101 protein-coding genes, 7 tRNA genes and 1 other RNA gene (1 of these 109 only partly in view) are annotated in these 115,343 nt (G+C 47.3%); 37 read left to right on the top strand and 72 right to left on the bottom strand.

What is annotated here, in order from left to right; all coding sequences use genetic code 11:
- From MHM95_RS02890 to MHM95_RS02935, 10 genes are all read right to left on the bottom strand, one after another.
- Positions 1–299: the 5' portion of a hypothetical protein gene (locus tag MHM95_RS02890; protein WP_053910757.1), read on the bottom strand. The gene continues 109 nt to the left of window position 1, outside the view; 299 of the gene's 408 nt are visible here — the first part of the coding sequence; it begins with the start codon at positions 297–299; its stop codon lies beyond the left edge, outside the window.
- Positions 300–423: 124 nt separating this feature from the next.
- Positions 424–1,332 (bottom strand): hypothetical protein, encoded by a 909-nt coding sequence (locus MHM95_RS02895; RefSeq protein ID WP_235418858.1) that lies wholly within the window; start codon positions 1,330–1,332, stop codon positions 424–426.
- Between the two features lie 719 nt (positions 1,333–2,051).
- Entirely contained in the window at positions 2,052–2,531 is a 480-nt protein-coding gene (locus MHM95_RS02900) for an Imm26 family immunity protein (RefSeq protein ID WP_235418857.1), read from the bottom strand.
- Between the two features lie 102 nt (positions 2,532–2,633).
- Positions 2,634–2,936 (bottom strand): hypothetical protein, encoded by a 303-nt coding sequence (locus tag MHM95_RS02905; protein WP_239384169.1) that lies wholly within the window; start codon positions 2,934–2,936, stop codon positions 2,634–2,636.
- Positions 2,937–3,064: 128 nt separating this feature from the next.
- Entirely contained in the window at positions 3,065–3,367 is a 303-nt protein-coding gene (locus MHM95_RS02910) for a hypothetical protein (RefSeq protein ID WP_239384171.1), read from the bottom strand.
- A 99-nt stretch (positions 3,368–3,466) separates the two neighbouring features.
- On the bottom strand, positions 3,467–3,874 hold the full coding sequence (locus tag MHM95_RS02915) for a hypothetical protein (RefSeq protein ID WP_235418855.1): 408 nt from the start codon (positions 3,872–3,874) through the stop codon (positions 3,467–3,469).
- Between the two features lie 234 nt (positions 3,875–4,108).
- Complete coding sequence (locus MHM95_RS02920; protein WP_053911657.1) at positions 4,109–4,342, bottom strand: hypothetical protein; 234 nt, start codon at positions 4,340–4,342, stop codon at positions 4,109–4,111.
- A gap of 3 nt (positions 4,343–4,345) precedes the next feature.
- Complete coding sequence (locus MHM95_RS02925; protein ID WP_235418854.1) at positions 4,346–4,750, bottom strand: hypothetical protein; 405 nt, start codon at positions 4,748–4,750, stop codon at positions 4,346–4,348.
- Between the two features lie 110 nt (positions 4,751–4,860).
- Positions 4,861–5,232, bottom strand: coding sequence for a hypothetical protein (locus MHM95_RS02930; protein WP_239384173.1), 372 nt, complete (start codon positions 5,230–5,232; stop codon positions 4,861–4,863).
- 118 nt (positions 5,233–5,350) lie between these two features.
- The gene (locus tag MHM95_RS02935) at positions 5,351–5,941 is read right to left on the bottom strand and encodes a hypothetical protein (protein WP_235418853.1); all 591 of its coding nucleotides are present in this window, start codon (positions 5,939–5,941) and stop codon (positions 5,351–5,353) included.
- Between the two features lie 117 nt (positions 5,942–6,058).
- On the opposite strand from MHM95_RS02935, the gene MHM95_RS02940 reads away from it, so the two are divergent.
- Positions 6,059–7,030: an integron integrase gene (locus tag MHM95_RS02940; RefSeq protein ID WP_239384174.1), complete on the top strand. Its 972-nt coding sequence runs from the start codon at positions 6,059–6,061 to the stop codon at positions 7,028–7,030.
- A gap of 555 nt (positions 7,031–7,585) precedes the next feature.
- On the opposite strand, the gene ffs is transcribed toward MHM95_RS02940, so the two are convergent.
- Positions 7,586–7,682, bottom strand: an RNA gene (gene ffs / locus MHM95_RS02945) — signal recognition particle sRNA small type.
- Positions 7,683–8,150: 468 nt separating this feature from the next.
- On the opposite strand from ffs, the gene MHM95_RS02950 reads away from it, so the two are divergent.
- Positions 8,151–10,331: a M4 family metallopeptidase gene (locus MHM95_RS02950; protein WP_239384281.1), complete on the top strand. Its 2,181-nt coding sequence runs from the start codon at positions 8,151–8,153 to the stop codon at positions 10,329–10,331.
- A 59-nt stretch (positions 10,332–10,390) separates the two neighbouring features.
- On the top strand, positions 10,391–12,235 hold the full coding sequence (locus tag MHM95_RS02955; protein ID WP_239384175.1) for a M20/M25/M40 family metallo-hydrolase: 1,845 nt from the start codon (positions 10,391–10,393) through the stop codon (positions 12,233–12,235).
- A gap of 46 nt (positions 12,236–12,281) precedes the next feature.
- Here the strand turns inward: MHM95_RS02955 and MHM95_RS02960 are convergent, their stop codons facing one another.
- The gene (locus tag MHM95_RS02960; RefSeq protein WP_239384176.1) at positions 12,282–13,172 is read right to left on the bottom strand and encodes a DUF3014 domain-containing protein; all 891 of its coding nucleotides are present in this window, start codon (positions 13,170–13,172) and stop codon (positions 12,282–12,284) included.
- Between the two features lie 146 nt (positions 13,173–13,318).
- Between MHM95_RS02960 and MHM95_RS02965 the strand changes: the two genes are divergently transcribed.
- Positions 13,319–14,458, top strand: coding sequence for a patatin-like phospholipase family protein (locus MHM95_RS02965; protein ID WP_130149057.1), 1,140 nt, complete (start codon positions 13,319–13,321; stop codon positions 14,456–14,458).
- On the opposite strand, the gene MHM95_RS02970 is transcribed toward MHM95_RS02965, so the two are convergent.
- Positions 14,455–16,422, bottom strand: coding sequence for a monovalent cation:proton antiporter-2 (CPA2) family protein (locus MHM95_RS02970; RefSeq protein WP_235418849.1), 1,968 nt, complete (start codon positions 16,420–16,422; stop codon positions 14,455–14,457). The genes MHM95_RS02965 and MHM95_RS02970 overlap by 4 nt on opposite strands.
- Before the next feature lie 142 nt (positions 16,423–16,564).
- Between MHM95_RS02970 and MHM95_RS02975 the strand changes: the two genes are divergently transcribed.
- The gene (locus tag MHM95_RS02975) at positions 16,565–17,542 is read left to right on the top strand and encodes a GGDEF domain-containing protein (RefSeq protein ID WP_022946671.1); all 978 of its coding nucleotides are present in this window, start codon (positions 16,565–16,567) and stop codon (positions 17,540–17,542) included.
- Here MHM95_RS02975 and MHM95_RS02980 read toward each other — a convergent pair.
- From MHM95_RS02980 to lpxB, 6 genes are read right to left on the bottom strand one after another with little or no spacing between them, the layout of a single operon-like run.
- A complete protein-coding gene (locus tag MHM95_RS02980) occupies positions 17,467–17,814 on the bottom strand; it encodes a hypothetical protein (RefSeq protein WP_152440916.1) in 348 nt (115 codons plus the stop codon). The two genes, MHM95_RS02975 and MHM95_RS02980, sit on opposite strands and share 76 nt — an antisense overlap.
- Positions 17,787–19,106: a tRNA lysidine(34) synthetase TilS gene (gene tilS, locus MHM95_RS02985; protein ID WP_239384177.1), complete on the bottom strand. Its 1,320-nt coding sequence runs from the start codon at positions 19,104–19,106 to the stop codon at positions 17,787–17,789. Before tilS ends, MHM95_RS02980 begins: the two co-directional genes overlap by 28 nt.
- Before the next feature lie 48 nt (positions 19,107–19,154).
- Positions 19,155–20,111 carry an acetyl-CoA carboxylase carboxyl transferase subunit alpha gene (gene accA, locus MHM95_RS02990; RefSeq protein ID WP_022946673.1) on the bottom strand — a complete coding sequence of 319 codons (957 nt, stop codon included), beginning with the start codon at positions 20,109–20,111 and terminating at the stop codon, positions 19,155–19,157.
- A 16-nt stretch (positions 20,112–20,127) separates the two neighbouring features.
- Complete coding sequence (gene dnaE / locus MHM95_RS02995; RefSeq protein WP_239384179.1) at positions 20,128–23,619, bottom strand: DNA polymerase III subunit alpha; 3,492 nt, start codon at positions 23,617–23,619, stop codon at positions 20,128–20,130.
- Positions 23,619–24,215 (bottom strand): ribonuclease HII, encoded by a 597-nt coding sequence (gene rnhB, locus MHM95_RS03000; protein WP_138588302.1) that lies wholly within the window; start codon positions 24,213–24,215, stop codon positions 23,619–23,621. The genes dnaE and rnhB overlap by 1 nt, the downstream gene beginning before the upstream one ends.
- Positions 24,205–25,359 carry a lipid-A-disaccharide synthase gene (lpxB, locus tag MHM95_RS03005; protein WP_022946772.1) on the bottom strand — a complete coding sequence of 385 codons (1,155 nt, stop codon included), beginning with the start codon at positions 25,357–25,359 and terminating at the stop codon, positions 24,205–24,207. The genes rnhB and lpxB overlap by 11 nt, the downstream gene beginning before the upstream one ends.
- 263 nt (positions 25,360–25,622) lie before the next feature.
- Here lpxB and MHM95_RS03010 point away from each other — a divergent pair, with 263 nt between their 5' ends.
- From MHM95_RS03010 to cydC, 5 genes are read left to right on the top strand one after another with little or no spacing between them, the layout of a single operon-like run.
- Entirely contained in the window at positions 25,623–27,197 is a 1,575-nt protein-coding gene (locus MHM95_RS03010) for a cytochrome ubiquinol oxidase subunit I (RefSeq protein WP_022946771.1), read from the top strand.
- Positions 27,194–28,333 carry a cytochrome d ubiquinol oxidase subunit II gene (gene cydB, locus MHM95_RS03015; protein ID WP_053910954.1) on the top strand — a complete coding sequence of 380 codons (1,140 nt, stop codon included), beginning with the start codon at positions 27,194–27,196 and terminating at the stop codon, positions 28,331–28,333. Before MHM95_RS03010 ends, cydB begins: the two co-directional genes overlap by 4 nt.
- 9 nt (positions 28,334–28,342) lie before the next feature.
- Entirely contained in the window at positions 28,343–28,468 is a 126-nt protein-coding gene (gene cydX / locus MHM95_RS03020) for a cytochrome bd-I oxidase subunit CydX (RefSeq protein WP_022946769.1), read from the top strand.
- Between the two features lie 3 nt (positions 28,469–28,471).
- Positions 28,472–30,238: a thiol reductant ABC exporter subunit CydD gene (gene cydD / locus MHM95_RS03025; RefSeq protein WP_239384180.1), complete on the top strand. Its 1,767-nt coding sequence runs from the start codon at positions 28,472–28,474 to the stop codon at positions 30,236–30,238.
- On the top strand, positions 30,231–31,943 hold the full coding sequence (cydC, locus tag MHM95_RS03030) for a thiol reductant ABC exporter subunit CydC (RefSeq protein ID WP_239384181.1): 1,713 nt from the start codon (positions 30,231–30,233) through the stop codon (positions 31,941–31,943). Before cydD ends, cydC begins: the two co-directional genes overlap by 8 nt.
- A 55-nt stretch (positions 31,944–31,998) precedes the next feature.
- Here cydC and lpxA read toward each other — a convergent pair whose 3' ends face one another.
- The 13 genes from lpxA to rpsB all read right to left on the bottom strand — a co-directional run bounded on the left by lpxA (position 31,999) and on the right by rpsB (position 44,998).
- Positions 31,999–32,769: an acyl-ACP--UDP-N-acetylglucosamine O-acyltransferase gene (gene lpxA, locus MHM95_RS03035; protein ID WP_022946766.1), complete on the bottom strand. Its 771-nt coding sequence runs from the start codon at positions 32,767–32,769 to the stop codon at positions 31,999–32,001.
- Positions 32,770–32,771: 2 nt separating this feature from the next.
- Positions 32,772–33,224, bottom strand: a complete 453-nt coding sequence (fabZ, locus tag MHM95_RS03040; RefSeq protein ID WP_022946765.1) for a 3-hydroxyacyl-ACP dehydratase FabZ — start codon at positions 33,222–33,224, stop codon at positions 32,772–32,774.
- A gap of 21 nt (positions 33,225–33,245) precedes the next feature.
- A complete protein-coding gene (gene lpxD / locus MHM95_RS03045; protein WP_239384282.1) occupies positions 33,246–34,271 on the bottom strand; it encodes a UDP-3-O-(3-hydroxymyristoyl)glucosamine N-acyltransferase in 1,026 nt (341 codons plus the stop codon).
- Positions 34,271–34,789 (bottom strand): OmpH family outer membrane protein, encoded by a 519-nt coding sequence (locus MHM95_RS03050; RefSeq protein WP_022946763.1) that lies wholly within the window; start codon positions 34,787–34,789, stop codon positions 34,271–34,273. Before MHM95_RS03050 ends, lpxD begins: the two co-directional genes overlap by 1 nt.
- A 17-nt stretch (positions 34,790–34,806) precedes the next feature.
- Positions 34,807–37,278 carry an outer membrane protein assembly factor BamA gene (gene bamA / locus MHM95_RS03055; protein WP_022946762.1) on the bottom strand — a complete coding sequence of 824 codons (2,472 nt, stop codon included), beginning with the start codon at positions 37,276–37,278 and terminating at the stop codon, positions 34,807–34,809.
- 202 nt (positions 37,279–37,480) lie between these two features.
- Complete coding sequence (rseP, locus tag MHM95_RS03060; RefSeq protein ID WP_239384182.1) at positions 37,481–38,833, bottom strand: sigma E protease regulator RseP; 1,353 nt, start codon at positions 38,831–38,833, stop codon at positions 37,481–37,483.
- Positions 38,826–40,031: a 1-deoxy-D-xylulose-5-phosphate reductoisomerase gene (ispC, locus tag MHM95_RS03065; RefSeq protein WP_239384184.1), complete on the bottom strand. Its 1,206-nt coding sequence runs from the start codon at positions 40,029–40,031 to the stop codon at positions 38,826–38,828. The genes rseP and ispC overlap by 8 nt, the downstream gene beginning before the upstream one ends.
- A complete protein-coding gene (locus tag MHM95_RS03070; protein WP_138590905.1) occupies positions 40,028–40,894 on the bottom strand; it encodes a phosphatidate cytidylyltransferase in 867 nt (288 codons plus the stop codon). The genes ispC and MHM95_RS03070 overlap by 4 nt, the downstream gene beginning before the upstream one ends.
- Positions 40,895–40,910: 16 nt before the next feature.
- On the bottom strand, positions 40,911–41,696 hold the full coding sequence (uppS, locus tag MHM95_RS03075; protein ID WP_022946757.1) for a polyprenyl diphosphate synthase: 786 nt from the start codon (positions 41,694–41,696) through the stop codon (positions 40,911–40,913).
- A gap of 81 nt (positions 41,697–41,777) precedes the next feature.
- Complete coding sequence (gene frr, locus MHM95_RS03080) at positions 41,778–42,335, bottom strand: ribosome recycling factor (RefSeq protein ID WP_022946756.1); 558 nt, start codon at positions 42,333–42,335, stop codon at positions 41,778–41,780.
- Between the two features lie 13 nt (positions 42,336–42,348).
- On the bottom strand, positions 42,349–43,095 hold the full coding sequence (gene pyrH, locus MHM95_RS03085) for a UMP kinase (protein WP_239384186.1): 747 nt from the start codon (positions 43,093–43,095) through the stop codon (positions 42,349–42,351).
- 211 nt (positions 43,096–43,306) lie between these two features.
- The gene (gene tsf, locus MHM95_RS03090) at positions 43,307–44,158 is read right to left on the bottom strand and encodes a translation elongation factor Ts (protein WP_022946754.1); all 852 of its coding nucleotides are present in this window, start codon (positions 44,156–44,158) and stop codon (positions 43,307–43,309) included.
- Between the two features lie 111 nt (positions 44,159–44,269).
- Positions 44,270–44,998, bottom strand: coding sequence for a 30S ribosomal protein S2 (rpsB, locus tag MHM95_RS03095; RefSeq protein WP_022946753.1), 729 nt, complete (start codon positions 44,996–44,998; stop codon positions 44,270–44,272).
- 304 nt (positions 44,999–45,302) lie between these two features.
- Between rpsB and map the strand changes: the two genes are divergently transcribed.
- The 4 genes from map to MHM95_RS03115 all read left to right on the top strand — a co-directional run bounded on the left by map (position 45,303) and on the right by MHM95_RS03115 (position 50,759).
- Positions 45,303–46,091, top strand: a complete 789-nt coding sequence (gene map, locus MHM95_RS03100; protein ID WP_022946752.1) for a type I methionyl aminopeptidase — start codon at positions 45,303–45,305, stop codon at positions 46,089–46,091.
- A gap of 18 nt (positions 46,092–46,109) precedes the next feature.
- The gene (glnD, locus tag MHM95_RS03105; RefSeq protein WP_239384187.1) at positions 46,110–48,740 is read left to right on the top strand and encodes a [protein-PII] uridylyltransferase; all 2,631 of its coding nucleotides are present in this window, start codon (positions 46,110–46,112) and stop codon (positions 48,738–48,740) included.
- 22 nt (positions 48,741–48,762) lie between these two features.
- Positions 48,763–49,587, top strand: a complete 825-nt coding sequence (gene dapD / locus MHM95_RS03110) for a 2,3,4,5-tetrahydropyridine-2,6-dicarboxylate N-succinyltransferase (protein ID WP_026111377.1) — start codon at positions 48,763–48,765, stop codon at positions 49,585–49,587.
- Positions 49,588–49,709: 122 nt separating this feature from the next.
- A complete protein-coding gene (locus MHM95_RS03115; RefSeq protein ID WP_239384188.1) occupies positions 49,710–50,759 on the top strand; it encodes an LD-carboxypeptidase in 1,050 nt (349 codons plus the stop codon).
- A gap of 52 nt (positions 50,760–50,811) precedes the next feature.
- On the opposite strand, the gene MHM95_RS03120 is transcribed toward MHM95_RS03115, so the two are convergent.
- The 4 genes from MHM95_RS03120 to MHM95_RS03135 form a co-directional block, all read right to left on the bottom strand.
- Positions 50,812–50,973, bottom strand: a complete 162-nt coding sequence (locus MHM95_RS03120; RefSeq protein ID WP_022946748.1) for a hypothetical protein — start codon at positions 50,971–50,973, stop codon at positions 50,812–50,814.
- A gap of 18 nt (positions 50,974–50,991) precedes the next feature.
- Entirely contained in the window at positions 50,992–51,735 is a 744-nt protein-coding gene (locus MHM95_RS03125; protein WP_151172532.1) for a putative DNA-binding domain-containing protein, read from the bottom strand.
- Positions 51,736–51,737: 2 nt separating this feature from the next.
- On the bottom strand, positions 51,738–52,583 hold the full coding sequence (locus tag MHM95_RS03130; RefSeq protein ID WP_235418838.1) for a DUF692 domain-containing protein: 846 nt from the start codon (positions 52,581–52,583) through the stop codon (positions 51,738–51,740).
- Between the two features lie 80 nt (positions 52,584–52,663).
- The gene (locus MHM95_RS03135) at positions 52,664–53,194 is read right to left on the bottom strand and encodes a hypothetical protein (RefSeq protein WP_152440929.1); all 531 of its coding nucleotides are present in this window, start codon (positions 53,192–53,194) and stop codon (positions 52,664–52,666) included.
- A 188-nt stretch (positions 53,195–53,382) separates the two neighbouring features.
- On the opposite strand from MHM95_RS03135, the gene MHM95_RS03140 reads away from it, so the two are divergent.
- Together MHM95_RS03140 and MHM95_RS03145 are read left to right on the top strand one after the other, a co-directional pair.
- A complete protein-coding gene (locus MHM95_RS03140) occupies positions 53,383–54,339 on the top strand; it encodes a tRNA-dihydrouridine synthase (protein ID WP_235418837.1) in 957 nt (318 codons plus the stop codon).
- 103 nt (positions 54,340–54,442) lie between these two features.
- Complete coding sequence (locus MHM95_RS03145; RefSeq protein ID WP_235418836.1) at positions 54,443–54,814, top strand: TraR/DksA C4-type zinc finger protein; 372 nt, start codon at positions 54,443–54,445, stop codon at positions 54,812–54,814.
- Here MHM95_RS03145 and MHM95_RS03150 read toward each other — a convergent pair.
- From MHM95_RS03150 to MHM95_RS03180, 7 genes are all read right to left on the bottom strand, one after another.
- Entirely contained in the window at positions 54,783–55,763 is a 981-nt protein-coding gene (locus MHM95_RS03150; RefSeq protein ID WP_235418835.1) for a hypothetical protein, read from the bottom strand. The genes MHM95_RS03145 and MHM95_RS03150 overlap by 32 nt on opposite strands.
- A gap of 80 nt (positions 55,764–55,843) precedes the next feature.
- Complete coding sequence (locus MHM95_RS03155; protein ID WP_022946741.1) at positions 55,844–57,109, bottom strand: tetratricopeptide repeat protein; 1,266 nt, start codon at positions 57,107–57,109, stop codon at positions 55,844–55,846.
- 12 nt (positions 57,110–57,121) lie between these two features.
- Positions 57,122–57,739: an energy transducer TonB gene (locus MHM95_RS03160; RefSeq protein WP_022946740.1), complete on the bottom strand. Its 618-nt coding sequence runs from the start codon at positions 57,737–57,739 to the stop codon at positions 57,122–57,124.
- Positions 57,739–58,140: a biopolymer transporter ExbD gene (locus MHM95_RS03165; protein ID WP_053910968.1), complete on the bottom strand. Its 402-nt coding sequence runs from the start codon at positions 58,138–58,140 to the stop codon at positions 57,739–57,741. The genes MHM95_RS03160 and MHM95_RS03165 overlap by 1 nt, the downstream gene beginning before the upstream one ends.
- A 14-nt stretch (positions 58,141–58,154) precedes the next feature.
- Positions 58,155–58,679 (bottom strand): MotA/TolQ/ExbB proton channel family protein, encoded by a 525-nt coding sequence (locus MHM95_RS03170; protein WP_045979764.1) that lies wholly within the window; start codon positions 58,677–58,679, stop codon positions 58,155–58,157.
- Positions 58,679–60,043: a MotA/TolQ/ExbB proton channel family protein gene (locus tag MHM95_RS03175; protein WP_022946737.1), complete on the bottom strand. Its 1,365-nt coding sequence runs from the start codon at positions 60,041–60,043 to the stop codon at positions 58,679–58,681. The genes MHM95_RS03170 and MHM95_RS03175 overlap by 1 nt, the downstream gene beginning before the upstream one ends.
- Before the next feature lie 6 nt (positions 60,044–60,049).
- Positions 60,050–60,820, bottom strand: a complete 771-nt coding sequence (locus MHM95_RS03180) for a DUF3450 domain-containing protein (RefSeq protein WP_026111376.1) — start codon at positions 60,818–60,820, stop codon at positions 60,050–60,052.
- A gap of 437 nt (positions 60,821–61,257) precedes the next feature.
- Here MHM95_RS03180 and MHM95_RS03185 point away from each other — a divergent pair, with 437 nt between their 5' ends.
- Together MHM95_RS03185 and MHM95_RS03190 are read left to right on the top strand one after the other, a co-directional pair.
- Positions 61,258–62,463 carry a DUF547 domain-containing protein gene (locus MHM95_RS03185; RefSeq protein ID WP_239384190.1) on the top strand — a complete coding sequence of 402 codons (1,206 nt, stop codon included), beginning with the start codon at positions 61,258–61,260 and terminating at the stop codon, positions 62,461–62,463.
- A 58-nt stretch (positions 62,464–62,521) separates the two neighbouring features.
- Positions 62,522–64,306 (top strand): putative 2OG-Fe(II) oxygenase, encoded by a 1,785-nt coding sequence (locus tag MHM95_RS03190; protein WP_239384192.1) that lies wholly within the window; start codon positions 62,522–62,524, stop codon positions 64,304–64,306.
- A 6-nt stretch (positions 64,307–64,312) separates the two neighbouring features.
- Here the strand turns inward: MHM95_RS03190 and MHM95_RS03195 are convergent, their stop codons facing one another.
- From MHM95_RS03195 to MHM95_RS03205, 3 genes are all read right to left on the bottom strand, one after another.
- Complete coding sequence (locus MHM95_RS03195; protein WP_239384193.1) at positions 64,313–65,947, bottom strand: sulfotransferase; 1,635 nt, start codon at positions 65,945–65,947, stop codon at positions 64,313–64,315.
- 94 nt (positions 65,948–66,041) lie between these two features.
- Positions 66,042–68,903, bottom strand: coding sequence for a TonB-dependent receptor (locus MHM95_RS03200; RefSeq protein ID WP_239384194.1), 2,862 nt, complete (start codon positions 68,901–68,903; stop codon positions 66,042–66,044).
- A gap of 246 nt (positions 68,904–69,149) precedes the next feature.
- Positions 69,150–71,450: a DNA polymerase II gene (locus tag MHM95_RS03205; protein ID WP_239384196.1), complete on the bottom strand. Its 2,301-nt coding sequence runs from the start codon at positions 71,448–71,450 to the stop codon at positions 69,150–69,152.
- A 147-nt stretch (positions 71,451–71,597) separates the two neighbouring features.
- Here MHM95_RS03205 and dinG point away from each other — a divergent pair, with 147 nt between their 5' ends.
- From dinG to rsmS, 6 genes are read left to right on the top strand one after another with little or no spacing between them, the layout of a single operon-like run.
- Complete coding sequence (dinG, locus tag MHM95_RS03210) at positions 71,598–73,670, top strand: ATP-dependent DNA helicase DinG (RefSeq protein WP_239384197.1); 2,073 nt, start codon at positions 71,598–71,600, stop codon at positions 73,668–73,670.
- Complete coding sequence (locus MHM95_RS03215) at positions 73,671–74,447, top strand: TSUP family transporter (RefSeq protein WP_022946729.1); 777 nt, start codon at positions 73,671–73,673, stop codon at positions 74,445–74,447.
- On the top strand, positions 74,447–75,055 hold the full coding sequence (locus MHM95_RS03220; RefSeq protein WP_022946728.1) for a primosomal replication protein: 609 nt from the start codon (positions 74,447–74,449) through the stop codon (positions 75,053–75,055). Before MHM95_RS03215 ends, MHM95_RS03220 begins: the two co-directional genes overlap by 1 nt.
- Entirely contained in the window at positions 75,052–75,966 is a 915-nt protein-coding gene (locus MHM95_RS03225; protein ID WP_239384199.1) for a histone deacetylase, read from the top strand. Before MHM95_RS03220 ends, MHM95_RS03225 begins: the two co-directional genes overlap by 4 nt.
- Before the next feature lie 53 nt (positions 75,967–76,019).
- Complete coding sequence (locus MHM95_RS03230; RefSeq protein WP_022946726.1) at positions 76,020–76,310, top strand: late competence development ComFB family protein; 291 nt, start codon at positions 76,020–76,022, stop codon at positions 76,308–76,310.
- Positions 76,282–76,443, top strand: a complete 162-nt coding sequence (gene rsmS, locus MHM95_RS03235) for a pleiotropic regulatory protein RsmS (RefSeq protein ID WP_022946725.1) — start codon at positions 76,282–76,284, stop codon at positions 76,441–76,443. The genes MHM95_RS03230 and rsmS overlap by 29 nt, the downstream gene beginning before the upstream one ends.
- 60 nt (positions 76,444–76,503) lie before the next feature.
- On the opposite strand, the gene MHM95_RS03240 is transcribed toward rsmS, so the two are convergent.
- The 5 genes from MHM95_RS03240 to MHM95_RS03260 all read right to left on the bottom strand — a co-directional run bounded on the left by MHM95_RS03240 (position 76,504) and on the right by MHM95_RS03260 (position 85,556).
- Positions 76,504–79,194, bottom strand: a complete 2,691-nt coding sequence (locus MHM95_RS03240; protein ID WP_238319668.1) for a 7TM diverse intracellular signaling domain-containing protein — start codon at positions 79,192–79,194, stop codon at positions 76,504–76,506.
- A gap of 20 nt (positions 79,195–79,214) precedes the next feature.
- Positions 79,215–81,455 (bottom strand): TonB-dependent receptor, encoded by a 2,241-nt coding sequence (locus tag MHM95_RS03245; RefSeq protein WP_239384201.1) that lies wholly within the window; start codon positions 81,453–81,455, stop codon positions 79,215–79,217.
- Positions 81,456–81,523: 68 nt separating this feature from the next.
- Positions 81,524–83,740: an NAD(P)-binding protein gene (locus MHM95_RS03250; protein WP_239384202.1), complete on the bottom strand. Its 2,217-nt coding sequence runs from the start codon at positions 83,738–83,740 to the stop codon at positions 81,524–81,526.
- Positions 83,733–84,683: an acetoacetate decarboxylase gene (locus MHM95_RS03255; RefSeq protein WP_053910981.1), complete on the bottom strand. Its 951-nt coding sequence runs from the start codon at positions 84,681–84,683 to the stop codon at positions 83,733–83,735. The genes MHM95_RS03250 and MHM95_RS03255 overlap by 8 nt, the downstream gene beginning before the upstream one ends.
- A gap of 108 nt (positions 84,684–84,791) precedes the next feature.
- Positions 84,792–85,556 (bottom strand): class II glutamine amidotransferase, encoded by a 765-nt coding sequence (locus tag MHM95_RS03260; protein ID WP_022946720.1) that lies wholly within the window; start codon positions 85,554–85,556, stop codon positions 84,792–84,794.
- A gap of 452 nt (positions 85,557–86,008) precedes the next feature.
- Between MHM95_RS03260 and fadE the strand changes: the two genes are divergently transcribed.
- Together fadE and MHM95_RS03270 are read left to right on the top strand one after the other, a co-directional pair.
- The gene (gene fadE, locus MHM95_RS03265) at positions 86,009–88,468 is read left to right on the top strand and encodes an acyl-CoA dehydrogenase FadE (RefSeq protein WP_022946719.1); all 2,460 of its coding nucleotides are present in this window, start codon (positions 86,009–86,011) and stop codon (positions 88,466–88,468) included.
- Between the two features lie 188 nt (positions 88,469–88,656).
- Entirely contained in the window at positions 88,657–90,582 is a 1,926-nt protein-coding gene (locus MHM95_RS03270; protein ID WP_239384203.1) for a S9 family peptidase, read from the top strand.
- A gap of 243 nt (positions 90,583–90,825) precedes the next feature.
- Here MHM95_RS03270 and MHM95_RS03275 read toward each other — a convergent pair.
- The 9 genes from MHM95_RS03275 to dnaQ form a co-directional block, all read right to left on the bottom strand.
- Positions 90,826–90,902 (bottom strand) — tRNA-Asp (locus MHM95_RS03275).
- A gap of 26 nt (positions 90,903–90,928) precedes the next feature.
- Positions 90,929–91,005: transfer RNA gene (locus MHM95_RS03280), tRNA-Asp, on the bottom strand.
- A 38-nt stretch (positions 91,006–91,043) separates the two neighbouring features.
- Positions 91,044–91,120, bottom strand: a tRNA-Asp gene (locus MHM95_RS03285).
- A 43-nt stretch (positions 91,121–91,163) separates the two neighbouring features.
- A tRNA-Asp gene (locus MHM95_RS03290) sits at positions 91,164–91,240 on the bottom strand.
- A 29-nt stretch (positions 91,241–91,269) separates the two neighbouring features.
- Positions 91,270–91,346, bottom strand: a tRNA-Asp gene (locus MHM95_RS03295).
- A 27-nt stretch (positions 91,347–91,373) separates the two neighbouring features.
- A tRNA-Asp gene (locus tag MHM95_RS03300) sits at positions 91,374–91,450 on the bottom strand.
- A gap of 25 nt (positions 91,451–91,475) precedes the next feature.
- Positions 91,476–91,552, bottom strand: a tRNA-Asp gene (locus MHM95_RS03305).
- Between the two features lie 100 nt (positions 91,553–91,652).
- Positions 91,653–93,017, bottom strand: a complete 1,365-nt coding sequence (locus MHM95_RS03310) for a TIGR03503 family protein (protein ID WP_239384205.1) — start codon at positions 93,015–93,017, stop codon at positions 91,653–91,655.
- Between the two features lie 24 nt (positions 93,018–93,041).
- A complete protein-coding gene (gene dnaQ, locus MHM95_RS03315; RefSeq protein WP_022946716.1) occupies positions 93,042–93,755 on the bottom strand; it encodes a DNA polymerase III subunit epsilon in 714 nt (237 codons plus the stop codon).
- Positions 93,756–93,821: 66 nt separating this feature from the next.
- Between dnaQ and rnhA the strand changes: the two genes are divergently transcribed.
- Both rnhA and MHM95_RS03325 read left to right on the top strand, forming a co-directional pair.
- Positions 93,822–94,292: a ribonuclease HI gene (gene rnhA, locus MHM95_RS03320; protein WP_130148399.1), complete on the top strand. Its 471-nt coding sequence runs from the start codon at positions 93,822–93,824 to the stop codon at positions 94,290–94,292.
- Between the two features lie 90 nt (positions 94,293–94,382).
- The gene (locus MHM95_RS03325; RefSeq protein WP_239384206.1) at positions 94,383–95,204 is read left to right on the top strand and encodes an MBL fold metallo-hydrolase; all 822 of its coding nucleotides are present in this window, start codon (positions 94,383–94,385) and stop codon (positions 95,202–95,204) included.
- Here MHM95_RS03325 and MHM95_RS03330 read toward each other — a convergent pair.
- Positions 95,152–95,910 (bottom strand): class I SAM-dependent methyltransferase, encoded by a 759-nt coding sequence (locus MHM95_RS03330; protein WP_022946713.1) that lies wholly within the window; start codon positions 95,908–95,910, stop codon positions 95,152–95,154. The two genes, MHM95_RS03325 and MHM95_RS03330, sit on opposite strands and share 53 nt — an antisense overlap.
- Before the next feature lie 54 nt (positions 95,911–95,964).
- On the opposite strand from MHM95_RS03330, the gene gloB reads away from it, so the two are divergent.
- On the top strand, positions 95,965–96,732 hold the full coding sequence (gene gloB, locus MHM95_RS03335; protein ID WP_239384208.1) for a hydroxyacylglutathione hydrolase: 768 nt from the start codon (positions 95,965–95,967) through the stop codon (positions 96,730–96,732).
- Between the two features lie 92 nt (positions 96,733–96,824).
- Positions 96,825–98,384 carry a LysM peptidoglycan-binding domain-containing protein gene (locus MHM95_RS03340; RefSeq protein ID WP_239384209.1) on the top strand — a complete coding sequence of 520 codons (1,560 nt, stop codon included), beginning with the start codon at positions 96,825–96,827 and terminating at the stop codon, positions 98,382–98,384.
- Positions 98,385–98,424: 40 nt separating this feature from the next.
- Here the strand turns inward: MHM95_RS03340 and MHM95_RS03345 are convergent, their stop codons facing one another.
- The 3 genes from MHM95_RS03345 to MHM95_RS03355 are packed head-to-tail and all read right to left on the bottom strand — an operon-like array spanning position 98,425 to position 99,971.
- A complete protein-coding gene (locus MHM95_RS03345; RefSeq protein ID WP_239384210.1) occupies positions 98,425–98,874 on the bottom strand; it encodes a flavodoxin in 450 nt (149 codons plus the stop codon).
- Positions 98,875–99,663 carry a tRNA pseudouridine(65) synthase TruC gene (truC, locus tag MHM95_RS03350; protein WP_239384212.1) on the bottom strand — a complete coding sequence of 263 codons (789 nt, stop codon included), beginning with the start codon at positions 99,661–99,663 and terminating at the stop codon, positions 98,875–98,877.
- Positions 99,660–99,971 (bottom strand): YqcC family protein, encoded by a 312-nt coding sequence (locus MHM95_RS03355; RefSeq protein WP_151172513.1) that lies wholly within the window; start codon positions 99,969–99,971, stop codon positions 99,660–99,662. The genes truC and MHM95_RS03355 overlap by 4 nt, the downstream gene beginning before the upstream one ends.
- 106 nt (positions 99,972–100,077) lie before the next feature.
- On the opposite strand from MHM95_RS03355, the gene MHM95_RS03360 reads away from it, so the two are divergent.
- Positions 100,078–101,112, top strand: coding sequence for a DUF3549 family protein (locus MHM95_RS03360; RefSeq protein ID WP_239384214.1), 1,035 nt, complete (start codon positions 100,078–100,080; stop codon positions 101,110–101,112).
- Positions 101,109–101,408 carry a DUF3301 domain-containing protein gene (locus MHM95_RS03365; protein WP_022946706.1) on the top strand — a complete coding sequence of 100 codons (300 nt, stop codon included), beginning with the start codon at positions 101,109–101,111 and terminating at the stop codon, positions 101,406–101,408. The genes MHM95_RS03360 and MHM95_RS03365 overlap by 4 nt, the downstream gene beginning before the upstream one ends.
- 526 nt (positions 101,409–101,934) lie before the next feature.
- Here MHM95_RS03365 and MHM95_RS03370 read toward each other — a convergent pair.
- Positions 101,935–102,570, bottom strand: coding sequence for a GNAT family N-acetyltransferase (locus MHM95_RS03370; RefSeq protein WP_022946705.1), 636 nt, complete (start codon positions 102,568–102,570; stop codon positions 101,935–101,937).
- A gap of 70 nt (positions 102,571–102,640) precedes the next feature.
- Between MHM95_RS03370 and MHM95_RS03375 the strand changes: the two genes are divergently transcribed.
- From MHM95_RS03375 to MHM95_RS03385, 3 genes are all read left to right on the top strand, one after another.
- Entirely contained in the window at positions 102,641–102,871 is a 231-nt protein-coding gene (locus MHM95_RS03375; protein WP_022946704.1) for a DUF2789 domain-containing protein, read from the top strand.
- Between the two features lie 131 nt (positions 102,872–103,002).
- A complete protein-coding gene (locus tag MHM95_RS03380; protein ID WP_022946703.1) occupies positions 103,003–103,269 on the top strand; it encodes a hypothetical protein in 267 nt (88 codons plus the stop codon).
- Between the two features lie 3 nt (positions 103,270–103,272).
- Entirely contained in the window at positions 103,273–104,046 is a 774-nt protein-coding gene (locus MHM95_RS03385) for a Zn-ribbon-containing protein (RefSeq protein WP_022946702.1), read from the top strand.
- Between the two features lie 3 nt (positions 104,047–104,049).
- Here MHM95_RS03385 and syd read toward each other — a convergent pair whose 3' ends face one another.
- A complete protein-coding gene (gene syd, locus MHM95_RS03390) occupies positions 104,050–104,592 on the bottom strand; it encodes a SecY-interacting protein (protein ID WP_130148379.1) in 543 nt (180 codons plus the stop codon).
- 58 nt (positions 104,593–104,650) lie between these two features.
- Between syd and queF the strand changes: the two genes are divergently transcribed.
- Positions 104,651–105,499: an NADPH-dependent 7-cyano-7-deazaguanine reductase QueF gene (queF, locus tag MHM95_RS03395; protein ID WP_239384216.1), complete on the top strand. Its 849-nt coding sequence runs from the start codon at positions 104,651–104,653 to the stop codon at positions 105,497–105,499.
- Here the strand turns inward: queF and MHM95_RS03400 are convergent.
- From MHM95_RS03400 to MHM95_RS03415, 4 genes are read right to left on the bottom strand one after another with little or no spacing between them, the layout of a single operon-like run.
- Complete coding sequence (locus MHM95_RS03400; protein WP_239384218.1) at positions 105,486–106,337, bottom strand: peptidylprolyl isomerase; 852 nt, start codon at positions 106,335–106,337, stop codon at positions 105,486–105,488. The genes queF and MHM95_RS03400 overlap by 14 nt on opposite strands.
- Positions 106,334–107,188, bottom strand: coding sequence for a hypothetical protein (locus tag MHM95_RS03405; protein WP_130148364.1), 855 nt, complete (start codon positions 107,186–107,188; stop codon positions 106,334–106,336). Before MHM95_RS03405 ends, MHM95_RS03400 begins: the two co-directional genes overlap by 4 nt.
- Positions 107,189–107,191: 3 nt before the next feature.
- Positions 107,192–110,902, bottom strand: coding sequence for a translocation/assembly module TamB domain-containing protein (locus MHM95_RS03410; RefSeq protein ID WP_239384219.1), 3,711 nt, complete (start codon positions 110,900–110,902; stop codon positions 107,192–107,194).
- A complete protein-coding gene (locus MHM95_RS03415) occupies positions 110,899–112,566 on the bottom strand; it encodes an autotransporter assembly complex family protein (RefSeq protein ID WP_235418814.1) in 1,668 nt (555 codons plus the stop codon). The genes MHM95_RS03410 and MHM95_RS03415 overlap by 4 nt, the downstream gene beginning before the upstream one ends.
- 267 nt (positions 112,567–112,833) lie before the next feature.
- Here MHM95_RS03415 and MHM95_RS03420 point away from each other — a divergent pair, with 267 nt between their 5' ends.
- A complete protein-coding gene (locus MHM95_RS03420; protein ID WP_045980333.1) occupies positions 112,834–113,157 on the top strand; it encodes a ribonuclease E inhibitor RraB in 324 nt (107 codons plus the stop codon).
- Between the two features lie 30 nt (positions 113,158–113,187).
- On the opposite strand, the gene MHM95_RS03425 is transcribed toward MHM95_RS03420, so the two are convergent.
- Complete coding sequence (locus MHM95_RS03425; protein ID WP_239384220.1) at positions 113,188–114,936, bottom strand: DEAD/DEAH box helicase; 1,749 nt, start codon at positions 114,934–114,936, stop codon at positions 113,188–113,190.
- A gap of 40 nt (positions 114,937–114,976) precedes the next feature.
- Positions 114,977–115,282, bottom strand: a complete 306-nt coding sequence (locus tag MHM95_RS03430) for an H-NS family nucleoid-associated regulatory protein (RefSeq protein ID WP_022946197.1) — start codon at positions 115,280–115,282, stop codon at positions 114,977–114,979.
- Positions 115,283–115,343: the final 61 nt, after the last annotated feature.

The raw sequence follows: 115,343 nt of genomic DNA on the forward strand, positions 1-115,343 counted from the left end.
TTGCTATCAAGAAGCGGTTGAATTGATTCTTCAGCCATTTCTAGTGTGAGTTCGGGATCGCCAATAATTGAGTTGAATTTTTTATACGATACCCGTGTTTTTTCTAAAGTTAATTTATTAATTTCTTCAACTTGCTTTTTCGTCAATGAATAGGATGTACTGCATTTGGAGTCTACCAACGCAAAAGTAACGTCATACATGTTTAGGTTGCCAATATATTTGGCTAAACGAAGAGCTTGCTGATCTGCATGAGCACTCGATGCGATCATAAAAGAAAGTATAAATTGACTAAACTTCAACGGGTGAACTCCATGTAAATATAACGCCGCCTTAAGCGGTGAGTAATTGTTGGCTAAGTTGTGAAGCGAAGCGGAACCGAGCCAACTATTGCGAATCCGGCTTTAAGGCTTTGTTATGTGTTTTCTACTCTAATAGATGATTATATTGCTCTGGTAAGGTAGCGAACTCTCCCCAACCCAAATTTCTAATACATAAGCCGATACCACTTCCTTCAACTGTGCCGTACATCAATACAAACTTACCGTCTGAATTATCGTTAATACCGTGGTCACTCGACTGCTGGTCTGTTACTTTGAGACAAAAGTCAACGTACTCAGAGTTGCGATTATAATCAAACATGGTTTGCCTGATATTTTGAGGTGTAGGGCCACAGTTATATGAGTTTGAGATTCGTCCGTAATATAGCCTTGGTGAATCATTTGTCTCAGTGACTGTTGATACATCGACGAGTAAATCTCTTAATTGAACGGCATTATTCCTTCCAGGAAACGTATAGTACTTATAGAAATTACGATCGAAATTTCTACAAATACCTCTAACTGTTGTTATCCTACTTGGAAGATTAAAAGATTCACCATTATGCCTCCCAATAGCTACTTCTGTTGTTTGGCCATTGCTATCTTCAATATGATCTCCATCATAAACTCTTTGTTCTCCATTCCCTGAAGCAGGTCTGTCCCTTAGAAAAGAGCTTATGACAACTAGTTCTTCATCCTCTATAGCTTGCCTTGCTGATTCTTCATTAAGAAAAGTCCTGCCTTCTGCTCTTCTAACCCGTAAGCTGCATTCTGGCGAGAATGCTCTGGAGTGAGCAAAAAACGCTGCGACTCCTCTAGAATTAAATGGTCTATCATGTGGAGACCTAAATAATGGCGCACAACATTCTGGACAAAAAATATTACCTTGCATTTGCTCAGTGTATTCTGTCGGCATGACTCGAACAGCAGTTCGTCTTAAATTACGCTTGTTCCCTGTTTCATAGTCCCAATCAGCAAGGTACAACGCAAGTCTCACATCTGTATTATTTGGCATATTGGAACCTCATACTTTAAAAAACACATAACGCCTCAAGAAGAGGCGCGCGCTGTTTCCGCGTCCATTTTGCTTGACTTGTTAACTGCTTCTAGAAGGTGGGCATTTAATATTTCAGGCTTGATACCCTCGAGAGTTCTTTCTATGCACAATTTATGCAGTCGTGTATTGCACTCAGCTAGAATACCCAAATTGCAGTGCCGAAAATTATTTTGGTACTGGAACGCCAGCCCTTGAAACCTACTGTGATCTATATTGCCAGTGAAATATATTGTTCGGGACTCGCCGGGCTTTAAGTATTCTCGTTTAAAATGCTGTGGATTAGCCAGCTCTGTACCATATGTAAAGCTGAGCAATATCCGATCAATCTCTACATTGAAGTGGGTATTATTTCTAATGTCTAAATAGATGCTTACCCTCGGGTTATCAGGCTGACAAATTTCTACAGAAGTATGCCTCGGGCGAATATCAATATAGATGTTTTTCATCATCCATTCGGCCGAGAATATTCTTCTCAGAATGAATGGTGGCAACCATTTGAAAAAACGCCAGATAACACTTCCGAGTATTGATTCCATTTATTTCTCTATTATTTCAGATTGGTGTACAGCTAACGCCGCCATATGAGGCGCACAAATGCTTGGCTAAACTTAGCGACGAAGGAGCGCAAGCCAAGCGTTTTGCGTCCAATTTGCCATAATGGCCTTGTTAGGTGACGTTTAAATATCATCTATACAAGGAATCCCCAATTTTTCACTTACCAGATCATCAAGAACTAAGTAATTGCTTAACCCCCACGTTCCAACCAACCCTACAGGGTTTGGAATTTCATCACCATCTGGATCTATGTACTTTTTAAAAGGCACATCAAAATAGCAATACTTTGTAGTGAGTTTCATTAAGGGCTTGTTAGCCAGAATTGGCATATACCCGCGCGAGAAGCCTAGGCGATTAATGAATAAAGGTGCAAACATCAACTCATTAAATTCATCTTCGTTTACTTTTTCAGGGTCACTAGTTACGAAGTCGAATACGTTAACTTTTATGCAGTTTTCAAAGCCACCCGTATTTGCGGTTAAGGAAACAACCTGACCAAATATATACCTACAACCAGAATACTTTAGCCTAAAGATATCGCCAACTTTTGGCTTTTTTCTATAAGGCTTTTGCACTTCCATATTAGTCTGAGGTAATGCCATTTAGTCACCTAACGCCCGCATAATGGGCGGATTAAGCTTGGCTAAAATCAGCGAGGAACGAGCGTCAGCCAAGCTTAAGACGTCCATTCATTAATGCGTTTGTTATACGTTTTTGCCACTGATTATTTGATTACAAGCACGAACAACATCAGTACGGTAGAACTCTATTGTTTCAGCTATTTCTTTGTCAGCTTTAGCTAGAAATTCAGCTGAACACATGGGCCTAACATGCTTTAGTGGTAAGTGATCAGTATCCGACTCGATGACTCCAAACACATGAAACTCCGTGTTCCAACAATGCTCATATCTTTCGTTTCCGATACGCCAAAGTGCCACAACGTTATCAAGGTAATCTTCATCGCTTTCGAGCAATTTATTTGCGTATGTCTTTGCTTCTTCGTACATTGACTTCGTACCTGACTATCGAAACGTATAACGCCCTGTTAATGGGCTAATTTATGTTGGCTAAAATGTGAAGCGGAGCGAAACCAAGCCAACGTAATTTTGTCCACTTTAAACAGTTTGTTATACGTTCACTCGTAAAGCTTTTCCGTTGCTTTTTTTAGATCTGCTTTCGGTAAGAACTGATCAGATATGGTTAAAATAGAATGAATATTATTCCGTAACTTATCGAGTTCAAGATTTCCAGGGTTTATTGCTGTTTGCAACAAATGAATGGCCATATCAGCTAATAGAACACGCTGCTTTTCAAGCCATTCCTTATCGTCTTTAGTTGCGGGATTAGCCAAATAATTAGCTTCTACCAGACTATGCAATTCCCAGCTTGTTTTAATCAAATCTTCGCGTTCAAAATTATTCAATGTTGATTCGTCCATAACATATAACGCCTTAATAAGCGGCGAAAAATAGCAGGCTAAACTAAGCGAAGAATGAGCGCAAGCCTGCTGTTTTGCGTCCATTGTTTGATTAATTTGTTATATTCCCCAAACACAGACTTCAAATTGAGGGCTTTGGTTTTCGTTGAACTCAAAGATAACTCCAAAATCCAGTGACTCTCCGACCCAGGACAAATCTCTAAAACCACCATTTTCGCCAGCTAGTAATTGCATGATACCAAATAAGTTTGATTTAAAACCTTTGGCACTCATTTGATAATGCATTCCTTGAAAATCAAAACTTAGCCAACCTGTATAATGGTCAGGAATTTTCAATTTTTTGATATCTATTATCGTAGATGGGAAATCGAGATATTCAGTTCGACTCCAGCTAACTACACTCTCACGACTAGGCTTAAATTCACCGTTATTCCAACTAGAAAGAGTTAAATTTCTAACTGCCTCTTTCCTATCTGTTCTTGGGACAGACTCAAAAAATGCGCGCATCAAAGGGTCTAAACTAGAGACGAGTTTCTCATGCTCTTTCCTACAGCTAAATTCATGTATCTTCTGTTCGAGTTTGCTCATATCTATAAGGGAATATAACGCCGCAATAAAGGGCGGCCAATACGTAGGCTGCTTTGTGTTATTTTGGAGCGCAGCGACAACACAAAGCAACCGGAGTGTTGGGCGTCCAGCCGGTGTATTTTTACCGGCGATCTTTCATTGCCTTGTTAAGTTTCATTTTTTGAATGTCTTTTTTAGCATTTTCTCGATCTCTTTCTGCGCATAATCGGCTGCAAGCTCTTTACCTTCTTCCGCAGCAACATCAATTAGCGCATCATAATCATTAAGCTCATGGCAATTTTGGCATTCGAGCATATCTCCCGAAACATACTCTTTCTCAGTATCCCCTTCTAACGAGCAATCACAAAACAAACACTTCAATTCAACTGTAAAGCTTTTATCCTTCATATATCACCCTCCAAAAATCTTTAGTGAGAGAGTTGTTAAAGCTAATAAGAAGCCCAAAACAACAAATAGCCCTTTGCGGTCTTCGACATAATCAGACGCTTTTTTAAGAGGACTTCTAGAAGCCTTTTGCTCCTCAGATTTTCTTTTAGACCTTGCTGCACCAACACCCTTAGGAGTAATCCTTAAACTACCGTATTTCCCACCACCAAGTGTTGCATGCTCAAGCCATTCATGTGCCAAGCACTTATCAGTGGCTTTCTCTAGCTCAGCAAGCGAATATGAAGTTTTGTTTTCCTCATTTATCTGATCTACAAGTTCTTGGTCAACAGAAAGAGTAACGAGCTTATAAGTTGAGCCTGTAGATTCCATATAGTCGATGACGTGATTGAGTATTTTGAACTCCGGCACAGCCTCTCCTTGAAACTTAACGCTTGCCTAACCGGCGCAAAATAGCAGGCTAAAATTAGCGACGAAGGAGCGCAAGCCTGCTGTTTTGCGTCCTTTGGTTTAGGCACTTGTTATGTTTTCTTATAAACACAGAACCTAAATATTAGTGCTTGGGACAATGCAGTCAGAGCAAATAATATAGAATCCTGACTTTGAACAAAATACAAAGTTAAGCTCACTAGGATACTAACTGCCAAATAAATCTTGAAGGAAGCATTTGCATATTTACAAATTAACCAATGAACAGGAAAGCCAACACATAGCCACCCGACCAAAGATACAATTAAATAGACACCCAGAAAAAGTAAACTTGATACAAATAAGCCAGCTATATCACTAGCAGTTGTAGGTAGTGAACCCATAACCAGAGTTATTACTATTATTCCTAAGGCTACCCATGACAAGCTTTTGATAATTGCGCTATCCCAGCTTCCTAAGTTCACCACTCCTCCATGAAAACATAACGCTCCAATAAGGGGCTGGTAATGCTTGGCTAAACTGTGTAGCGAAGCGAAACTGAGCCAAGCTTTAGCAGTCCCGCCCTTAATTGGCTTGTTATATTCAAAATTCATTGGGTTGAATAAATACAACACCTTCTTTTGTTATTTTCGTTTTTCCGTTCATGTCCTTATCGTGCCATGAACCATTACCCATTTTTAAAGATGTAATTGCTTCAGAATGAACTGTCATTGTACTCATAGCGTACCCAGCTTGTTTTCTCATCGTTGCGTCAACGGCATCTATTGGCAAAACGGTCGGATATTTAAGTTGTTCAATTTCGATATTTTGTTCATTCGTTTTAACCTGCCAAAACTCTGATTCTGTAATCCAAAGTTGATAAGTACTAGGGAACTTATTTCCAGCGGGAGTATTTATTGAAGCTATAGATAAAATTCCGCCACCTTCTGGTACTTCCATCTTTGCGCTAGAGTTTTTATATAGTTTGAAATCATTATTGGTTGTCATTTTGGGAGTAGATGATGGCTCTTGCTCTATGACCTCGGCTGCTTTCGAATCATTAAATTCAGGAGTTTTGTTAGAGCTATTTATTACAGCAGGAAGGAGTACTTGTAGACCTAAATAGGTAATAAAAACAAAGGCTATCGCAAAACCGCTACCAAACACTAACCCACTCAAAAACTTATTGAACACGCCGATCCTTCCTTTGAATATAACAATTTAATATCGAGCGATTGGGTCGTTTTCTTGACTATAGGAGAAACACAATAATACTGTACATATATACAGATACTTGTTGGAGCTAGCTCAATGAGAACTCGTTCACCATTTTTAAATCACATCGCCGAGTTGATGTTGACTAAGCAATATTCACTTAGAACCGTTGATACATATCTTAAGTGGATTTCTTCCTATATTCATTATCATGATAAACGTCACCCAGCTTCAATGGGCAATAACGAGGTTGTCGAATATCTCGACTACCTTGTACTTAAACGGAATGTGTCGCCTAAAACACAAGCGACAGCGTTAAATGCGTTATCTTTTTTGTATAAGCAAATAATTAAACAGGAATTGTGTCCGAATCTAACGTTTGTTAGAAGCAAGCGCCAATCTAAGTTACCAATTGTTATGACCCCCGAGGAGGTTAAACTCCTCATGTCGTTTTTAAGTAAACGATATTATTTAATTTCAGGTTTAATGTATGGTAGCGGCTTACGTGTAATGGAAGCTGTTCAACTACGAGTTCAGGATATTGACTTTGACTACAAGTGCATTCGGATCTGGAATGGTAAAGGGAATAAACATCGGGTGGTTACACTCGCCACAGAACTTATACCTTTGCTAAGAAATCAAATAGCTCAGGCTGATGAATACTTAAAATTAGATTCCCAGAATGAACAATACGCTGGTGTATGGATGCCAAAGGCACTAGCAAGAAAATATCCTAGCGCCAATAAGTCAATTGCTTGGCAGTATCTATTTCCCTCATATAAGTTAAGTGCTGATCCTGAAACTGGCGAGATTCGCCGACATCATTTTCATCAAACAGGTGTGCGTAAAGCGGTTAAAGAGGCCGCCAAAAAAGCACAAATAATAAAACCTATAACGCCCCACACTTTTAGACATTCATTTGCTACTCATTTACTACAAAGTGGTGCAGATATTAGAACCGTGCAAGCTCAACTGGGTCATTCCGATGTGAAGACAACGCAAATATATACGCATGTTTTACAGCAAGGCGCAAACCGTGTTGTTAGTCCTTTGAGCAAAATTTTCTAGCTTGTTTTGGGGCAGGTAACGGCTGTTAGTGATAACATTGCCAATCCAAATATTCGAACACTATTAATAAGAAAGTTCCTAACCTGACTCCATACGAGTAGATATACCTCAGATTACCTTTTGAACAAAAGAAGTTCCCCCGTATTTTCAGGGGTTTATGATGTCTAGCCCTGCCTTTTCAGCAGTTAAAAGTAACATATTGTGATTGATTGCTTCCTGGCCTAATTTCAGCTGCCTACTCGGCAGTTCACATAGTCTTATTTAAAGCCTAGAGGCTGAGCCTCGAATGCGACAATCACTGGGGAATATTCGAAGTGGAAACAAGCATCGAACTCTAATGCCGACTCTACGAGACAGGTCGCCTTGATCTTTTGACTGGCGAATTTAAAAAGGGTTTTAACTCTAGAGTACTTGGTTTTGCGTCGGTAATAGCTGCTTTCTAGCGCACTGACTAAAAATTGGCTATGACAACTTATTGTTCAAATTTATGTCAACTTTAACTTCAAATTCGTCAACTTATACTTCAAACAACAAGGGGGGAAATTTGGGTGGCAGCCTTACCAGCCACATCTCGGCACACACGTCACACGCTGTGGCTGCTCCCTTCCGGGCCTGACCAGATTCACCTGCTAGTGTTGCGAGAGGACCAATAAGGCTACCATTGAGGGCCTTCGTTGGGCGCAGGAGGGATTATCGCGACTTTACTACTGGGATTCAAGGAAAATCCTACTATTTACTACCAACTGCCTAGTAACTGACCATTTCGCAGTAATACGCATGATTTTGGCCCTGCTCCACTTTTATAACTCGCTAAACCAAGATGAAGCAATAACCTTTCACTTACACATTTTGGAAACAAAAGTGTACACATTTTAACCATGATTACGTTTTTACACATTAAATTACTCGTCAAGGCATTGAGCAACCTGGATAAATTTAATATTTATTTAATTTTAAATTAATAATTTTTACTTTTATTTTACATTAGTACCCATTTTTACTAGATTAGAATCGCTCGCTTTGGAGAAGTTTGCAGGATCAAACGAGTATTAGCGGTGCTCAGCACCACCCATTCGGGAAAACTAATCGGGAGCAAACAATGAATAAACCTCAAGGATTTATGCTATCAACCTTATCAATAGCCGTGTCACTGGCAGCAATTTTGCCCGCAACGAGTATTGCGGCGCAAAAAACCTACCTAAGTGAACAAAATCAAATTAAAGATATTATGATGGCAAAGTCGACTGCCGTTTCAGCCTCCCCTGCTGCAACGGTACTCGGCCTTGATACTCAGGATGGTATCAGTGTTGTTAAGCAGTACAACAGTCAAAACGGCGATAAAACGTTTCGCTATCAGCAAATGCACAAAGGCATTCCTGTTATCGGCGATCATGCCATTCTAACTTACAACAAAGATGATCAGCTTATTCGTGCCCATGGCGCCGTGGTCAATAACATCGCTGCCGACGTCCCCTCGGTAAACGCCAAGGTAAGTAAGAAGCAAGTGGGCAAACTAGTGCGCGCCATGCATCGTAAAATGCATCAAGGCAAAGCAGCGCCTGCCATCGAGAATGAGCAATCTCGCTTAGTCATTTGGTTAGACGATGCGAACAAAGCGCACCTTGCTTATGAGGTGACCTACAACAGTTATGGTGATACCCCGTCGCGTCCCTACATGATTATCGACGCCAAAAGCGGTAATGTATTGCATCAATTCGACAATTTACAACATGCTGATGCCACCGGCCCAGGCGGCAACCAGAAAACCGGACAATACAATTACGGAACCGACTACGGCTATTTGGATGTGAGCCAATCTGGCAGCACTTGTACCATGGAAAACGCCAATGTGCGCACCATTAACCTCAACAATGGCACAAGCGGGTCAACAGCGTACAGCTTTACCTGCCCAGAAAATACCTACCAGCAAGTGAATGGCGCCTATTCACCTCTAAATGATGCCCATTACTTTGGCAACGTAGTGTTTAACATGTACAACGATTGGGTCGGTACTGCGCCATTGTCATTCCAATTGCGTATGCGCGTGCACTATGGCAATAACTATGAAAATGCGTTTTGGGATGGCCAAGCGATGACCTTCGGTGATGGCGCCACAACCTTTTACCCATTAGTTAGCCTCGATGTGTCTGCACACGAAGTCAGCCACGGCTTTACCGAGCAAAACTCCGGATTGGTTTATTCTGGTAAATCAGGCGGCTTAAATGAAGCGTTCTCCGATATGGCCGGTGAAGCTGCGGAAGCTTACATGCTGGGTAGTAATGATTGGCTCGTCGGTGAGCAAATCTTCAAAGGTAATGGTGCGTTACGTTACATGGCTAATCCTCCACAAGACGGCCGCTCCATTGGTAATCAATCAGATTACTACTCAGGCATGGATGTGCATTACAGTTCAGGGGTGTACAACAAGGCCTTCTATTTGTTGGCAACCACCAGCGGCTGGGATACACAAAAGGCCTTTAAGACCATGGCACGTGCTAACCAGCTTTATTGGACAGCGAGCACTAACTGGGACTTAGCAGGTAACGGTGTGATGGATGCCGCGTGCGATCTTGGTTATGAGCCAAATGATGTTAAAGCAGCCCTCGCGGCCGTAGGGGTAACATCAAGCCTAAGCGCGGGTAGTGACTGTGGTTCAACTCCGCCAACACCTGACGAAGAAATCACCAACGGCGTGCCTCGCACAGGTATTTCCGGTGCGGCGAAAGAGCAAATGTTCTTCGTTATGAATGTGCCCGCAGGTGCTACGAACCTTACCTTTAACACCTCAGGTGGTTCAGGTGATGCTGATTTATACGTGAAATACGGTTCACGTCCAACGCTTAACGATTACGATTGTAACAGCACGTCATCAACCAGTACTGAGTCATGTGCAATTAGTCCTATTCAAGGCGGTGAGTACTATGTCATGGTCGAAGCGTGGAACCAAATCAGTAATGTGACCTTAGAAGGTAACTATGACGATGGTAGCACGGGGCCAACGCCGATTGATCGCACCGAGAGCAACATCAGTGTTAACCAAGGCGGCTGGGCTCGTTTTAGCCAAGACATTGGCAGTGGCTACAGTAACCTCACGGTAACCATTAGCGGTGGTAGCGGCGATGCCGATCTGTATGTCAACTTTGGTTCGCAATCAACCACCAGCGACTGGGATTGTCGTCCATATCGCAATGGCAACTCAGAGACCTGTACCTTTAGCAATCCGCAAGCAGGTACATGGCATATGGATTTACGTGGCTACAGCGCAGCAAGTGGTGTCACCCTAACCATCCAAGCAGACTAAATCATTCTCCCTGAGTAGGGGCCAGCTACTGGCCCCTTTTTCATTTAAGGACCCAGCTTATGAAATATTCTTACCTCGCCATCGGTGCGGCGCTTGCTTGCGCTACGAACAGCGCCTTAGCGGCACCGGAAAAGGCATGGATCACGGTCGAGGCCCATGCCATGGCGCACTATCAAAAACAGCAAAAAACACAGTGGCAAAGCGCTGCAACGCAATCAATCGCTGGCACAGCAGTTGATGTTATCGCTATAGATCCTAAGCATATACATCGGCTAAGCGATTTTATGCACCATGAGTATAAACGCTGTGGCGGCTTTATTTATCATGAATCTGAGCAAGCGGCGAAAGCCTACTTGCAACAGGCTCAAGTCAATAACACGCAAACAGTTGCCACTGTTAATTACAGCATCGATAACCCCGCTGCAGCCCAGGCGCTGCTGGCTGAGCTGAGCACCACTCGTCTAGATAACACCGTAAGTACCCTAGCAGCATTTCATAACCGTTATTATTCACAACAAAGCGGTGTTGATGCAGCAGATTGGTTACGCACCCACTGGCAACAAATCGCCAGTAGTCGCAGCGACATCACCGTGCAAAGTTACAACCATAGCTGGGCTCAAGACTCAGTGGTGGTGACAATCGCCGGACAAGAGTTAAGTGATGAAGTGGTGATCATTGGTGGTCACTTAGACTCGATTAACCAATCATCACCCAGCCAAGGTCGTGCACCAGGAGCTGATGATAATGCCAGCGGCATTGCTGTATTAACCGAAACGCTGCGAGCGGTCGTCGACAGTGACTTTAAGCCTAAACGTACCATCAAAATTATGGGTTTTGCGGCCGAAGAAGTGGGACTCAGAGGCTCCGGCGCTATAGCTAGCGAATACAAAAGCCAAGGCATCAATGTGGTGGGTATGGCGCAGTTTGATATGACCGGTAATAACGGCTCAGCTGAAGATATTGTATTGATGACCGACTATACCAATAGCGGCCAGAATCAATTTATGGCAAACCTTGCCAGCACTTATCTTAGTGACCTGGTTATTGGCTATGATCAATGTGGTTACGGATGCTCGGATCATGCCTCTTGGCATAACCAAGGCTTTGCCGCCTCGATGCCGTTTGAATCAAAAATGAGTGATATCAACTACCGAATTCACACCAGTAGTGATGACCAGTTTGATGCCAGTCATGCCATCAATTTTGCACGCTTGGCCAGTGTTTATCTCGCTGAGCTTGCGAAAAGCGCTGGCTCTGCGCCGCCACCACCGAGTGATAACGAGCTCACTAATGGTGTGGTTGAGTCTGGCCTTAGCGCTGGCGCTAAGGAACAGCTACTTTACACCATGGATGTACCCAGCGATGCCACTGATCTTAACTTTAATACCTATGGTGGCAGCGGTGATGCTGATTTATACGTGCAATTTGGCACGCCACCGACACTCAATAGCTATGATTGTAAAAGCACCACGGCATCAAGCACCGAAAGCTGTAGCTTTAGCGCACCACAAACAGGAACTTACTACGTGATGGTTGAGGCCTGGAATGCCATTTCCGGTGTCAATCTGGTCGGTGAGTATCAAACAGGTTCAACCGGTCCAACTCCCATTAATCGTAGCGAAGGGCCGATTTCTGTCGCGTCTTCTCAATGGCAACGCTTTGAGCAGCCTCTTACTAGCGGCTATTCGCAATTACAGGTGAGTATATCCGGCGGTAGCGGCGATGCCGATCTGTATTTAAACCTTGGCTCACCGTCGAGTCAGTCGCAATGGCAATGCCGTCCATACAAAAATGGTAACAATGAAACCTGTACCATTAGTAACCCGCAAAGTGGAACTTGGTACATTGATTTGTACGGCTATAATAGCGCCACGGGTGTAAATTTATCGATCACCGCCAATTAGTAATAATAAAGGGGCCCGATGGCCCCTTTTTTTCACGAAAGTTGAATTAATCCAATTCTGCGCGCAGCTTCTTCAACACCGCTTTTACCTTCTCAACATTCTCTGGCCCCATGCGTAATAGCTGCTTCTGAGCGGGAGGTAAATTCTCCCATTCGGAATAAGCATACTTGTAGGTGACTGAATCTCGTAACAAGGGGACCTGAGTAGTCATTTCGGGTGTCTCTAAAAGCAAGTCAATCGACTGCTTTAAGCGTGCCTCAAAACTACTGTTAGGGTCGCCAACTTCACCATAGGCCTGTTCAATCAGTGGTTCATATTGTTCATACAGTGCCACTAACTGATCGGTATTCATCGAGGTCAAAATACCAACATACGGGTCATAGCGCTCAAAGCTCTGCGGATCCATCGTCAGCACATCGCCCTCTTCCACGGTGAAAGGCTGCTCGAGTTTTTCCACTGGCGAGTGGTTTGTGGCCACACGCCCCTCGGCGAGATTATTGACAAACACCACTGTGCGGCGGATCAAATCATCATTTACCAGCAAATTAGCGCTGGATTGAGCCAGTGATTGTTGCAAGCTGGCGCTGACCATCTCATCGCTATCGTCCAAGGCCGGCAACTCGGGTTGCGGCTCGGGCTGCTCGTCTTCACGAGACTGTGGACGCTGTTGCTGCTCATCGGGGTTGCTCACGTCTGTGGTTGCCGGCGCGGCTTGGGGTTTACTTTCAGGCTCGGGCTCTGCAACAGGCTGGGGTTTGTCTTCCACTGGCAACTGCGCAGGCTCCGGGGTAGCCTCAAGTGGTAAGGGCTGTTGAGATTGTTTGCTGACGACAAAAATTACCACCACAGCCAGCACCACTAATACCACCAATGCTAGGATGATGTTGTTACGGCTGGGTCCGCGTTTACTCTCATGTTCGGTAGGTTGTTCACTCATAAAGGCTCCGTTATGAAAAAGTCAAAATCGCCAATCTTCAAAAAGTAATCTGCCCTAATTGCTGCGAGCATACTCGCCGTTGAGCATATCTTTTTATTTTAGAATCTTTTACATTAACACTATGTGTCCATTTAAGTGCAAATACAATGCGAAAGCAAACTAATTGCGGTCGCGCTGGAACAGCGTTGCTACTGAGCGGCGGCGGCGCGCGAGCCGCTTATCAAGTAGGTGTCCTCAAAGCGCTAACACAAAGCCTTCCAAGAACGGCGCCACTGCCATTTAAAGTGATCACAGGCACCTCTGCCGGAGCAATTAACTCTGTGGCGCTTGGATGTTGGGCTTCGTGTGCTCATTTAGCGAGCCGCAAGCTTGAGCAAGTCTGGGGGCAGTTTCACACCAGCGATGTTTATCGCAGTGACTTTGCGCATGTATTTGGCCACCTTATAAAAAATATTTTATCGAGCTTTCGCTCTGGGCACGCCAACCATGCCCCAGCGAGCTTATTCAACAATGCCCCTCTGCGGCAGTTATTAGCCGAAGTGCTGCCTATGGAGCGTATCGACCGTAACATTCACCGTGGTGTGCTCGATGCGTTAGCAGTCACTGCGTCTAACTACAGTACCGGTGACTCCGTTACCTTCTATCAAAGCAATGAGGCCAAACCCTGGCGGCGGGCCAAACGTCAGGGTGTCAAAGCTCGCATCCATTTAGAACACCTGATGGCCTCCAGTGCTATTCCCGTGGTCTTTCCCAGCGTAAAGATTCGACACCAATACTATGGTGATGGTTCCATTCACCAGATGTCTCCCCTGTCCAGCGCCATTCATCTTGGTGCCGAGCGCATCTTTGTTATCGGTGTTGAACAGCCCAAAGAGGAACATCGTAAATATGCGCCGCACTACCCGGGCATTTCGCATATCGCGGGGCATCTGTTGGACAGCGTGTTTGCTGACACACTGCATGGTGATTTAGAGCGCCTTGAGCGCATTAACCGTACGGTGGGGTTGTTGAGCGCGAAAGATAAACATCGTGAGCTCAAGCATATCGATACGATGGTGATCAACCCATCACATAACTTTAATGCCATTAGTAGCGAGTATTACGATGACATGCCGCTGGCCATTCGCACCCTACTACGTGGTATCGGCGTAAAACGCTACAGTGAGTCGAGCTTGCCGAGCTACTTGTTGTTTGAACGCCGTTATACCCAACACTTGATGGAGCTAGGTTATCAGGACGGGCTGGCGCAATTGGGGCAACTGCGCGCGTTTTTGTGTCTCGATTAACTGCCGCCATTGAGTAAAAAGCGCTCGCAACGCTCTACTCGCCGTGGTTTGCCCTTTAATACCAGCACGTCATGCCCCTGTAGACTGGTTTCAATACTGGGCGCTTCTATCTCACGTCCTTGACGGCGCAGTGCGGCAATACTCACACGCCGTGCTTGCAGGTTGAGCTCGGCGATGGTTTTACCCACAGCATAGGCGTTATCTGCCAAAGCAAACACGTGCAAGTACTCTAAACGCTCGGTGTTTTCATCGCGATGTGGCGCCTCATCACTAATATAATAACTGTGCAATAAGGAGTACCGGTTTTCTCGCTCTTGGCTAACCCGGCGAATAATGCGTTTCATCGGCACCCCGCTCATAAATAGTACATGAGACGACAACATCAGGCTGGCTTCTAACGACTCAGGCACGACCTCTGACACGCCACTTTCTTTTAACTCATCAAGATGAGCATCATCGGGCATGCGCGCGAGGATATTCACCTGCGGCGCGACTTGTTTCACTACCTCGGCGACCATTTGTACCTTGCTAAGATCAGTGAAGGTAATTACCACCAAACGCGCCTGTGCCGTTCCTGCGCGCTCAAGAATGCTTTTTTGCGTGACATCGCCAAACATGGCATGGTAACCGGAATTTCTTCCTTGTTGCACCAGGTAAGGGTCCAGTTCAATGGCAACAAAAGGCAACGCCTCACTGGAAAGAAAACGCCCGATATTTTGTCCAACTCGCCCGTAGCCACAGATTATCACATGCTCACTGAGGCTTTCATCAACACACTCAATGCGTTCGGGGGCTTCAGTACTGGCGCGAAAAAGATGATGTACCCACTTAGGCGAGTGCTCTATTAAATAAGGAGTAATGGCCATGGAAAACACCCCTAAGGCGATGAGAAACGACGCCAACTCACCGGCAAAAATTCCCTGGTTCCCAGCTAAAGCCACCAATACAAAGCCAAATTCCCCCATTTGACAGAGCATCAGGCCTGCACTTAAAGCATCGCTTTTGCGCTCTCCCATCAGTTGCGCAATACCAGCCAGTAACACCAGTTTACTGAGCATCAAGACCGCTAACGCGGCGAGAATAATATGGGCATGCGTTAATACATAGGCCAGGTCTAACTGCATCCCCACGGTGACAAAAAAGAGCCCCATAAGGATGTCCCGGAACGGCCGAATATCACTTTCAAGTTGGTGCCGGTACTGGCTTTCACCCAACATCATTCCCGCTAAAAAAGCCCCTAAAGCCATGGATAACCCGAACCAGTATGTCAGCCCACCGGCAAATAACGTCACCAATAAAGTGGTTAATACAAACAGCTCTTCATTACGCATTCGCGCCACTTCATTGAAGATCCGTGGCAAACACCATTTGCCGATGGCCCACAGCAAGGTGCACACAACGGCCCCTTTAGCCAAAGCCATTGCCAAACTATAGGTTAATGATTGCTCAGTATCACTGGCCAGTAACGGGATGGTAATAAGCAGCGGTACCACGGCTAAATCTTGGAACAGCAACACCCCAACAGCGAGTTGACCGCGCCGTTTCTGCAGCTGCCCGGTGTCCTTCAAGCATTTAACCACTACCGCCGTAGAGGACAACGCCATTAGCGTTGCGATGGCAAACGCGCTCAACGCGTCAAACGCAAAACCCCACAACAACAAGAAAAACACCGCAGAAGTGAGCACCACTTGCAGTAAGCCAACACCAAACACGATATTACGCATGGCAATCAAGCGTGGCAGGGAGAATTCGAGACCCAAACTGAATAGTAAAAAGACAATGCCAAGCTCAGCGATACCATGCATTTCATGGCCATTGGCAAGCCAGGCAAATCCATGCGGTCCGGCCAACAACCCTGTGGCTAAGTACGCTAAAATAGGCGGCAATCCAAGGCGTTTAAACATCCACACTAAGATCACCGCACTGAGTAATAGACCCATCAATTCAATAAACAGCTGTTGCATGGCACTCCTTTGGCGTCAAAGACCTGACTCTGGGCTAATACTTTACCATTAACTATAGCAAGGGCTTGTTTTATATCCAGTTTAAAAATTTGGCATGTTTTTCGCTTATAAACACTACGAATTTAGTCTGGGAGTGCAATAGATGGATAATGTCCACATTTTGACTTATGCCAATACACAATCAAGCCATGATCAGCAGCAAGCGGCATCGTTTTGCCGCCCGCAATCTGCGGTCAATGTCGTGGCGTTAACCCAGCAACTTCAGCGTAGTCTGGAGGTGGTGGTATTGCTTGATACGTTCGCGCAATTTGTGGCGCCTTATGCCAGTTTTGATGGCCTGCAATTACACAGTAGTTTGGGCGTCAGTGAAATGAGCAACAGCCGCAACACCAGTGTCGCCAACCGCTTCGATATTGACGTTGAACAAGAGCATCTCGGGCAACTGGTGTACTACAGCCACAGCCCGTTTAGCGATCAGCTTTGTACGCAGCTAAAACAATGGCACCAAATACTCAGCTATCCACTGCGCAATGCCCTCACTTACAATCGGGTGTTACGCCTAGCCACGCGCGACCCATTAACAGGGCTGAATAATCGCAGCGACTTCAATATTGGCATGGAAAAGAAGCTCGAGGTTTGCCGCCGTCAGAACCGTCCTTTCAGCTTGATGTTATTGGATTTAGATAACTTTAAGCAGGTTAACGACCAACAGGGCCACCAAGTAGGCGATGAAACTCTACAAGAGTTTGCCATGATCTTAAAAAGTTCAGTACGCGGTACCGACTCGGTCTTTCGTTTTGGCGGCGATGAGTTCGCAGTGCTGATTGACGACGACGATTTTGATACCAACCAAGTTGTCGCCGAGCGAGTGCAAAAGGCGGTGCATGCCAATGCGTTGATGGCTCGTCATGGTGTGACAAGCAGTATTGGTTATGCCTTGGCTGAGGCCAAAGACTCTAGTATGAGTTTATTTGCCCGCGCCGACAAAGCCTTATATCAAGCGAAGAACTTAGGCCGCGATACCCATTATGGTGAGGCTAACAGTCACGCTTTAGAGCGCACTAACTTAAATACACACAATAGCAGCCAAAACCCAGAGAAGAATGCCAAAATCAGCTGAAACAAGGATGTAAAGCTGGGTATATCAATGGCAATAACACTCACCAGCGGTGCCAGTATCCCGAGCACGAAAAACATGCCGCCCTTGCCTAGCCAGTAAGCGAGTAACAAAGCACCGCATAATACGCCACTAAACCCTGCATAGGCCAATACATTGACATGTAATGTGCTCAGCAGCAGCGCCACCACTAATAACGTGAAAGTAACGGCTAGTGCCGCAGGGGCTTTGTTGACTAAAGATAAACCTACTTGGGGCGTTCGCTGCACTGCCATTGCACTCCGTTTTTGCTGAAATAATCATAATTATAGAAATAGCCGACCACGGCCACCAAGACATCATCGTAGTAAATAAGCGGCACGCGTTGACGCTGCCACGGAGGCACTTGCAGGGCTTTAAACCACTGTGACAACTTCTTAGAGTGCGCTTTATTATGAGGACGAATTACGCTACTTAGCTGTCCAAAGCGCACGCTCAACTGCTCTACTCCTTCTAGAGGGCGCACTCCTTCGCCTGCTTGAGCACTCAGTACGGTGCCATCACTCAACGTCACACTCGTACAATCAGTGCTTAAACGCTGCGCTTCCAAGCTCGGTTGCTCCGTGCACAAATAAGCATGGTCTTGATATCGGCGTAATACACATGACAAGCCGTGCAAACGCTTCAATGGCACTTGCATCTGACTGTCAGCGCGAGCGCAAGATAACTGCTGAGCTAAGTCCTGTAGTTGCTTTTCACTGGGCATCACCACATCATGGCTGTGTAACCAATAACGTAACGCATTGTGGTAGCGCGCGTCGCTGAGCTTACGTAGTGATATTAGATTAAGTGAGCTCTGGGCGTGGGCATTGGCAATATCATCGTGCGCAATTTCATCCAACAACCGCTGCTGGCGTTGTATGATTGCCATACTCTGCGCGACTTTTTTATAAAAACCGTTAAAACGCGCACTGAGCAGCGGTAATGCTTGATTGCGTAAAAAATTACGATCAAAGCCGTTATCGTCGTTTGATTCATCATGAATATGAAGCAGGCCCTGACGCTCTGCATAATCGTTAAGCTCGGCGCGAGAAAAACCCAACAGGGGCCGTAATAGCGGCCGTTGATGCCAATAGCTCAACGCCTGCATGCCACCAAGCCCTTTCAACCCTGCACCACGTTTAAGGCGTAAAAAGAAGGTTTCCACTTGGTCGTCGCGGTGTTGACCAAGTAGCAACACATAACCCGCTGGCGCACAGCTATCAAGTGCTTGATATCGCTCTTGCCGAGCTTTATCTTCAATACCACGACGTGTTTGTGTGCCAATGTGGACATGCTCGCTGAAAAACGCGATTTCACGCTGCTCACACTGCTGTGCACAGAAGTCTAACCACTGATCGGCATCAGCACTCAAGTTATGATGAACGTGAATAGCACACAGCGCTAGGTTTTCACGCTGAGCATAGCGCCAAGCCAACTCTAAAAGCACCATAGAATCGAGGCCACCGCTTAGGGCCACCGCCAATCCTTTTGTGTCTGGCGCACATTTTAGTAAAGCATCAAGCTCTGAGGAAAAGGTATCTTGCATAGGTAGGCAATAAAAAGGCCGACAGATATCGGCCTTACTAGCGATGGCTTAACAGTAACCAAAGCTCATTAAGCGCTGATAGCGAGCATCAAGCATCTCGTCAACGCTATGTTCACGCAGCTCGGCTAAATCGCGCTTAAGCTGTGCTTTAAGGCTTTTCGCCATGGCATCGTAGTTACGATGAGCGCCGCCTAAAGGCTCTTCAATTACGGTATTGATGAGATCAAGCTCTTTCACTCGCTGCGCGGTCACACCCATAGCCTCGGCTGCCAAGGGCGCTTTTTCTGCACTTTTCCATAGAATCGATGCGCAGCCTTCAGGGGAGATCACTGAGTAAGTGCTGTATTGCAACATGTTCACCCGGTCGCCAACACCAATGGCTAATGCACCACCCGAGCCACCTTCACCTATCACGGTACATACCGTTGGCACTTTTAATGCCGCCATGACCTTCAAATTACGAGCAATTGCTTCACTTTGGCCGCGCTCCTCGGCACCCACACCAGGATAGGCTCCAGGGGTGTCGATAAAGGTGAATATAGGCATTTTGAAACGTTCGGCCATTTCCATTAGGCGCAGCGCTTTGCGATACCCTTCCGGTTTAGGCATGCCAAAATTGCGTTTGATCTTCTCTGCCGTATCACGGCCCTTCTGCTGACCGATCACCATCACTGGTTCGCCGTCTAAGCGGGCTACACCACCGAGAATAGCAGGATCGTTAGCGAAGGCACGATCGCCCGCTAGTTCATCAAATTCGGTAAAAATACGTTCAATGTAGTCGCGCGTATAAGGACGCAAAGGGTGACGCGCTAACTGCGAAACTTGCCATGCGCCTAACTCAGAGAAAATCTTTTCAGTTAGTTCGACATTTTTCTCTTTTAAACGGCTGACTTCTTCTTCCAGCCCTAAATCTAGTTCGCCAGCACGACTCACTGTGCGTAACTCTTCAATCTTCGCTTCCAATTCGGCAATTGGCAGTTCGAAATCCAAATAATTGAGACTCATGCTCTAATTAACCCACTTAATTAAATTCTAATTCGATATCTTGCGCCGTCAGTAAGGATAACTTATGAATCAAATCATCCGCTGGCGTCACACACCATTGTGTTCCTAGTTCTAGCTCGGCTAAGGCGTCCGGCCGGCGATAAACGACTTTTATCGGACACGTACCGAACTTATATGGTTCCAGCACTTTCTCTAACTTTTCGAAGAAGTTAGCATCAATTTGCGCCATATCTACCGTCATTTTCATCGCTTTAATGCGCTTTTCACGGGCCTCAGCGAGTGTACAGACGTCTCTGGCGGTCATTGTAATGCCGCCAGAGAAGTTATCAAAGCTGACCTGTCCGGTTATAACCAAGATATTGTTGATTTGTAGCAATTCTTGGAAAGTTTCGAACTGTTCTGGGAATAAGCGTACATCAATTCGCGCACTCTTGTCATCTAAGGTCAGCAATCCCCAACGTTTATTCTTTTTATTAACCAAAGTGCGTGCATTTATCACCAGCCCGGCCGCTGTGGTTTGTACATCACGCTCTGTGGGCACTAAATCCACCAACTTGCCGCTGGTGTAATGTTTAAGCTCACCGCGATATTGGTTAATGGGATGGCCAGTTAAAAACAGCCCGAGCGTTTCGCGCTCGCCATCCAACCATTGGTTATCGGTAAAATATGGCACCCGCTTAAAGGCTTGTTTGACTTCCTCAGGTTCGGTAGCCAACAGCCCAAACATATCGCCTTGGCCTAATTGCTCGGCCTTGTTGTGCTGCTCAGCGGATTTAATCGCTTCGGGCAGTGAGGCCATTAAAATAGCACGTCCACCTTGTACTTGGTCTGGGCCAAGTTTATCCATGGCTCCCGACATAATGAGCTTTTCAATCACCCGTTTATTCAGGCGTTTTAAATCCACCCGTGCACAAAAATCAAAGAGATCTTTAAACGGACCATCCTGCTCGCGAGCACTGAGGATGGCTTCAACCGGTCCTTCACCCACGCCTTTGATGGCGCCGATGCCGTAAACAATCTCACCTTGGCGATTCACCGTAAACTTGTAGAGACCGGTATTAACATCCGGTGGCAACAAGGCGAGCTTCATATTCTCGCACTCATCAACCAAGGTCACGATTTTATCGGTGTTATCCATATCTGCTGACATCACCGCCGCCATAAATTCAGCGGGGTAATGGGTTTTCATCCACAGGGTTTGGTAAGACACCAAGGCGTAGGCAGCAGAGTGCGATTTGTTAAATCCGTACCCAGCGAATTTTTCCACCAAGTCAAAAATTTTCATCGCCAGTTCGCTGTCAATTCCCTGACTTTGCGCCCCTTCGGCAAAGGTTGAACGCTGCTTTGCCATCTCTTCTGGCTTTTTCTTACCCATGGCTCGACGTAGCAAATCTGCGCCACCGAGTGAGTAGCCGGCGAGTACCTGAGCAATCTGCATAACCTGCTCCTGATAAAGGATAACCCCATAAGTGGGCTCCAAAATCGGTTTCAAGCTGTCATGCTGATACTGCGAATCTGGGTAGGAGATTTCTTCGCGTCCGTGCTTACGGTCGATAAAGTTATCAACCATGCCCGATTGCAATGGACCGGGTCGGAATAAGGCCACCAGGGCTATCATATCCTCAAAGCAGTCCGGCTTCAGGCGGCGGATAAGGTCCTTCATCCCGCGCGATTCGAGCTGGAAGACCGCTGTGGTTTCGGCCCGTAACAGCAGGTCGATACTGGCGCGGTCATTAAGGGGAATGGCATTGATGTCCACCGACTCCTTGCCTTCACGGGCTAGGCGCTCGTTGGTCATATCCAGTGCCCACTGCAAGATAGTCAAGGTACGCAGACCGAGGAAGTCAAACTTCACTAAGCCGGCGGTTTCCACGTCATTTTTATCGAATTGCGTGACCGGGAACTTGCCTTCCTCATCACAATACAGCGCCGCAAAATCAGTGATGGTGGTCGGCGATATCACCACCCCCCCAGCGTGTTTACCGGCGTTTCGCGTACAGCCTTCAAGAATACGGCACATATCAATGAGATCGCGCACTTCCTCATCGCCGTTGTAGGCCTCTGGCAGTCGCGGCTCCACCTCAAAGGCTTTTTCCAAGGTCATACCCGGGTCGCCGGGCACCAATTTGGAAATACGGTCAACAAACCCGTAGGGATGGCCCAATACCCGCCCCACATCGCGGATCACCGCCTTTGCGGCCATAGTACCAAAGGTAATGATCTGTGATACTGCATCACGACCATATAATTTGGAAACGTGATCAATCACCTCATCCCGTCGGTCCATACAAAAGTCGACATCGAAATCCGGCATTGAGACCCGCTCGGGGTTCAAAAAGCGCTCGAATAGCAAATCGAATTGCAGTGGGTCTAAGTCGGTAATTTTCAGGGCATACGCCACCAGTGAACCGGCACCAGAGCCACGTCCTGGGCCCACCGGGATATTGTTATCCTTGGACCACTGGATGAATTCCATAACGATTAAGAAGTAACCGGGGAAACCCATTTGGTTAATAACATCGAGCTCTATTTGCAGACGCTCATCATATTCGCCGCGACGCTCAGCACGTACCTGCTCATCGGGAAACAGGAATTGCAACCGCTCTTCTAAACCTTCACGAGAGACTTTAACCAAGAAGTCGTCTATTTTCAGCGAACCGGTGGGATAATCTGGCAAAAAGTAAGTGCCTAGCTGCACGGTCACGTTACAACGCTTGGCGATTTCAACGGTATTGGCGAGCGCCTCAGGAATATCACTGAATAGCTCGGCCATTTGCGCCGGGGTTTTTAAATACTGTTCGCTGGAGAAGCGCTTCGGTCGGCGCTTATCCTCTAAGGTGTAGCCGTCATGGATGGCGACACGAATTTCATGGGGCTCGAAATCTTGCTGCTCAAGAAACACCACTTCATTGGTTGCTACCACAGGCAGTTGATGGGCTGTCGCGTGCTCAACGGCCAAATGTAAGTAGCTTTCTTCATCAGCGCGCCCGGTGCGCATTAATTCAAGGTAGAAATTGCCGGCAAAATGTTGGCGGTAAAATTGGCTGATCTCTTCAATCACTCCAGCATTGCCCTTAAGCAGCGCCTTGCCCAAGTCACCGTCTTTGCCGCCACTGAGTAAAATTAGCCCCTCACTGTGCTCCGCCAACCACTGCCGGTCAACCATAGCGCGGTGCATCACATGACCACGCAAATAGGCTTTAGAAATCAGTAAGGTGAGGTTGTTATAGCCTTCGTTATTCTTAGCCAATACCACCAAACGACAAGGCTCATCGGGAAACTCCGGGCTATTGAGCCAAATATCGGCGCCGACAATGGGTTTTATCCCAGCGCCATGGGCGGCACCATAAAAACGCACCAGACCGCACAAGTTCATTTGATCGGTAATGGCTAAGGCGCTGAGCTGCTGTGCTTGCGCCGCACTGACAATAGGTTTGGTCTTAGCCAAGCCATCAACCATGGAAAAGTCGCTGTGAACGCGCAGATGGACAAATTCAGGTGCGGCCATTATTGCCCCCGCTCGGCGAGTACACGCTGCACCGGTTTAAAGCTCTTGCGGTGAAACTCGGTGGCTCCATGTTCGGCCAATGCCGCAAAATGAGCTTTAGTTGGGTAGCCTTTATGGCCCGCAAAGCCATATTCGGGGAATTGCGCATCCAAGGCTATCATTTCCTCATCCCGCGCCACCTTAGCTAAAATCGAAGCGGCGCTGATTTCAGCCACCAGCGCGTCGCCTTTGACCACGGCTTGTGCAGCCACATCGAGTTGCGGTAGGCGATTACCATCAACAAAGACAAAGTCAGGAGTAATATCGAGCCCCGCCACAGCTCGCGACATGGCCAGCATGGTGGCGTGCAAGATATTGAGCTCATCTATCTCGCTGACACTGGCACGGGCGATACAGTAACTCAATGCCTTTTCTTTTATCTCAGCACTTAAGGCGGTGCGCTTTTTATCGCTCAGCTTTTTTGAATCACTCAGTCCGGCTATCGGTTTATTGGGGTCAAGGATCACCGCTGCGGTCACCACATCTCCCACCAACGGGCCACGCCCCACTTCATCTACACCGGCAATATACTGAACATCGGGACGATTAATTTGCATCAATAAGCTCCAATACGGCTTTGGCTGCTTGAGCACTGGCATCGCAGCGAATGTCTTTATGGATTTGCGTAAAACGCGCAATCAAGGCTTGATTATCCCCGTATAACTTAGGCTCAAGCGCGGCGCATAAGTTATCGACATTACACTGGTGCTGTAAAAACTCGGGAACCAGCTCCTCGTCAGCCAACAAATTAGGCAACGAGAAGTATTTGATGGTGAAGGTAAACACATGCTGCACCATCCAATAGGTCATGGCTTTGAGCTTGTAACCCACCACCATAGGTTTCTTATATAACATTCCCTCTAGTGAGGCGGTTCCCGACGCCAGTAAAATGGCGTCACTGGCTTGCATCGCTAAGCTCGATTGACCATCAAGTAATAGCGCGTTTAACTTCGGTGCATGTTGTTGTTGCAACGCTAAGAACTGCGCTTTGCGCGCTTCGTTCACCAAGGGCACCACAACTTTTAAGTCTGGATTGGCTTGCTGCAGACGCTCGGCCGTTTGCGCATAGGTGGGTGTCAGTAGCCCCACTTCCGAGCCACGACTCCCCGGTAACAGCGCCAACACTTTATCGTCGCTACTGAGCCCCAGTTGCGCCCGCGCATGCTGGTTGCTTTGCTCTACAGCGATATCATCGGCCAAGGTATGGCCGACAAAGGTGCATGGCACTTGGTGCTTGTCATAAAAGGCCTTCTCAAAAGGCAGCAGCGACAGCACTAAATTGGTGGCTTTGGCGATGTTATGAATACGCTTTTGTCGCCACGCCCACACCGAAGGACTGACATAATGCACAGTGGTGATCCCCGCTTGCTTCAACGGCAGCTCAACGCGCAAATTAAAATCGGGCGCATCAATACCAATAAATACATCAGGGGGATTGTCGATAAAGTGCTGCACCAATCCTTTGCGAATCTTTAACAGCCTAGGCAAGCGCGAGAGCACCTCAACGAGTCCCATTACCGAGAGCTCTTCCATATCAAACAAGCTTTCACACCCGAGGGCGTTCATACGGGGACCGCCAATACCGACGAACTGGGCATCAGGGTGGCGTTGTTTAATGGCTTTTATTAGGCCTTCACCAAGAATGTCACCGGACATTTCACCGGCAACGATGCCGATGCGAAGAGGTTGAGTGGCGCTCATATTGGGGACAGATTCCACTTTGGGCTGTTGTTATTAACCGCCTAGTCTACCCTGTTTGCGATGCGCTTAAAACCTCGTTGCTATTAAATGCACAATCCTTCTACGGCCTAGCTTGATGAGCTGGTTGATATTTTTCCAGTGTGCCTTTCTTTTAAATTAGATGTTGCTAATATTGTGTTGACTTCGTAAGCAGTAGTCTGGATACTAACGAAAGTTTCAGTAATTACTGAAACTTTAAACAAGCTTACATTAAGGGGTGTTCCATGATAGATGAATCCTTTGTAGACATCTCCCGTCTACAATTTGCAATCACTGCCTTCTATCACTTTTTGTTCGTGCCGCTCACGCTAGGGATGACATGGATTTTGGTGATAATGGAGTCTGTCTATGTAATGACAGGACGCGAAATTTACCGTGATATGACGAAATTCTGGGGGAAGTTATTTGGTATCAACTTCGCCTTAGGGGTGGCCACCGGACTGACTATGGAGTTCGAGTTTGGTACCAACTGGTCTTATTATTCTCATTACGTTGGTGATATCTTCGGTGCGCCCCTTGCCATTGAAGGGCTAATGGCATTTTTCTTAGAGTCCACCTTGGTCGGCATGTTCTTTCTAGGCTGGGATCGGCTCAGTAAAGTGCAGCACTTGGGGGTGACCTTCTTTATGGCGGTGGGCACCAACCTCTCCGCACTATGGATTTTAGTCGCCAATGGCTGGATGCAAAACCCTGTGGGTTCAGAGTTTAACTACCTGACCATGCGTATGGAAATGCAAAGCTTTGCCGAATTGGTGTTTAACCCGGTGGCACAGGTTAAGTTTATTCATACCGTCTCTGCCGGCTATGTTGCCGCCTCTATGTTTGTGCTTGGGATCAGTGCCTTTTATATTCTTCGCGGCCGTGATGTTGCTTTTGCTAAACGCTCGTTTTCGGTTGCCTGTAGTTTTGGCTTAGCCTCGGTATTGTGCGTTATTCTGCTCGGTGATGAGTCCGGCTACGAGGTCGGCGAGGTGCAAAAAGTGAAACTCGCGGCGATTGAAGCGGAGTGGGAAACCGAGCCTGCCCCAGCCGCTTTCACGTTATTTGGTTTTCCAGACTCTGAAACACAACAAACCCATGCGGCGGTGAAAATCCCCTATGTTATGGGCATTATTGCTACCCGCTCGCTGGATGAGGAAGTCACCGGCATTAAAGAGTTGCAACAAAACCATGAACAACGTATCCGCAGTGGTATGGTGGCTTATCGCTACTTGGAAAAGCTGCGTAATGGCGAGGAAACACCAGAAAATATTCGTCAATTCAATCAGTACAAAGACGATTTAGGCTACGGCTTACTATTAAAGCGTTATTTGGATGACGTGTATAACGCCGATGAAGCGCAAATCCAAAAAGCGGTGCAAGACTCTATCCCACAAGTTGGGCCACTGTTTTGGGCATTTCGTATTATGGTTGCCTGTGGCATGGTGATGCTGCTGATCTTTGCCGCCGCGTTTTATTACAATGCTAAACGCCAAATCGAGCAAAAACGTTGGCTACTCAAAGCGGCGTTATTTGCGATACCACTGCCCTGGATTGCCATTGAAACAGGGTGGTTTGTGGCTGAGTATGGCCGCCAGCCTTGGGCTATTTCCGAGGTATTACCGACCTTTATGGCCACCTCAAGTCTGACCTTTAATGATGTGCTTATCTCCTTAATTGGCTTTATTACCTTTTACACCATATTGGCCATTATCGAAATCTGGTTAATGTTGCACTTTATTAAGCAGGGGCCAAGCTCACTGCATACAGGTAAGTATTACTTCGAGCGTCAACAGCAACTACAGGAGAGCAAATCATGATATTTGATTATGAAACGCTAAAACTTATCTGGTGGGTGCTTATTGGCGCATTGCTCATTGGCTTTGCCATTACTGACGGCATGGATATGGGCGCTGCTACCTTGTTACCTTTCGTTGCCAAACAGGATGTCGAGCGCCGAGTAGTGATTAACACCGTAGGTGCACACTGGGACGGTAATCAAGTCTGGCTTATTACCGCAGGCGGTGCACTCTTTGCCGCTTGGCCAATGGTGTATGCCGCTGCCTTTTCAGGCTTCTACTTTGCCATGATGCTGGTGTTGTTTGCGCTGTTTTTCCGCCCCTTGGCCTTTGACTATCGCTCTAAACTGGATAACCCCACATGGCGTAACCGCTGGGATTGGGCGCTTTTCTGCGGCAGTTTCATTCCAGCACTGATTTTCGGGGTGGCCTTTGGTAACTTGTTGCAAGGGGTACCTATTCATATCGATAATCTCATGCGTGTGAGCTATCACGGCTCCTTCTTTGGGCTGTTGAATCCTTTTGCACTGCTATGCGGTGTGATCAGTGTAGCGATGCTGGTTGGCCACGGTGGCGTATGGTTACAAATGCGCACCGCTGAGCCCGTAGCTTCACGTAGCGCCCGTTTCGGTCGCATCGCGCTGGTTGTCGCCCTCGCTGGCTTTGCCTTGGCCGGTGCGTGGCTGACGCAAATCGACGGCATGCAGATTGTCACTATGGCCGATACCAATGCCCATGCCGACCCATTAGCAAAAACAGTGACCACTGCGACCGGTCTATGGTTGAACAATTACAGCGAACGTAGTTGGACCTTGGCGTTCCCAATCTTGGCGTTTGCCGGAGGTCTGTTGGCCTTGTTGTGCTCACTTAAGAGTAGACCTGGTTTTGGCTTCATCTGTTCGAGCATCATGTTGTTAGGCATTATTATGACCTTTGGCGCATCACTGTTCCCGTTCATTATGCCTTCCAGCCATGACGCCAATATGAGCTTAACCATTTGGGACGCCGTTTCCAGCCACATGACTTTGAATATCATGTTTATTGTGGTCGCTATACTGCTCCCCATAGTACTGTCTTACACCACTTGGTGTTATGTGAAGATGTGGCGCCGAGTAAGCAGTGAAGAGATTGAAAACAACACCCATGGCAGCTATTAAGGAGGCATTATGTGGTATTTTACGTGGATTTTAGGAGTATTATTCGCTGTTGCCTTCGGCGTGATCAACGTCATGTGGTATGAAATGGGCCAGCACAATGATTGTGTGGCCGACGATCACAAGGAGCATGATTAATACATGACCCCCCGCCCCAACCGCGCGCAGCAAAACCAGCTGCGCGTTTTTTTAAAAAACTTTTCACGTTCACAAAATGGCGCGATGCTGATAAGCATTTCCTTAGGTATCGTCAATGCCTTACTGATGATAGTGAGCTGTTATTTATTAGCACACATTTGCCATGCAGTGATGTTTGCAGATGAGCACTTAGCGCAACAGCACACCCAGTTAGCCATACTGGCTGGCATAGTGGTACTGCGAGCGCTGTGCAGTGGCGTTAGTCGCTATGTCAGTGAGCGCTGCGCCATTGCTCTAAAACAGCAAATGCGCCATACACTTTGGCAAGCCATGGTCGCAAAACAGCGCCAAGGTCAGCTTGAACACAGCCCAGCGCAGTTGGTCAATATCCTTAACCAAGGCGTGGAATCACTGCACGATTACTTCGCCAAATACATTCCTGCTGTCGCTTACGCGGGCTTTATTCCTCTCGCTATTATCGCCGTAGTCTTTCCTATCGACTGGCAATCTGGGTTAATCTTTCTTGTTACGGCGCCACTCATTCCTTTTTTCATGATTTTAATCGGTTATAAGGCCGAGGCGCTCAATGAGCAAAACTGGCAGCAGCTCCAGCGTCTTGGTCATTATTTTATGGACCGCCTACAAGGCTTAGTGCAGCTGAAGCTATTCAATAACGAGCGCCAGCAAATTGAAAATGTCGCGCTGATGGCCGATAAATTTCGCATCACCACCCTCTCGGTACTGCGTATTGCCTTTATATCCACCTTAGCACTGGAATTTTTGGCGACCATCAGTATCGCCTTAGTGGCTGTGATTATTGGCTTTCGCCTTTACTTTGGCTCGTTAGATTTTGCCACCGGTTTTGTGGTGCTGTTGTTGGCGCCGGAGTTTTATCTGCCGCTGCGCCAGTTAGGTCAGCACTACCATGCCAAGCTCAAAGGCTTAGCCAGTGCCAGCTCAATGCTGTCGCTGCTACAAAAAGCAGACACCGACACTATTAAAGGTGAGCAGTTAGCGGACCATACCCCTATCCATACAGTAAGCACCGAGAACCTGTGCTGGCGCTTTGACGACGCCCAGCACGACACCTTACAGCAGCTATCGCTTAAGTTCTGCGGCCCCGGCATGCATGCCATTGTCGGCGCAAGCGGCAGCGGCAAGTCCACATTACTGGATTGCTTGATGGGCCTAAAACCCAGTGTCGCCGGAGCCATTAAAATAAACGACCACGCCTTAAGCACTTTAAACATCCAGCAATATCAACAGCGCATCGCTTGGGTTGCCCAATCGCCGACACTCTTTAGTGGCAGCATCGCCGAAAATGTCGCCTTGGCGCAACCAGACGCACCACTGGGTGTCATTCGCGCGGTCTGTAAAGACGTTGCCCTGGATGATTACATTATGACCCTCGCGCAAGGCTACGACACGCCCATAGGCGAGCTCGGTAAAGGGTTATCCGGAGGGCAAATACAGCGCCTAGCTTTGGCCCGTGCACTGTTAGGCAAACCCGAAGTGCTGTTTTTAGATGAGCCCACAGCGGCCCTTGATAAGCACAGTGAGGCGCATGTGCAGCGGTGTTTAGAGCAGCTCAGCAAACACTGCTTAATTATCGTTATTGCCCATCGTTTGCATACCATCAGCGATGCACAACAGGTGGTGGTCATGGAGCATGGCCGTATCGCTGAGCAAGGTAATTACTCACAGTTGATACAGCAACCCCACTCAGCACTCAACCACTTACTCCAAGGAGCGGCGGTCGAACATGGCTAATTGGCAGTTTTTGTTATCGTTATTACGCCCCCACCTAAAGTGGGCAGTCATTGGCTTGGCACTGGCGCTGTGCGCCTTAATAGCGAATGTTACTTTGCTGGCGATCTCCGGTTGGTTTCTTGCAGCTATGGCCAGTGCCGGGCTGCAAGGGATCACCATGAACTATTTTACCCCAGCGGGCATTATTCGTTTTTTGGCGGTGGTGCGCACCGCCAGTGGTTACGGTCAACGCTTGGTCAATCACAACACCACATTTTTGGTGCTCAAAACCTTGCGAGTGAGCGTGTTTGCAGCACTCACCAAAGTGCCCTTGCAACAATTCACCAGTATTGGCCAACAGCTATCGCAATTGCAAGACGATGTTGAGCGCCTTGATGAGTTTTACATTGGTGTGCTGCTACCGATTTTACTTGCCCTTGTTGCGCTACCTTTGTTCGCTTGGGTATTAAGCCTGTATAGCATAATGTTGATGGTGGTCAGCGTCAGTGCACTGCTGCTGTGCGGCGTACTGTTACCCTGGTGGCTGAGCCTCAACTTAAAGAGCATTGGCACCGACACCCAAGCGGCTCACACACAACTTAATGAGCGCTTGGTGGAAGCGACCCGGGGGTTAAAAGAGCTACAACTGGCTGGCGCCTGTGAGCGCTACTGGGAGCACATCGATCATGCCCAACACGCTTTAGCTAAAGAGCAACAACGCTCACAAAATTGGTATGCGCGTCATCAGGGGTTGTCATTATTTGTTAGTCAACTGACCATTATTTTCGTGCTTATCATCATGATCCCCATGGTCACCAGTGGCGCTATGGTTAACGTCAATCTGGCGATGTTGATGTTACTGGTACTCGGGGGCTTTGAAATTGTGCTAACACTCCCTGATGCCATGCTTAAACTCGAACTGACATTGGCAAGCAGCGAGCGCCTGCGCCAATTGGTGGCGCAGCCCAAGCACAATGAAGCTAAGGAGATAGGCGAGCTCACTAGCCAAGAGGTGTACTCCCTGGACGCACTGAATTACACCTACCCCGATAGCAGTAACGGCATAACGGATATCAGCTTCACCATTAAGCAAGGCGAAAAAGTGGCTATTGTTGGTGCTAGCGGTGCTGGCAAGTCTACCCTGCTGGCATTACTCAGTGCCCAGCTGCAGCCGAGCTCCGGCAGCCTAGAGTGTTTTTCTCGCCCGCTTTCGAGTCTTAACACGCATTGGCTTTACCAGCACTTGGGTATGTTGTCGCAACAATGCCATGTGTTCAGTAGTAGTATTAAGAACAATTTGCTGTTGGCGAAAGACGATGCCAACGAGCAGCAACTTTGGCAGGCGCTTGCTCAAGCCCAGCTGAAGGATTTTGTCGCGACAACGGAGCATCAGCTCGATACACTCGTGGGCACTGGCGGGCGGACTCTATCTGGAGGCGAAGCACGACGTTTGCACATTGCCCAGCAATTATTACGCGACCCACGCGTGCTGTTACTCGACGAGCCCACACGCGGACTGGATAACCGCAACCAAGAGCTGGTTATTGACGCCTTAATGGCACTGTTTAACACTCGTACCGTGATCACCGTGACCCATGAAAGCACGCTGTTAAACCGTATGGACCAGGTGGTTTGGCTCGAGCAGGGCCGTGTTAGGGCCACGGGCACACATCAGCAACTGCAAAAGCACCGTGATTATGTCCGCCTAACCAGTGTGATTAACTAAGCCACAAAAAAAGCGCCCTCAAGGCGCTTTTTATTATTCACTCAAAATATCGAGTCTAGCGAATGATACCGCGTTCAGACTGTTGAACGAGGTCAATCATTGGCTGAATGGCTGGAAATTGCTGCGCATCTTCAGTTAATTGGGCCACGGCTTCATCGGCTTTTAAACCTTTACGGAACAAGGTTTTGTACGCGCGGCGAAGGGCCATAATCTCATCAGACTCAAAACCACGACGCTTGAGTCCTTCAGTATTAATTGCCACAGGGCGTGCCGGCGTGCCAATGGTGGTAACATACGGCGGCACATCTTGGTTCACCCCAGAGTACATACCGATGAAGGCATGATCGCCTACTTTGCAAAACTGATGTACACCCGAGTTGCCAGCCAAAATAACCCAATTGCCGATGTGTACATGCCCCGCCACACTGGCATTGTTGGCAAAAATAACGTTATCACCAATCACGGCATCGTGAGCAACATGGGTATAAGCCATAAATAAGTTGTTGCTACCGATTTTGGTAATCCCCTGGTCCTGAATGGTACCACGGTGGATGGTGGCACATTCGCGGATCACATTGTTGTCACCAATAATCAGCTGCGTTGGTTCATCCTTGTACTTTTTATCTTGGCAGGCCTCGCCAACCGATGCGAATTGATAGATGTGGTTGTTTTGGCCTAAAGTAGATGGCCCTTTAACTACCACATGCGACTCAATAATTGTCCCTGCACCGATTTCTACATCATTGCCGATGTAGCTGTATGGACCTACTTGCACATCGTCGGCAAGCTTTGCGCCCGGTTCGATAATTGCGGTCGGATGAATCACGATTAAAACTCTCTTCTAGCACACATCAATTCGGCGCTGCACACGACTTTATCGTCGACGCGTGCTTCGCCATAAAACTTCCATAAATTGCGACGCTCTTTTAAAAACTCAACATGCAAATGCATGGTATCGCCAGGCCCTACTGGGTGCTTAAAGCGTGCATTATCAATAGCTGCAAACAAGTATAGCTCATTGTCACCGCGATTTTCCGTGGTTTTAAAGCCGAGTAAACCAGTTGCTTGGGCTAGGGCCTCGAGAATCATCACCCCGGGGAATATGGGCTGATCGGGAAAGTGGCCGGTAAAAATCGGTTCATTCACGGTCACATTCTTAATCGCATGCAAACGCTCACCGGGCGTGTAATCAATAACACGATCAACGAGCAGCATAGGGTAACGATGGGGTAGCAGGCTTAATATTTCTTGAATATCAAAGCTATTTAACTGATTAGCCAACTTATTTTCCTTAAAACTAATTTACTCTTGCGACTTCAGCTGCGCTTCAATGGACTTGATACGCTTGTGCATGTCACCAATATTTCGTAAGTGCGCGATGGTGCGGCGCCACTCTTTGTTTTTGCTGTGCGGAACACCAGATGAATAAATACCAGGCTCATTGATGCCACTGGTAACCATATTCATGCCGGTTAGTACCACTTTGTCGCAAATTTCCACGTGACCGGTAATGGCGCTTAGGCCACCAATTTGGCAATAACGGCCAATTTTAGTACTGCCTGCAACCACGGTACAACCAGCGATAGCGGTCCCTTCACAAATCTCAACGTTATGTGCTATCTGGCATTGGTTGTCGATAATCACATTGTCGTGGATAAGGGTGTCGTCAATGGCGCCTCGGTCGATGGTAGTGCTGGCACCAATCTCAACACGGTCGCCGATTATAACAGATCCAAGCTGCGGGATCTTAACCCATTGCCCTTGTTCGTTGGCATAACCAAAACCATCGGCACCCACCACGGTATTTGCTTGAATCAAGCACTGCGCGCCTATATTCACTTCGTGGTAAACAGTGACGTTATTCCATAACTTAGTACCTGCGCCAATACGCGCATTAGCACCTATAAAGCAATGACTGCCTATTTGAGCATGTTCGCCAATGTGAGCACCGGCTTCAACAACCACGAAAGGGCCAATGTTGGCGCTCTCACTGACTGTTGCTTCACTGCTTATCACCGCACTGGGGTGCACACCCTGTGCTGCTGCCGGCGTAGTGTCTAATAGCTGTGCTAACTTGGCATAGGCGACATAAGGATCGGCACAGATAACCTTGTTGCCATCATAATGCTCGGCATCATCCGCACTGAGGATCACCGCACCAGCTTGGGTGGTGCCCAGCGCACTACGGTACTTTTTATTGGCGAGGAAACTGATATGTTTAGGGCCTGCTTTTTCCAGTGTTTGAATACCGTCAATATGCAGGCCCTGGTCACCAACTAGCTCAGCACCTAAGTGCTGAGCAATGTTCGCTAGTGTTGTTGTCATTATTACTTCTTACTAACAGCGTCGATAACGTCTTCAGATAGGTCGGTCACTTCACTTGGGTTGAAGTAGATAGTGCCATCTTTCACTTTAACTTCGTCAAAGTCGCCTTCTTTGGCTACTTCTTGAATCGCTGCTACGATAGTTTGCTGCAATTTGCCTAGCTCTTGGTTTTGGCGACGCTTGATCTCTTGCTCAAGCGGGCGACCTTTCTCCATTAGTTGCTTTTGCATACCTTGGATCTTCGCACGCAGCTCTTGCTTCTGCTCATCGCTCATCACCGTACCTTCACGCTGGAACTTCTCAGTTTCAAAGCGGATGTCGCCTTGTAGCTTTTCTAGTTCCTGACGACGCTCAGCAAATTCGCTTTGCAAGGTCTTCTCAATGGCTGCGGTTTGCGGTACTTGCGCATAGATTGTTTGCATATCAACAATGCCCACTTTGTGCGCCAAAGCGCTCATTGAAGTACCCATTGTTAGTGCAGCGAGTACCGCCATAGCCGTACTTTTAAATAATTTTTTCACAAAAAACTCCTTAAGAATTAGAAAGTATTACTGATGTTAAAGCTAATGGTCTTGGTATCATCATCTTCTTGTTCTTTCAACGGATACGCAAAACTAATCAACATCGGCCCCATAGGTGAAATCCACTGAATGGATAAACCTGTCGACACCCTAAAGCGTGACGGATCTGAATAGTCATCTAAGCGAGCACGTTCATCAGGTTGTAAATTTTGATAACGATCTACGTTAAACTCAGTATCCCATACGTTAGCTGCGTCAACAAAGAAGCTGGTACGTACGGAACTGGTATTTTCCTCGTCCAAGAATGGCGTTGGCACAATCATTTCCATACCAGCCACGGCCTTGGCGTTACCACCAATACGCCCAGCAAGGCGCAAGGTGTCAAACTCTTCTGCCCCACCGATACTGCCAGCTGGCGTGCCATCTGGCAAGGTGGTGCCAGGAATGTTCTGAGGTGCTCTTACCACTGCGCGCGGTAAGATGGTGTTTCTATCGAATCCACGAAGCTCTTGTTCCGTGATTCGGAAGAATTCTTGCACTGGTAATACTTGGTCAAAGCCGTTGGTAGAGCCATAACCATTACCATAGCCTAACGCTGCACGGGTTGAGAATACCCAGCGATGGTCATTACTGATAGGCCAATAAAAACGCGAGTTATAGTTCACTTTGTAGTAGTTAAGGTCAGAATTCGGCGTGGTTGCCGTCAAGTTAAGTGACTGACGTGAACCCGCTGTTGGGAATAACCCTCGGTTCACGGTCACCCGTGACCAACCGGTTGAGAGCTCAAATTTAGTGAACTCAAAACCCGCATCCGGATTTTCAGGATCTAAGAAGGTCTCACGCAACACTCGAGTTTGCTCGTATTCGGCTAAGTCTGAGAGCTCTTCTTCAATCCAACGAATACCGAAATTAACTCGGTTATTGGCATTAATTGGGAAGCCAATGTTGGTACCAAGGCCATAACTCTTTGACTTATAGTCGATCAAGCTGAACTCACTGGCATCGTAGTTACGATAGAAAATGCTTGAACCCTGAGATACCCCATCTGGTGTGAAATATGGGTCGGTGTAGGACAAGCTCACACTTTCAGAGCCGCGCGAGGTGTTGATATTAAACGACACCTGGTTACCTGAGCCTAGGAAGTTTGACTCACTGACACCAATGTTAAATTGCAGACCGTAATAAGAACCATAAGCCAGACCGGCGGTGAAGCTACCTGCTGACTGCTCTTTTACGGTGAAATCAACATCGACTTCATCATCAATACCAGGCACCGGGGTAACATCAAATTCAACACTTTCCATGTAAGGAAGACGCTGAATTTGTAGCTTTGAGCGCTCTAGGTTTTGGTTTGATAACCACGCACCTTCAAGCTGCGTCATTTCGCGGCGCAATACTTCATCAGCGGTGTTTTGGTTACCAGAAATATCGATACGGCGCACATAAACACGTTTGCCAGGGTCAACTGACAAGGTTAATTGCACCTCTTTATTTTCATCGTCGATTTCAGGGATGGTACGCACTTCAGCATTGGCATATCCAAAACGGGCTAAAAAGCTCTTAATGAATTCTTCTGAAGACGTCACCACCGAGCCATTATACAGCTCACCTGTTTTGAGCGGGATAACGCTTTTAATTAACTCTTCACGGCCTAACAAGTCGCCGATGAAATCAAAGCCTTTAACCATGTACTGCTCACCCTCGGTGACGTTCGCAGTGACATAGACTGATTCACGCTCGGGGCTCACTGATACTTGGGTTGAGTCAATATTAAAGCGCAGGTAACCACGGTCGAGGTAATAACTGCGGATTTTCTCCAAGTCCCCTTCAATGGTTTGCTTTTGGTAGCGATCCGACGACATGAACATGTACCAAGGCAAATCTTGCTTAGACTCTGCGAGGTTCAGTAGTTCTTCATCAGGGAATAACTCGTTACCGACGATATTAATCTGGCGAATTGAAGCGGCATCACCTTCATCGAAGTTTAACTTTAAGCGAACCCGGTTACGCGGTAGGCGAGTGATTTCAAGGTCGATTTTGGCGTTGTACTTACCAATACTGTGGAAGAAGTCGATTAGCCCCTTCTCAACACTATCAAGCACGGTTCTGTCGAGTGGCTCGCCTTGGCGGATATTTTGTTGATTCAAGCTCTCACTAAGCTGCTCGTCTTTAATATCTTTGTTGCCATCGAATTCGATAGAGCTGATCGTGGGTCGCTCGGTCACTTTGAACACGATGCGTTCACCATCACGATACGCTTCGATATCATCGAAGTGACCAGACTTGTAAAGCGACTTGATGGTTTTTGACACAGTGTAGGTGTCTACCTGATCGCCAACGTTAATTGGAATATGTGTCAGCGCTGCACCGAGTGCAACACGCTGCAACCCTTCTACTTTTAAATCTTCTACGATAAAGGATTCTTGGCCTAGGGCTGCAAAGCTTGCCCCTAATAAACTCGTAACTGCCAAATGTTTTTTTATAGCCATTTTATTATCTTTGTCCTTTACTACAGTGTCTTCACCCAGCTCACCCTCATTCCCGTTTTGCGCACGGCTGGCTGGGTGAGTAGGCCGTTGGCTGCATCATTGGCTGCCATCTTATCATTGCTGTTTGGCTTACACAGCTGTTTCTTTATACATCACGCTCAAAAAACACGCAGTTGACGCGTTAAGCGGATGGTGTACCTATTTACAATCTTGCTATGTCGTTCAGTAATGCAAACGCGGTAAGCGCTAACAACAACATGGCACCGATGCGAAAGCCAATTTCTTGTGTCTTTTCAGAGACTGGCTTTTTACGAATTAGTTCAATTACGTAATACATTAAATGCCCGCCGTCTAACACCGGCAAGGGGAGCAAATTAAACACCCCTAGGCTGACGCTGATTAACGCTAAAAAGCTCAAAAAGGCAACGAAGCCGTAGCTTACGCTAGTTCCAGCCCCGACTGCAATGCCCACCGGGCCACTGATATTTTTGATTGACACTTGCCCGGTGACTAAATTAGCTATCATCTCAAAGCTCAGGCTAATCATTTGCCATGTTTTTGCCACGCCTAGGCCAGCTGCATCAATCACGTTGTAGCTGCGTGTTGAAATGGCCTCTTCTGGCCAAGGCTCAACTACCGGCACCACTCCCAAGTAACCTCGAGAGAAGCCATCTTCAGTAGGCTTGTTAGCTGGGGTAATGATCACATCAAGGCCTTGGGCACCGCGCATAACATAAAAGTTCAATGCTTGCCCTGCTGAGCGCTCAATACGATTGACGAGGGCCTGCCAACTTTTGATAAGCTCACCCTCAACACTGACCAACACATCGCCCTCTTTGAGTCCTGCACTGTGTGCGGGCGAGTCCGGAGCAACCATCGCAAGCGTAAGCGTTGCATCGGGTCGGTAAGGCTTGATACCTATCGACGTCAGTGGCGACTCATCGCGCTGCTGCAGCGTCCAGCCTTGTAAATTTAAGGTGCGCACTGCCTGAGAACCAGACTCAGCTTGCACTTTGACATTCACCTCGTCATCCCCTAGGTGCTGCATCAATGCCAATGTGACTTCTTGCCAATCTTGAGTTTGTTTACCATCAATAGTCAGCAATTGTTCGCCCGCCTGCAGACCCGCCGCTTCAGCGCGGCTTTGCTCTGTCACATCACCGACGATGGGCTTGACTGACTGCACGCCGATGACATACATCAATGACAACGCAAAGATTGCAAATAGGAAGTTGGCCAATGGGCCGGCACTGACAATAGCAATACGCCAATACACTGATTTGCTGTTGAAGGATAAATGCTTTTGTTCTTGCGGTACGTCATCCACTCGTTCATCGAGCATTTTCACGTAACCGCCCAGGGGGATCATTGCCAGCACATATTCGGTGCCATATTTATCATGCCAGCGTACCAGTGGCTTGCCAAAGCCAATAGAAAAGCGGAGCACTTTAACGCCCGCTTTGCGCGCCACCCAAAAGTGGCCATATTCATGAACGGTAACCAAAATGCCCAGAGCGAGAATAAACGAGCCTAGGTGCCACACAAATTCAAACATCAACCGCCCTCTTTATAATTAATTGCTGCGCCGTTGTTCGTGCATCCGCATCACAAGCCAACACGCCCTCGAGACTGGCATCATACGTAAGCGTCAGCGCTGATAAAGTGTCAGCATTAATACTGTAGATATCAGGAAAACGGATCTGACCGCGTAAAAACGCCGCCACGGCCTCTTCATTGGCAGCATTAATGGTGGTGGTGGCATTTTGCCCCACACGACATGCATCCATCGCCAGTTTTAAGTTGGGGTAGCGGGTAAAGTCAGGAGCGTGAAAGCTAAAGTCTTTCATTTGGCTAAAGTTTAGCGGTGCTACGCCGGCATCAATGCGCTCGGGATAAGCCATGGCATGAGCGATAGGTGTACGCATATCGGGTTGTCCCATTTGCGCAAGCACTGAGCCATCGACATACTGCACCATGGAGTGAATCATACTTTGCGGGTGGATAACCACCTCAATATCGTCGACCTCTGCGTTGAAGAGCCATTTTGCCTCAATAAATTCAAGCCCTTTATTCATCATGGTGGCAGAATCTACAGAAATCTTTTGCCCCATAGACCAATTTGGGTGGGCAACGGCTTCGGCAACAGTAATATCGTCAAAGGTCGATAATGGCCGTTCACGAAAAGGGCCACCCGAGCCGGTTAATAAAATTTTGCTCACCCCATGGTGGTGCAAGCATTGATCGCTGTGCCCTTGAATCCCAGAGGGCATGCTTTGGAAAATAGCATTGTGCTCGCTATCAATCGGCAATAGCGTCGCCCCATGCGCTTTTACTTTGTCGATAAACAGCTGCCCCGACATCACCAAGGACTCTTTATTCGCTAACAACACAATTTTGCCAGCTTCCACAGCATACAGTGTTGGTAATAGCCCAGCGGCTCCGACAATAGCGGACATCACCATATCGACCTCGCTGTCTTGGCAGGCCATAGCGAGGTCTGTTCGGTAATCAATTACCTTGGTGGGCAGTTTCAAGCGATTGAGCTCTACTGTGAGCGCCTGATTGGCGACATCGTCACTAAGGCAAGCAAACTTTGGATTAACGCGCTGGCAATCCGCAACCATTTGCGTCACATTGCTGCCAGCGACAAGGGCGAAGACGCCATAACGCTCGCTGTTACGGCTAACAACATCCAGTGTACTTTGCCCAATTGAGCCGGTGGAGCCTAATACAGTGACCCACTTTTTGCTCATAGTGTCATGGTCCATGCGTAGAACACCACAAAAATAGGCGCGGCTGCCGTTAGGCTGTCTATACGGTCAAGAATGCCGCCATGGCCAGGGAGACATTTACCGCTGTCTTTCATACCTGCTTCGCGTTTAAACATACTCTCAAGTAAGTCGCCAATGGCTGAAAACGCCGCCACAATCACCGCCATAGCGCCGTAGATAAGCCATAAGCTGGGGTCGATGCCATTGAAATAGCAAAATCCCACGACAAAAAGAGCAGCACTTGCGAGACCACCGACGAAGCCTTCAATTGTTTTGTTTGGGCTCACTTTAGGCATCAGCTTGTGTTTACCAAAGTTTTTACCGCAAAAATAGGCGCCGATGTCGGCGCTCCATACGATGCCGAGTACGGCAAGAATAAGAAATGAGCCAAATTGGCTGGAGTCGGTGTAATTGGCACTGCGCAATACGTTTAATGCCAGCCACAATGGAGCCAAAGTCAACAGCCCGGCCACACCGCGCATTACCAGACCTTGTGACCAAGCATCGCTGAATCTAGGATAACGAATGACCAAGATGGTGGCCACTAACCACCAGGCGAAGGATAAGGTGAACACATAATTGGCATCTGCCAGCAATTGGCCTTGCTGCCATAAACTATCGACTGGCCAATGCCACTGCATCAATGCGACTACTACGCCGACCAAGGCAACATAGCCTAGGCGCTGTACACGCTTACAAATACCCATTAGTGCAGACCATTCATAGGCGCCTAGTAAGACGATTGCGCCTGCACAATAACTAAACCAGTCTAACGGTGTTAAAAATACCAGCACCAAGGCCAGTGGCGCTAACACCAAAGACGTTAAAATTCGTTGTTTTAGCAAATGTTATACCTTCAACTTAGGGCTGAGCTGTACAGAGTAGTTGTTTTATTTGTTCACCAGTACATCCAAACCGGCGCTCTCGCGATACGTAGCAAGCGATCGCGTCAGCAAAAGCCGACTCGTTAAAGTCTGGCCACAACGTCGGCGTAAAATAAAGCTCAGCATAGGCCGCCTGCCAAAGTAAAAAATTGCTGATGCGTAAATCACCACCAGTGCGGATCAATAAATCCAGCTCACTTTGTTCATTAAGACTAATATGCTTTGCCAACGAATGCTCGTCAATGTCATCCGCTGATAATTCGCCTGCTTGTACTTGCTTCGCTAACTGTTGTGCGGCGTACCCTATATCCCATCGGCCCCCATAATTGGCGGCGATATTTAAGCGTAACCCGGTGTTTTCAGCAGTTAGTGACTCAGCTGCAGCTATTTTTTCTTGTAACTTGTTAGAAAAGCGACTCATGTCGCCAATTATGGATAATTTAACGTTATTTTTATGGAGTTTTTTAACTTCGCGGCCCAGTACCATCATGAATAGTTCCATGAGCGTGCTGACCTCTTCCTCAGGACGACGCCAGTTCTCGCTGCTAAAGGCAAACAGAGTCAACGACTCAATACCTAGCTTAGAGCAAAATTTCACTGCATCTTTAACCGCATCAACACCCTTCTTATGTCCGTACACACGAGGACGCCCTTGCGCCTGTGCCCAGCGGCCATTGCCATCCATGATAATCGCGACATGTTTAGGTAGCGATTGTTGTGCTATTTGCTGTGCGTCTAAAGCCATAAAACTCACATTATCCACAAAAAAACGCCGCCTAGTATACCCTAGACGGCGTTACAAGCCTAATGGCAATTTATGAGCAATATGCCCATAAATTGGGCGTTAGATTTCCATCAATTCTTCTTCTTTAGCGCTTAGTTGCGCGTCCATTTCTTTGATGTACTTATCTGTTAGCTTCTGAATTTCATCTTCGCTTTGGTGCGCTTCATCTTCAGAAATATCTTTGTCTTTTAGCAAGGCTTTAATTTCACTGTTCGCGTCACGACGGATGTTACGCACAGCTACGCGGCCGCTCTCTACTTCACCACGCACGACCTTGATAAGGTCTTTACGACGCTCTTCCGTAAGCGGAGGAAGTGGTACCCGAATAACCGTGCCAGCTGCAGCTGGGTTAAGGCCCAAATCAGAAGTCATGATCGCCTTTTCTACTGCCTGCGCTAACGATTTGTCAAATACGCTGATAGCCAATGTACGTGAATCTTCAACTGTTACGTTAGCCACTTGGTTAAGCGGAGTATCGGCGCCGTAATAAGAGACAGTAATGCCGTCAAGTAATGCTGGGTGAGCACGACCGGTACGGATTTTAGATAGTTGGCTGCCTAGAGCAGCGACACTTTTTTGCATGCGCTCTTGCGCACTTTTTTTAATATCGTTTATCACGCTAGTATCCTACTTATTTTGTCTCGCTTGAGGCTTCTGAGGAAATTAAAGTTCCCTCTTCTTCACCCATGATCACGCGCTTAAGCGCGCCAGGTTTATTCATATTAAAGACGCTGATAGGCATTTTGTGGTCGCGGGCCAAAGTAAATGCCGCTAAGTCCATCACCTTCAACTCTTTTTCAATAATTTCATTATAGGCAAGATGGCGATAAAGCGTGGCATCTGGTTTTTTCACTGGATCATCACTGAATACCCCGTCCACTTTAGTGGCTTTAATCACGGTATCTGCTTCAATTTCAATGCCACGTAAACAGGCTGCTGAGTCTGTGGTAAAGAAAGGATTACCTGTGCCCGCCGAGAAGATAACGACACGGCCAGACTTCAACAGGCTGATAGCTTCTGCCCAGTTATACGCGTCACATACACCGTTTAAAGGAATCGCCGACATGAGGCGAGCATTTACAAATGCACGGTGAAGTGCATCACGCATCGCTAAGCCATTCATCACTGTGGCCAGCATCCCCATGTGGTCACCAACAACACGGTTCATACCCGCCTCTGCTAACGAGCCACCGCGTAAAAAGTTACCACCACCGATCACCAAACCCACTTCTACGTCGAGTTCTACCAGCTCTTTAATTTCTTGAGCCATACGATCTAAGACTTTCGGGTCTATACCAAAGCCTTCATCTCCCATCAGTGCTTCACCACTGAGCTTGAGAAGAACACGTCTAAAAATAGGTTTGCGATTAATATTCATATTTTCCTGGCCAATAACGAATTGAGATAAAAAATAACCGCGCCTATGTGAGTACATAAGAGCGCGGTTATTCTAATTAATTTTGCTGTCTGACGCAAAAGCAAATCATCGCTTCAACCCCGTAAATAGAGGGATAAACCCGCTACCCGCGAAGCCTTGAACAAGTTGCTTATATTGCCAACACAACATGGTTAAATTCCAACCTAAGCGATTACTCGCCTTTTGCAGCAGCTACTTGAGCCGCAACTTCTGCAGCGAAGTCTTCTTCTTTCTTCTCGATACCTTCACCCACTTCTAGGCGCTTGAAGGTTGCAACAGAACCGCCACGCTCTTTAAGCATTTCACCAACAGTTTGCTTTGGTTCCATGATGAAAGCTTGACCAGTTAGTGAGATCTCACCGGTGAATTTCTTCATACGGCCAGTAACCATTTTTTCAGCGATTTCAGCAGGCTTGCCTTCGTTCATCGCGATCTCAACTTGTACTGCTTTTTCTTTTTCAACTACGTCTGCTGGTACGTCTTCAGGGTTAACGTAGTCAGGCTTAGAAGCAGCAACGTGCATAGCAACGTGCTTAAGCGTTTCTGCGTCTGCATCACCGGCAACAACAACACCGATGCGCTCGCCGTGACGGTAAGAAGCCAGGTTTGCACCTTCGATGTACTCAACACGACGGATGTTCATGTTTTCACCGATTTTAGCAACTAGCGCTACGCGGTCTTCTTCAAACTTAGCTTGAAGCTCTTCAATGCTTAGTTTTTCAGCAATTGCAGCGTCCGCTACTGTGTTAGCGAAACCTAGGAAGCTGTCGTCTTTAGCAACGAAGTCTGTTTGACAGTTAACTTCAACAAGCGCAGCAACACCATCAGCTTCTTTGATGATGATAGTACCTTCGGCAGCGATATTACCTGCTTTTTTAGCAGCTTTCGCTTGACCGTTTTTACGCATGTTTTCGATTGCTGCATCGATGTCACCGTTGGTTTCAGTCAATGCTTTTTTACAATCCATCATGCCAGCGCCAGTGCGCTCGCGTAATTCTTTTACTAGGGCAGCAGTTACAGCCATGGGAATTTCCTCAAATCAATGTGTTAGAGCAAGTGACCAAGGTCACTTTGAAATAAGAATATCAAGTCTTCATCGCACTAGGATGAAGACTTGATGACAAGCGAGTTGCAATTACTCAGCGGCAACGAAATCGTCTTTTTCAGCTTGCACTGCGATGTTGCTTTCACGACCTTCAACAACTGCATCAGCAACTGCATTAGTGTAAAGCTGGATCGCACGGATTGCATCGTCGTTACCAGGAACAACGTAGTCAACACCGTCTGGGTTAGAGTTAGTATCAACGATAGATACTACTGGGATGCCCAGGTTGTTTGCTTCTTTAATCGCGATGTGTTCGTGGTCTGCATCAATAATGAAAAGCGCATCAGGAAGACCGCCCATATTTTTGATACCGCCAAGGCCTTTTTCAAGCTTAGCCATTTCACGAGTAAGCATTAACGCTTCTTTCTTAGTTAGCTTCTCAAACGTGCCGTCTTGGCTTTGAGTCTCAAGATCTTTAAGACGCTTGATTGACTGGCGAACAGTTTTCCAGTTAGTCAACATACCACCTAACCAACGGTGATTTACGTAGAACTGGTCACATTTAACTGCCGCTTCTTTTACTGCTTCGCTTGCAGCGCGCTTAGTACCAACGAAAAGGATTTTGCCTTTGTTAGACGCTACGTTTGACAGGTAAGTCAACGCGTCGTTAAACATAGGTACAGTTTGCTCAAGGTTGATGATATGAACTTTGTTGCGAGCACCGAAGATGAACGGCTTCATCTTTGGATTCCAGTAACGAGCTTGGTGACCGAAGTGTACACCCGCCTTAAGCATATCGCGCATTGAAACGTTTGCCATGGTATTTTTTCCTCTAATGTTTAGGGTTAGGCCTCCACATATCCCATAGCACCAACACCTTGGAAGTTATTCCGCGATGCACCCAAGTGTATGTGTCGATATGTGTGTGTGTTAATATTAAATGGTTATGTGTCTTCGTTACAGATAAAGCACTTCACTGTTATAGGCGAACACCAACAACAAGCAAGTGATTTTAATTTGTAAAAAGACGGCGCGCTTTATACCATATTGGCCGTGAAGACTCAATCTTTTGTGCACTATTTGTGCGCACTTAACTTATTTAAAGAACACAATTGGAGCATCAATGACTGCAGTGATCAAAACCCCGGAAGAAATCGAAAAAATGCGCGTAGCCGGCCGGTTGGCCGCAGACGTATTGGAAATGATAGGCCCACATGTCAAGCCTGGGGTGACCACTGATGAGCTCAACACCCTATGCCATAACTACATTGTTGACGAGCAAGGGGCTATTCCGGCGCCGTTAAATTATCATGGTTTCCCAAAATCAATTTGTACTTCGGTTAACCATGTTATTTGTCATGGCATCCCCAATGACAAACCATTAAAAGAAGGCGATATCATTAATATCGATGTCACCGTGATTAAAGATGGTTACCACGGCGATACCTCAAAAATGTTTCATGTAGGCCAGCCAACTATTCAAGGTAAGCGCCTGTGTGAGATTACCCAACAGAGCTTGTATCTGGCCATAAAAATGGTGAAGCCTGGCGTGCGTTTAGGCGATATCGGTGCCGCCATTCAAAAATACGCAGAAGGCTTTAGCTACTCGATTGTGCGCGAATACTGTGGCCACGGTATAGGTAAAGAGTTTCACGAAGAGCCGCAAGTCATGCACTATGGTCGCCCAGGCACCGGTGAGACTCTCAAAGCCGGTATGTGCTTAACCATTGAGCCCATGGTCAATGCTGGCAAACGCCAATGTAAGCTGCTCAAAGACGAGTGGACGGTGATCACTAAAGACCGTAGCCTATCAGCACAATGGGAGCACACTTTGTTGGTGACCGACAATGGCGTAGAAGTACTAACCCTACGCAGCGATGAAGAGCTTCCTCGCGTGATTGAACACAGCTAATTAAAAAGGGGCAAACCTGTGGCCTTACCGAATAAATTAAAAGACCTGCTTGAGCAGGCTGACGAGTTGGAAGAATATAAGGCCTGTAGCCAATACTTTTATAAGTGGCTGGGCAACCAATTTGATAAACAACCGGTAGGGTCACTCATCCGTGCGCGCGCGGAGTATATCGACCGCTTATTGATCAAGCTGTTTCACTGCTGCAACCTTGCCCATGAGCCTGAGCTGGCTTTGGTTGCCGTAGGCGGCTACGGCCGAGGAGAACTACACCCCTACTCCGATATCGACTTTCTGTTGCTGGTTAGCGAAGAGCCCAACGCCGAGTTGCGTGAAAAAATAGGCCAGTTTGTGACTCTGCTGTGGGATCTGAATTTGGAAATTGGTCACAGTGTACGCACCATAGAGCAAGTGATTGAGCAAAAGCGTGAAGATGTCAGTTTTTCCACAAGCTTACTGGAAAGCCGCCTTATTTTTGGTAACCACATCGAGTTTGAAAAGCTCAAACAGCATATTTTACAAACCCCGGTGTGGCGCTCTGACGAGTTTTTTATAGCAAAGCGTCAAGAGCAAGACCTACGACACCGAAAATGCCATGGCACCGCCTATAATCTCGAGCCGAACATCAAAGAGAACCCAGGTGGTCTGCGTGATTTACAAACCATCATTTGGGTGGCGAAAAAACACTTTCATGCCGAAACCTTAGAAGAGCTCATCAACCATGGTTACCTCACCCACGAGGAGTACCAAGAGCTGCTCGAGTGCTTAGAAAACTTGTGGAATATTCGTTTTGCTCTGCATTTGGCCGCCGAGCGCAGCGAGAACCGCCTGTTGTTCGACTACCAGCCCCATGCCGCAGAAATACTTGGCTTTGGTAGTGATGGTAAAGCCTCGGTCGAGCGTATGATGAAGCGCCTATTTCGGATTATGAGTCGGGTCCGTGAACTCAACCAAATGCTGCTGTCTTATTTTGAGCAATCCATTTTACCGGATCATCGGGATTTACCGGTGGTTGAATTGGACCGCAGCTTTGAGTGTATCGGTCATCAAATTCGCGTTAAAAACCCTTCTGTGTTTTTCCGCCGCGATCAGCTGTTAGTGCTGTTCGAGCACATCGCCAGTAATCCGCAAATCACTCATATTTACCCCAGCACCATTCGCACTATGCGCCAAGTCCGTCGGCGTCTACTTGGTGACTTGCAAGATTATGCCGCCTGTCGCGATGCATTTTTACGCCTAATAAAACACCCCAACGGCATGGGCCGCGCGTTCACCTTAATGCACAAACACGGCATCATTGCTGCGTATCTACCCCAGTGGCGTAATATTTTCGGACAAATGCAGTTCGACTTATTTCACGCTTACACCGTCGATGAGCATACTCATAAACTGATTAACAACATCTATCAGTACAGTGATAAATCCAAGGTCAGCGACTTCCCCTTGTGCAGTGAGATTGTCACCCGCATGGATAAGCCGGAACTGTTATATCTTGCGGCTATTTTTCACGATATAGCCAAAGGTCGCGGCGGCGATCACTCCGAACTCGGAGCAGTCGATGCGCTTGCATTCGCCAAGCTGCACCGCCTACCTACATCCGACGGTAAATTGATTGCTTGGTTGGTGGAAAATCACTTATTAATGTCGGTCACGGCGCAGCGCAAGGATATTAACGACCCAGATGTGATCAATGAGTTCGCTTCTAAAGTGAAAAATGAGCGCCAGCTGGACTACCTTTATTGCCTAACTGTGGCCGATATTCGTGCCACCAACGATAACCTGTGGAATGATTGGAAAAACACCCTGCTGCGCGAGCTGTATTTGCATACTCAGCGGGCATTGCGCTTAGGGCTAGAAAACCCCATGGATATGCGCGACCAAATTCGTGATAAGAAGCAGCAAGCTAAGCAGCGGTTAATCAATCTAGGGTATGATGAGAGTCACATCGACTTGCTTTGGAGCCGCTTTAAAGCCAATTATTTCACCGCCTTTAGTGAACAGCAAATCTCTTGGCACTGTGAACACTTACTCAATGCACAGGACTTATCCGCACCAAGTGTCACCGTTTCCGATTGTGCAATGCATGGCGGCACGCAGGTTTTTGCCTATAGCCCTTATACCGGCGGCTTATTTGCACGTTTAGTTAGCGTCATTGGCTCTAAAAAAGCACAGATTCAGCACGCTCAAGTGATGACCACCAAAGATGGCTATGTCATTTTCAGTTTTGTTGTTCTTGAAGTGAATGGCGAGCCGTTGAGTAAAAGTCGCGGCAACGGCATGCGCCGTGCCCTTGAGCAAATAATGCAGGATCCGAAGAAGAAGATCCGGATCAAGAAAAATCGTTCGCAGCGTTTTAAAGACTTTAATATTAAACCAAAAATTGTATTGCGGCCGCACGCGCGCAAAGACCGTAGTTTAATTGAAATACAAGCGGTGGATATTCCTGGCCTGTTAACAAAAATAGCGCAGGTTTTTCAGCGCCATCGCTTACACATACACGCCGCCCGCATTACCACTGTGGGTGAGCGCGCAGAAGACTTTTTTGTCGTCTCAAATAATGATTACCAAGCTCTGACGGATGAAGAACAAGTTAAAATCCATCAGGCACTTCGGAAAAAACTAAATGCCGATAATGAAGCGACCACCGCTTAATCGGCTCACTAATGAGGACACCATGGCAGATTTAAAAACCCTTATTGAAAACGCGTGGGAAAACCGTGACGCGATTAGCCCAAGTACGGTTGATGCTGATGTAAAAAACGCGATAGATACGGTATTGGAGCGTTTGGATAAAGGTGATGCTCGGGTGGCTGAAAAGCTCTCGGGTGAGTGGGTGGTGCACCAATGGCTTAAAAAAGCGGTGCTGTTGTCTTTTCGGATCCGTGACAACCAGCCTATTAGCGATGGCGTTAATCAGTTCTACGATAAAGTGCCGCTTAAATTTAGCGACTATAGCAGCGAGCAATTTCAACGTGAAGGCATGCGTGTAGTGCCCAACGCAGTTGCACGCAAAGGCAGCTATATTGGTAAGAACGTCGTTCTGATGCCTTCTTACACTAATATTGGTGCTTATGTCGATGACGGTACCATGGTCGATACATGGGCCACAGTGGGCTCATGCGCGCAAATTGGTAAAAACGTACACCTTTCGGGGGGCGTCGGTATCGGCGGCGTGCTGGAACCACTGCAGGCTAACCCGACTATCATTGAAGATGACTGCTTTATCGGTGCGCGCTCTGAAATTGTTGAGGGCGTTATTGTCGAGCAAGGCGCGGTCATTTCTATGGGTGTGTACATCTCGCAAAGCACGCGTATCTTTGACCGTGAAACCGGGCAAATTCATTACGGTCGCGTTCCAGCCGGAGCCGTTGTTGTGCCAGGGTCCATTCCTAGCAAAGATGGCAGCCATAGCCTGTATGCCGCCGTTATTGTCAAGAAAGTGGACCAACAGACACGCGAGAAAGTTGGCGTCAACGCCCTACTTCGTGGTGTAGAGTAACTGTAAAGCAGCCTTCAGATCACTTTGAGGGCTGCCTTAAAACTATTTTATTCCTGCCAACTTTTTTATTTGAAATAATTGCTTCATTACGTTACCTATAGGGTAAACGATGAGGCAATACCATGAATAAACGTCACTTCCTGAAAAGCTGTACTCTGCTCGGTGCCGGTGCGCTACTCGCTCCTGCGGCCCAAGCGATTGGTGTGCCACAGCAAAGCACCTTAGCGACACTGAAACCTAAAGCCTTGCCTACTGATGCAACCATAGGTATAGCTAGCCCCTCAGCAGCCACAGCTGAACATAAAGACATCATATTAGCGCAGCAGTTAATCAAAGCACTGGGTTATCGCGTCAAGCTCAGCCCCCATATCATGGCGCGGCGTGGGCATTTAGCGGGTCTAGATCAACAGCGCGCTGACGACCTTAACGGCTTTTTTGCCGACCCCAATGTTGATGCCATCGTATGCTTGCGCGGCGGCTCTGGCGCTGCACGCATTTTGCCACTGCTCGACTACCAGATTATCAAGGCTAACCCTAAGCCCTTACTGGGCTACTCTGATATCACTGCACTGCATAACGCCCTGCTTGCTAAAACTGGGTTGATCAGCTTCCACGGTCCCAACGCCACAAGCCAGTGGAATCCCTTTAATGTACACCAATTTAAACAATTATTTGTTCACCGCGAGCGAGTGCTCTACCAAAATTTAGACAAAGCTGATGATGAGCTTGTTAATCGTCACTACCTCACCCAAACCATTACCTCAGGACAATCGCAAGGACACCTTATCGGCGGTAATTTATCCGTACTGTCGGCGCTTGCGGGCAGTGACTATTTACCCAATTTTGAGGGCGCGATTTTATTTTTAGAGGATATTGATGAAGCGCCTTATCGCATTGACCGAATGATGAGTACACTCAAGCTCATGGGCGCATTGGATAAGATTAACGGCTTCGTGTTTGGTGATTGCAACCAATGCCAGCCTGGCAGTGGGTATGGGTCGTTAACACTTGAGCAAGTCTTGGCTGATTACATTGCCCCGCTGAACATTCCAGCCTATCACGGAGCCATGATAGGCCATATTGAGAGACAATTTATTTTACCTGTAGGTGCCCAAGTTAAGCTTGACGCGGACCAAGGCAGTATCCGTGTTTTAGAAGAGGTGTTTAGTTAAACTAAAAAGCCCCGAATAACACGGGGCTTCAATTTCTTTGTATGTACTGTGATTAGGCGGCCAAAGATGTGGCCCAACCTAGAATGGCATTTAAGCAACCAATGCCAGCAAATACAGCGATAAACGCGACGAAATATTTAAAGTTGAAAGGGTCTTTAAAATCACCTTTTTGCGCCATCTTCATTACCTCTTTAAGCACGATAAAACGGCGCATATAATAATCGAATCGAGGTTAACAATCCAGCGTTTGCAGTACTTGACGCTGCGCCAATTGCTCTGCAATTTGTAGGGCTCCCTGATAAAGCTGCTGATAATTAAATTGCGGCGCCTGGCGCTGTAACGCTTCACATACTTGCGTTAAGGTCATGCCTGGTTGCTGTGAAAGCGTATCCAGCAATAACGCGGTCATCATGTTTAAGGCGAGAAACTGCACCTCATCTTGTTGGTCGCGATAAACACAAATATAGCTGGGCTGTTCATCCGCTTGCTGCGGCTGATTATCCACCGAGATGGTTTGTACAGGGAAGTGATAACACACTACTTGCGCGGTTTCACTCATATACAAAGGTTGCTCTTGCACATTAAAAAGCGGCTTTAACTGGCCACTGTCTTGTGCACTAGACACTGCCAACTCCACCCACTCGTAATGGGCTAACTCTTGTAAAAAAGGCGGATCGCTGTGTTGTAACTCATACTGCTGTGCCAAAAACAGTACAAATTCTTTAGAAATATCCAAAAAATAGGGAGATGTGGCGTGATGGCTAGCAAAAAATCGACGTACTAACTGCTGCCACCGCTGATCATCGTACAAGCTTCGCAGCACAGGAAAGCCACTTTCTAAAAAGCCATTGACGTTATTGAAAAACAACTCACGATAAATTTTCATTCGCCGGTCTTCAACATCTGCGGGGCGCGGATTAGCTTCGGGGTCGCGAATATGGGCGCTAAATTGCTTCTGTAGTTGTTGAAACTGCATGATCAGGCTCTTTGCTGTTGGGCTAAAAAAGGCTGTTGGATATCAGCAATGGTATCGATTTCTTTAAGTAGTTGGCTAAGTGGTGGAATATTAAAGTCCCGCTCTAATAACGTTGGCTGTACACCGTGCAACTCATAAGCTCGCCTGAGCAGTTGCCAGACGGGGTCGATCACATCAGCGCCATGGGTGTCGACAATTAAATCTTCAGCCTCGTTGTAGTGCCCAGCCACATGCATGTAGGCGATCCGCTCGCTGGGGAGACCGGCCAAGAACTGCTCGGCATCATAGCCATGATTCACTGAGTTCACATAAATATTATTAACATCAAGCAGCAACTGGCAATCGGCCTCTGCCAATATACGCTGAGTAAATTCAAGTTCTGTAATCTGCTGCCCTGGCGCGCCATAGTAAGACACATTTTCAATGACTAAAGGACGCTCTAACACATCTTGCACCTGGCGGATCCGCGCAGCGACATAGCTTATCGACTCCTCTGTGAAAGGAATGGGCATCAAATCATACATATGACCATCGGCGGAGCAATAACTGAGGTGCTCGCTGTAAAGGCGAATATCGTGCACATCAAAAAACTGCTTCAGATCTTTTAAAAACGCCACATCCAAAGGATCGGGCGAGCCCAATGATAAGGATAAACCATGGCAAATGAACGGATGACGTTCTGTGAGCGCACGAAACTGCTTGCCAAGCTTACCACCTAGACGCAACCAGTTCTCAGGGGCGACCTCCATAAAGCCAATTTGCTTAGGAATATGATTAAGCATATCGCTCAGCATTTCACGACGTAGACCCAGGCCCACATTAGCTAATGGCGCTGACTGCTGCAACATATTGCACTCCTTAAAGTGTACAAGCCGCTCTACGGCGGCTTGTTAGGTACTACGGGTAATTAACGATAGTTCAAGGCTGATTAGCTGTGACCACCGCATTTGCCTTCACCACACTTACCTTCTTTACCTTTGGCTTCACCGCCACATTTACCTTCGCCGCACTTGCCCTCTTTGCCTTTGGCTTCACCGCCGCATTTACCTTCGCCGCACTTGCCTTCTTTGCCTTTGGCATGACCGTGACCGCCACATTTGCCTTCACCGCACTTGCCTTCTTTGCCTTTGGCTTCACCGCCGCATTTACCTTCGCCGCACTTGCCTTCTTTACCTTTGGCATGACCGTGACCGCCACATTTGCCTTCACCGCACTTGCCTTCTTTGCCTTTGGCTTCACCGCCGCATTTACCTTCGCCGCACTTGCCTTCTTTGCCTTTGGCTTCGCCGCCGCACTTACCTTCACCACATTTACCCTCTGCTGCGTCAAGCTGGTATCCTGCAACCATCTCTTGCATTTCAAATGGGTTGGCCTGCGCATCAGTTGCAGTCACAGCCGCACCCGATGCAACAACAGCACCTAAGGTTAAGGCGATGGAGTTCTTTTTTAAATTATTCATGCTTTAGCTCTCTCTCGGTTGGTAGCATTCAACAGATCAGACCCGAATGCATCCTGGATCCTTTCAAATTATTTTTAAATTTTTATGTGGTATATCGATTACCAGAATAACTATGGCGCGATATAGGTATTTTATCAATAGCGACGAACGGGTTAGAATACGCGCCCAGCTAGCAGTAAAGGTCATATATGAAACTAATTTTAGCCCCCATGGAAGGCGTTGTTGATTTTAAAATGCGCCAACTACTTACCGATATTGGCGGCTTTGACCTCTGTGTGACCGAGTTTGTGCGGGTAGTCAATCAGCGATTACCGCGCCGTGTTTTCTTACGCTATTGCCCTGAGCTACTCAACGGCGGTTATACGCGTGCAGGAACGCCCGTGAGGATTCAACTACTTGGACAGCATCCACAGTGTCTGGCAGAAAATGCGATTAAGGCTATAGAGCTCGGCTCTCATGGCATTGACCTTAACTTTGGCTGCCCAGCAAAAACGGTCAATAAAAGTAAAGGCGGCGCCGTACTACTCAAAGAGCCCGAGCAGCTTTATCAAATCGTTAAAACTGTACGTGAAGCAGTAGCACAGGAACACAAGGTAACCGCTAAGGTACGCTTGGGCTTTGACGATACCTCACGTAGTAGTGAAATTTTTGATGCTGTTGTGCAAGCAGGCGCAGACAGTATTGCTATCCATGCCCGCACTAAACGCGACGGCTATCGCCCTCCCGCTTATTGGCACTTGCTGGCACCGCTGGTGCAGCGTAACGCTGATATTGAAATTGTTGCAAACGGAGAGATTTGGAGCCTCGACGATGCTCATAGTGCGAGGAATCAAAGCTTATGCCAACATCTGATGCTCGGTCGCGGCGCGCTTGCAATGCCAGACTTAGCGGCTTGGATCAAAGCCGCAGACCAAAACAAAACACATGAGAAAATGACTTGGCACGATGTGCTTTACCATATTATTCACTCATCTATGCACGATGACGACACCAAAGCGAAGCGTTATTTTGCCAACAGAACTAAACAGTGGTTAGGGTATCTACGACGAACTTACCATCAAGCAGATCAGCTATTTGATGATATTCGCCGACTACATGATAAGGACGAAGTACTCGCACAATTACAGCACCACGCTCAACGATGATAAAAAATATCTGCTAAATTCGCCAAGGTTGATCCTTGTCATGTTCCCAAGTTTGAATATTGGCCACAATAAAAGTCAATTCAAGGCAAACACGGGGCGATTTATGAGTATCCTCACCCATGACTTCGAGCAACAGGTTGCTCAGGCGCTTGCGGATGCGCGCAGACAACTCTTGGCAAAGCTACAACAAGCTTCACAAGTCCATGAAAGAAGACTGCATGCTAAGCTTACCAACGAGCCGGAAAGCGACTGGGTGGCATTACTGAGCGAACATTTAGGCCCAGAATACAAAGACCTCATTATCCGGCTAGAGCGCTTAGAAGCGACTCAGTGCCAGTTTGATTTGGGACTATTTGGCTTTTGCTCTGACTGTGAAGAGCCCATAGAGCCACACCGTTTAGAACAAGATGTGACGACGCAGCGCTGCGCGCGCTGCGACAGTATCAGTCGCGCGCAATTAAATGGCCATAAATAAAGCTCATCGCTGGATAAGCGACCACCTCATACACCATTTGCTTTGCTCGTCGCTCGCTGATCCCCTGTTTGGCTAGCGACGTTAGCGCCATTTGCTCAGTCCAAAGTTGGCTGTGAATACCTATATCAAGCTCCATATACAAAAGCGCTAACCGCGTTTGTTCCACACTCAAACTCTGTTGCTGAGCCCACAGGCGCTTATTCACATAGCCTTGTCGCCAATCTAGCCCTACATCGCGCTGGTCATTGTCTGGTTGGCGCAAAGGCGCGATGCCATATTCAGAGAGTGTGGCCAGCTTACTTTGAATTTGCATAAGCCATTTAATCGGCGCCTGCACCCGGCCAGTGTAGTAATTTAGTTTTGCTTGATACCACTGAGTGCCATTTGGCAGCTGACTTAGCCCCAGCTGGTTGCGAGGGCGATAGTTAGCTAAATACTGTTGTAGTTGGGCCGCTGCACTTTTGAGTTTACTGTTATCAGCGAGCTCGATTAACCGCTCTACTTCACCTTGCATCATTGCTAATTCATAGCGATTAACAAAAATTTGGCTTTGTTCACCTTGTTGCAAGCGGCTTTTCACTAACTCAAGCCACTGCGCTGCTTGTTCTTGCGTTTGACTATCTTGCAATGCCTGCTCAGAGCGGAAAATAGCGCTGCTCAGGGGCCAAGGCTGATAGCGACGTACATACCTTTGCTCGGTAATTAAATAGTCCAATGTTGCGCGCTGTGCGTTGCTGAGCGCCGCTCTATCAAACTGCTGATATAGGTCATGGCGCTGCTTGAGATACGCATCAGAATAAGGCCAAGGCGTTAAGGGGCTCGTTAAATCGCCTGTAAGTTTGGCGTTCAATTGTACTAAGGCCTGCTGCGAAGTAGTTGCTGAAATAGATTGAGGCTCAGAGCACCCTGTTGTTAATAAAGCAAACAAGATTAAGCTGTGTATGCGCACCGCGTATGGCTCCTTAAATAAGCATTGCGTGGAAATAAAAAAGGCCCCAATGAGGGGCCTTTTATTATTGCATAAGGAGCTTAAAGACTCACACCATTACGTTGTGCTTTATCTTTAATGAAGGTTTTCCAACTACGCGCGAATTTACGCGTGCTTGGATCTTCTGCTGCTTTAGTAATCGCAGCGTAGGCTTGCTTATACTTTTCTTGCTGTAGGTAAGCTTCTGCTAAGTCAGAGTAAATAGTCCCTTTCTTATCAGAGCCTTCATCAAGAGCACGCTTCAATAAAACCACTGCTTTATCGAATTGTTCCTCTTGTAAGCGCAAGGCACCGGCTTTACGGAACAGCTCTGCATCGTTATCAAACTCTGCGGCTTCCTCGTAATACTTCGCTGCTGTCTTAATGTTTTTAGCATTATGAAAGTAGCTAGCCATTGCCGTGACATTTTGCTTAATGCGCTTAACCTTACCATCAGTGATGGCCTTCTCCATGTGGAAACCGGCTTTGTAAGGAACGCCTACAAATGAGTAGAGCTGTGCTAACACTTTATAGTCAGTTTCTGATTCAAAGAAACCACTGTCATAAGCAATATCCATCGTAGTGAGACCTTTTTCATAGTCTTCTACTTGCATATAGAACTTACCAAGGTTAACCCAGGCTTTGCCGTCTGTTGGCCAGGTTTTCACCATGCGCTCAAGAATTTTAACTGCTTTATCAAATTCTTTTGCTTCATAGTGAGCTGCCATCAATAACTGAAACGGTGCTTTCTTTGGCTCTTTTTTAGCATTGAGCTCAATAGCACGCTCAGCAGGCTCTACCACATCTTTAAACTGACCAAGCTCATAACTCGCTTGAGCGATACGCGTGTATACAGTGGGATCTTCTTCACCAGTGAAGTCCATCCAGTCGATATACGCTTGCTTTGCTTCTTTGTACTTCTTGATGTTAGCCAACAAGTCACCAAGCAGCTTCATCGCCTGCTCTTGGTCGTTAAAGTTAAGCTCATCTGGCTTGATTGCGTCTTGTGTATACTTAATAGCCAACTGATAGTTGTCTACTTGGGCATACAGCTGACCTAAGTAGCGATCAATAGTCGCACGGTCGAACTCATCAGACGGGTCGAGTTCTTTAAGAACTGCGATTGCGCCGTTGAAGTCTTCTGCATCAACAAACTCAAACGCTTTCATGACCTTCTTACCAGTGCGCTCACTCATGACCTTGGTCTTAGCGTTTTTGCGCTTTTCTATCTCTTCGTAGTTAGGCGCAGCGAATACCGAAGTACTCACTACACTACCAGACAACGAGATAAGCAGAGCGAGTGCAGTCACTTTAGATAGATTTTTCATACTACACTCTCCTTACTGGTCTTGGTTAAGTTTGAAGTCAAGCTGAACAGTGATGCCAGGCTGTTTAACCGGCTTGCCATCAACTACTTTTGGCTTGTACTTCCACTTACGCAAGGCACGCTTAGCTTCACGGTCGAAGATACGACGAGGTTCTGCATCGATTACCTCTACATCTTCTACACCGCCCACTTCGTTAATGGTGAATGAAAGCTGTACCCAGCCTTCTTTACCATCACGCGCGGCTTGCACCGGGTATTTAGGTTCAATTCGAACAAGAGGTGTTGCATCACCATCTCGACCAAATGCACCTGGGCCACTTAGACCACCCGCTGAGCTACCTACATTAACACTTGGCATATTGAAACCGAGTGAACCTGGATTAGGGTTACTATTCTCAGGCTGTGGCGGCTGCGGTTTAGGCGGCTGCTTAGGCGGTGGTGGAGGCGGCGGCGGTACACGCTTACGCTCCTGCACCTTGGATTCAGGTGGATTCGTCATAATTTCGACAACGATCTTCTCTTTCTCGTTGGCTGCCCTGTTATCTCCACCGGAGATTAGGTAAGCCATGAAAAAGAATAAGCCGAAAGTAACTGCCCCACCTGCAATCAGTGAAAACAGAAAACGAATCATTACTTATCTCCAGCGATTGATATCTTATCGATACCTGCAGCTTTAATCTGGTCCATGACCTTCACAACCACACCGTGCTTCGCATCTTTATCCGCTTGGATAATTACGATTTCGGTAGGCTGCTCAGCCAGTAGACGTTCAATGTTTGCAGCAACACGCTCGACATCGACCTGACGCTTGTCCATCCAAATTTCACCGTTAGAGCGAATAGCGATGAAGATATTTGCATTCTTCTTCTTAGTCGCTTGCGCTGCTTCCGGTTTATTTACATCAATACCCGCTTCTTTAACGAACGAAGTAGTTACGATAAAGAAGATAAGCATGATGAATACGATGTCCAGCATCGGCGTCATATCGACGGCTGCTTCTTCTTCTTCACGAAAACGTTGTTTACGTGCCATATTCAAATCTCTCTCTAGTGATGAGGCAAGCTATCGACGAGCTTCTCTTTAGCCATTTTTGCACGTGCTTCAAGACGTGTACTAAAGAATACACCCGATAGTGCCGCAACCATTCCAGCCATTGTTGGGATTGTTGCCATTGAAATACCTGATGCCATTAGTCGAGGGTTACCTGTGCCCTGAGTTGCCATGGTTTCGAAAACCGCGATCATCCCAGTTACAGTACCTAGCAGACCAATAAGTGGACATACAGCTACCAATGTCTTAATCAACAACATGCGCTCATCTAATTTTTCAGACGCTTCAGAAATCCATGCATCGCGGATTCTGTGTGCGTACCAAGACGTAGTGTCCTGGCGGGCGTCCCACTTCGCTACAATCCCCTTTTTCATTTTCGGGAACTCAGAGAGTAGGAACCAATAGCGCTCAATCATTAAAACCCACATGAGGAAGAGTGCTATCGCGACCACGTATAATACCTGGCCGCCTGTGCCAACAAAATCCCTGATAGATTCCCAAATCTCCATCAGGACTAGCATTAGGCTTTCTCCTTCTCCGCGTGAGCAGCGATAATACCGGCGCTTTGCTCATCAAGAACGTGGATGATTGATTTACTGCGACCAGCAACAATAGCGTGAACTAGGATTAGCGGTAGTGCCGCAATTAGACCTAGAGCTGTGGTTACTAGAGCCATTGAGATTGAACCAGCCATGATCTTCGGATCACCTGTACCGAACAAGGTAATTTGTTGGAAGGTGTTGATCATACCAACAACGGTACCAAGTAGACCTAGTAGCGGCGCGATAGCGGCTAAGATCTTGATGATGTTGATACCCGCTTCGATACGTGGCGTTTCACGTAGAATCGCTTCGTCTAGTTTAAGCTCAAGGTTTTCAACGTCTTGGTTTTTGTTGTCGTGGTAAACTTTAAGAATACGGCCCAGCGGGTTACCTTCTGAAGGTGAGCTGGTGTTCTTAAGCTGACTCTTGATTTTACCTGAAACGATGGTTAGGTCGATTAGGCGCACAACAGCGATAAGTAGACCAATCACTAGTAGTACAGCGATGATGTAACCTACTTCTTCACCTTGGTGGAAGCGCTCTTCAGGTGTAGCTTTTTGCGTGTTCAGACGCAGGATTGAGCCACGAGTTGGGTCAATGTAAAAGCCTGTGTACTGGTCTGCTGAAGTACCGATTAGGTCTTTTGCTGAATCAAGTACGAAACCGTCTGGCTGACGACCTAGCGGTTGAATCGCTTGGTTTTCAGCAGAATAAACTAAATAGCCGTCATCAGTAATAAGGTTAAAGTTACCGATACGAGTTACTTGCTTGGTTGATGTTGAACCGTCTAGCTCTGAAACTTCAGCTTCGAAAGAAGAAACTTTCGCAGACTCAGTCATTTCAGTTTGTAGGGCAATCCAAAGCTCTTCTAGTTCACGTGTAGTGGGTAGCTCTTTCGCTGCCGCTAGTGAACGAAGAATTTCAGCACGGCCAGGCTTTTCAGCACTAACTAGTGACGCTTCGATTGAACCAATGGTTTCTTGCGCTGCACGACGTACAACACCGAACATCTCACCTAGTGTACCTTTTGCGTTTTCAAGCGCTTGCTCTTTTTCCGCTAGGGTTACTTCGTTTTGAGCATACTCTTTTTGTAGACGCTCGCCACGTGCTTTTTCTGCTGCAAGTTCACGTTTTGCTTGGTTAAGCAACGCTTGCTTGTCAGCGCGTGCAGACAAGAACTCTTGTTCACGCTGTTTGTTTAGTTTGCCTTCAGAGATACGCTCTTTTTTAACTTGATCAAGGATCTGGTCAAGTACTTCTGTGTTTGCATGAGCGTTAAGCGCAGCACCGGCAGAAACTGATAGTACTGCTGCAACAGCAAAACCTTTAAATAGTTTCTTCATTCTCTATTACTCCGCGCCGAAGATTGGAAGTTTAACAAGATCCGGTGCAGCCTGTTTACGGGCCATACGGATTGTCTCTTTAACAGGCTTTAGGAATTCTTCACCCAAAGCTTCCCACTGCTTAGTGCTGTTGTTCCACACCCAAGCATTCTTCTGGTCGAATGATTGCGCAACATAAGCAATACGACCTAGACGTGCGAAGTCTACAGAGATGTCACGACCGTCGATATTCAGGCTACCTTGGTCTGCAACCATTGTCGTGCTGTAGTCTTTCTCAACCATGTATGCTTCAAGTACCTGACGGAACTTCTCTGAAGTCGTTACAGAAGCACTGCTCATGATTTCACGTAGTTTTTCAACGCGAGCTAGGCGATCTTCGGTATTAAACGGAACGTCCGCTTTGATGAATTGCTCAAGCGTATCGATCATGCGATACATCAAAGGCACAACGTTTTGTTTAGTTTTGTCGATACCTGCAATCTGACGCTCTAGTGATTCAATTTGTGAATTTTGATCATCAACTAGACGCTGAACGTGGTCGTTATAGACCTTCATGATTTCAGTTTCATCAACAGTCGCGCGGTAATCAGCGATTAGCTCTTGCGTTTGACCATAGATGTTATCGATTTTAGTTTGAGACTTTTTAGCAGCCGTTTGGATAGTTGCACCCGCTTTGTGGATGTCATTCAACGGATCTGCCATCACATTGTTGCTTGCAAGTGCAGCTGCGCCAACCAACGCAGAAGCTACAAGACTCTTTCTGATTTTAACAGACATAGTTCCCAACCAATTAAGTAATGTTACTTTTTGAATTTTAATTAGCTTGCCTTGTGACAAACCAACCTAGGTATCTTTCTACTGATACCAACTTGCCAATAATGCTAAAAGGTTCCAGTGCTGTCAACTTGATGTTTATCGCAATTTTCCTTGATTTCGTCTTACTTTTTTGGTTTAAACATATTTTTAACAAATCAATTCTACTTATAAGCCGCTATACTGGGCATTGACATAATTTGGAAATGAAAAGTTAAATTTCTTTTTTTTTACAGTAAGTGAGGTATTAGCGGTAAGTTGCTTACTAAGTCAGTCTATATCGGCCATTTGTACCTTTTATAAGTAGTCTCACACCTACTTGGTAGGTATAAGTTGGTTACTCTGTGTTGCTCACAATCAACGTAAGGCAACTATATAACAATAAATAACAAGGACCTTTTATGTTTAGATTCACCACTGTGCTCACCACCGTGCTTATATTTGTATGCAGTGCTCCAAGCTTGGCACAGCAAAATCAGGAGCAAAAATTGGCGCAGGCCTTCGGTGGTTTCAAATGGAATTCCCAATTTGAAGTCGCATACGATGATATTGACCAACTGTTAGCGATGACCGTTGTCAACACGGGAATGTCGGATCGCTCGCGCTTGAAAAGCGAGCAAACTATCGGCACGCGCATGACATCGGGTCGTAATAAAGCAACAGCGCTTGAAGCTAATCGCTTTTATTTCGAAGGAGTCAAAAAGTCTGATCTAAAGCTCGCACTCACTAAAATAAGAGAAAGCCTGGAAAACTTACCGCAAGAAATGCCCCTAAGTGAGCTTAATAAGAAAGAGCAGCTCGCCTATTGGCTCAATCTTTATAACATGACTCTGTTAGAGCAGCTGGTTAAGCGTTATCCGCTGCACTCATTAGATGATGAAATTGAAGATGAAGGGCTCCTTGACGCTAAACTCATTACCGTTGCGGGCCACCCACTTTCACTCAATGACATCCAGCAACGTATTGTGTATCCCAACTTTGCAGAAAAGCCGAATGTCATCTATGGCTTCTATCAAGGTTACATTGGCAGCCCCAGCCTTCATCCCGCAGCGTTTAAAGGGGCCACTGTATATAAGCAACTAGAAAAACGCGCAGAAGAGTTCATTAATTCAAATCGCGGCGCTCAAGTTGATGATGAAATACTTGAAGTGTCGCAGTATTACCGACAAGCCACATTTTATTTCCCTCAGCTTCAAGATGACTTGAAACGCCATATTGCTATTTATGCTAAAGGCCAATTCGAATATGACCTACGTAACGTTGAAAAAGTTGAGATTGAAATTGAAGATTACACACTCGCCGACTTAACCGGTTCGGGCCGCCAAATTGGCGGCGGCGTCGCGAGCAATCAAGCTGGTATGCTCGATGCTGTTGTCAATGGTTCTGGTGGACAAGCTGCGGGTATGGCGGGCGCGGATGGTGGTTTAGGTGCGCAAAACGTAGGCGTGGTGTCACAAACTATGCAAACGCGCACAGCAGACTTTGGTCGCTTTACTCCTGAGCAGGCAGAAATTCTGCGTAAGATAAGAGAAAAGCAGGAAATAGCAGCCGGCTCTGTGGAAATCAAAGACATTGATAAAGAGAAAAAGGAAAAGTCGGAAAACTAACATTCAAATGCAGCATTGAAATGTTACTATAAAGTAAAGTTAACTTTTCAATGCTGTAATGAAACATTATCCAATCGCGTTCGCGCTTTATCAAAAAGGTCAGTTTTCTCAATCACTCAATGCCTTAGAGAAGGCCGCTGAACTTAGCTCACAGGATTTATTGCTCAAAGCGGCTAATTTGATTTGCTTGAATCAATGTGCTGATGCTGAACGCGTCCTCCAAGAACTTTTGCGTATTGAACCTGCAAATTTAGGGGCCCAATTTGAGCTCGCTAAGTTGCAATTTAAACGACAAAGCTTTTGTGAATGTATTGCCACATTGGCTAATTCAAAACGCAATGAAGCCGCGAACTTACTCTATATCGACGCGCTGATACGGACCTTACGGCTACGCGAAGCCAAATCCTTACTACTACAGAGTAAACGCTCTGCGGAGCAGGCGATACATTGGCACTTGCTGGATGTGGACTATGAGCTTGCCTCTGGGCATTACCTGGAGGCCAGTGAGTTGCTTCATCAGCTACTAAACCAACACCACAATAACTTTCATTTGCAATATAAATTAGCTTGCCTATACCGTGATGTAGGTGAAACTGAAAAAGCCAAAGCGCTGTTTATCGACTTACAAAAACAGCAGCCAAAATTGCCCGAGTTGAGCTATGTGGTTGGATGTTGCGCTTACGAACTCGGTGATTATCGTAGCGCGCAGCAAGCATTACTTCACACCCTCAGCTTGGCTCCGAATTATATTCCCGCACACGAAAGTTTAAATAAGCTTTACTGGCACACCGAGCAAGAACAACACTATATGAGCAGTTATAAACAGACACTGCATCATTATGACTGGCACCCAGATTTAGTGTTGTCCGCCATCGAACAACTAATACGCATAGGCCATATAGATGAAGCTCAGCAGCTATGTGCCCAAGGCCTCGAAAAATTCAATGGCGACCCTCGGTTTGTGCATGCAAAAGCTCTGATTTTAGATAAACAAGGTAATGGTGAGCAGGCCTACTCCTTGTTCCGAGAAGCGGCCAATTTATGCCCCAGTGTCACACGTTACCAAATTGACTTGGCGAACTGCGAACTTGAGTTGAGTCATTATCACGCTGCCGAAACACTGATAAAACAAGCGCTAGATTACGCCCCAGACAATCAAGAGCTATGGGCTTATTTAAGCACAATATGGCGCTTGAAGGGCGATGAGCGATGGCAGTGGCTGTGCGACTACGAGCACACGGTTAAGGTTAAATCATTACCTACGCCTGCTCGCTTTTCTCAATTGTCGGACTTCTTATCTGAACTCTCAGCGCTGTTAACAGCCAAGCACCGTAAAGTGACCAAGCAACCATTAGATCAAAGCGTTGAATTAGGCACACAAACTTCAGGTAACTTGCTGTTTTCTAATCATGTGCTCATAAAAGAATACAAATGGGCATTGCACCTAGCCATTACCGAATATTTAGCATCTCTACCAACCGATCGTTCACACCCCCTTTATAGACGTAACTATGGCCAGTTTAAAGTCAATGGCAGTTGGTCGGTACAGCTTGGAAAAGGCGGTTATCATCGCAACCATATCCATCCCTCTGGATGGATTTCAGCCCCGGCTTATATTCAAGTACCGAAGTCAATGCATAAGGATGATCCCACACGAAGTGGGTGGCTGCGACTTGGAGAAACCTGTTTGAATTTAGGTGAGCGAGAGCAGATAGATAAACTCATTTGCCCTCAGCCGGGGCAGATTATTATTTTCCCAAGCTACCTGTGGCATGGCACCTACCCTATCACCAGTGAACAACCGCGTATCACCTTGCCCACGGACATTATGCCAACCGCTTGAACCAGCTCACAGCAGTTCACTGAAATAAGGGAATGCGCGCTGCGCTAAAATCGCCTCTTTATAGTGCTTAAAACGGCCGACGGATGAGCTATACAAAGGCTTTCTAACTTGCCATACGCTTGCAGTTCTGACATGTGAGCGCTGATTATGAAAGCGCTCTGCCTCACCGTCATACTGGATACCTAGCTGAGAAAACAATGTCGTGAGCACTTGCTCCGGCTGCGCTACTAGTTGTTCATACTCGACAGTCATAATGTCATTGCCGTACTGCTGATGCCAGTGCGCTTTGAGGCGCTGTTGATGTTCATACATATGGCGAATGTTATCAAGGTCAGTTGCATAGTTAAGGCTCGGCCCCAAGCGCTGAAAATAAGCCGAAAGCGCGTTATCTCTTATATCACGTTGCGTCCATATCACTTTTAAGCCGGGGTAGAGCTGCTTTAATATGTCTATATAGAGGTAATTTTCGGGCCGCTTATCAGTAACCCAATCGTGCCCTTTCGCCACACTCACTAACAAGTCATCATACGCATGAGCGAAACCCGGCGTCCCTGCTTTATTTAGCAATTGAATTGGTTTGTTGGTGAGCTCAAAAAGCTGGCGATGTACAAACTCCAACTCACCACCAGCCTGAATATAGCTGCTAGCGCCTAATATTTGTTCTAATAAGGTCGAACCCGAGCGGAACATACCACAAATGATGATTGGCTGTACTGATGGCGAGTCTTGCGCGGCTAGCTGAGATATATGTTCGGCGCGGGCGAAAATACTTTGTTCAATGCGCTCAAGTGAAGCAACATTGAATGATGCAAGAGATTGCTTATTGAGAGAGTTAGCTTGAGAGTAATGCATCCACGCCTGTTTATATAGCCTCGCATCATCGAGCGCTTTGCCACAACTATAATGTAAATCACACCTTAGTTGCGCGGGCATTTTAGTCATCACATCTTGGCATCGAGTCACATAATTGTGCGCCGACTCAGTATTGAACTGATCAAGGTCAGCAAGGCGCGACAGTGCCAATGAGTGCTGCGCGTCAATGGTCAGTACCTGCTCAAATAATTGCTTTGCAGCGCATTTGTCTCCGGCAAATTCTTTAATCGCAGCGAGGTTAAAGAGAGCATCAACATAATCTGGTTTTAGCTCCAGAGCTTTACCTAGCCACTGTTGCGCGGTTTCTGGGTCGAGTAACAGCTCAGAGTACACCAATGCCAAATTGAGGTGCACCTCATGAGGGTCTTCAATGCCGAGCTCTAAGGCGCGCTCAAAGTGCGTTATCGCTATTTCTGGGCGCGTTGCTTTGCGGGCATAGTACCCGCAATTGAAATGTGCTGTGTCGTCGGTGTCATGACACTGCAAATAACGCTCATATCCAGCGCAAATAAAAGTAAAGTCTCCTAAATGCTCACCGATATCAGTAATAACTTGACGATACTCGCGACTACTCGGGTTTAATTGCTGTAAACACACAACATAGTTTTTCGCTTCCTTCCAGCGCTGCTCTGCTAAGGCTAAGCGCAGTAATTGGCGAAGCGCAGGCTCTTTTGTGTCGGTTTTCTTAGCTAACTCTTGGAACAGAGTAATGGCTTGCTCTTTATTGTCTTCTTTTAATAGCGCTGCGGCATGTTGCAAGCTAGTCAAGCGGCCTCCAAAAACCATAAGATAGGATATTAATATTAAAATTTAGTAACAAAAAAAGCGAGCCGAGGCTCGCTTTTTCAGGGATTAAACAAGTTTAGAACTTGAATGTTACGTTTGCGTGGAAATAACGACCTAATGTGTCGTAGAAACCAGCAATCGCGTTACCGTTGGTAGAAAGCGAACCGCCTACCAATGGTGGCTCTTTATCCATGATGTTGTTAACACCCACTAATACGCTAGTGTAATCATTGATAGTGAAGCTACCTTTAAGATCTAAGTAACTTTGTGAGCTGATGCCATCTTGAACAAGCGTATCATCACCACTGTAGTCACTAACTTCGCCGTAGTAACGCCATTTCAACGTAGCACGCCAGAAGCTGCCAGTGTCATAGTTCATAGTGAACACGTGACGCCACTCAGGCTGTGCAAAACACCCATTATCAAGTGTACCTACACAGTCATACGCCTCAGTAATACCTGGGAGGTTATCGTACTCTTTGGTGATGAAATATGAACCAATTAAGTTAGTTGAAAGCGTACCGCCTGCAACCTCAAAGTCATAGTTTGCAGAAAGGTCGATACCTTCCCAATGCAATTGACCCAAGTTGATATCTGTCGCTACCACTTGACCGCTACCTACCCATAGGCTGCCGCTTCCTGGCGTACGTTGAACGTTATCACATACTGCTGGGTCTCCAGTAATACCACACTGACGAACAATGACTTCAGGGTCGATATTGCCAATCGCGTCTTCAAGTTCAATATCCCAGTAATCGAGTGAGAAGTTAAGCCCTTCAATTGGCTCAGCCACTAGACCTAGGGTAATGGTATCCGCGATTTCAGGTGTCAAGTCAGGGTTACCACCGAAGAAACCATTATACTGATCCGCAGGGCTCTTACCTACGCTACCGTATTGGGAAGCAGATACACCTGTGTTCGCACATTGTGTGGCTGTAAGTTCTGGCTCATCGCCTGCACATGGATCTACACCTGGCCATAAACCAGAGCTTTGCTGTGCGAAGAGCTCACCGTTGTTTGCAGCACGTACTGCACGGTTATAGCTTGCACGGATTTTCCAATCAGACGTTACATCCCAGTTAATGGCTGCTTTATAAGTAGGCTCTGAACCTGAGGTGCTGTAATCTGACCAACGGTAGGCTAAATCAAGGGTGAAGTTTTCGAAGCCTGTTTTACCCTCTACAATCGGTAGGCTTACCTCTGTGTAGAATTCAGTTACATCGTAACTACCTTCCAAGCTCTTAGTTGTGCCACCTTGACCTAAAAGAAGGCCTTGCGCGTATACTTCATCGGCTGTACGTTCAAAGTTTTCTTCACGATACTCTGCACCAAATACCGCTGCGATTGGGTAATCTGAGCTCGGTAGCGTGTAATCGAATTCACCTGAGACGAAACCACCTAGGATGATTTGCTCTGTAACACCGTTCAAGATAGCTGTACCTGTAAGCGCTCCTGCCGCTTCTGGAGTTACACCCTCGTAGGTGAATACTTCGTATGGAATACAACCATCGCTGTCTGCACAGCTTTCACCATTCGCTGAAAGCGCTGTGGTGATACGTGGACCAAAGAAGTCGTTAATATATGCTGACGACGACGACGTTGAGCCGTATTGAGCAGTCACATCATACGTCCAAAGGTCGCTCAGCTCACCGCGCGTACCCAATACCATACGGAATGAGTTGTGCTCAAGCTTATCTGAACGAGGACCGCCTTCTACGTTACGCTTACCAATGTAGGTTGCGAACTGATCACCAGAGCCAATGCCGAAACGATCTGCTAGCGCTTCACGTTGTGCATCAGAGATAAGTGGGCTATCGAAATCCATTACATAACTGGTATCGAAGAAGGTGCCTGATTCCGCGATTTGCGCTGTAGTGCGGTCACGCATGAACATAGTTTCAACATAAGGGTTGAAGTGTTCATTAATTTCATAATTAGCAAATAAACCAAATGTATGACGCTCATCTGGGCGCATAAAGTGGTTAATTGGTGCATAGTTATACACATTGCCTACTGAATCGGTGAAGCCACTGTCTGGAGTAAGTGTCCAGTACTCATACATATCTTCGCCGAAGTCTACACCACCGGTTTCGGTTGGAAGTGATACGTAGAAGTTAGGAATAACCGCGTTACCAGAACCACCACATGCAGTACCTGCAGCGTTCAATGCACATGATGAGTAGTCACGCGCACCTTGACGTAACTCGTTTTGCTTGGTGTAGGTTACGTAACCAACTGCATGACCTTTACCACCATCAAAGGTGCCGCCAAGTGTTGCACTGAAATCAAACGCTGCGCCATCAAAACCGTCGCTACCGCTTGGATATTCGAAGTCACGCTCATCCATCAAGCCTTGGATGTACTCATTGTCATTATCGTGTTGGTACGCAGAGCCACCAATATCAACTTGGAAGCCTTCGAAGTCATCATTCATTACGAAGTTAACAACACCCGCTACCGCATCGGCACCATAAGTTGTTGAACCACCACCGGTCATTACTTCAACGCGTTTAATTAGCGCAGCTGGAATTTGGTTAATATCAGCCGATTGCGTGTAAATACCACCAGCTTGTGCACGACGACCGTTGATAAGTACTAGCGTACGCTGAGCACCCATACCGCGAAGGTCAAGCGTTGCCGTACCGGTTGCACCATTTGATTGGAATGCAGTTTGTGATGCCTCGATTTGCGGTAGGTTATTCATGATATCTTCGACGCGGGTAAAGCCCGACATAGCGATATCTTCTGCAGAGGTTACTTGTACTGGAGTAGCTGTTTCAAGATCAGTACGCTTGATACGCGAACCGGTTACTTCGATACGCTCAACATCATCAGCACCCTCTTCAGCAGCGATGGCATTTGCCGAAATGCCTGCTGTTGAAGCAGCACCAAAAGCAAGTGCTAAACGCACTGATTTTGCGATTTTGCTATTTAACATTAGATTCTCCCTGGATCACTTGTAGACGTGATTGTTTTTATCGCGGCTGTTAACCGCTTGTAATTAAATGCACTAATTAATGCACTTTGATTGTGATAATAAACAATTATGGAATTACTGGTCAACACCAAATTAACAAAACAGCTATATCCATAACAATTGATCACTAAACAAACTTAAAAGCTCAGCGCCCAGGTAAAAAAGAAGGACAATAGAGACTCTTTTGTAAATAAAGGGGTTTTTAGATTAAATTAATGTGAATTGACTATCTAGGGGGCAGTGAAGCGATACATCGCACACATCAGCAATGTCATCGATAATGGGTTTTAGCTGTTTCTCAAGGTAATGTGCTAAGTCCAGTGGCCTACTGCTAGGGGTGCAGCGAGGACCATCAACTGTTATAACGTACTCAACCCAATCACCTTTAGCGTAACTTTGAGTACTACTTCGTGCAGCTTTCACATGAGGGGGAGTTGCTTTGGTGTATTCATCAGGGTTTTTGCCTAAGCGTTTGGCATAAGTTAAGAGCTGAGCGTTATCCCCTTTCTGTAAAGTGTTAACATAATTATCAATGATATGTTGCAGATTTGCACCAGTGAATAATCCTTGAAACAGTTCACCTTGAAACTTTCTCGCCAGTGGCGTCCAATCGCTACGCACCGACTCCATGCCTTTAAAAACGAGTTCTCGGTGCTTCTGGACCAATAAACCAGTGTAACGTTTCTTCGTTCCCACGTCTTTATGCCTTGCCTTGGGCATAAAAAAAGGTCGATATAGGCTTTCGTATTCAAGCTCCAAATAACTAGGTATTCCATAGCTTTGTTCAAGTGTTTGTCGCCAACGGTCGTTAATTTTTGTCACTAACTCTTTGGCTAACGTGTGACTTTGTTCGTCACTAAGCTCTTCGGGTAGTGCGATAAAGGTAGAGTCGGTATCGCCGTAGATCACATCAACACCATATTCAATCAGCCACTGTCGCGTTGTTTGCATAATATCGTGCCCGCGCAGGGTAATCGAACTGGCTAGTCTAGGGTCGTAAAAGCGACAACCTTTTGAGCCAAGCACACCGTATAGGCTGTTCATGATAATCTTGATGGCCTGCTGAAGATGAGGGTCGCGGTGCTTTTTGGCCTCTTGGCGGGCCTGTGCGAGGCTGGCAACCAAATCAGGAAGATGATGTTTGCTGCGAGAAAAAAATGCCTCATGATACCCAACAATTGCGTCATCAGGAGCATTGAGCCCCTCTATTAAGCCCATGGGATCGATACAAAAGGTACGAATAATACTCGGGTAAAGGCTTTTAAAGTCAAGAACTGCAACATTTTGATAAAGGCCGGGCACCGAGTCCATCACATAACCGCCTGGGCTGTCGAAGGTCAATCCATGATCGCCTAAATTAGGAGCCACATAACCACTGCGATGTAACAATGGCAAATAAAGGTTGGTGAACGCCGCCACCGACCCTCCTAGCCGTTCTAATGGCAGCCCTGTAAGCTGGGTCCGCACAATAGCAAAGTCGACCAATTCAAGACGAGCAAAGATGGCTAATACAAGCTCACAGTCTTTTAAGTTATATTCAGCAAGTTGCAGTTTATCTTCGTTGAAAAGCCGGGAAATCTCGGAAACTTTGTCTTTGTTTTCGATAAGCTTTCGCTCGCCAAGGATTTCGTGGGCAACATTATCAAGGGCAAAGCTGGGGTAGTAATATGTGGCGTTTTTAAGCATATCAATGCCATCAAGTACAGCGCGCCCGGGAACTATAAGCTTAGCGACTTTTCCTCCGCGCCACACAACCGCCTCGTTATTGCGTCCTAAATTAAGACGAATACCCAATTGTTGAGCGCGATAGCACAGCAGCTGAAAGTCAAAGTCGACCACATTCCAACCAACGATCACATCAGGGTCTATATGGTGTATGTGCTCTTGTAACCGCACGAGCAAAGCGGCCTCATCCTCAACATACTCAAGCCACGAGCGCTCTTCGGTGCTACGCCCAACCATCAGCACCTTTTTAAACCGTTCACTTACCAAGCCAACACTGTAAAGCACACCATCGCCACTGCATTCAATATCCAGCGATAAAACCCGCAAAGTGGGCCGGTAGTGGGGATGGCTTTTAAACCGCGCTTGGACTAAGGAGCCATTAGCACTGGAGGTGCCGTCTACCCAAACGCCGCCGCGAATAAATCGCTCCATTAAGAAGCGCTCGTGCGCGCGGATATCATCCTCGTATAACGTAATTCCTTGCTCTTTAAGCTGTTCTCGCGCCGCATAAAACTGATTCAAGTGCGTGAAATAACACCCTGCCATGGGTTTACCGGCAAAAGAGTGCAGCGTTACTGTGCGGATATCACAAGGTAAGTTAGCGGCTTGGAGTAATTTTATCACTCGCTGCTGCTGCGATTGGGCAACGAAAAATACCGCAGACTCAGCGACAGATTGTGCTTTAACTGGGCCGTTGTCTGTGGCCAGCCAAAAGACATGACTGATACCATCGCTCAGTTGCCGTGTTTGCGCGGAAAGGATAAACCCTGCTATTGGAGCCAACCGAATACCTATAGAAGTGAGTAAATACAGCGCGTTGTTTTCTATGTCTTGCCCAAGCATCACAACATAAGTGAATTGTCACTTGAGTCATATGCAGCCACACTCTAAAATGGTCGCACTGTAAATATATACATAAGTTGATACACCATGCTATCCGATCCGCTGAAAAAAACAATCCGAAACGCTCATCAGCGGATAGCTTCAAGCATGGACGATTATCGCCCTCGTGCTAGCCAAAACTACTTGGTCGCAGAAATAGCAAAAACACTCGCTGGTGAATACGACAAAAAGCAGCGCATTTGCGTGGTCGAAGCCGGAACCGGAACCGGCAAATCTTTGGCATATTGCTTAGGTGCCTTACCACTGGCACTCAAACGTAATAAAAAGCTGGTGATTGCAACCGCTACAGTGGCCTTGCAAGAGCAGCTGCTCTATAAAGAGTTACCCTTTTTTGCCCAGCACAGCGGTCTTACTTTTAGTTATGATTTGGTCAAAGGCCGGGGGCGCTATATCTGCGCCCATAAGCTCCATAACGCCGTCAATGGCGAACAAGAGCAACTCGCGTTGACGCCCACTTTAAGCTCTCCTTTGAGTGACATGGAGCAAAAATGTCTGCATCAGCTGCATGATGCTTACCAAAACAAACAGTGGCAAGGTGACCGAGACTCATGGGCCGACGTGATCCCAGATCGCGTATGGCACCTTATTGCCTGTGATAAGCATGCCTGCCAACGGCAGATGAAAGCACACCAAACCTGCCCTTTCCATCTTGCGCGGCAAAAAATAGCGCAAATGGATGTGTTAGTGGCCAACCACAGTCTATTGTTGGCCGACTTGGAGCTCGGCGGTGGCGTGATTTTGCCGGAGCCAGAGAACTGTATTTATGTGATTGATGAAGCGCACCACTTACCGCATATCACTCGCGACTTTTCATCTGCAGCAGCCACCTTAAAAGGGACTCAGGATTGGCTCGAGAAACTACTCAAATTCAGCGGCAAAATGGCGCAAACCATTTTTAGCGCCAGCGCATCAGGTAGCCAGTTTAAACTCAATGATGCCCTTGATGATGTGGCCAGAGGCATGAAAGCCGTGCTGAGTATGCTTGATAGTGCAGACTTTCAATACACCGAAGACGACACCTATCGTTTCTCACACGGAGTGCTGCCGCAACAGCTCACAGTGCAAGCCAAAGATATCAGTGAAGCCAGTAAAACGGCGCTACGCACCCTCAACAAGATGCACGAAGCGCTCAGTAGTGACGTAAATGATGGCGATGTGAAGCCGTTTATTGCTGACCCTATTTTAGCTGAAAGTGGACAATATATAGCCCGTTTAGAAACGCTACAAAAGCTGTGGCAAAGTTATGCTAAAGAAAGCGAAAGCGTTCCTCATGCCAGATGGATAAAGCGCATGGAGTATAAAAACCACCATGACTACCTCCTGAGTGACTGCCCTATTGAAGTGGGGTTTTACCTCAAAGATAAATTATGGCGCGAGTGTGCAGGAGCGGTATTGTGCTCGGCCACGCTCAGCGCCTTGGGCTCCTTTGAACATTTTGCCCATGAAAGCGGGCTACGCTCAGAGCAAGGAGTTAAGTTTATCAAGGTGCCCTCACCGTTTGATTACCCCAATCAAGCGCAGCTGCATATTCCCAAAACCGAGTGTGAACCAACCGACAAAGCGTTTAGCGATTACCTTGCCAAAGCACTGCCCAATACCCTAGATAAATCCAAAGCCAATCTGGTGTTGTTTGCTTCCTATTGGCAAATGCACCATGTCGCCGAGCGTTTGCGTAAACAAGGGTGGGACATTTTAATGCAAGGCGAGCTCTCTCGGGATACACTGATCCGACGCCATAAGCGCCGTATTGATGATGCCCAAGGCAGTGTGCTGTTTGGCACCCAAAGTTTGTCTGAAGGCCTCGATTTGCCAGGCGATTACCTGACTAATCTAGTGATCACAAAAATCCCGTTTGCGGTGCCCACCTCACCGATTGAAGAAGCGCAAGCAGAGTTTGTAGAGCAAAAAGGAGGCAACCCGTTTTTATCCATTACCGTACCGGACGCCGCCAAGAAATTAGTACAAAGCTGTGGTAGACTGCTGCGCAAAGAAAGAGACAGTGGTGTGATTACCATTTTCGACCGCCGCTTAATCACCAAGCGTTATGGTAAAGCCATGCTCGATACCTTGCCGCCCTTTAAACGAAAAATAGATTATTAGATGTTTGAACTAGCTCTCGACCCATCGACTTGGGCCATTTTATGCGCCGTAGCCCTTGCTGCAGGCTTTATAGATGCTATCGCCGGCGGCGGCGGTATGTTAACCGTACCGGCCCTACTTACTGCCGGATTACCCCCGCATTTAACTCTAGGGACGAACAAGTTAGCGGCCAGTTTTGGCTCACTGACAGCCAGTGTCACCTATTACCGTAAACGTTTGTTCGACCCTAAGTTCTGGGCTGCGTCGATTCTCGCCACCGCTATCGGCGCTACCCTAGGCACCTTATTGGTCGATAGTATGAGCACCGAGTTTCTCAACAAACTCATTCCTGTGGTGATCATCGCCGTCGCTATCTACTCCTTATTTGGCAAGCTCAGTCCACAGCAGAGTAACGATTTACCGCTGCTCTCTGGCGCTATGCGCATAAAACAGTGGCTCCAAGGCTTGGCCTTAGGCTTTTTCGATGGCATGGCTGGCCCGGGCACAGGCACATTCTGGACCGCGTCAAATAGCCTCCTTTATAAAATGAGCCTGTTGATCAATTGCGGTTTAGCCCGCTCGATGAATTTTGTCAGTAACTTTATTTCGCTGATCACCTTTGTAGCCCTTGGTCATGTTAACTTCTTACTCGGCGCTACCATGGGGTTATTCTTGATGTTAGGGGCCTGGCTGGGGGCTCATTCAGCTATTCGCTTCGGCTCAAAAATGATCCGCCCGGTATTTAACACCGTTGTTATTGTGTTAGCACTGAAACTCGTCTATGAGGCTTATTTGTAATGAGCTCTGGCCATGCATTAGCGCGATTACAGCAACAACTGGAGCGTCTGCGCAGCGATGCTGAACAATTTGATAAAGCCAATTGGTTTGCTAAAAATCGTTTTATGCAATCCAAACATGCATTGTTCGATCGCAGTGTGTTTAATAGCAAAAGTATGCTGCTCGTTGATTACGTTGATGAAGTGCAAACGCAACTTGAAAGACTAACGAGAAGTCTTGAGCATCAAGGTCGTCATCAATATGGTTTTGCTCTCACGCATATTACCGAGCAAATAGAAGCCATCGTCAAAGTGCTTAAAGCAACCTCTGTGTGGGCGAAAGAAAATACACCTACGGCGAGGGCAAAAAAGTACCAAAAAGCGGTGAAAAAAATTATTCAGCCAACCAATGAGCTTTATCAAGAGCTGGCTAAAAATCACGAATTTGAACGTCGCTTGGGGCAAATGATTGACGACCGCAAACAACAGATGCATGGCGCTGATGCCACCACCGTTGCTAAGTTAAATCAGGAAGTCTTAGCGCTGCATGCACGCTTAGGACGCTGCCGTAAGGCCATTAGCGCCTGTGAAGAAAAAATACAATTAGCAGAGAAGCAAGCGATACGATGAAATTATTTTATCACCCTATCTACTCTCAGCTCGACCTACCTGCTCACCATCGTTTTCCAATCAGTAAATATCAACAACTCTTCGACATGCTGTGCGCACACCCAGAACTCAAATCAGGTTTTACTATTAGTTGCGCCGAACCTATCTCGGTGAGCACGTTAGAGCTTGCTCATGATGCTGACTATGTCCATCAGTTCATCACTGGCACGTTGGCGGATAAAGCGCAAAAACGCATCGGCTTTTGCCACAGCGACGCATTGGTAGAGCGCACCCTACAGTCAGTTGGCAACACTTTGGGCGCAGCCCAAGCGGCACTTAAAGACGGGGCCGCGATGAACTTAGCGGGCGGTTACCACCATGCCTTTGGCAACTATGGCAGTGGCTTTTGTATTTTTAATGATGCTATCACCGCAGCCCGATATTTGTATCAAGCGGGGCTCATTGATAACGCCCTCATTATTGATTTAGATGTTCACCAAGGTGATGGCAGCGCCGCCATCGCTGAAAGTGACGACGCCATTACAACCTTGTCATTGCATGGTGAGCGTAACTTTCCACGCATCAAGCAAAGCTCAGACTACGACTTTGCTCTGCCTTTGCATTGCGACGACCGTGTTTACTTGGAGACACTCACACAAGCGCTAAAGTTAACGCAGCGTCTGCATCGCCCGGATATTATTTTCTATAATGCCGGGGCCGATGTACACAGCGATGACGAGTTAGGAACCCTGAGCCTAAGCTTGGCCGGTGTCGGCGCCCGTGATGCTCAGGTGCTTACTCATGCAAAACACCATGAAATCCCAATTTGCACTATGCTTGGCGGCGGATATCAACGCAATGTAGCGCAGCTTGTCAAAGTGCATTGGCAACTTGTAGAGCAATTTCATCAGTGCTTTATATTGGACAGTTAGTTAACCTGAGCTATGCTAATTAAGATGGTATAGTTACGGGAAAACAGTGAGTTATGAAACTACATGACGACGTCCACAATTATTACGAAAAGTTGGTATTAGAGGAAATCGATCGCCAACAATTGCAGCATATGTATGACAGCGATACACTAGCGGACCTATGTTGTACGGTGCTCAATCAACTTCCACCCCGCTATATTCGCTTTGATGTTGATATGGCATTTTACCTATCCACAGCTGAGGCTGAGCAAATGCAGGAGAAGGTTGAGGCCGCCGTAAAAGTAGCCTTAAGCCTAATCGCAAAGCGAGGAAGTCATGCCCAAACCCGAGAACAATCTCGATAACGCACCAGAAGAAGTAAAATTAGCCGTAGACCTAATCATGCTGTTGGAACAAAACGACATTGAACCAAGTACCGCGCTCGCGGCACTGGATATTGTGCGCCAAGATATGCAAAGGCGATTACAATCAGACTGAGTCGTCCAATCTAAACCGCGTCACCTGTCCTCGCATGCTTTACCTTGAAAAAGCGACCCATTAACATAAGTTCGGGTCGCGCTTAAGGGCATCGTGCTCAAGCTTAGCCAGCTCTGCGATGAGGCCATCAATTAACCCCATAGCCTGTTCCGGGTGTTCACCTTTTAATATCTTATCCGCTTGCTCCGCTAACGCTTGAAGCTGCTCGAAACCAAACATTGCAGCGCTTCCTTTAAGGGCATGAACAGACTTACCCAGCCCGATCAGGTCCCCATATCTGGATTGGTTTTCTAGCTGCACCCGCTGCTCAGCCAACCCTGATACATAGTCATCGCGAAGAGCCTGCATATCCGACTCAGGCAAATCAATATCAACAAATTGCTCCGGCAGTGCGAGATAGTGGGCAATCTTTTTAGCAAACTGCTCTCTGTCGATGGGTTTGCCAAGGTGATCCGCAAATCCAAGCTTTAAATATCGCTCAATTTCATGGCTCATGGTATTCGCCGTGAGTGCTATCACCGGCGTAGTACATCCCGTCGCTTGCAAAAACGACAGTGCTTGCTCGCCATCCATAATGGGCATTTGGATATCCATCAACACTAGGTCGAAGTCTCTTTCCAACGCCTGAGTGACAGCTAACTGCCCGTTTTCGACCCAAGTCACCTGCAATCCCATGCGCTCCAATATACGCTGCAGCAATTTGGCATTATCACGGTTATCCTCTGCCAACAGTACATGGCCATGCAGCTCACTTTGAGCGATACAGTCCTCACTATGCTCATCCGCATTGAGCGCTTTGCTGTAGCTCTCTAACCATTGCGTTTGCTCGGTTGTTTTAAGCGCCAAATCGACAGTAAAAGCGGTGCCCTGCCCCTGAATACTCTGCACGTCAATGTCGCCACCGAGTTTGCGCGCCAAGCTCTTTGATATATTTAGGCCCAACCCAGTGCCACCGTATTTACGTGAAGTGGAAGAGTCCGCCTGATAGAAGGCTTCAAATAGCTGAAACTGTTCTTGCTCGCTCATGCCAATACCGGTGTCTTTTACGGTGATAATAAGGCGCTCATCCTTTGCTGCAACATCAATATTAATGCTGCCAACACTGGTAAATTTTAAGGCATTGGCGGTTAAATTTAACAGTATTTGTCGCAACCGAGTAGCGTCAGTGTAGATATAGTCCGGCAATGGGAAGTGGTAATGCAACGAAAATCCCAAACCTTTATCGCGAATTTGCTTACCAAGAATAGACTCCACTTGGCCTATGGCGCTAAATAAGTGCGTTTTCGCGCTTTCGACCTCAAGACGGTTGGCTTCTATTTTCGACATGTCGAGAATATCATTGAGTAACCCAAGCACATGGCGGGCGTTTTGTGCAATCACATGGGTCGCTTGGCTTTGCTCATTCGCTTTTACATCCCCTAATAACAGCCCTTCAGCGTAACCAATGATAGATGTCATAGGAGTGCGGATCTCATGGCTCATGTTCGCCAAAAAGCGAGTTTTTGCTTCGCTGGCATCCCGTAGCTCAACCGTTAACGCCTGCAACTCACCCGTACGCTCTTGCACTTTTGCTTCAAGATTTTTAGTTAATTCAACATTGGCATCATTAATCAGTCTAAACTTGTCGGCCACGGCAAAAGCGAGTAACAACGCATCCAACGCTGTACCGATTAAACCAAGGTGATACAAATTAATATTGACCGAAGGCAATAGCCCAAGATTAGTTAAGTTACCCACCATATTTGGTAGCGCCATACACATGTAAGCCAACACAAAATAACGGGCTGGTTTGTAGCCTTGCATTATTCGTCTAATACCAATGTAAAGCCCTAAACACAGCGCTATCGCGGTCGCGAATGTGGCCCAAATAAACCCAGCTCCGGGGGAGATTACACTTATTGGCAAACCAATTAACGACACCCATGAGAAGATTAACGCTCCTCGGGCAAATCGTGGGTGGGTCTCATTAAGCTTGAGCAGGTGGATGTAAAATAGGGTGTTAGCCAAAGGTGTTAGAATAAAGCCAAACCAGTGCAGAGCAGTCAAGTCGATGGCAAAAAGCTGGCTCGGAATATGAAAGAAGTGACTCCATGCAAACACCCAGGCAGCAGTAAAAAATGCATAGTAAAGATGAGTTTTGTCTTTCGAGCCTAGGTAAATCAATAAGTTGTAGAGCCCCAGCACAATACCCACACTGAAACACAGCATCATGATGAGGTTTTCCCAAATCGCTTGCTGCTGATAGTCACCCGGCGTAGATAGCTTTATCTTTGGCGGGGTATAAAATGCCGCGCTATGAAACTCGGTCACGATAATTACCGACTCATCTAACGGCAGGGTGAGTGTTTTCCCATAGTGAAAAGCAAACTCATACTGACCGCGCTCACCGCTTTGATAAAGCGTGCTTCCTGATTGCGTAAATACCTGCGTATTAATGACAGATACCACGCTATTGTAAGGGGCATACACCCATTGCTGCTGCGAAGACTGATTCGTGACCTTGTAGACGCTAACGTAACGCCCACCAAATAACTGCGGACGCTCTACTTTAGGCTGCTGTTCCAGCCAGCTAAGTAACTGTTTTTTTGATGTCGGTAATTGAGCTGTTTCGCTGATGCGGTAGTAATGGGGTGGCGCGTCAAAATCCATGGAATTCTGTGTTACCACCACGTGCTGCAAACTCGCCGAATGTGTCTGGGCACTTATCAGCAACAGTAACCCCATCAATACCTGTATTAAGTGCCTCGTCACAACAACCTCAAGGATCTATCTTAAAAATGGAAGGTTACGTCCAAACCTACACGCCGGCCTTCGCCCTTGAAGTCTTCATACATTCCTAAAAACTCGCTGAGATCGAACTTTAAATGGCTGTAGTGTGTATCAAACACATTTTTTGCCCATAACCTTGCTTGCCATTGCTGGTAATCGGCCACAATATGCGCATCCCACAGTATATAATCGCCTTGAGACGCAATAGGGTTTTCGTTTTGATCAAAATAATAATCTGATTGGAAATCAAATGACACCCCCGCCCTCATATCGACGTTGGTCCATGCCCACGAGTAAGCCAGTGCGCCATTGATATTCCACTTAGAGGTAAATGGCAACCTATGGTCCGTCAAGGTGTTGCCTAAGGGATCTGTATATTGCTCAAACTCTGCATTAGGGATATAACCAAGTGCTAAGTGTGCACGCCAGGGCCCTTTAGGGCGATAATACATTGTCAGCTCCGCTCCGCTAATACGCGAACTAGCGACATTTTCCAACAATTGCAAAGGCGGTTGCTGTGGGTTAGCTGAAGCTTGATTCATGAAGACTTGTTGGTCGTCGTACTGATAATAAAAAATAGCCCCATCAAAACCAAAGCCTGAGCGCATTAATGGCGTTTTAAACCCTATCTCATGGGCACTAAGCTGCTCTGGTCCGTAGTTAGCCTGTTGCGCCTGCTCTGGCGTAGATAAGAAACCGCCATTGTAGCCACCGCTCTTATGGCCGTCTGAATAACGATAATAATAAAGGTTATCACGGCTATCAGTGTAGTGCAGCGCCAGCTCCGTAGAAACGCCGTCATCATCTTGCTGTCCACTGACTTGGTAGTAATCAATGGTGATACCGCCTTGAGGGTCTGCGGCAATCGGCACATTGAGTGTGGAGACCGAATCATACTCGACAGTTTCATCGCTGTAGCGTACCCCAGTTACCAATGCCCAACGCGGCGATAACTGCCATTGGGCATGAGCAAACAGTGCCCAAGAGCGAGTGTCTATCTCGTTATCGTATAAAAAATTAGCCGTCAGGCTCGGATCTAAGATGCCGCGAAAGTCACGCAGCAAATCATTGTTATTTAACTGCTCTATTTGCTCGGATAACTGATATGCACCCAAGGTAATATGATGCTGCTGATAGTGCCCTTGCAGTCTTAGTTCGTTGCTCAAGCTGCGTGTCTGCAACCCGAGGTTTCCTTCGCACAACCGCGCGAGCGAGCCATCGCAATTAAAACCATGGTCGCGCTCAAGGTCGCTCACTCCCAGTAACCAGAGCACTTGCCAGTGAGTGTTCACTTGCCAACCTAACTCATTAGTGAGTCCCCAACGGGTGGTTTCATGAGCATTGTTGTTGTTTACCTTCACCGCCCAGAAGTCATCGCTGCCATCATTAAAACCAAATGCGTCAACACATTCACCTTGGTTAATTTGAGCCAATGTACAAGGTGAGCCATCGCTGGGAGATATGATTCCGATGTTTCCGACAGGCTGTGTCAGTCCCTGCCAGCGACTGTACTCAACTTTAGTGAACCAATTGAGCTGTTGCCACTGCCCTAAATAACTAACCCGGGCGTCATTTTGCTCAAGGCCGGCTTCGGGGTAAGCTTGGGCTAGGTTATAACTGGTGTAATCATATTTCTGATGATTTAACGCTACTCGCAAAGCTTGCTGTTCGGACAGCTGCATATTCCCCACCAGCTGCGCTTGACGCCAATCATCACTGCCGATAGCGCCTTTGACGTAGCCGTAGTTATCGAACTCAGGGCGTGCAGTGCGTACTAAAATTGCCCCCCCGGTGGTGTTACGGCCAAAAAGCGTACCTTGTGGCCCTTTAAGAACCTCCACTTGCTGTATATCGTATAGATTAGCAATTTGATGGCTGGCAGAGCCGCTGTTAACCCCATCAACATACAAACCGACCGGGGAAGTATTAGCGGTATTGTAATCAATCAGCCCGACACCACGAATATTAATGGCCGGCGGTGTACCTTCGGCGGCATTTTGCGATATTTTCACATTTGCCGAGAACCGTCCTAACTCGGTGGTATCTTTGATAGCCGCATCCGTGAGCTGTTGCTCGCCGATATAGGTAATCGATACACCGACTTCACTGGCTTGCTGAGCCCGTTTTTGCGCGTACACTTCGATCACTTCCATCTGCTCATCAGCTGAAGTTTGTTGAGCCTGTGCGACCGTCGTACAAGCAAAAGGTATACACAGCAGAGTCCGCTTAAGTTGCCAAGTCATTTTTTTATAACGCATTAATTTAATTATTGATCTTAGTATAGAAGAAACCTCGTCATAACAGTAGCGTGTTACCAAGGTAAAAAGCCGCGCTCACCACTAATATGGGTTGGCACGCCGGATAGCGCCCGCGCTGTTTGCATGCCAGCCATCACCGCCGCCTCTACACAACCGGCATTAACGCCGGTGCTAATCCAATCTCCAGTAATGAAGAGGTTGCTAAAGTCGGTTTCTTGCGTATGCAAACGGTACTGACTCGTGCCAGTTAATGACAACACATAGCGCTCGCTGGGGTCGAGGTTTACGCGCCAATACTGATAATCAAAACGTTGCTCACCCTGTGCGCTCGCAGGAGCATACAAAGTATGCCATTGAAAGCCTTCACTATCGCCAGCTTCTGGCCACAAATAATGCATGCTGTGCTTGAGTTTGTTGAGGCAATTGTTTTTCACGTTTTGCAATTGCTGCTGCACAAAGCCCGTGTCGCTCGCGGGAGGGAAATCAGCGCACGTATACGCGCTGCAAAAATACGCGACATTAACTGGTTGATTATCCTCTGGCCACTGTTCCCAAGGTAATAGGTGTGCCATCGCGGCCCAGGTGTCGAAGGGCTTGGAAAACGCGCTGAGGATAGGCGGCTTTGTCGATGCTTGCCAACCTAGCTGCCGGTCGTCTTTATTTAGCCACAACTGCATTGCTTGGGTCGCCACGGTGCCAAGCTCCTTAACACTCGTCGCTAACCGAGTGTCTGTTGCTAAAAGCGCTGGCGCTATATGCTCCATGCTTGCCACTGATACACCACATATCACATGATCAAAGTCCACTGCGCGCTCAAGGGTAATGCGCTCAAGCGGTGCAGAAAAATGACGCTCATACACCGCCTCCCAATCACTCCAATGTGACTCTAGGTTTATGTTGTGGGTCTTTAATAGTTGCGCTTGGTCTGCGTTAATTTGTGTATACAACGGCTCACTTGGCCAGCAAGGTAAGCCGTGGATATCCACTAAAGGATGATAATCTGGGTGCTTAAGATCAACTTGCTTGCACAGCTCAATCTTTTGCACAAAGCGCCCGCTACTGTCGGGATACAATTGCTGCACCTGATGAAAAAAGGCAAATTTTACGCCGCGCTGCTTTAATAGCTCGTAGATGGGCGCAAAAATAACATCGCCCATTCCCGCTTGCATCTTCCACATTACGCCGCCACGGTAACACAGCAGAATTCGTAGGATAGCCAAGGCTGCAACCCCCGCCTCCACATTCGGTTTGCTAAAATCGCCATCTTGGTAGCCAAACACTAAGTCGTAAAACCCTCTTACTGGAGCACTATCAACGCTAAAGTGTGGGTCTGCACCATTATCGCTAAGCCACTCGCGTAAATCACGGTCATTAATACTGGCAAAGCCACGCTCATGAATTTTGTCGCGTATTAAACCAACCAACATGGCAATCGCTAAATCGGCGCAAATATAGGCTTGACGCAGCTTCGCATTGTCATCGAGTAATTCACGAACTTCTTCACGAAGCCAGCGCTTAAGCTTACGGACAATATACCAAGTTCCCAAACGATCCGGCTTGTGACTAAAGCTTTCGTCGTTAACACGCAAATTGAGTAGAGCACTGAGCTGCTCTAATAATAACCTAGGGTTAGAAACAACCTGCTGCGCATCTTGGCGTAGCTCGGTGTAAAACTGACTTACCTCCAGAGTGATACTGCTGAAGGTACTTTGCACTTGCTCCATAATGCTGGCTAAAAGATGCTGATCACGCCGCTTCCGAGTGGTGAGTACAGGTTTATGTGCCAGCTCATGCTCTATATCGCCGACAAACTTCTCTAGCCAGGCGACCAAAAGCCGAGCAATTTGCCAAAAGTGTAAATCCAAAGTGCCCGCACTAGGGTTCCCCTCGATTCGTGGAAATTCAATGGCCCAAGGCTGCCATTGGCCGTTAATATGCTCTTGTAAGGCGATAACGTCGTGGGGTTTAAATGCCTGTTGCCACGTTGCCATAGGGTGAGTCGCAGGTCTATCCAGTGCTTGATAAACTCGCTCTATGGTGCGGAACGAATTTACATAGGCGCCAAACCAAACATGTAAGCCATGCTCTTCAATACGTTGGCCCATATTTGCGTTGCGACCACTGGCGCCTTTACCACCCAAACGCCAGCCTTGCTGATACACGGTTATATCAAACTGTTGTTGCCAATTGGCTTTTTCCGTTAAATACACAGCAGCGGTCATAGCACTGACGCCACCACCAAGAATCGCGATTTTTTGCTGCTCAGACATAGCCTTGCTCCACAATTACCCTTGCTCCAGCCTGCTCAAAGTCCATATTGACGTAATAAGGCAGCCGCGCCCATTGCTTACCTGTAGCGATACCAAAGAGTTGCTGCAGTGGAAACGCATCAAGATGGCGAATATCAACCTCATACTCCCCTTCTAATAACCCCACCTCATGAATCGCATTGATGGTTGAGGGCGAGTGCAGCACGGCGCTGTAAAGACTGTTTTGGGCCATTCCATCCGGGCATTGTTTAAACAAAATTTGATCTAAATAAGGGTGTGTAACTCCGCCTAACAACTGTTTGATGAGCTCTTTGCTCAGGTGCGCCCCTTGCGCTCCTTGCGACAATAACTCGGCTATCTCTTTTGTCGTCTCATACGCTTCGCTTAGCCAATTGTCATTATCATCCACTCTACGAACCCGTAATAGCTCATGCCAGGCCATTTGCGTGTTTGGGTGGTAAGGTTGAAAGGTTTCTAGTTGCAGCGAAAAGTCACTGTTTGCCCGCTTATTCTCGGGCATGCTGTAGCGACATAAATATTTGTTATAACCCCAAATCTCGCGGCCATTAATTAAAGCATTAATGTTATTTACACAGATAAAGGCAGGAAACCAATATAGATGCAAAGCGCGGTCGTCACCCTTTGCTTGTTTGACGACAGGCAACCAGATGATGATATCAGTCTCTTGCATCCAGCCATACTCACTAAAGGGCGCCTGCAACGAAGCGATGCGGGTGATATCAGTAAAGCTTAGTAATGGCGATGAGCCCAGTACTTTAAAAAAGTAAGGTGAGGAGTCGATTGAATTCAACGTGGTATCAACAAAGTGCTGCATTTTTTGCTCACAGCCTGCTAAGAAAAAGCCGAACATGCGCGCATCTTTCATGCCACACGGCGGTTTGGCGATGGGGTTTGAAGGGTAATGAATATAAGGTAAAGCCATCCTACTCTACTCGCTGGTTTTAATCTTTTAGGCCCAAAAGTTAGGGCAACGCGTGCACCGAGTATAGATGGCTTTTTATTTGTTCACATTATTTAAACAAGTACGTCGCTAAATTTTCTCGCCCAACTTAAACAAGACGAACTCGCCAGGTTGCATTTTTTGCCAACGCTCATCATTGGTTAATGGCCGCGTTGCGATGACCGTCACTATGTCATCAGGTGTGGTTTCCTGTTGAAAGTTAACCACCATATCAGCATCGATTAGCGTGGCTTTACCAAAAGGTGCACGGCGAGTGATCCAGTGCAAATTGTTAGTACAATACGCCAGTACAAACACACCATCGGTTAGCAGCATATTAAATACGCCTTTTTCTCTTAGTTGGTGCGCCAGTTTGGCTGCGTAACGAAAAACACTCGCCATATTGCTGGGTTTTGTGGGGTACTTTTCACGAATTTTGTCGAGCAACCAGCAAAACGCCAGCTCACTGTCGGTATTACCAACAGGACGATAGTAAGAGGGCTTTAAATCACTGTAGTCTGAGAGCTGACCATTGTGCGCGTAGGTTATCTCCTTACCCCACAACTCGCGAGTAAACGGATGGGTGTTTTCCAAGCAAGTTCGTCCACGATTCGCTTGACGAATATGACTGATCACCGACTTACTTTTTATGGGATACGCACGCACCAGTTTGGCTATTTCCGACTCGCTACTCGGCAATGGGTCTTTAAATGAGCGACACCCTTTACCCTCATAAAACGTGATCCCCCATCCATCTTTGTGCGGGCCCGTATTTCCGCCACGCTCTAACAAGCCGGTAAAACTAAAACAAATATCTGTTGGTACGTTGGCAGACATGCCAAGCAACTCACACATTTAACACTTCCCAATAAAATCAAAGATAAACTAGCTTAAGAACAAGCATGTTTTGGTATTCAAGCTGTGCAACTAGTAGTAAGGGGTTATTCGCCAGCTTTCTATACTGCTATTATTTCACAAAAACGCCAAGGGGTTAAAAGCCAGAGCCAAATTCAAACTTTCCCCTGCTTATCTGGCTGCACTCTTACCACTTGATTATTGAATAAATAACGAGAAGGCAAGGTGCACAGCCCATTTTAAAATGATCAGACTTACGCCATTATTACCGTTTGTACGTACTAGATTGAGCATAAAACGAGTAGAGCCTATCACCTTTGTTATCATCGACTAAAATTTGTCAGTGATAAAAGGTGCAAGCACCCTATAATTAGTCCAAGAGGGCTTGCAACCCTAATTGAGTAACGCTAATCTAGCTGCTAGTGGTCAGACCTCTAACAAGGAATCAGATTATGACACTTCTTTTTTTTATACTTGCGCTTATTGTGGTGCTGTCTTACGCCAGTTACCATCGCGCCAGTTTTAATACCTGCCTCGGTCTTGCCGTTGCAACAATGATTGTCGGCACCATTGCCGGTGGTTTCGGTATCATTAGCTGGCTTATCTTTTTAGTTATTGCCGTGCCTCTGTCTGTAACGACAGTTCGACAGCAATACCTCGTAAAACCTCTTTTTGCGGCTTTTAAAAAAGTCACCCCGACGATGTCAGATACCGAAAAGTCAGCCATTGATGCTGGTACTACATGGTGGGAAGCGGATCTTTTTTGTGGTCGTCCTAACTGGAATAAACTACACCAGTACCCCATTCCAAAGCTGAGCGCTGAAGAGCAGGCTTTCCTTGACGGACCCGTGGAAGAAGTGTGCGGTATGTTTAGCGATTGGGAAGCAACCCACGAGCTTACTGATTTACCCGAAGAGGTTTGGCAATATCTGAAGGACAATAAGTTCTTCGCCATGATCATCAAAAAAGAATTTGGTGGTTTAGAGTTCTCAGCTTACGCCCAATCATGTGTGCTGCAAAAGCTCACCAGTAAGTCGACCTTGTTATCGTCAATTGTCGGTGTCCCTAACTCATTAGGCCCGGGCGAGCTACTCCAGCACTATGGTACCAAAGAGCAAAAAGACCATTACCTCCCTCGTTTGGCTAAAGGTGATGAGATCCCATGCTTCGCACTGACCTCACCCGAAGCGGGTTCTGATGCCAGTGCCATTCCTGATTTTGGTGTGGTCTGTAAGGGTGAATTTAACGGCGAAGAAGTGACTGGTATTCGCTTAACTTGGAACAAGCGCTACATCACACTTGCACCGGTTGCGACAGTGCTTGGTCTTGCTTTTAAGCTGCGTGATCCAGACGGCTTGCTGGGTGATGAAAAAGAACTCGGCATTACCTGTGCGCTTATTCCAACCGATATGGAAGGCGTTAAAATTGGCCGTCGCCACTTCCCTTTGAATGTGCCGTTCCAAAATGGTCCAACCCAAGGCGAAGACGTTTTCGTGCCATTAGACTACATTATTGGTGGTCCAAAAATGGCTGGTCAAGGCTGGCGTATGCTGGTTGAGTGTTTGTCGGTTGGTCGTGCTATTACCCTACCCTCAAATTCAACGGGCGGCATTAAATCGCTTGCTGTTGCCACCGGTGCTTACAGCCGTATTCGCCGCCAATTCCGCCTACCCATTGGCAAAATGGAAGGTGTTGAAGAAGCTATGGCGAAACTGGGCGGTTACGCCTATGCCAGTGATGCGGCGGTCAGTATGTCTACCGGCGCGGTTGATTTAGGTGAAAAGCCATCTGTCATTTCAGCCATTTTGAAATATCACCTGACCGAGCAAATGCGAGAGTCCACCATGCATGCTATGGATGTTCATGGCGGTAAGGGCATTTGCCTAGGACCAAATAACTACCTTGGCCGAGGTTATCAAGGCGCCCCTATTGCGATCACCGTAGAAGGCGCCAACATCCTCACTCGTAACATGATTATTTACGGTCAAGGCGCGATTCGCTGTCATCCGTTTGTGTTAACCGAGCTGAATGCCTGCAGCATCGAAGACAGCAATGAAGCTTTGGATGTATTCGACAATGCCCTAATGGGCCATATCGGCTACACCATTTCTAACTTGGTACGTACGAAGTGGTTAGCATTAACCGGAGCGCGTTTTACCAGCGTGCCTTATAAAGATGAAACCACTGAGTTTTATCGCGATGCAGCGCGTTTCAGTGCCTCTTTGGCGCTGATGTCTGATATTTGTATGGCGGTGTTTGGTGGCTCACTAAAACGCAAAGAGCGCATCTCTGCGCGCCTTGGTGACATGCTAAGTTACCTGTACTTAGTATCAGCGACTTTGAAACGCTACAACGACGAAGGCCGCCGCAAAGAAGATTTGCCATTAGTTAAATGGGCCTGTCAGGAATACTTGTATCGCTGTCAGCGTGCGCTGGCTGATTTAATCAATAACATGCCCTCAGTGTTTTTGCGCGGTGTGCTTAAGGTTATTTTGTTCCCTTGGGGCCGCCCAGTGCGCAAGCCAACCGATAAGCAAGAGCATGTTATTGCCCAGCTACTGCAAACGCCTAACGAGACTCGTGAGCGCTTGTCACAGCATATCTTCTTAACCGATGGCCCACACAGCCTACTCGGTAAACAAGAGCAGACACTACGCAACATTCTTGCTGTGGAGCCGCTGTTCGATAAGGTATGCCGCGCGACGGGCAAAAAGCTGCCTTTCACTCAGCTTGATAAGGTGGCACAAATGGGCCTTGATGAAGGCGTGCTCAGTGAGCAAGAAGCCCATCAATTGCGCGATGTCGAGCAGCAACGTTTGGATGTGATCAACGTTGATGACTTTGATCCCGCCGACCTACTCGCGGGTAAAGCGGCGCGTAGACGACCAAACAAAAAGGCGTCTGCTGCTTAATAATTTGTGCACAATTGCACTTTTCCACGACACCAAGCCAGCATATGCTGGCTTTTTTATGGCTGTTGCAAAATTTGCTAACAATTTGCACCTAAAAAAGACCCTGCCTAACCTTGCTTTTCCCAGCGTGAACCCGAACACTAAAAGCGAAAATAACAATACCTAAAAAACTAACAGGATATATATTTATGATAGCGAAGCATTTTATTGCCAGTGCCCTAGCAGGCGCCATCGCGCTCTCTCTAGCTGGATGCCAGCAGAGCGCTTCTAACGAGCTACAAAGTGTACAAACGCAAAGCCAGTTCCAAACTTACAGTGCCGAGACCTTCTACGATACCGTAAGTTTAAGGGGCAATAGCATCAACCATAGTGGTGATAAACTGCTACTGAGCAGTGATGAGAATGGGGTGTTTAACCTCTATGAGGTAGACATTAAAACCGGCGTCCGCACACAGCTAACCGATGCCAAAGACAGCACCTATGCACTGGCATTTTTCCCCAAGGACGACCGAATTCTGTTTAGCCGAGATAGCGGGGGTAACGAGCGCACCCACGTGTTTGTTCGCGATCAGCAAGGCGAGATCACCGATTTAACGCCCGGCGAAGAGACCCGCGCGGCATTTGCAGGCTTTAGCCAAGACGGGCAACATTTTTATGTGCTGAGCAACCAGCGTGACGCCAAGTTTATGGACTTATACAAATTCGATAGCAATAGTTATGAGTCTCAGCGTGTTTATACCAACGAAACGGGGCTTGATGTCAGTGCCATCAGCCCAGATGGCCGTTATATTGCGCTAACTAAGCATCACGATAACCGTGATAGTGATTTTTACCTACTGGATACTGCATCGGATCAAGGCCCTAAACTTCTCAGTGCTCACGAGCAACCAGCCAAGTATAGCGCCTGGAGTTTCAGTGTTGATGGGCAATCACTGTATTACACTACGAATGCAAAAGGCGAGTTTCGCCAGATGTGGCGCTATAACTTGGCCACACAAGAGCATGAACTTGCTTTGGACGCCGACTGGGATGTCAGTTTTATGGAGTACTCAAAGTCTGGACGATACCGCGTCAGCGCCGTCAATGCCGATGCCAGCACCCAGGTAACGATTTTAGACACCAAGACAAACCAAGAGCTGGCGTTGCCATCAACACTGCCTAAAGGCACGCTCAGTGGCGTCGAATTTAGTGATGATGAACAAATCATGTCATTTTATTTAAGCTCAGATACCAGCCCACGCAATCTATATGTATGGCGAATTGGCAGCGATCAAGCGCAGCGTCTCACCAACACCCTGAGTGCAAACATTGCTGAAGAAAACCTCGTGAGCAGCGAAGTGGTCCGTTTTAAAAGCTTTGATGGACTCACCATTCCCGGCATTTTATACAAGCCTAAGCAGGCCTCAGCCACGAATAAAGTCCCGGCATTAGTCTGGGTGCACGGTGGCCCAGGTGGCCAAAGTCGCACGGGTTATAGTGCTATGCGACAGTTCTTAGTGAACCAAGGTTACGCGGTTTTTGCAGTGAATAACCGTGGCAGTGCCGGCTATGGCAAAACCTTCTTTCACCTTGATGACAAAAAACACGGTGAAGAAGACTTACAAGATATTATCTACGGCAAAAAGCACTTACAAACGCTGGATTGGGTCGATAACGATAAGATTGGCATTATCGGCGGCAGTTACGGTGGCTATATGACGGCGGCAGCACTCGCCTTTGCCCCTGACGAGTTTGAAGTGGGCATTAATATCTTTGGCGTTACTAACTGGGTGCGGACACTGAAATCCATTCCACCTTGGTGGGAGAGCTACAAAAAGGCACTCTACGATGAGATGGGCGATCCGGCCACCGATGAAGAGCGTCATCGTCGTATCTCTCCGTTGTTCCACGCAGATAACATCAAAAAACCGTTATTAGTGGTACAAGGAGCCAATGATCCCCGAGTTCTGCAGGTTGAAAGCGATGAGCTCGTTGCCGCAGTGAAAGCCAACGGAGTGCCAGTTGAGTATGTACTCTTCCCCGACGAAGGCCACGGCTTTAGTAAGCGTGAAAACCGCATTACAGCGGCCAATGCGTACCTGTCTTTTCTTGATAAACATTTAAGAGGTCAATAAGACTGCTGTGGCCAGTGCATGCTGGCCACTCCTTTCCCCTGTTAACTGCCTTCACGCACCGCCTACACATGTCGCGTCGTTCTTTGCTAGCGCGCTTATAGCTATCAGTTTACTGAAAACACAGCACCCGCCTATCTAGGCTTATTACAGGTAAATAGAAGCAGCACCCATAGCGGGTATTAAAAGGGAACAGATAAAGGAATAACAAGAATGTATCTGGAAATACTGAGTGAGCACACTCAGTGGCGGAGTGGACGGGACTCGAACCCGCGACCCCCGGCGTGACAGGCCGGTATTCTAACCAACTGAACTACCACTCCGCAGTGGTATGAGTGCATCGTCTAAGTGGCGGAGTGGACGGGACTCGAACCCGCGACCCCCGGCGTGACAGGCCGGTATTCTAACCAACTGAACTACCACTCCGCAGTGACGATGTGTGTACATAGGATTTATTCAGACATTGGCGGAGTGGACGGGACTCGAACCCGCGACCCCCGGCGTGACAGGCCGGTATTCTAACCAACTGAACTACCACTCCGCGACAAGCGCTGAATAACACAATGTACTAAAAAATATAAAGATGGCGGAGTGGACGGGACTCGAACCCGCGACCCCCGGCGTGACAGGCCGGTATTCTAACCAACTGAACTACCACTCCGCAGAGATTTATATTTTTTCTATTCCGAATGGCGGAGTGGACGGGACTCGAACCCGCGACCCCCGGCGTGACAGGCCGGTATTCTAACCAACTGAACTACCACTCCGCGACGGAATAAGGCTGTTTACTTAACTGGCGGAGTGGACGGGACTCGAACCCGCGACCCCCGGCGTGACAGGCCGGTATTCTAACCAACTGAACTACCACTCCAACGAGTAAGCAAACACTGGATAACTGGCGGAGTGGACGGGACTCGAACCCGCGACCCCCGGCGTGACAGGCCGGTATTCTAACCAACTGAACTACCACTCCGCGATATCCAAACTGCCAGAAGCTCTGCCCTGACAGCGGCGTGAATGATACGAATCACCCCTTGGTGAGTCAATAGTTTTTTTGAATTTTTAGGGCTTTTTTAGTCATCTGACATCGAAAGGTTTAAAATTTCACCTGATTTATCACTTTTTGAGCCATTTTTATCTGAGTTAGCTTCAGAGCTGTTTGTTTCTTGCTCATCACTTTGGGCACTTTTTTTCTTCCAGAACAATAAATTAATATTGCCTAAAAGTGGCTTTTTTTGCACCAACACGCGAATGGCTGCCCATCCAGCGAGCAAAATAAACACATTCCCTAACACCACTAAGCTGTAGAATAACGCATTGCTCATCGCACTTGGCTGATCACTTTGCTCTGCCAATTCGGTAGGCCCTTGGCTCACCGGGGGCGCTATTTCTTCGACCTTTTCTATGGGCCGAGCAATGGCAAATTCATAATCAGGCAGGGCTGCCATAAACTCACGGCCATTGCTGTTCGTGCCGTATAGCTCTATTTGCAGCGAATAACGCCCCCATTCGTAATTGCTAATGGTGATCACGCGCGTGTTGTCTTGCTCAGCTGGCAATGAAAAGGCTTGTTCATCGTTATTGGGATAAAAGATCTTTCCTTGGAGCAACACCGATTGCGGATCGAGTAGCTGCTCATCGAGGGTAATGTGTAACTCGTGGCTTTCGCCTTTGGCTCCCTCATGAAGCTCATAGGTGAGCGGCGGCTCTTTGACCACCACTGGCTCTTGCACCACTTTACGTTGGATGATGGGCGTGGTCAGGGCTATCTCTGGCCGCCACTGCCCGGCGGCAAAATCAAGACGAAACTCCCCCGTGAAAATCGCATCACCCGGGCGCTCATCAAAACCTCGGCCATCATCTTTAAAGTTGGCAACATGCTCTGTGCGGGCACCAAAGTTACTGTATTCATTATTATTAGTACTAACGAAATCAACTTGCATGTTAATGACATCACGGAAACGGCCAATTTTCACCTGCTCACCATCATTTAACACCTTCCCCGTCAGTTTAATAATTTCGCCACGAAAAAGCAGAGGGGGAAGTTCATCAACTTGAAGGGAGATATCGCCGATAACCATAATACGGCTATCCGGCAAAATTTGCCCAACCACTTGCCAAGGCCCTGGCATCGGTTTGTTTAGCACGATTAAGTCATAGCCGAGCTCATCATGCCACTGTAGGTTGTCGTCATTGAGTGAGTGGGTGGCATAAATTTTACTGCCATCTGGGCGCACCAACACAACGGCGGGTGAGCCTTGGCGACGAAAAAAGAGCAGCGTAATCTTGTCAACATCGTGGTCAATCCGAAAGCGGTTATCCAACAGCGGGATTTCATTGCCCTCGGCCAATACGGTCAGCTTTTCCTGCTCATCGCCCAGTGCCGACGCACTGACACCAAGTAGCAGCACCATACTGATGAGAATTAATTTTGCCATCACCACCCTTTTCATCTTTTATCTCTACTGAGTGCGCCACAAACAATGACCGCCCTCTTTCTCTACCAAGTCTAGACGCTGCTCATGTGCCGCCAACTCTTGTTCGTCAGCACGCAGCACCGTTAAGGCAGGTCTATCTGGGTTTAAACGAATGATGTCACCATCGTCGCCTTGGTTTTGCTGTTCATTATGTTGCGCCAAATTAAGTTTCTTCTGACCGCCGGTCATTGCTAAGTAGACGTCAGCAAGAATCTCAGAATCCAGCAATGCACCGTGCAACGTTCGCTTTGCATTATCAATATCATAACGGCGGCAAAGCGCATCGAGGTTATTCTTTTGTCCGGGATGCATTTCCCGGGCCATGGTTAAAGTGTCGAGTACTTGGCACACCTGCTCAGTATTAGGGTAGCCTCGATTCAGCATGGCAAATTCGTGGTCCATAAAGCCCACATCGAACGGGGCATTGTGAATAACGAGTTCTGCACCACGGATATAGTCAAGAAACTCATCGGCTATTTGGTGGTATAGCGGTTTATCTTGCAAAAACTCATTGGTGATCCCGTGCACATCAATGGCCTCGTCTTCGATGTCGCGCTGGGGATTAATGTAAACATGAAAATTGTTACCGGTTAGCCGGCGGTTGATCAACTCCACACAACCAATCTCAATAATGCGGTGCCCCTCTTTCGGGCTAATGCCTGTAGTTTCGGTATCAAGCACTATTTGTCTTTGCGCCATATCAGTTTACGCTCATATTTGCTATCTTTGCTGCTTCGTTCATTGTACATAATAACAAGGTAAAGCGTGCAAAAAAGCGTAGAAATTTATACCGATGGTTCGTGTTTAGGGAATCCTGGTCCAGGGGGATACGGTGTTCTTATGCGTTACGGAAAGCACGAGAAAACGCTAAGTCAAGGGTATCAAACCACGACCAATAACCGCATGGAATTACTCGCTGCAATTGTCGCTTTGGAATCGCTCACCCGCCCCTGTGACATTGTCCTTACTACCGACAGCCAATATGTAAAACAAGGCATAGAAAGCTGGTTAGCGAATTGGAAAAAACGCGGCTGGCGTACCGCCAGCAAGCAACCGGTTAAAAATGTTGATTTATGGCAGCGCCTTGACGAGGCTTGCCAACGCCACACCATTGATTGGCGCTGGGTTAAAGGCCACAGCGGACATAAAGAAAATGACATCGTCGATGAGCTCGCACGCACTGCCGCAACCAGCGCATCGTTGTTGGAAGACACCGGCTATCAACCAACAGATTGACGGTGTTGAGGCACCCATCTTGTCCCTCTTTACAGACGCAGACATATAATATAAGTTTTGGTTATATCATATACCTAAAACGGATTAACTATGTCTCTCACCGTGGTGCCTTTTTATCATTCTCCTAGTCACACGTTAAGTTATGTGCTGTTTTGCCCTACCACGCGACATGCAGCGTTGATTGATGCGGTCGCTGATTACGATGCGGCGACAGACACACTGAGTTTTGCCAGTGCTGATATCATTATCCGCTATCTTGAGCGCCACCAATTAACACTTAAATGGCTCATTGAAACACATGTGCACGCCGACCACTTCAGCGCATGTAACTACGTTGGTGAGCAATGTGGTGGGCAAACGGTGGTCAGTCAACATATCCGCGATGTGCAAAAAACACTTAAACCCATATACCAACTAGCGTGTGCCACTAATGGCGAGCAATTTGATAAGCAAGTCAATGATGGCGACCATCTACCCTTAGGTGATTTTGAGCTTAAGGTGCTTGCAACACCTGGGCACACCCCAGATGGCATCAGCATTTACGTTGATGGCCATGTGTTTATTGGCGATACCTTGTTTATGCCCGATTCTGGGAGCGCGCGCTGTGACTTCCCTAAAGGCAGTGCTGAACAGCTCTACCATTCAATCCAAAAGTTGTTATCTCTACCCAGTGACACCAAGGTGTGGGTGTGTCACGACTATCAACCTGAGGGGCGAGCTTTAGACTACCACAGCACCATTGGCTGTCAGCGTGAACAAAATGTGCATTTACAACAATCAGCACCGCAGTTTATCGCACAGCGTCAGCAACGTGATGCCACCCTCAATAAGCCTAAGTTAATGGATAAAGCTGTGCCATTTAATCTTCAGGGTGCGCGCGCCGGTGCCGCCGACTCACCTCAACGCCTTTAATAGCAGGTTTGAAACTTGGCCGTGCGTGCCATTTAGGCTTTATGGGGGTCAGGGGTGTCACCCGCTTACGTGCCACCAGCATATACACACTGCCCATGGGTTTTAAATATTGACGGCAAAAACTGCGCCAGCGGGCAAAGCGCGATAAACGCGAGCCTCGAGCCAATGAAGCATGTAAAAAGCGCTCATCGGCTATCAGCTCAAAGCCCAATAGGTCGAGCCAGTCTTTGACTCGGGAAGGAGTAAAGAAGCGCCCGCTCCAAGGCAGTTTTTGACGGCTAAATGGGATCAGGCTAGCAGCGCCACAAAAGCTAAACGGATTGAAGCCGGTAATAACAATGTAACCACCGGCGATCAGTGTGCGATGGGCCTCACGCAAAATATGATGGGGGTCGCTGTTATATTCCAAACACAGGCTCAGAATACACGCATCCACACTGCCTTCATAGAAAGGGAGCTCATCGACTTCGGCAAGTACGCCAGCTTGTTGTGAACGCGCTGCCACCCCAACTTGATGCTTTATGGGGCTCGCGGACGTATCTAGCTGGACGCTCAGATCGCCAATTTTTAACAGGTGATAACCGAACATGCGCTCTAACCACGGCTGCATCTTACGTTCTACGTCATTTTGCAAGTAGTCACCATGAGGAAACTGCTGCCAGGTATAGGGCGCAGGATGTTGTTGAAAGCTTAGTGCTGGTTTCACAGATTTAGCTCGTTATACTAAGGGGCATAAGTTAACGATATAGAGCTATTCGCTATGGTGCAAGTCGACGCAATCAACGCCTTTAATGATAATTATATTTGGGCCCTGGTGCACCCCACCAAACCTCACGTTTATGTAATCGATCCAGGGGATGCTGAACCCGTAATGCGCTACCTCGAACAGCATGACTACCAGCTGGCGGGGATACTAGTTACTCATCACCATTGGGATCACACAACAGGTGTCGCCGCACTGAAACAAGCCTACCCAGAGGCGCCGGTGTACGGACCACAGAATAGCCCATTTACGGGCATCGAGCACACGCTCGCAGATGGCGATAGCATTGACGTATTTGGGTTCGATTTCTTAGTGCGTGCCACCCCGGGGCATACCCTTGACCATATTAGCTATATCAATGAACAGTTGGTCTTTTGTGGAGATACGTTGTTCAGTGGAGGATGTGGCCGCCTATTCGAAGGCACGCCAGAGCAAATGTGGCAATCAATGCAAACCTTCCTTACCCTGAGCGACGATACCTTGGTGTACTGCACGCACGAATATACTCAGGCAAACATGGCCTTTGCCTCAGCAGCGCAACCTGAGGATGCAGAGGTGCAGCGCTACACAAACAAAGTCAATGCATTACGAGAGCAAAAACAGATGACCCTCCCTAGCACTATCGGCCAGGAAAAACGCATCAACCCTTTCCTTCGTGCCGATAAAATATCGCCACAAGCACTCCCTACGGCATATCGCCCGGCTACCAGCGGTGAACCCAGTGCAATCTTTGCAGGTCTTCGTGCTTGGAAGGACAATTTCTGAGTCTCTAACTGCGGTACAATTGCGCAAAATTTGTAGGATCTCATCAATTTTTGCTAGTATGCGCCGCAGTTTTGCCCAAAGATTAACAGTTCATGAATAAACATATACTCATCGCAGCGGTGTTATCTGCGTTTTTAAGTGGTTGCCAAACCACCTCTAGGGATGTTTCAATCACTAAACTCCCTAGCAATACTGCGTCCCCGCAAGAGATAAGCGATGCGCTAACAATCGACACCCTAGGCGGCGATGAGGTAGTTGAACAGCTAGAAGAAGCACCTGTATTTGACGATGTCTGGGAGCGGATCCGCTATCAGCTCTCAATAGAAGTTCCGCAAAATCGTCCTGTGGTTGCTGAGCGTAATTACTATGCGCGCCATCAAGCTTATATGGATCGCATTGCCAAACGTGCCGAGCCCTATTTATATTACATTGTTGAGGAAGTCGAAAAGCGTAAAATGCCGATGGAGATTGCGCTGCTGCCGATTGTCGAGAGTGCTTTCGACCCATATGGCTATTCCCATCGCAGTGCCAGTGGTATTTGGCAGTTTATGCCGCAAACGGGCAAACGCTTTGGCTTAAAACAAAACTGGTGGTACGACGGGCGTCGCGATATTGCCGAATCAACCCGCGCCGCGTTGGATTATCTTTCTTATTTGCATAAAACCCTTGAAGGCGACTGGCTAAACGCAATTGCTGCCTATAACTCCGGTGAAGGGCGAGTCATGCGAGCCATTAAGAAAAATCGTCGTAAGCACCTGCCTACCGATTTCTGGTCACTTGATCTGCCACGGGAAACCACCGCCTATGTGCCAAAACTATTGGCACTGGCAGACCTACTTAAACGCCATGATGAGTTTGGCATTAAGTGGAACAAAATAGTTAATGCCCAAGTGATTGACCGTGTCGATGTTGGCTCACAGATTGACTTAGCTTTAGCAGCAGAAATGGCAGGTATTTCACTTTCTGAGCTGTACCGCCTCAACCCGGCATTCAACCGCTGGGCCACCGATCCACAGGGGCCACATCACTTACTATTGCCGCTTGATAGCATCACGCCATTCAAACAACAATTAGCGTCAGCGAAGTTGCAAGACCGCTTACGTTGGCAACAGTATGAGGTGGCTGCGGGCGATAGCTTATCGGTGATCGCTAAAAAGTTTAATACCAGCGTTGGCGCTATTCGCACTTTAAACGCATTGGAGTCAAGCACCATACGCGCAGGGCAAACGCTAATGGTACCTTTATCTGACAAGGCGGCCTCGCACTTACCAGAAAAAGTACGTTTAGCGGTCAATGGTACGACATCACTAACACGTAGCCATACCGTAAAGTCCGGCGATACGCTGTGGGATCTCAGCCGTGAGTACAACGTCACCGTAGCACAGCTAAAAGCCTGGAATAATCTGGGTAACAACGCCATGTTACGGCTAGGGCAAAAACTAAAAATTCGCCAATCCACAGGCCAAGCATTACCGCAAACGACCAACCGCACCATTACCTACAAGGTTCGTCGTGGTGACTCATTATCACGCATTGCTAAGCAATTCGGGCTGCGCGTTGGCGACATTCGCAAATGGAATAACTTAAACGGTAAAAAGTACCTCTACCCTGGGCAAAAGCTCAAACTCATTGTGGCTGTAAAACGCGGCTAAAAAAAAGCGCTCATATAGAGCGCTTTTTTTCGACATCATGCTACTCGGTTATTGCACCAGCAAACTGAGCCAACCAAGGTTGCGCCACCGGCTCGGGATCAAAGTCCTCTAGGGCATCAATATCTAAGCGTGGCAGCAGCGGCTTACCTTGCAGCTCCATCAACAGCTCTTCAACTTGCTTACCCGCACCACAAAAAGTATCGCCATAACTGCTATCACCCATGGCAATGACCGCAAACGGGGTGCCACCTAATAAAGGAAACTGGCTTTTCAAAGCAGCGAACAGTGGCATGAGGTTATCGGGAATATCCCCTTGCCCTGTGGTCGATGTGATCACTAATATATATTCGCTGTTGCTAACATCTTCCACTTGCGGGTTGTCGATCACTGTGGCTTCATGGCCGTGCTTTTTTAGCTGCTCCTCGGCACTGTCGGCTAGACGCTCCGCACCGCCATAGACACTGCCGTAAAAAATATTAATCTTGGCCATTTAAAACTCCTTCGCATAATAAGCTTGCTCACACACCGGCCACCCGAGGCGCTCAAAAACGGCGAGTGCGTGTTCACCTAGTGGTGCATTAATGTGAATCAATTCTTCGCTGTAAGGATGCCCAAAGTACACATCGGTTGCAAACAACATTAGCCGCGAAACCTCGAAGTGCTCGGCAAAAAAGTGATTTTGCGTATTATCACCGTGGTTTACATCGTTAATCAAAGGGTGGTTAATGCCCTTCATATGGCGACGTATCTGATGCTTACGCCCTGTCTTAGGCCAACACTCCACCAGCGAATAACGAACACTGGGAAACTTCCCTAAGGCAATAGGCAGGCTTGCTTGCAACAAGCAATGTATATCAGTGCGCGCTGATTGCGCTGGCTTGTCTTGTTGCGCATATTTATCGGCAATTTTATCTAGTTTTTCCTTTAGTGGCCTGTCGATACATTGCTGCTCAGGGGCAAAACCTCTGACTAACGCTAGATAACGTTTGCGCATCCCTCCTTCACTGAACAGCTGTCCTGCACGGTTGGCGGCGGCACTGCTAAGCGCAAACAATAATACACCGGATGTGGGCCTGTCTAAGCGATGCAGTGGATACACATGTTGACCGATTTGATCGCGCAGCATTTGCATTGCAAATTGGGTTTCATGCTTATCCAAAAAAGAGCGATGAACCAGTAGTCCCGACGGTTTATTAATAGCGATGTAGTGCTCATCACGATATAGAATATCGAGCGGCTGTACTGGTGCAACATTTGCCGAATCTGTTAAGTCGTTCACTCTCCCCCTCCGAGAGTAATATCTATGCGCTTAAGCACTGTGTGCAATTGCGCATACCGCCCTGACCAATAGACCTCAGCCATGGGGGTTAAGGCTATAGCCGAAGGCAGAGGATGTCTTGCGTGTATTAGGGCACGCATTTTGGGAATAAAGACGAACTGCAACCATTGTTCGAACCTCAGGGTATCGACACAAAAAGGTTGGCTGGATTGCAATAAATGCTCAGCAACGGGCTTATCTTGCCATAAGCCTGCATTAGCTAATTCACCTTGCAACTGCGTGAGCAATTGAGTGATGGAATACGACATAACACGGTTATTGCGGTAACTTCAAAAACGCTATATTAGCATTTCTCTTGGGTTGATGACGCAATATGCCTATAATTTGCGGAATTTTATTTTCCAGGAGCCGCGTATGAGCGACAACATCGCCACACTGGCACAATTATTAGATGCCGCCGGCACCACATGGCGTGTATTTGACATTGGTCGTCGGGTGCAAAAAATAGATAAAGCAACCTTTGCTGATATTGAGTCGACAACTATTCCTTATCCATATCCACTGGCACAGCATGCACTACTGGCGATTCAGTTTTGGGACCCAAGAGCATCGAGTGAGCCTTATGTGTGGTTTTTGAAAATGCCGTTGGATGAGCAAAGTAAGCTGGTAGCAGCGAGTCGTGACCATTTTGCCAATATGGTGCTAGAAGCCATTGGCACATCGTTAACTGGGGCTGAGGGTGAGCAAAGCAAACTCGATAACAACCCTTATGTATTTACTCCCAATGCCAATAAGCGTGCCGCTTTCAATGCCCGTATCAAAGTAGAGTTACGGCAAAGCGCATCGCAGTACTATGAGCATGCACAGCTATATTTGAGCGGTAAGTTGGGCTGGCAAGACTGGCAAAGTGTCGCTGTGCAAGGCCTTGCCGATTTTGCTGCGCGCATTGACCATCAAGACAATGAAGCCCTGCTGTGCCAAGCATGGTCGCAATTACCTGCACAAGTACGCCAACCTCTCGCTGCCCAGCTCGAAAATAGTGAGCTAGGTACTGAAGCAGCGCAAACCCTGATCACAAGTATCAATCAAGCGATTCAACATCAGGATAAAGCGCTACTTATTGATGCGCTTCGCGCCATCAGCAGTGCACGCGCAGTGGGGCTGGTTGAACAAGCGCTGGAGCAAGTAATGAACAGTGATTACGGCCAAGATGCTGACATATGCCAGGTCATCGCTGGGCGACTTTGGGCTTATTTAGAGGCACCGCAAACCTTAGCACAGTTCTTAGAGCACTGCTGTCGAATAGACACTGAGCAGCCATTGTTCGCCAGTATTTTTGCCGACTTAGTTGCAATCCCAATGTTGCGCCCTCATGTATTAGCTATATTACGGTCTGAGCAGCGTTCTGATGCGCTTTCTCGTGCAATTGGTGGGTTATTTTCGTCGTGAAAACCTTATGGATTCTGCTGCTGTGTGGTGGCGTGATAGCGTTGTTTTGGTATCGCCGTAAAGTGGCAGAAACTGCGCGGTTACATGCTCAGCGTCAAGCTGAACAATTAGGCGTGCAATTTGTTAGTGTTGCTTGCAAACAGTGGCGTTTAGCGATTTTAAGTAATGGTAAGCTTGGGATCCGCAGCCGCTTTATGTTTGAGTTTTCCAGTGACGGCGAAACCTTGTACGAGGGAGAGTTGTGGATGGAGAATGAACGTTTACGTAAGGCCGATATCCCACCGCACAGAATCTAAAAAAACTAAGGCGTGACTGTAAGTCACGCCCTAATCTGCATCATCCTTGCGCGGTATCCATCACCGCTGACCTTAAGGTCGTCCCTTTTGCTTTCCTTGCTCGATTACCCTATCTAACCGATGCACATCCTGTGCTTTGTTCCTTGCTTCATCCTGAAGTGTTCCTCTTGCCTCCTTGGCCATTCCTAGGCATCCCGCCTTCCCTGCACTTCCTGTGCTCCTGTCCTTTAACGGCGTCCGTTACCGTCTATTCCATTACTATTCCTGCATTACTTTGCGTGGTTGGCCTACATCCGTTCCTTAGCCAAGTGCATCCTGCACTGTTGCCGTCCTGACAATGATAAGTTTAGAGAAAAGCCAAAAAGATGCAGCAAGTGCTTTGCAAAAAGTTTTATTGCAATAATGTAGAAACAATGAAGCAGCATATATAAATCAATAGGTTAAACTTATTATGGAGCTAAAGGTAGGGACATATTCATCGTTAAACCCACACCAATGTGAGAGATCTCTCACATTGAAATTTCCATTAAACGCAATGTGGACTTTTTTTGAATAACAACTCTCCACTGACTTTGCTAAATTGCAATGTTTGCATGGTCTCAAAACCGTGGTTAGCAAAGAAAGTTTGATGCTGAGACTGCGTAACAAACACAGCAAGTCCTTGCGTTTCGTTATCTTCCTCAACAAGATTATCAAGGCCTTTAAGGAGGTAATGACCATAACCTTGGCGTTGATAGTGAGGATCCACCGCAATAAAGGCTAAAAATAAGTAGCGCCCCATCGTTTTTAATGCGTTGCGAATGGTCTTTTCCTTTTCAATGAGCTGCTGAGTCGTCAAATAACCAGCACTGAGCATCAGTTTCAGTCGCCAGTGCCAATAGCGATCCGCCTGCATGCTGGCGTCAGATTGAAATACACAAGCAATGGCACGCAGAGCATCATCAACATACAAGCCAACTAATGGTTGTTTGGCCTGCCAAAAACTGTGTAGCTCTTCACGGATGAGCGCGCGTAACTTTTTTTCATACTCTTGGGTTTTACTGCTCTCGGCGCTGAATATTTCTCGCATTAGCGGGTCGTCATGATAAGCCTGATAAATCAGGCTCGCAGCCACGTTCAAATCTTCTGGAGTAAGATACCTAACTTTATAGTCGCCGAGCATGGTATTTCCTTGTTATCGTTGTTGTTCTATAGTTAACCATAGCCTTTTATGAGCACAATGGAAACATTATATGGATACCTCAAAACATACGATGACGACCCTTTTTCAACAGCTCGGCCTGCCCAGCAGCGATGAGCAAATTGAACAATTTGTGACTGACCACAAATTAAGCCCTGAGCTCAAACTCGCTGATGCGCCGTTTTGGTCACAGGCGCAGCGCCACTTTATTACAGAATCTTTGGAACAAGATGCGGATTGGTGCGAATTAATTGACGAGTTAGACGCCCAGCTTAGGCATTAATACAGCGATAAAGCTCGCCCAAGACAGGTGTGGTTCATACTTTCTTCGTTAATATTGAACATCCAAAATTAGGGCTCTTGCGGCCCTTTGCTTTATACTGTTCAGCGATTAAAAAGAAGGAATCCATTTGTATGAACCCTGTGGTTTTTGACGCCATCAAAGCCTTATTAGCACAAAACAAAACACCTACCGTAGCAATGACCAAAGCGATGCTCAAAGAGCCCGTGCCGATGCCAATGATTATTGCCGCTGTAAGCCAATATAAAAATAACCCCGAGGCATTCAAAAACATGGTCATAGAGCCACAATTGCCGAATAACGAACAAAAGTCGACACAACTTGATCGTATTGAGGAAAAACTTGATAAACTACTCGCTTTGCTCGAGAACTCAAAATAGCGAATGTTTGTTGTAGACCTCACTTTTGACTGTTACCAAGACACCCAACTCAGCGCTGCCGAACAGGCGATAAATCAGACGGTGGTGGCGCTTCGAGCCAATGGCCAAATCATCGGCGATGAATTTCCAACCGTATTGAAAGAAGGCTTCTTCGTGACTCGGGTAATGTGCCCAGAAGAGGACTCATTGCACCCGCTCAACCACAGTCCGTTTGTGAAGTTTGCGCTCGATAAGTTAAACGATGCCGGGTTGTTAGCGCCCAAGGTCAAGGTAATAGGGCAAGATATTCACGCCAATAGTGCAGATAACTGCGCTGCACCGAGCAGTTACATTCTTTACACCACCTATTTGCATACGTGCAGTCCGTTGTATTGTGGTGATGATTTTTTACCGGTGCCGCTGTATCACATTCCTGCTATCGCCAATGGCGATTACAAGACACTGATAAAATGGCAAGAAGACTGGCAGGCATGCGATCAAATCCAAATTAATGGTGCAACACGCTGCGAATTTGCGGCGCTGCATGAGATCAGCGCCTTTGATAGCGACCTGACTCGTCGCGGCTTGGACTTGGCAAAGCGGATCCGTTATCTAACCAAAAAGCCAGTCTACTATTACTTGTACCGTGTCGGTGGTGAGAGCCTGACAGCCGAGCAACAACGTCGCTGCCCTAGCTGCGATGGTCATTGGCATCTAGCAGAGCCATGGTTTGGATTGTTCGACTTTCGCTGTGAGCAATGTCAGTTGGTATCTAATATTTCCTGGGATCACCAATAGTGTTTACAGCACGTCTAATTGCTGTAACAACGAGCTGATATCATCCGCCAAAACATGGTGCGGTTCTTTACCGACATATTCTAAGCAGACTGCACCATCGTTCAATCGCACGCTCAGCAACAAATCATCCTGCTCGGTCAGCCCAATAAACACGGTGTCTTGCTGCTTTAACCGGCGTTTCATTAATACATGACCGGTTATATTTTGCTGTAAGCGTACAAAGTCGTCCTCGTTCCAAGGTAAAAGGAGCTCCACGCCATGACCGTCGATGCTCGCCGGCAGATTACCACTGTAGTAGCTGCCAAATAATTCGCTCAGTTGTTGTGGGAAAGGCACTTCGAGGGCCGCTGCCAATTCATTTAAGTCAGCACTGGGGGTACGCTCATGAATTTGCCACTGAACTTGCTGCTGTTGTTCAGTGCCGGCAATGGCTGCAGGGCTGGGCGAGTCCGGGTCGAAAAACGCCAGCGGGTTACGGCCATACTGTTGTTGCTCGTTGCTAATGTGTGCCTGTAAACAGCGCTGAAGTTCTGTGCTTACGCTCATGCATGCCTCAAATAATTTAGGTATAATTACGCCATATTGTAACGCCAAATCGCACAGCATGACAGATTACAGCAACGCCCCAGAGTTAAAAGCCAGCCTACTCGGCAAGGCAACTGAGTATAAAGACAGCTACGATCCATCCCTACTTTATCCCATAGCACGCAAGCTTAATCGTGATGATTTGCAAATAGATAAGCGTGCCCTGCCCTTTAAAGGGGAGGATATTTGGACCGGTTACGAGTTATCGTGGCTTAATCCTAAAGGCAAACCGCAGGTCGCGGTGGCCACCTTTACTTTCCCTTGTCAAAGCCCGGATATTATTGAGTCCAAATCGTTTAAGTTGTATTTAAACAGCTTCAACCAAAGCCGGTTTGAGAGTATCCAAGCAGTACAGCAAACCATGGCCAAAGACTTAAGTGCGGCGACCCAAAGTGACGTGCAAGTAACACTGTATGGCCCTGAGGATTATCAGCACTTCGCAGCCACAGCGTTACCAGGTCAGTGCATTGATGAGCTCGATATCACCGTCGATACCTATGAGTTGACACCAAGCTTACTGCGCCTAGCCGACGATGCGCAGCAAGTTGAACAAACCCTGCATAGTCACTTATTGAAGTCTAATTGCTTGATCACCTCACAACCCGATTGGGCCAGCGTGGTTATACGCTACCAAGGCCCCGCTCTTTGTCATGAGTCGCTGCTGCGTTACCTGATTTCATTTCGCAGCCACAACGAGTTTCACGAGCAGTGTGTAGAGCGCATTTTTACCGATATTATGGCCTGTGCGCCCATGCAGTCTCTGGAGGTCTATGCCCGCTACACTCGCCGTGGCGGCCTGGATATTAACCCTTACCGCGCCACACACAGCGATAAAACCTTATTTGACGTGCGCATTAACCGCCAATAATCGTCGGTACATTCATGGCGCAGGTATCAATATAATCAGGCGTGGTCACAAACCACGCCTCGGGGCGATTTTTTCGCGCTGCAACGAGCGCTGCAAAGCTGTGTGAGTCGGTGCGCATTACTTTAATTACCGGGCGCTGCTTGGCAGGCAGTTGATCAGCAAATTGGATATCAACAATTGGGTTAAAAGGCTGTCCCGGCTTTGGCGAGCGCTGTAGCTGCTGTATATGGGCCATGCCCGCAAGTACGCGACCAAATACGCTAATGTTCTTATCCAAGTAACGCGGTGCCTGACCAAGCACTACAAAAAATTCACTGGTTGCGCTGTCAACTCCATTGCCCCGCGCCATACCTAATGCGCCAGGACAGTGAATTTGCCACGTTTGTGTGCCCTGCTTATTTTGGCCGACGGCAAAGCCATTAATAAAGCCACTACGCGCGCTGTAACCATCATCTTCATTGATGACGATATCTAACGGCCGAGTTGTTTCGCTGTGACTGACAAACTCGTTTTTCAGCGTCGGCACATCCGTGTCTTTGTCTCCAGCGCCACCTTGGGCAACAAAGCCTTCGACAAAACGATACATACTCAGCCCACGATAGAAGCCTTGGCTAGCTAGTGAGCGCAAGCGCTCAACATGCGCTGGCGCAAGCTCTGGGTTTACCTCCAGATACACTATCCCTGTCGCTAAGGTAATCATCATTAAGTTTTCATCAGTAACGGCTCGCCATTCGCTGGCATCGGCGTTATCAATAATAGTTGTAGGAGAGGGGTTGTCGTCTGCACTAGTAGTCGCGCTTAAAACTAGGCTCACAACTATAAGTAGGCGTGTGATCATTGGCGAGTTCCTTGTTTATTGTTATACCAATAATGGGAAATATGTAACGGTGCTGAGGCGGGTAATAACGGATTGGTCAAGCGAATATAATTGCGTGTTGCCAGTTCCGCCGCATCAATATTAGGGACTAAATGGGTGTGTAGTAAGCGCTCTATGGTGCCATCTGAAAATAAGCTCCGCAGCGCCGAGCTCAGCAATTGGTGGCGCTGTTTATCACCTTTAGCAACAAACAAGTACACCGCCGACGGGTAATAAAAGACATTGTGTTTGTCGTATATCAGCCCCTTAGGCAGTGATTGGGGGTCAAATGCTGTGAGCTCTTCAGGCAGAAAGTCGAAGCGGCCTTTTCTCAGCATATCGTAATGAGACGATGATTTAGAAAATGCATCCACCGTGAAACCGTTACGGCTGAACACGTTGGCATCCGGCCAATCTTCACTTAGACCCACTCGTAATGATGAAAAATCGCTTATATACTTTTTTTGCGCCAGGATATCGGGATTATCAGAGCGTACTAGCGCAATGCGATAACCCAGTAACCCTTTGGCTATTGGGATTAAAATCGCCCACCCTTGCTGCTCTCGCTGTTGCGAAGTCACACCCCAGAATAAATCAATACCGTGCTCATCTCCCAACAGTTGAATCGCTCGTTGCTGTGATGGCAGATGGTCAACATACTGGTATGTGACCTGCTTTTGGTGCAAACACTCAATGCGCTCAGCTAGTTTAGTAAATAACGCCTGCATATAAGGATGATCGGCCTGGGCGACACGCATCGTCACCGACTGCTGCGCACCACACTCGCATATCACCAGTAATAAAGACAATGCCCATAGCCAGCATTTAAACATGCGTTAGTCCACATCAAACCGATACAATATATCTAAGGTATCATAAAGCCCGCTGGTTACCTCTATATATAGTTTTTGCAGTATTTGATAGCGCACAGCCACTTCACTGATAGACTCGAATACACCAACACTGTATTTTACTTGGATCCCCGGCGCGATATAGCCAGCAATTTCAACCTTAGTATCATCACCACTGCCTTTTGAATTTAAGGTTATATCGCTGAGGCCAAATGTTTCCCCTACTCGCGATACAAACCCCTCACTGCGATTGAGACCTTGGGCTAGAAGAATCTGCGTTAGCATAGCATCAGTGTTCGTATCACCATCCCCAAGAGGCTGACCGTTAAGCACGTAAGAAAGCGCTTGTGAACGATCCATGGCCGGCTCCGAGAACACGTTTAATTTCGGCTGTTCAACATTTCCGATTAACTCGATACCCGCTATCACCCCGTTGGCGGTGGTGTCTGGATTACGGATCGCGCGCACATTTAAGTAAGGTTTATCAAGCGCACCACTGAACCCAATTTGCCCGGTACGGATCACTAAATCTTGGCCAAATGCACGGTATTTACCATCCACCAGTTTTAACTCGCCACTTGCCAATGGCGGACTTTCATTACTCGCGGTTAGCTTCAAATCGCCCATGATGTAGGACTTCAGGCCAAACGAGTCTATATACACATCGTCATGTACACCCACATCTAACTGCACTTGATAAGCGAAAGGCGCACTTTGCTGCTTTTGTGGTGCGTCCACAATGATTTCATCATCACTGACCTGTACCGCTCCTTTAGGTAACTCTTTGATTTTGATACGTCCGTAAGGAACATCAACACGACCATCAACTTGCACACTTTGGGCGCTAATATCTATGTTTAAATCCGGAGAGATCGCGACATTGACCCCTTGCTGCGGTACCACCATAAAGCGCTCGCCCGAGAGTGAAATGGTAAGTGCCGGATTATCACTGAGCCACACACCTGAGCCGTCAATAGCAAGCTTGCCACCATCGGGCGTGAGCAATTCCCCCTCCAAGGTCATACTCTCACCATCGAGTTCAGCTTCGAGACGAGAGTTAGCAAGTGCTACCGGCAGTGCGTCCCCTTCAATTGCCAATTCATGCGCCTTGAGCTCACCATTAAGGTAGGGCTGCGCTAACGTGCCGCTGAGAGTTAGATTAGCACTTAACTTGCCCGCTAACTTCCTCACATCAGGCACAAAGTGAGCGAATTTACTGATGTCGGTATCTGTTAGGAGCACCTCTCCAGAGAGTTGTTGCGCTTGAGTGATATCCTCTACGGCTAAATCAGCGTCAATACTGCCAACCACTGAGGAGTCTATGCTTAGCTTAGCATTGGCATTTTTTGCATCACTGCTTAGCTTTATCATTAAGGTTTCCACAGGCAATCGCTGCAACTGCCCTTGGTTTCTATACAACCCTTGTAATTGCTGGGTATGGAACTCAGCATCAATCTGCATTGCTTGGCTATCTTGCCATGCCAACTGCGCATGTCCTTGCACTTGCCCCTCTATACCCAGGTTGGGTCCCAGCAAAGTGGTAAGAGACTGTAACTGAAAGTAGTCAAGCTTAGCGTTGACGTGTCCCTGCTTGGCGCTGATATCACTGGGCTCTATGCACAAGTGCATGGCATTGCCCTTTAAACAAAAGGGCTTAGTGCGCACGCTCTGCTGGGCCAGATCAATGTCCAACTGGGTACTTTGTTCCAGTGCGACCTGATACTCGTCGCCGCGCAATTCCAACTCGGTAATTGCCAAGCTCAATTGCTGTTGTTGCAGTTCAGACTGAAACGCCAACTGCGCTTGCCCTTGAGCTAATCCAGCACGAACATAGTTTTGTTGGTGATGTTGTGAGCCCTGAGACTGTACTTGAATGCCTTTGATAACTTGGCCATCAAGGCTAACGTTAGCTACTTCTGCATCCAAGTCATATTCTAAGTCGGCTTGTTGATATTGCCCTGTAATATCTAATGTTGCGTCGCTCACTCGCAATCCCTCACCTTGCAGAGTCGCTAGTTGCAATTGCAATTGCAGCTTGGGAGATAAACGTTGCCCTTCGATACTAAACTGAGCGTGTCCCTGCCCTGAATAACCTTGATAAAGTGGCGATGATGATGACAAGTTTAATTCGCCGGCTAGTTGCCACTGCTCATCAATGCGGCCATTGATAACCAATGTATTCTCGCCTTGGCGCACACTAAAAGCATGAATATCGCCACTGAGATCGCTATCAATATTCAGTTCGGCATTAAATGTGAGCGGTTGCTCGTTTATCGTACCTGATAATGACGACGGTTTAAGCTCCACCAACCACTGCTGGGGTGATTCAACACTCACTCGGCCTTGCAGCTGGCCCGATAGATCGCTGCGCACGGTGTCTAATAAGTACTCACTGTGCAAATTAGTTAGCTGCGCAGAAAAATCAGCGCTAATACCATCGCGCCAGGCTATTGATGTTGTTACCTCAACGTGGCTATCATTCGCTCGCAATTGTAACGGCGCAGCGTTGATGCCGGTAAGGCTTCCTTGAGCCTGTAAAGAAGTGCTCACTTGAGGGTATGCTGCTAGCTGTGTCAATGCATCGACATCTAAGCGGTAGTTATCTAAAGTACCCGATGCATTTATGTTGGTGCGTTCTATCTGTAACGGCTGGCCCTGCACCTCAAGCTGCCAAGGTGCGTGTGAAAACGCCAACTCAAAAGGCCAATTTTGCTTTCGTAATTGTGCCTGTGCGTCTAATTCGAAGGTATATTTGCCTTGATTACGCGCCTGGACATTAAGTTCATCTAAACTGCCCGTGAATGAAAGCTCGCTGCGCTCGCCCAAGGCAGCTAATTGCAGCGACATTGTTAAAGGGTTGCCATCAGCAAAAGAGAATTGACCCTGAGCTTGGGCCTCAAGTGTATCCCCTTCGTTTGTCGCGATATCAGCGGGCAATTGGTAAGCGGCTGATAGTTGTGAAACGGACAACTGTTGTTGTTGCAGTGCCACAGCCACTTTTAAATCACTGATACGGTGGCTTTGCTGCCCTTGAGTGATAATAATGTCAGCAACCTGTGCTTTTTTAAGCTGCGCATTGATGCCCAAATCAAAAGCGATAGGCGGTAACGGTGGCAGCGCCTCAAGTGGTGCTGAGGAAGGCTGCTGCTCACTCTCAGGTAAAGTAAGTTCAAGCGAGCGCAGACGCAACGGCTGCACCTTAACGTCTCGTTGATGCGCCTCAAGCGCTGATTTAAAATCCCGTGCTGACACGCTAAGGCCCGCAGCATGGATGTTGGCTTGTCCTAAAAATAGACTTTTGATGGTGATAGTCGGCAATGATATCGGCTCGCTGGCCGGCGGCTGTGCATCAGTCGCTGCCGCCTTATCGTTTTGCTGATCAGCTACTTGCACCGTCAGTGACTCAGCCCCAACTTGGCGAAAGCACAGCCCAGCACAACCCAATAACTGCCAGTCAATACGCACAGCCTCAGCATCGATGCTTATCTGTTCGCTGGTAAAAGAGATATCAAATGGGTCATCATATAAAAACCGCCCCTCTTTGAGCGAAATGCGCAACCCATCAACGCTGTGATTGGCCACATAAGCAATGCCCTTGTTACCCACCTCTGTAAATAACAAACAAAACAAGGTGACTAAAATAGTGCCCATAAGGCCGCCACACCATTGGAGAATACGCTTATACCCTTTGCTCATAATTCCGGCCCCACAGTAATGCTCAAACGAGTGGTGTTATTAGGTGTGGATAATGCCCATGCGTGATCAATACGGATGGGGCCTACAGGGGTTAAATAACGCACCCCGAAGCCGGTGCCAACCGACCATGATTCAGAGAAGTCATTGGTGGCGGTTCCGGCATCAACGAATAGCGCCGCCCGCCAATTCTCAGCAAACTGATAATTATACTCCAAGGTGCCGGTGGCTAGGTATTTACCACCAATATTATAGCCATTACGCTCAGGCGAGATAGACTCATATTTATAGCCGCGAATACTCTGATCGCCACCGGCAAAGAACCGCATAGAAACCGGCACGTCATTAATATCATCCACGTAAATAGCACCCAGATTGACCCGGGTAAAAAACATATGGCGCTGCCAATAAGTGTTTAACCACGCATACTGTAGCTGGACTCTGACAATATCGGTGGTCGAAGCCAAGTGCTCAGTGCCCACTTCGGTGCTGATTAACCATTGCTCACCCCAAAACGGCGTGGTACCTCCTTTACTTTGCTTGCGGGCAAAGCTCACTCCGGGTAGCAACATCTTAGTGCGCTGATGCTGCTCGCCAATGCGAAACTCTTCATACTCTCGGCGCAAAAATGCGGTGCGTATCCAATCTTCTCCCACTTTCCACTGTCTTTGCACTAAGCCTGTCAGTGTTTTCGAGAAGATATCCGTATCGACATTATCTTCGAGCTTGTAGCCGAGGCTAAAGCGCCAGATATCGTCATTAGGGTCGTCCACCGGCACGGTGTAGGCAAAACTAATGTCTTGCTGACGTTTGGAAATGTTCAGGTTACTCTCAAGATAGTGGCCGTCTTCGGTGATCCAAGGACGAGACCATTTGAATCTGGCTTTGGGGCCTAAGTCCGTTGAGTAGCCGCCCCCCACTTCAAAGCTATCTTGTGGTTTATGCAGGACTTCCACACGAATCGGCACCTCGCCATTAGTCCGAGCGGGAATATCAGCATAAACGCGGACGCTGCTAAAGTAAGGCGTTTGCGATAACGCAAGATTGAATTCTGACACCTTAGTAGCACGGTAGGGCTGCCCGGTTTTAAAATGCGCCAGAGAATAAATATAGTTGCTTGCTGGTGTATCAGAGCTGATGTTAATCGGCCCATAATCATAACGTGGGCCCGTTTGCACATGCAGCACCACCTCTGCACTGTGTTGAGAGCGATTAATCGCCAACTTAGATTGTTGCCACTTAGCGTCAAAGTAGCCAAGCTCTAACAATTGCCTATCTATGGCTGATTTAGCACTATCATATTGGCCATGGTGCACAACCTGCCCTTGCTGCAGAGGTAAGCTATCAAGCACCGCCTTAAGCTGCTGATCGTCTTCTCCGGGACCACTAAATTGATAATCCAATCTAGCGATGCGCGTCGCTTTGCCGGGTATGATGTTCGCAATTACTTGCGCTTTGCCTTCGCTACGCTCTAAGCTGAGTTCTACTTCGCTATGGTAATACCCCAGTGCGCGCATACTCGCTTTAACTTGTGCGCTTGCATAGCGCTGTAATTGCCTGGAGGGGACCTCGCCTTTTAATTGCACTAAATAAAGCGCAACATTTTCTTCTAACTCTCCTGATAACCCGTTAATGCTGTAGCCAGTAATGGTTGTTGCTTGTTGCACAGCAGCATGTGCAGTGACAGCAGGCCATATTAAAATAGATAGAAGAATGAAAAAGCGGCAGAAAATCAAACGACTAGAACTCCATGATCTAAGAATACTGCAACAATGAATGGTCAGATCACTCATACGTCCCAAAGTGGGTCCATCAGTTTAACAAATGCCACTGACTTCGCGCACCCACTGAATAAATAAAATTTGCCTTCAAGGCTTTTTATTTCTTACAAGATAATAGACAATTTATCGATTCTTAAAAAAACGAGACAAGGTATGCAATTTCCCGACGACGACACCGGACACATGTTACAGCAAATACACGATGAAGGTGTGGACTTGACAGGCTTTCATACATTGGACTTCTTTATTCTATTTGAAAAGCAAGAACATGCTATTAGTTACCAAGAAGCACTGAAAAGTTCCGAACTAAGCGCCGATTCACAATTGGGAACTTGCCCGGACACTGGCGTATTTGAAGTCAAAGTAAGTATCAAAATGGTGCCGCAACATGATGTGATCATGGATACCGAAGCCTATTTGGAAAGTCTAGCTGACAAGCACAATGGTTATGGTGACGGCTGGGGGCTAATGGCTTAAAGCATTCCGTACAGGAGCATTTCACACGCCCTAATACAGGGCGTTTGCCTTTCGAAAAGCGCCCTCATAGTCAAAGAGTTTGTCACTCACCTGCCACCCATATCGTTTCGACTTTCGCGCCACCACAAAATCAGGTGCTTGCAGGCAGTGCTGATGGTCAACCACCTGCTGAGCATGGTGCCAGGTTGTGACTCCGCTAACGGTGTGCCGCTTAGCATAAAAGCGATTAAACCGGGCCACTACCTTGGCATTATTAAAGTCATAGCTCTCATCAACACTGGCCCCATCTTCATCAAAGTAGGTAACTTTGAGTTTGCCTGGCTGAGTAATTTGACAACTTAAGCCACTACAGCGCAGTACCATGGCTTCTTTTAAATTAAGTGCTTTTCGCAGTTTATCATCTGGGTCAACCAGCTGATGTTGGCAGGCGCTGCACTCGCGCGCAGCAATGTCATTTTCGCTGCCGCACTGTGGGCATTCTTTAAATTTAAAGCGATAGTCACACTGCTGCGTTTGCTCACCATCATCAAGCAGCCCCTGGCAGCGCCGACCATGATGCTCGATAACTTGACCACTGGCATCCGTTTTTCCCCAAAAAATATTGGCAAACCCGCACCCAGGGCATACGACTTGAACGGGTTCACTTAATGGGTCTGGGCGCTTCGCTCCCACTTCTGGATAAAATAAATCGAAGCCATTGGCAGCATAATCGATCACGAGGCAGTCTTTTTTCCCTTCGCACAAACGCAGACCTCGACCGACAATTTGCTGATATAAGCCAACCGACTCGGTGGGCCTTAAAATGGCGATGAAATCCACATGTGGAGCATCGAAGCCCGTGGTTAATACCGATACATTAACAAGGTATTTTAGCTCTTTGCGTTTAAACCTAAGGATAATTTCATCACGCTCAGCCGCCGGTGTCTGACCAGTTATAACCGCTACTGACTCACTACTCAAATAGTCAGCTATTTCATAAGCATGTTTGACTGTGGCAGCAAATATCATCACCCCTTGTCTAGCATTTGCTTGCGCTTGAATATCACTGACAATACTTTTTGTTGCCCGGGTACTCGATTGCAATAGTGTATTCATATCGCCTTCACTGGGTATACCTGAGGGGCCGGATGCGATTGAATTAAAGTCATAATTTTGCACTGCAGCATCAACGCAATTCGGCGGGGTTAAATAGCCTTTATTGATTAAATAACGCAGCGGTAATTCATATATACACTCGCTAAATGGCGCATCTGCCGAGCCACGCACAAAACCATGATAGTGGCGGTGATATATCCATCCTGATGTTAAGCGATATGGGGTCGCGGTTAGACCTAGCACTTTCAATCTGCTATTTGCTTTTTTTAAGTGCTGAATAAGCTGTGAATACTGACTGTTTTCATCGTCACTAATGCGGTGACACTCATCGACTATAATAAGTGAGTATTGCCTTTTTAGCTTATCTCTACTTTTAGCGAGAGATTGAATACTGGCAAAGGTGACTTGCTGGTTTAACTCTTTCTCATTAAGACCTGCAGAAAAGATCCCTGGTGTTAATCCTAATGCTTTATATTTTTCGGCATTTTGCTGTACTAATTCTTTAACATGAGTCAGCACCAAAATAGGGAATCGCGCAAGGCGCGCGAGTTCAGCAATAACTACACTTTTGCCACTTCCAGTGGGAAGTACGATCACGGCAGCACTATCTGAGCGGCGAAAGTGGGCTAAGGTGCTATCAACGGCTTTTTGTTGGTAATCTCGGAGTGTAAACACAACTAACACCCAAGTAAGTAAAAGGCCCGAAACCGGGCCTTGGAGGTTATTATTTTGCGAGGTATTTAGTTAGGTCAACATCTTGGAATGCTTTGGGACGCTTACCACGGCCAGACCATTCAACTACTTTTCCTTCAAACTCGCGACGATACTTAGGTTCAACCTTAGTTCGCTTGTCCTGTTTCGAGTCAACAATATCATCCACACTGAGCCCTTTTTCCTTCATCAGTTCGAGAACTTCCTGTTTCGCTTTTTCCTGCTGTTGCTGACTTTCGAGCGCAGTATTCAGAATATTAATTGCTTTCTCTAACTCATTCATCGATGCCGTTTTGGCAAAGGCTCTGATCTCTCTCACTATGGTCTCTTTTAATTGTTGAACATGGAGATTAAATAATAATTGAAGATTGATAATATAT

The sequence above is a fragment of the Pseudoalteromonas sp. CnMc7-15 genome (assembly GCF_022347925.1).
Classification (GTDB): Bacteria; Pseudomonadota; Gammaproteobacteria; order Enterobacterales; family Alteromonadaceae; genus Pseudoalteromonas; species Pseudoalteromonas ruthenica.

Bases quoted from the DNA above. Each gene is read 5' to 3' on its own strand.
- MHM95_RS02950 (WP_239384281.1), top strand. From the start codon at position 8,151: ATGCTATCAACCTTATCAATAGCCGTGTCACTGGCAGCAATTTTGCCC.
- tilS (WP_239384177.1), bottom strand. From the start codon at position 19,106: ATGCAAGATACCTTTTCCTCAGAGCTTGATGCTTTACTAAAATGTGCG.
- MHM95_RS03400 (WP_239384218.1), bottom strand. From the start codon at position 106,337: ATGATCACACGCCTACTTATAGTTGTGAGCCTAGTTTTAAGCGCGACT.
- MHM95_RS03220 (WP_022946728.1), top strand. From the start codon at position 74,447: ATGAGCTCTGGCCATGCATTAGCGCGATTACAGCAACAACTGGAGCGT.
- MHM95_RS03170 (WP_045979764.1), bottom strand. From the start codon at position 58,679: ATGCTAGTCCTGATGGAGATTTGGGAATCTATCAGGGATTTTGTTGGC.
- MHM95_RS03245 (WP_239384201.1), bottom strand. From the start codon at position 81,455: ATGACTTGGCAACTTAAGCGGACTCTGCTGTGTATACCTTTTGCTTGT.
- MHM95_RS02915 (WP_235418855.1), bottom strand. From the start codon at position 3,874: ATGCGCGCATTTTTTGAGTCTGTCCCAAGAACAGATAGGAAAGAGGCA.
- MHM95_RS03370 (WP_022946705.1), bottom strand. From the start codon at position 102,570: ATGCTCGGCGACTATAAAGTTAGGTATCTTACTCCAGAAGATTTGAAC.
- MHM95_RS03230 (WP_022946726.1), top strand. From the start codon at position 76,020: ATGAAACTACATGACGACGTCCACAATTATTACGAAAAGTTGGTATTA.
- MHM95_RS02895 (WP_235418858.1), bottom strand. From the start codon at position 1,332: ATGCCAAATAATACAGATGTGAGACTTGCGTTGTACCTTGCTGATTGG.
- MHM95_RS03385 (WP_022946702.1), top strand. From the start codon at position 103,273: ATGTTTGTTGTAGACCTCACTTTTGACTGTTACCAAGACACCCAACTC.
- MHM95_RS03420 (WP_045980333.1), top strand. From the start codon at position 112,834: ATGCAATTTCCCGACGACGACACCGGACACATGTTACAGCAAATACAC.
- MHM95_RS02975 (WP_022946671.1), top strand. From the start codon at position 16,565: ATGGATAATGTCCACATTTTGACTTATGCCAATACACAATCAAGCCAT.
- rsmS (WP_022946725.1), top strand. From the start codon at position 76,282: ATGCCCAAACCCGAGAACAATCTCGATAACGCACCAGAAGAAGTAAAA.
- MHM95_RS03410 (WP_239384219.1), bottom strand. From the start codon at position 110,902: ATGAGCAAAGGGTATAAGCGTATTCTCCAATGGTGTGGCGGCCTTATG.
- MHM95_RS03380 (WP_022946703.1), top strand. From the start codon at position 103,003: ATGAACCCTGTGGTTTTTGACGCCATCAAAGCCTTATTAGCACAAAAC.
- MHM95_RS03270 (WP_239384203.1), top strand. From the start codon at position 88,657: ATGATAGCGAAGCATTTTATTGCCAGTGCCCTAGCAGGCGCCATCGCG.
- MHM95_RS03125 (WP_151172532.1), bottom strand. From the start codon at position 51,735: ATGCAGTTTCAACAACTACAGAAGCAATTTAGCGCCCATATTCGCGAC.
- queF (WP_239384216.1), top strand. From the start codon at position 104,651: ATGACAGATTACAGCAACGCCCCAGAGTTAAAAGCCAGCCTACTCGGC.
- cydD (WP_239384180.1), top strand. From the start codon at position 28,472: ATGACCCCCCGCCCCAACCGCGCGCAGCAAAACCAGCTGCGCGTTTTT.
- cydB (WP_053910954.1), top strand. From the start codon at position 27,194: ATGATATTTGATTATGAAACGCTAAAACTTATCTGGTGGGTGCTTATT.
- MHM95_RS03215 (WP_022946729.1), top strand. From the start codon at position 73,671: ATGTTTGAACTAGCTCTCGACCCATCGACTTGGGCCATTTTATGCGCC.
- rpsB (WP_022946753.1), bottom strand. From the start codon at position 44,998: ATGGCAAACGTTTCAATGCGCGATATGCTTAAGGCGGGTGTACACTTC.
- MHM95_RS03115 (WP_239384188.1), top strand. From the start codon at position 49,710: ATGAATAAACGTCACTTCCTGAAAAGCTGTACTCTGCTCGGTGCCGGT.
- MHM95_RS03140 (WP_235418837.1), top strand. From the start codon at position 53,383: ATGAAACTAATTTTAGCCCCCATGGAAGGCGTTGTTGATTTTAAAATG.
- MHM95_RS03130 (WP_235418838.1), bottom strand. From the start codon at position 52,583: ATGTTGCAGCAGTCAGCGCCATTAGCTAATGTGGGCCTGGGTCTACGT.
- pyrH (WP_239384186.1), bottom strand. From the start codon at position 43,095: ATGAATATTAATCGCAAACCTATTTTTAGACGTGTTCTTCTCAAGCTC.
- bamA (WP_022946762.1), bottom strand. From the start codon at position 37,278: ATGGCTATAAAAAAACATTTGGCAGTTACGAGTTTATTAGGGGCAAGC.
- MHM95_RS02900 (WP_235418857.1), bottom strand. From the start codon at position 2,531: ATGGCATTACCTCAGACTAATATGGAAGTGCAAAAGCCTTATAGAAAA.
- lpxB (WP_022946772.1), bottom strand. From the start codon at position 25,359: ATGAGCGCCACTCAACCTCTTCGCATCGGCATCGTTGCCGGTGAAATG.
- dnaE (WP_239384179.1), bottom strand. From the start codon at position 23,619: ATGGCCGCACCTGAATTTGTCCATCTGCGCGTTCACAGCGACTTTTCC.
- dnaQ (WP_022946716.1), bottom strand. From the start codon at position 93,755: ATGGCGCAAAGACAAATAGTGCTTGATACCGAAACTACAGGCATTAGC.
- cydX (WP_022946769.1), top strand. From the start codon at position 28,343: ATGTGGTATTTTACGTGGATTTTAGGAGTATTATTCGCTGTTGCCTTC.
- MHM95_RS03260 (WP_022946720.1), bottom strand. From the start codon at position 85,556: ATGTGTGAGTTGCTTGGCATGTCTGCCAACGTACCAACAGATATTTGT.
- MHM95_RS02920 (WP_053911657.1), bottom strand. From the start codon at position 4,342: ATGAAGGATAAAAGCTTTACAGTTGAATTGAAGTGTTTGTTTTGTGAT.
- MHM95_RS03255 (WP_053910981.1), bottom strand. From the start codon at position 84,683: ATGGCTTTACCTTATATTCATTACCCTTCAAACCCCATCGCCAAACCG.
- MHM95_RS03120 (WP_022946748.1), bottom strand. From the start codon at position 50,973: ATGCGCCGTTTTATCGTGCTTAAAGAGGTAATGAAGATGGCGCAAAAA.
- map (WP_022946752.1), top strand. From the start codon at position 45,303: ATGACTGCAGTGATCAAAACCCCGGAAGAAATCGAAAAAATGCGCGTA.
- rnhB (WP_138588302.1), bottom strand. From the start codon at position 24,215: ATGCAAATTAATCGTCCCGATGTTCAGTATATTGCCGGTGTAGATGAA.
- MHM95_RS03250 (WP_239384202.1), bottom strand. From the start codon at position 83,740: ATGTCTGAGCAGCAAAAAATCGCGATTCTTGGTGGTGGCGTCAGTGCT.
- accA (WP_022946673.1), bottom strand. From the start codon at position 20,111: ATGAGTCTCAATTATTTGGATTTCGAACTGCCAATTGCCGAATTGGAA.
- MHM95_RS02910 (WP_239384171.1), bottom strand. From the start codon at position 3,367: ATGGACGAATCAACATTGAATAATTTTGAACGCGAAGATTTGATTAAA.
- MHM95_RS03225 (WP_239384199.1), top strand. From the start codon at position 75,052: ATGAAATTATTTTATCACCCTATCTACTCTCAGCTCGACCTACCTGCT.
- gloB (WP_239384208.1), top strand. From the start codon at position 95,965: ATGGTGCAAGTCGACGCAATCAACGCCTTTAATGATAATTATATTTGG.
- MHM95_RS03010 (WP_022946771.1), top strand. From the start codon at position 25,623: ATGATAGATGAATCCTTTGTAGACATCTCCCGTCTACAATTTGCAATC.
- MHM95_RS03340 (WP_239384209.1), top strand. From the start codon at position 96,825: ATGAATAAACATATACTCATCGCAGCGGTGTTATCTGCGTTTTTAAGT.
- MHM95_RS03160 (WP_022946740.1), bottom strand. From the start codon at position 57,739: ATGATTCGTTTTCTGTTTTCACTGATTGCAGGTGGGGCAGTTACTTTC.
- MHM95_RS03190 (WP_239384192.1), top strand. From the start codon at position 62,522: ATGAAACATTATCCAATCGCGTTCGCGCTTTATCAAAAAGGTCAGTTT.
- MHM95_RS03175 (WP_022946737.1), bottom strand. From the start codon at position 60,043: ATGAAGAAACTATTTAAAGGTTTTGCTGTTGCAGCAGTACTATCAGTT.
- MHM95_RS03325 (WP_239384206.1), top strand. From the start codon at position 94,383: ATGTCTCTCACCGTGGTGCCTTTTTATCATTCTCCTAGTCACACGTTA.
- tsf (WP_022946754.1), bottom strand. From the start codon at position 44,158: ATGGCTGTAACTGCTGCCCTAGTAAAAGAATTACGCGAGCGCACTGGC.
- ispC (WP_239384184.1), bottom strand. From the start codon at position 40,031: ATGAGCAAAAAGTGGGTCACTGTATTAGGCTCCACCGGCTCAATTGGG.
- syd (WP_130148379.1), bottom strand. From the start codon at position 104,592: ATGAGCGTAAGCACAGAACTTCAGCGCTGTTTACAGGCACACATTAGC.
- MHM95_RS03180 (WP_026111376.1), bottom strand. From the start codon at position 60,820: ATGTCTGTTAAAATCAGAAAGAGTCTTGTAGCTTCTGCGTTGGTTGGC.
- MHM95_RS03135 (WP_152440929.1), bottom strand. From the start codon at position 53,194: ATGAATAATTTAAAAAAGAACTCCATCGCCTTAACCTTAGGTGCTGTT.
- MHM95_RS02960 (WP_239384176.1), bottom strand. From the start codon at position 13,172: ATGAGTGAACAACCTACCGAACATGAGAGTAAACGCGGACCCAGCCGT.
- MHM95_RS03355 (WP_151172513.1), bottom strand. From the start codon at position 99,971: ATGTCGTATTCCATCACTCAATTGCTCACGCAGTTGCAAGGTGAATTA.
- MHM95_RS02980 (WP_152440916.1), bottom strand. From the start codon at position 17,814: ATGGCAGTGCAGCGAACGCCCCAAGTAGGTTTATCTTTAGTCAACAAA.
- MHM95_RS03405 (WP_130148364.1), bottom strand. From the start codon at position 107,188: ATGTTTAAATGCTGGCTATGGGCATTGTCTTTATTACTGGTGATATGC.
- MHM95_RS02905 (WP_239384169.1), bottom strand. From the start codon at position 2,936: ATGTACGAAGAAGCAAAGACATACGCAAATAAATTGCTCGAAAGCGAT.
- MHM95_RS03345 (WP_239384210.1), bottom strand. From the start codon at position 98,874: ATGGCCAAGATTAATATTTTTTACGGCAGTGTCTATGGCGGTGCGGAG.
- MHM95_RS03310 (WP_239384205.1), bottom strand. From the start codon at position 93,017: ATGGCAAAATTAATTCTCATCAGTATGGTGCTGCTACTTGGTGTCAGT.
- MHM95_RS03185 (WP_239384190.1), top strand. From the start codon at position 61,258: ATGTTTAGATTCACCACTGTGCTCACCACCGTGCTTATATTTGTATGC.
- MHM95_RS03360 (WP_239384214.1), top strand. From the start codon at position 100,078: ATGAGCGACAACATCGCCACACTGGCACAATTATTAGATGCCGCCGGC.
- dapD (WP_026111377.1), top strand. From the start codon at position 48,763: ATGGCAGATTTAAAAACCCTTATTGAAAACGCGTGGGAAAACCGTGAC.
- rseP (WP_239384182.1), bottom strand. From the start codon at position 38,833: ATGTTTGAATTTGTGTGGCACCTAGGCTCGTTTATTCTCGCTCTGGGC.
- MHM95_RS02965 (WP_130149057.1), top strand. From the start codon at position 13,319: ATGCGAAAGCAAACTAATTGCGGTCGCGCTGGAACAGCGTTGCTACTG.
- dinG (WP_239384197.1), top strand. From the start codon at position 71,598: ATGCTATCCGATCCGCTGAAAAAAACAATCCGAAACGCTCATCAGCGG.
- cydC (WP_239384181.1), top strand. From the start codon at position 30,231: ATGGCTAATTGGCAGTTTTTGTTATCGTTATTACGCCCCCACCTAAAG.
- MHM95_RS03145 (WP_235418836.1), top strand. From the start codon at position 54,443: ATGAGTATCCTCACCCATGACTTCGAGCAACAGGTTGCTCAGGCGCTT.
- MHM95_RS02940 (WP_239384174.1), top strand. From the start codon at position 6,059: ATGAGAACTCGTTCACCATTTTTAAATCACATCGCCGAGTTGATGTTG.
- MHM95_RS03155 (WP_022946741.1), bottom strand. From the start codon at position 57,109: ATGAAAAATCTATCTAAAGTGACTGCACTCGCTCTGCTTATCTCGTTG.
- fadE (WP_022946719.1), top strand. From the start codon at position 86,009: ATGACACTTCTTTTTTTTATACTTGCGCTTATTGTGGTGCTGTCTTAC.
- MHM95_RS03165 (WP_053910968.1), bottom strand. From the start codon at position 58,140: ATGGCACGTAAACAACGTTTTCGTGAAGAAGAAGAAGCAGCCGTCGAT.
- MHM95_RS03200 (WP_239384194.1), bottom strand. From the start codon at position 68,903: ATGTTAAATAGCAAAATCGCAAAATCAGTGCGTTTAGCACTTGCTTTT.
- MHM95_RS03375 (WP_022946704.1), top strand. From the start codon at position 102,641: ATGGATACCTCAAAACATACGATGACGACCCTTTTTCAACAGCTCGGC.
- MHM95_RS02955 (WP_239384175.1), top strand. From the start codon at position 10,391: ATGAAATATTCTTACCTCGCCATCGGTGCGGCGCTTGCTTGCGCTACG.
- MHM95_RS02970 (WP_235418849.1), bottom strand. From the start codon at position 16,422: ATGCAACAGCTGTTTATTGAATTGATGGGTCTATTACTCAGTGCGGTG.